This is a genomic window from Pseudomonas sp. PSPC3-2 (assembly GCF_049897085.1).
In the GTDB taxonomy this organism is placed as follows: domain Bacteria; phylum Pseudomonadota; class Gammaproteobacteria; order Pseudomonadales; family Pseudomonadaceae; genus Aquipseudomonas; species Aquipseudomonas paraveronii.
This window is the reverse complement of record NZ_JAFCVO010000008.1, coordinates 57,672-169,705: the sequence shown is the minus strand read 5'-3', so window position 1 is coordinate 169,705 and position 112,034 is coordinate 57,672. Positions and strand designations below refer to the sequence as shown.

Here is a 112,034-nt window from a genome sequence, read left to right as displayed (position 1 = left end):
CCGAACCCGGACGACGCCTGGACCGGCAGCATCGCGCGCAACTACAACGGCACCAACACCAAAGCCACCAGCCGCGGCGCCTACGTGTTCGACACCATCGAACTGGACCCGAAATGGCTGCTGAACGTCGGCCTGCGCTACGACACCTTCGACACCGTGGCCAACACCAACGCCGCTGCCGGGCGCACCAAGATCAAGGAAGACAGCCAATTCTTCAACTGGCAGGGCGGCCTGGTCTGGAAGCCTGTGGAGAACGCCAGTATCTATGCGTCCTACGCCACCTCGGCAACCCCGGCCGGTGGCCTGGTGGGTGAAGGCTCCGACGGCAACCCACTGTCTGCCGGCGCCGCCACCAGCGACCTGCAACCGGAAGAAACCGTCAACTATGAGCTGGGCACCAAGTGGGATCTGTTCCACGACCGCCTTTCGCTGACGGCTGCGGTGTTCCGCACCGAGAAGAAGAACACGCGCATTTTGGTCGATGCCCTGACCTACCAGAACGCCGGCGAATCCCAAGTCGACGGCATCGAGCTCTCGGCCAGCGGCAAACTCACGGATCAATGGCAAGTGTTCGCCGGCTACAGCTACCTCGACAGCGAACTGGTCAAAGCCGGTCGCAACGGGCGCAACGGGGTCGTCAGCGCCGGTTCCAACGAGGGCAACCAAATGCCCAATACGCCGAAGAATTCCTTCAGCCTGTGGACCACCTATGACATCACTTCGAAACTGACCATCGGCGGCGGTGCGTTCTATGTCGACGAGGTCTACGGCGATGTCGGCAACACCGTGTATGTACCGTCCTACACCCGCTACGACGCCATGGCCAGCTACAAGCTGACCAAGAACGTCGATCTGCAACTGAACGTGCAGAACCTGACCGACAAGACCTACTACGACAAGGCCTTCTCGACCCACTTCGCCAACCAGGCGGCCGGGCGCACCGCACTGTTGACCACCAGCTTCCACTTCTAAGCGGTCAACCAGAAACCAAAGCCCCACGCATCGGATGCGTGGGGCTTTTGCGTGCTAAACAACAAAGTTTCTCGACAACCCACGGCATAATGCGCGCCGTGCTACAGATACCCAGATGAGCGAGGCGGTCCGACGTGTTGAAGAAAACCCTGTTCCAGTTGCACTGGTTCTTCGGCATCACTGCCGGGCTGGTGCTGGCCTTGATGGGGATTACCGGGGCGGCGGTGTCGTTCCAGGATGAACTATTGCGTGCGCTCAACCCCAGCGTACTGAGCGTGGAAAAACGCGAGGCCGGGGTACTGCCGCCCGCCGAGCTGGTGCGCAAGCTCGAAGCCAGCGAAGGCAAAACCGTGTCGATGCTGTGGGTGGAAACCGACAGCGGCAGCGCCGCGCGCGTGTTCTTCACCCCACCGCCGGGCGAACGGCGCGGCCAGATGCGTTACTTCGATCCCTACACCGGCGACTACATGGGCGACGCCGTCGGCCAGGACGTGTTCGGGTTTATCCTGCAACTGCACCGCTTCCTCGCGATGGGCGACACCGGCCGGCAAATCACCGGGGCCTGCACGCTGATCCTGCTGTTCTTCTGTCTCTCCGGCTTGTACCTGCGCTGGCCGCGCCAGGTGGCGAGCTGGCGCGCGTGGCTGACCCTGGACTGGCGCAAAAAGGGCCGCAGTTTCAATTGGGACCTGCACTCGGTGTTCGGCACCTGGTGCCTGTTGTTCTATCTGTTGGCGGCGCTGACCGGCCTGTCCTGGTCCTACGAATGGTACAACCGGGGTCTGAACAAGCTGCTGTCCGACGCCCCGCAGAATGAACGGATGCGCAAACGCGGCCCGCCGCCGCAAGGACCGGCGCCGGAGGCCAACTACGACGCGATCTGGAGCAGCATCTACAGCAACGCCGGCCCAGGCTTGAGCGCTTACAACATCCGCATGCCGGCGGTCGCCGGGCAGCCGGCCACGGTGTTTTACCTGCTGGAAAACTCGCCCCACGACCGCGCGCTGAACCAGATCAACCTGGACCCTGCGACCGGCGCGGTGAAATCCCACGACCGCTACGCCAGCAAAAGCCTCAAGGCTCAATTGCTGACCAGCATTTATGCACTGCACACCGGCAGTTACTTCGGCCTGGTGGGGCGGATCATCCTCACCGTCAGCTCGCTGCTCATGCCGCTGTTTTTCATCACCGGCTGGCTGCTGTACCTCGACCGCCGCCGTAAAAAGCGCCAGGTGCGCGATGCCCGCGAGAGCCTCGGCGCCAACCATAGCCATGCGCCGGCGTGGCTGATCGGCTTTGCCAGCCAGAGCGGTTTTGCCGAACAACTGGCCTGGCAGACCGCCGGGCAATTGCAGGCGGCCGGCTTGCCGGTGAACGTGCAGCCGCTGGGCAGCGTCAGCCAGGACCAACTGCGCCAGTCAGAAAACGCGCTGTTCGTGGTCAGCACCTTCGGCGACGGCGAAGCGCCCGACAGCGCCCGTGGCTTCGAGCGCAGCGTGCTCGGCCAGGACCTGTCCCTCAAGGGCTTGAACTACTCGGTGCTGGCCCTCGGCGATCGCCAGTACACGCACTTCTGCGGCTTTGCCCGGCGCCTGCATTTCTGGCTGACCAACCAGGGCGGCAACCCGTTGTTCGCCCCCGTGGAAGTCGACAGCGGCGACACCCGCGCCCTGCAGCACTGGCAACAACAACTGGGCCAACTCACCGGGCATGCGCCGACAGCAGCGTGGCCGAGCGCACAGTATGAAAACTGCAGCTTGAACCAGCGCACCTTGCTCAATCCTGGCAGTGTCGGTTCGGCTGTCTACTTGCTGGAACTGGCCGTGCCATCGGCACAAAGCTGGGTCGCTGGCGACCTGGTGGAAATCCTGCCGCGCAACGGCACCGGGGCCATTACGCAGTTCCTCGAGGGCCTGGGCTTGGCCAGCCGCGAAAGCGTGCTGATCGACGGTCTGGCCCACACCCTCGACCAGGCCCTGGCCACCCGCCAACTGCCGGACAACCGCGCCCATCTGGTGGGCCTGCATGCCCAGGCGCTGGTGAACGCGCTGGCGCCCTTGGGCATGCGCGAATACTCGATCGCCTCGATTCCCAGCGACGGCGTGCTGGAGTTGATCGTGCGCCAGGAACGTCATCCAGACGGCACACTCGGCCTGGGCTCGGGCTGGCTGACCGAACACGCGGCCCTCGGCTCGAGCATCACCCTGCGCTTGCGCCGCAACAGTGCTTTCCACCTGCCGGACGCGCCTGCGCCGTTGATCCTGCTGGGCAACGGCACGGGCCTGGCCGGTTTGCGCAGCTTGCTCAAGGCGCGCATTGCCGACGGCCAGCAGCGCAATTGGCTGTTGTTCGGCGAACGCACTATCGCCCACGACTACCTGTGCCAGGACGAACTGCAAGGCTGGTTGGCCAGCGGTGACCTGGCGCTGCTGGACCTGGCGTTTTCCCGCGACCAGGAGGAAAAGATCTACGTACAGGATCGCCTGCGCGAATCGGCGGACGTGTTGCGGCGATGGCTGGCGGACGGCGCGGCGATCTACGTGTGTGGCAGTTTGCAGGGGATGGCTGCGGGGGTGGATCAGGTGCTGCATGAGGTGCTGGGCAGTGAGACGGTGGAGCGTTTGATCGAACAGGGCCGCTATCGCCGGGATGTCTACTGAAATCCTGCAAACACTGAAGAACCCATGTGGGAGGGGGCTTGCCCCCGATGGCGGTGTATCAGTCAATTCATGGGTTACTGACCCACCGCCATCGGGGGCAAGCCCCCTCCCACAGTTTTGACTGCATTCCAAATCAGTTTTTGACTGCATTCCAAGTCAGTTTTTACTGTATTTCAAATCAGTTTTTGACTGCTTTCCAAATTAGTGTTGACTGCATGCCAAATCAGACCGGTTGCAGCTTTTGCTCGAACACTGAAACCCCATCCAGATCGCGCAGCATCACCGTCAACTCCGCCGTCTGCCCATCGATCTGCACTTCGCCAAAAAACTGGAACCCGGCAAACGGCGACGTGTTCTGCGCAGGCGGTGCTTTTTCGAACACCACCTGCGGGCCAAAGGTTTTATCCAGCGGATTGGGCCCGAAGCTCCCCGCATTCAGCGGCCCTGCGACAAACTCCCAGAACGGCTCGAAGTCCTGAAACGCTGCGCGATCGGGGTGGTAGTGATGCGCCGCGCAGTAATGCACATCCGCCGTCAACCACACATGGTTGCGCACCTGCTGCGCGCGCAGAAACCCAAGCAGCTCGGCGATTTCCAATTCGCGGCCCTGGGCCGGGCCGGGGTCGTTGTTGGCGATCGCTTCCCAGCGCGGCACGCCCGGGCTGACTTCGCCGTCAGGCACGCCGAGGCCGATGGGCATGTCGGCGGCGATCACTTTCCATTGGGCCTGGGAGGCTTTGAGTTCGCGCTTGAGCCAGTCCAGTTGCTCTCGGCCGAGGAAGGGTTTTGCGCCGCCCAGGTTGTCATCGTTGGGCCCGCGATAGCTGCGCATGTCGAGCACGAACACATCCAGCAGCGGCCCGTAACTGAGCTTGCGATAAATCCGCCCGCCGCCGTCGGCGCTTTGTCGACGCATGGGCGAATATTCCAGCCAGGCCTGACGCGCATGGCCGACCAGGGTGTTGATGTCCCGGGTCTGGTAACGCTCATCGAGCTGCTTGCTCGGCGACCAGTTGTTCACCACCTCATGGTCGTCCCACTGCCAGATCTGCGGCACTTCGGCGTTGAAGCGGCGCACGTTTTCATCCAGCAGGTTGTAGCGGTAATTGCCGCGATACTCATCGAGGGTTTCAGCGACTTTGCTCTTGGCCTCGGTGGTGATGTTGCGCCAGATGCGCCCGCCCTCGGTGGTCAGTTGCGCCGGCACCGGGCCGTCGGCGTAGATGGTGTCGCCGCTGTGAATAAAGAAGTCCGGCAGGCGCAGGCGCATGGCTTCGTAGATGCGCATGCCGCCGATGTCCGGGTTGATGCCGAAGCCTTGGCCGACGGTGTCGCCGCTCCACACAAAACGAATATCACGACGCTGTCGCGGCACGCTGCGCAGGTGGCCGAACCAGGGCTCGCTGGCGACGCCGGTCTGGGCATCTTCGAACTGCACGCGGTAGAAAATCGCCTGGTCGGCGGGCAGCCCGGTGAGTTCGACGCGGGCGGTAAAGTCGCTGAGGGTGTCGGCCAGCGGCGAGACGAATCGGCGGGGGTTGCTGAACACACTGCGGGTGTCCCACTCCACCACCATCCGCGCCGGGCGGTCGCTGCGGCTCCAGATCATCGCGCGGTCGCCGAGCACGTCGCCGGACTGCACGCCATCGGTGAGTTGCGGCCGGTCCTTGACCGACGCGATCACCGCCGGCGCCAGCCCCGGCAGCAACAGACCGGCGCCGACCGTTTGCATCACGCGGCGACGGCTGAGATCGAAGTGGCTCATGCAAGTGCCCTCTTGAGTATCAAAAGGGAAATTTGAACACGCAGGGATGAAGCGGATGTGACACCGCCTTCAAGGCACTGCAGATCGCAATGTGGGAGGGGGCTTGCCCCCGATGGCGATGTGTCAGTCACCCATGAATGGACTGACCCACCGCCATCGGGGGCAAGCCCCCTCCCACATTTTTAACGGTGTCAGGCCTTGGCTGCGGTGACCGCCAGGTCCACCGCTTCCGGGCGTTTGATCAACGCGTACACCAGCCCCGTCAACACGCTACCGGCGACAATCGCCAGCAAGTACAGCAGCGCATGGTTCATCGCATTCGGAATAATCAGCACAAACAAGCCGCCGTGGGGCGCCGTCAGTTTGCAGCCGAAGTACATCGATAGCGCACCGGCCAACGCGCCGCCGGCGATGCTGGCCGGGATCACCCGCAGCGGGTCCTTGGCGGCAAACGGAATCGCGCCTTCGGAGATAAAGCACAGGCCCAGAATCATCGCGGCCTTGCCGGCCTCGCGTTCGGTCTGGGCAAACTTGCGCCGGGCCAGGAAGGTCGCGATACCCATCCCAATCGGAGGCACCATACCGGCCGCCATGGTCGCGGCCATCGGCGCACCGCTGGACGCCGCCAGCAAGCCGACGGAGAACGCATACGCGGCCTTGTTGATCGGCCCGCCCAGGTCAACGCACATCATGCCGCCGAGCAGGATGCCGAGCAGCACAGCATTGGTGGTGCCCATCGTGCTGAGGAAGTCGGTCAGGCCGGTGAGCAGCCGCGCCACTGGCGGACCCACCAGATAGATCATCGCCAGGCCCGTGAACAGGCTCGCCAGCAACGGGATGATCAGGATCGGCTTGAGCGGCTCCAGGCTTTGCGGCAGGCGCACCGCGCGAGTGATCAGCTTGACGCAGTAACCGGCAAGGAAACCGGCAACAATCCCGCCGATAAAGCCCGCGCCCAACGTACCGGCCAACAACCCGCCGATCATGCCGGGGGCCAGCCCAGGCCGGTCGGCAATCGAGTAGGCGATATAGCCCGCGAGCAGCGGCACCATCAGCATGAAGGCCTGGTCACCGACGGTTTTCAGAGCCGCCGCCAGGGTGCCTTTTTCTTCAAAGGCATGGATGCCGAACACGAACGACAAGGCGATCAACAAACCGCCCGCCACCACCATCGGCAACATGAACGACACGCCGGTCAGCAGGTGTTTGTAGACCCCGGTTTTTTCCGATTTGGCCACCGTGCCGCTCGCCGCGCTTTCCACGACGCCTTCGGCCAGGGCCTTGTTGAGGGTCGCTTCGGCTTGCTTGAGGGCAATGCCGGTGCCGCAGCGGTAGATCTTCTTGCCGGCAAAGCGCTCGGTGGCGACTTCGATATCCGCCGCCAGCAACACCACGTCGGCCTCGGCAATCGCTTGCGGGCTCAACGGTGTGCGTGCGCCGACCGAACCCTGGGTTTCCACCTGCAACTCATAGCCCAGGCGCTTGGCCGTCTGCTGCAACGCTTCGGCGGCCATGAAGGTGTGGGCTACGCCAGTCGGGCAGGCGGTAATCGCGACAATCCGCGGAGCCTGTTTCGTCGCCACCGGGGCTTGGCTGGCGACATACACCTGGGCCTCTTCGGCGCCACGGCGCAACACGGCCTCGACGTCCTGCAAGGCCTGGGCTGGGGTGCTTTGGAACACGCGCTTGCCAACAAACCGCTGCATCTCCACCGGCGTGCTGCTGACCAGCAACACCCACTCGGCGGCATCGAGCGTGGCCTGGGACAGCTGGCGTTCCGGGTGCTGCACGTCCACCACTTCGACGCTGGTGCTCCAACCCTGGCGCTGCGCGGCGGCGTCAAGCAAACGGGCGCACAGCACACTGGTGACCATGCCGTTCGGGCAGGCGGTAACAATGGCTAAATTCATCACAAACCCTCTTATTGTTCTGTCAGCGGGCGCACATGGACGCCGCTTTCGAGACGCGCCAACTGCGCGTCATCGCTGATGCCAAACCCTATCTGCGTGACGGCCATCGCGGCAATTGCCGTGGCACGGCGCAAGGTCGTTTCGGGCACATCGAAACCGAGCAAACCGTGGAGCATCCCGGCCAGCAGCGAATCACCTGCGCCGACGGTGCTGGCGACGCTGACCTTCGGCGGCGTGGCATGCAACGCCGTGCCGGGGCTGAACCAGTTCACGCCGTCGGCGCCATGGGAAATCACCACATGCTCGATGCCCTCGGCATGCAAACGCTCGGCGGCCTGGGCCTGTTGGTCGACGGAGTCCGTCGGGCAATCCAGGGCCTCGGCGAGTTCTTCGGTATTGGGCTTGATCAACCACGGGCTGGCCTTCAACCCGGCGCGCAGGGCTTCGCCGCTGGTGTCCAGGGCAACTTTCAAGCCGAGGTTTTTCAGTTGCTCCAATAAGCCTTGGAACCACAGCGGGCTGACACCGCGCGGCAAACTGCCGGCGACCACCACCGCATCGTGCCCTGGGGCAATCAACGTGAGTTGATTGAGCAACGCTTGCTGTGCCTGCTCACTGACCTGCGGCCCCGGCGCATTGATGTCGGTGACGCGGCCACCGTGTTCGGCGATCTTGATATTGCTACGGGTCTCGCCGGGCACGCGGATGAACGCATCGACAAACCCACGGCGAGCGATCAGCGCCTCAAACGCCTGGGGGTTGTCCTCGCCGAGAAAACCGCCGACGGTGACGTGATGGCCGAGGTCAGCCAGCACCTGGGCGACATTCACGCCCTTGCCGGCGGCGTGGGTCAACATCGTCTCGCTGCGATTGACTTCACCGGGTTCCAGGCGCGCCAGGCGTACCGTGAGGTCCAACGCCGGGTTGAGCGTCAGGGTCAAAATCCTTGCCATCTACACGGCCTCCACAAGGGCTCGCACTTCGGCGGGCGAACCCACCGCGAGTGCTTGTTGGGCCAGGCTCTGGGCCTGGCTCAGACTGAATTCACGCACCCGCGCCTTCACTTCAGGAATGCTGCGGGCCGACACGCTCAACTCATCCACGCCGAGGCCGATCAGCACCGGCACCGCCAGCGGGTCGGCGGCCAGCTCACCGCACACGCCGACCCATTTGCCATGGGCATGGGCGGCGCGCACGGTGATGTCGATCAATTGCAACACGGCCGGGTGCAGGCCATCGGCCTGAGCCGACAGCGTCGGGTGGCCACGGTCGATGGCCAGGGTGTACTGGGTCAGGTCGTTGGTGCCGACGCTGAAGAAATCGACTTCCTTGGCCAGCACCGGCGCGAGCAATGCGGCGGACGGCACTTCGATCATAATCCCCAGTTGCAGGTCGGCCACCGGGATTTCCAGGCGCAGGCGCTCGGTCATGTCCCGGGCCGCGCGCCACTCATCGACGCTGCCGACCATCGGAAACATGATGCGCAGCGCCCGGTTATCCGCCGAGCGCAGCAGCGCGCGCAACTGCGCTTCCATGATCTGCGGGCGTTGCAGCGTGAGGCGAATGCCGCGCACGCCGAGGAAGGGGTTTTCTTCCTCGGCGATCGGCCAATACGGCAGCGGTTTGTCGCCGCCCACATCGAGGGTGCGGACCACCAACGGGCGACCGCCGAGGCCGTCGAGTACGCGGCGGTATTCGGCTTCCTGGGTGGCTTCGTCCGGCGCCTGGGGGTGGGCCATGAAAATCAGTTCGGTGCGCAGCAGGCCAATGCCTTCGGCGCCCTGCTCCACCGCGCTCGCCACGCCGGCGCTTTCGCCGATATTGGCGAACACTTCCACGGCGTGACCATCGCGGGTCAGGGCCGGTTGATGGCGCTGCGCCGAGGCGGCTTGCAGGCGTTGTTCACGGGTGTCGCGTTCGACGGTGGCGCGTTGCAGGGTCGCGGCGTCGGCGTCGACATGCAGGCGGCCACGCTGGCCGTCGAGCAACAACGGCGTACCGGCGGCCAGCAGCAACACGGCCGGGCCGGCGCCCACCAACGCGGGAATGCCCAGGGCGCGGGCGACGATGGCGCTGTGGGCGGTGGCCCCGCCACGGGCGGTGAGAATACCGGCGACGCGGGCCGGGTCGAGGCGTGCGACATCCGACGGGCCGACTTCGTCCATCACCAAAATGTAGGGTTCGCTCGGTTCCTGGACGGTTTCGACACCGCACAACTGCGCCAGCACGCGGCGACCGATGTCGCGCAGGTCGGCGGCGCGCTCGGCGAGCAGGGCGTCCTGCAACGACTCCTGTTGTTTGGCGGCGGCTTCGATCACGCTCATCCAGGCTGCTTCGGCGCTTTCACCCTGTTTGAGGCGGGTGTCGACGTCGTCGGTCAGTTCCGGGTCGTCGAGCATCTCCTGGTGGGTGATGAAAATCTCGCGGATCGCCTTGGCCTGGCTGCGTTCGATCAGGCCCTGGATATCGCGGCGCACGTCCGCCAGTGAGGCGTGCAGGCGCTGGCGTTCGATGCTCGAGGACTCGCCACGCAGCGGATAGTCGAACGGTTGCAGCACCTGGATATGCGCCGGGCCGATGGCGATGCCGGGGGCGGCGGCGATGGCCTGGATCTGGCTACCGGCCAGCGGCGCGCTGAGCGCCGGTTCGAGATCCACAACGGCGGCTTGCGCACTCGCGGCAGGCAGCGGCTCGACCTCTTCGCCGAGCCCCTCTTGCACCGCCGCCAATAACGCGGGCAGCGCATCGCCAGCAATCGCCGGCTCCGCGACAAACTCCAACACCTGGCCACGCCGGGCGCCGAGGCTAAGCAGCTTGCTCAGGCTTTTCACCGACACGGCGCCCACCGCGCCATCGACGATGCGCACGCGAATATCGCCGTCAAAACTTTTCGCCAGTTGCGCAAGGATCTTCGCTGGCCGTGCGTGCAGGCCGTGAGCGTTAGCCAGGGCGATGCGCGCGCTGGGCCAGTCGGGCGGCAACTCGCCGCCCAACACTTCAAGCACCGCGCGGCTGCTGGTGGCGCGGCCGAGTTCCTGGCCTCGCCCTTCAATCAACAGCGCACACAGGCGTTCCAGCAAGGTCTGGTGCGCTTCGCCGAGGCTGGCCAGGCAGAACAGGCCGTTGAGCGGCTGGCCGAGGTAACGCATGGGTTTGTCCGGGGTGACAAACGCCAGGCCCGGGCGCTTGACGGTCTGCTCGCTGTGCAGCCACCACAGGCCATCGCCCAGGGGCAGCGCGTCGACCTGCTGCAACACGGCGGCAAAGCCATTGTTCACACAATCGGCCTGGCGCAGCAGGCGTGCGCCGCGCCACACCAGTTCTTCAAAGTCATCGGCGGACACACCGAGCCCAATCATTTGCGCGTCCAGCGCCAATTCCTGCGGCGCGCCCTGCAGCAGTTTCAGCAACGCTTCGGCGGAAGCTGCGCGGCGCAGCGCCTGGCCCAGGTCGGTTTCACCGAGGGCGCGGGTCAGCAGTTGCAGCAGGCGCAGGTGCTCATCGGATTTGGCGGCAATACCGATCGCCAGGTAGACGATCTGGCCATCGCCCCAGTCCACCCCTTCGGGGAACTGCAGCAGGCGCACGCCGGTGGAAAACACCTGGTCGCGAGTTTCGGGCGTGCCGTGGGGGATCGCAATACCTTGGCCGAGAAAGGTCGAGCCTTGGGCTTCACGCCCTTGCAAGCCGCTGAGATAACCCTCGGCGACCAGGCCGTCGGCCACCAGTTTGTCAGCGAGCAGGTGCAAGGCAGCAGATTTATCCACAGCCGTCTGGCCCATGGATATCTGCTCTATGGTGAGCTCAAGCATGCCGTTCTCCTAGTTAGTGCGGCGGGCGCACTAGGTATTGTTTTGAATAAATCAGTCTAAAGTCGTTCACGCATAAACTGACTGAGCAGTCGGTTGGCAGCAATCACTCAGTGGCGAACATCGCAAAAATACGCTTGCTGAAACGTTTAATCTAGAATGCATGGCAGATTACGCGTTAATTGCGCATCCTTGAAGACCCTCTCGGCACCTGAGCTGAGACATTGGTCGTCTGCAGTAATCGGTTACGATTGGACAAACTGTCGGGGCAAGCTCCAGAAAACAAGGAAATCCCGGTTTGAAACTCAGTGATATCGCCCGTCTCGCCGGTGTGTCCGTGACCACCGCCAGCTATGTCATCAATGGCAAAGCCGAACAGCAACGCATCAGCAGTGCAACCGTCGAGCGCGTGCGTGCGGTGGTCCAAGCCCATGGCTTCACCCCCAACCCTCAGGCTGCCGGGCTGCGCAGTCGGCATACGCGCACCTTGGGTTTCATCCTGCCAGACCTGGAAAACCCCAGTTACGCACGGATTGCCAAGTTGTTGGAACAGGGCGCGCGTGCGCGTGGCTATCAATTGCTGATTGCCAGCTCCGACGATGACGCCGATAGCGAGCGCCAGTTGTTGCAATTGTTCCGTGCCCGACGCTGCGACGCGCTGTTCGTTGCCAGTTGCCTGCCGGCCAGCGATGACAGTTATCGCGAGCTGCAAGCCAAGGGTTTGCCGGTCATCGCCATCGACCGCGAGATGGACCCCGCGCAGTTCTGCTCGGTGGTCAGCGACGATCGCCAAGCCTGCCAGCAACTGACCAGCAGCCTGCTGCAACCGCTGCCCAAGCAGATCGCGCTGATCGGTGCGCGACCCGAGCTGAGCATCAGCCAGGCGCGCGCCGCCGGTTTCCGTGAAGCGCTGCACGGATTCGGCGGTGAAGTGATCGTCGAACACGGCGAGGCGTTCAGTCGTGACTGTGGCCGACAATTGATGGAGCAATTGCTGCAGCGTCTGGGGCATTTGCCTGACGCGCTGGTGACCACGTCCTACGTGCTGCTGCAAGGCGTGTTCGACGCACTGCATGACTTCCCGCTCAAGTCGCGACCGCTGCGCCTGGGCACGTTCGGTGATACCCAGTTGCTGGATTTCCTGCCGCTGCCGGTCAATGCCATGGCCCAGCAACATCAACTGATCGCCGACACCGCGCTGCGCCTGGCCCTGGCGGCGATTGAAGAACAGCAGTATCAACCCGGCGTAAACGCCATTGGCCGAACCTTCAAGCAGCGTATTCACGAGGTGTGAGCGTGGAGCTGATCGACACCCACACCCACCTGGACTTCCCGGACTTCGACAGCGATCGCCGGCAAGTCCTCGCGCACAGCCGCCAACTCGGCGTGCAGCGCATGGTGGTGCTGGGGGTGTATCAGCAAAATTGGCAACGGCTGTGGGATCTGGTGCAAGACGATGAAGGTTTGTTCGCAGCCTTCGGCCTGCACCCGGTGTACCTCGACGAGCATCGCCCCGCCGACCTGACAGCCCTGGGCGACTGGCTGACCCGCCTGCGGGGCCACCGGCAATTGTGCGCGGTGGGCGAGATCGGCCTGGACTACTTCCTCGAACACCTCGACCGCGAACGCCAGCAGCAACTGTTCGAAGCCCAACTCAAGCTGGCCGTGGATTTCCAACTGCCGGCCCTGCTGCACGTGCGCCGCAGCCATGCCGCCGTGATCGCCACCCTCAAGCGCATCCGCCTGCCACGGGGCGGCATCATCCATGCCTTCGCCGGCAGCCGCGAAGAAGCGCGTGAGTACATCAAGCTGGGTTTCAAGTTGGGCCTGGGCGGCGCCGCTACCTGGCCGCAAGCGCTGCGCATGCACAAAGTACTCGCGCAATTGCCTCTGGAGGCCGTGGTGCTGGAAACCGATGCGCCGGACATGGCGCCCGCCATGCACCCCGGCCAGCGCAACAGCCCGGAGCACCTGCCCGAGATCTGCGCCGCGCTGGCCGAGCGCATGGGCCTCAGCCCGTTATCGCTGGCGCAGGCGAGCACACGCAATGCGTGCGAGCTGTTCAATTGGTAGCGGGCTGACGACCTGCAGGTCCAGGGTCATGCGTTGCCGATGACGGGCATAGCGCAACACCAGGAAATGGATCAGCACCGCCACCAGCGAAAGGTTGAGCTGCTCGATCATACTGAGCAAACCCACCCACTCTGCCACCAGTGCCATCAGCAAGGTCGCACAGGTCAGGATGATCATGCTCGGGCGAACCAGCGCCCACTGGTCCAGGGCGCGAAATTGACGCAACTGTTTGCGACAACGCAACTGCAGGCCCGACTGGCAATACGTGCACTCAAAAGGCTCGTCGATGGCAATCGCGTTCAATTGCCAAGGCTTGAGTTCAAACGTCATGTCACATCGGGCGCAGTGCCCTCTGATGCCGAATACAGCGATCATCGCCGTGCCTCCTTGGGACTGTGACCAGATGAAAAAAATTTTCACCCATTCACGCCGATAGAAAAGATGCGCCGCAAAATCAAGACAAACGCCACAGCAGTAAAAGACTAATCCTACGATTACGGCCTACACCCGAAACGCGCCGATCAGTTGCTTCAACTCGATCACCTGCTGCGACAACTGCCGACTGGCCGCTTCGGTCTGATGCGCGCCGTCGGCCGCGTGTTCGCCGGCGCGGTTGATTTCGACGATGTTGCGGTCGATATCGTGGGCGACAGCGGTTTGCTGCTCCACGGCGGCGGCAATCTGCTGGTTCTGATCCACGATCATGCCAACGGCGCCAAGAATATTCTCCAGGGCCTGCTGGACCTTTTCCGACTGGCCCACCGTGCCTTCAGCCATCGCATGGCTGGTGCCCATGGCCTTGACCGCCGCGCCAACACCGCTGTGCAGTCGGCTGATCATCTGCTCGATCTCTTCGGTAGAGTGCTGGGTGCGCCGGGCCAACGTGCGCACTTCATCGGCTACCACCGCAAAACCACGGCCCTGCTCCCCGGCACGGGCCGCTTCGATCGCAGCGTTGAGCGCCAGCAGGTTGGTTTGCTCGGCGATGCTCTTGATCACTTCCAGCACGCTGCTGATGGATTGGCTGTCGGTGGCCAGTTGATTGATCACCCGTACCGACTCGTCGATCTCCGACGCCAACCGCGCAATGCTGCCTTGCTGGGACTGCACCAGGCCACGGCCGCTGACGGTTTCATCGTTGACGCTATGCGCGCTGCTGACCGCCGCCGCCGCGCTGCGCGCCACTTCCTGGGCGGTGGAGGACATCTGGTTCATGGCCGTCGCCACCTGTTCGATCTGGCTGCGCTGCCCGGATACCGCCTGGTTACTGCGGGCCGAGACCACCTCAACCTGGCCGGCCTGCCATTCAACCTGGCTGACGGTGTGCCCGACGCGCTCGATCAGGTCGTGGATCTTGGCCACGGTGCCATTGAACACTTGGCCGAGGTCGCCCAACTCGTCGCGGCTTTGGGCGACAAACGTGACCGTCATATCGCCCGCCGCCACCTTGTCCATCATCGCCCCCAGGCGCCGCAACGTCGTGCGCGTCGAGGCATAGAAACCGGCGTACAGATAAAAGATCAGCAAAAACACCGCCGCCAGGGCCGACACCAGCACCAGCATGTGCGTGCGGTTTTGCGTCAGCCGTTGTTCCAACTGCCGTCCGAGAAAGCCCAGGGTGGCCTCATTGAGCTGGTAGGTCTGGGCCATCAATTGACTCACGTCTTCGTAGAAGCCCTGCCACGGCGCGTCGAGGGTCTCGGCCATCACCACCTGCTCTTCAAACAGTTCACTGCCTTGCTTGAGGCTCGCGCTGCTGGCCTTGGCCAGGCTGTCGAGCGCCGCGTGGGCAGGTTTACTGGAGCCCAGGGCGTCCTGCAGCTTCAAGCCGTATTCGGCCTGGAGCTTTTCCAACTGCTGCAACAGCTCGTCGAAACGCGTGCTGGAGGACGAGTTGAGAAAACCCTGGCCCAGGGAGTACGCGCCCATTGCGCGCCCTTCGCCCAACGTCTGGGTGACCTGCGGGGTGACGCTGGTGATCAGCTCGCTGAGCTGGCGTAGATCGCTCTGCGGGTCGCGGCTCAAGCCGGATTGGCTGGCGATGATCTGGCTGAGCATCTGCGCCTTGTTCAGCAACTTGCCGATCAGCGCACTTTTGCTCAGCAGCGACGACTCCTGCTGCTGGGCCTTGAAGGCGGCGACCAGCTCGTCGCGCTTGGCGTCGAACGCGGCGACTTGTTCGGGGTCGGTCGCCATCGCGCGCAGGCCTTGCAGGCGCGCCAGCACGCTGTGTTCCAGGGTATTGATGCTGCCTTCCAGATCGCCCGCCTTACCGGATTGGCCGAGGGTCGCGTTGATCTGCACCTGGTTGTTGAGGGTTTCCAGGTCACGGCGCAAGGCCAGGCTGCTGCCGAGCAAATCCAGGCTTTGCAGTTCGATGCGAGTGCCCTGGAACTCACGCCAGGAGTCGCGCACCAGGAAATAGTTGGTGGCCAGCATCGGCAGCAGGAACAACACGCTGATCAAACTGAACTTCATGCCGAAGCTCAGGCGGTTCATCAGCGCGACGGCGGGATAGAGCAAGCTCTTCACAGGTGAACTCCCTTCCTATTATTTTTATTTGAGGCGCAGGGCGGCGGCAGATAGCCACTATTTGGCGCTCTGCTTGTATAGCTCAAATCGAAAGGGAGTTTTGTAACGTAAAGTTAACGAGCTGTGGGAGCAGGCTTGCTCCCACAGGGATTGACCGTGACCGCTAGGGCAACACGGTCCAGATGGCGAAACCGGCATACCACAGCACCGCCGCGCGCAGCAGCAGTTCCCATAGGCGATCCAGGCTGTTGATGCCGTCGGCACCCACCACCGGTGGCGGGATTTCAGCGGCCACCAGGCCGACTTTGTCCACCAGTTGCGCGGCACTGATGTCCCAGTTCAACAGCTCGTGGAGCATCACACGGCTGACCGCGACAAAGTTGCCCACCAAAGCAAAGCTGGCCGCCAGCAAGCGCACCGGCAACCAGTCAAAAGCATGCCGCAGTTGCCCGGCACGCTCGGCCACCAGGGGGTTCTGGCTGTGTTCACTGGCCAACGCCAGCAGGCGATAGGCCAGGGCCGCGACCGGGCCCAACAGGAAATACCAGAAAATCACCGCAAAAAAGCTCTGGTAGGCCTGCCACAAGAGATGCCCCTGAACACGCTCCAGCAATTGCTCGCCACTGTCGGCACCGACCTTCAGGTCACGCTCGGCCACATGCTCGGCGGCTTGCAGGTCGCCGCGCCGCCAGGCATCGCGGAATGGGCCGAGCCCCGCCAGCAGATCACCGCGCCCCAGGCTGTAGATCAGCACCAGCAGGTGTACCGGCAGCGCCAACAGGCCGTATGCCACGGGTTCCAGCACCAGCAGCAACAGAGCCAGCACGGCCACCGGCAGCACCACCAGCAGCGCCAGAATCAACCAGGGCTGTTTGCCGAGGCGCGGGCTCGATTCCAATTTGGCCAGTTCGCGCAGCCATCCGCCGTCGCGCTGCAATTTTTGGCGCAAGGCCGAGAACTTCTCGATCCAGACCGCCAGCACCAATACAAGGAAACTCATTGTGCGTGTTCTCCATCCTGCAGGGCGCTGCGAAAGCGCACCCAATCAAAAGCGGGCCCGGGATCGGTCTTGCGCCCCGGGGCGATATCGCTGTGACCACAAATGCGCTGACGGGTGATACCCGGGTAAGTCGCCAGCAACTGACGTGTCAGGTCGATCAGTGACGCATATTGGACATCGGTAAATGGCAGGTCATCCGTGCCTTCCAGTTCGATCCCCAGGGAAAAGTCATTGCACGTTTCGCGCCCCTCGAAGCTGGAAACCCCGGCGTGCCAGGCGCGGTCGAGGCAGGACACAAACTGCGTCACCACTCCGTCGCGCTCAATCAGAAAATGCGCTGACACGCGTAGGTCAACAATCCCTTCATAGTAAGGATGTTCCGTGACATCCAGGCGATTCTGGAAAAATTCCTGCACCTTACCGGTGGCGAACTGCGCCGGCGGCAGGCTGATGTTATGCACCACCAACAGCGAAACTTCGCCTGCGGGTCGCTCGTTGAAGTTGGGCGAAGGGCAATGACGAACACCCTGGCACCAACCGCTGACGGGGTCCAACTGCATACAGGTTCCTTGAGTGTGACCAATTGTGACCAGTATGCCGCGTTCAGCCCTGTGGTTGCGATCACTTGCCGCGATTGAATTGACTCAGGTTACCCGTCACCGTCGCCAGCGCACGCTCGAACAGCGGGGCATCGTCCAGGATACGCAGCACGCCACGCTTGAACGCCTGGGCCAGTTGGCCGGCGCTGTGCTCAAGCACCTTGAGCCCGCTGCGGTTGACAAAAATATAGCGATCGGCCGGCGCCATGATCGTGTTCAGTTTGCAGCGCAGGAGGGTTTCCGGGGGTTCCTCTAACTCCAGCCAAACGCCGATGCGCAATTGGCGCGCTTTGAGCAAGTCCGGATCAGCCGCCGCCAGGTCTTGCGCAGCATCGGGCAAACCAGGGTCAAATACGAAGGGCTCACGCACCTCGATCAACGTCTGCGTACCGTCGAACGCCTGAACATGCAAGGCCTGCAGCCGAACAAAGAACTCACGGGTGCTGAAGGGATCGAACGCCGCGCCGGTCAAACCGTTGCGCAACGCCTTGAGCAAACCCGGCAACTGCGCCAGCAAATGCCGCCCGGCCTCGGTGTCGTCCCTCAGGCTCACGCTCCAGATCAACTCGTCGAGGGTGCGCAGCTCCGTCTGCCACTGCACCGATTGCTCGCCGTGCTTGAGACTGGCCAGCAACAACACCTGGCTCCAGGCCTGCTGCACAAACTGCACCACCGCCCGTGGCAGGACCTTGCCCAGCAAGCGCCGGTTCAGCACGTCGGCCACGCGCTGACGGGCAGCGTCGGTACGCAGGCGTGCCGCCTCAGCGTCGCGGGTGTGCTGTTCGAGCAACGCACTGCGCCGGCGCTCGTCAGCGGTAAACGCGGAGAATTCCGACAGCAGTTCGGAAAAAATCGCCGGGTCTTCGGCAAAGTCATTCAGCAGACGCTGCACCACCTGCTCGATACGCAGGTACAAGCCGTCACGCAGGTAATCTTCACCCGGGCTCCAACCGACGACGGCGCTGCCGATTTCGTTGAGCAGCCGCCGCGCCGGATGGCCGGCACGGCTGAAAAGGCTCTTGTCCAGCACGGCCAGTTTCAGCACCGGGATCTGCAGGCGGGCGATCAAGGCCTTGAAGGCGTGCGGGACGGCGTGGTCATGGAGGATAAATTCGAACAACAGCGCGACCAGATTGATCACGTCTTCGTCGCACGCTTCCACGATTCTGGATTTGCCGCTCTTGACGCTGACACGCGTCAGCAGTTGCTTCAGTTGGTTGCGCAGATCGAAGTCATCCTCGACGTCCGGCTCCGGCACGTATTGCTGCAAATGGGACAGCAGGCGCAGCAGATCGCGGGTGGCGATGGGCTGGGGCTCGGCGCTGGCCTCCAGGGTGGGCGCTACGCTGCCCCGCACAGCCGCCAGCAGTTCACGCAGTTCGGCAAAGGCGGGCTGGCCGTTTTCATCGACCGGTTGATCCGCCGCCGGCAAGCGCTCTGAACGCTGATGCTCGCGCGCCACGCGCCCACCAGGGCGGCGGGCCGGCACCACCGTGAGCTCAGGCAGTACGCCCGTAGCGACCAGCAACTGATTGGCGTCTGCGTACAGGTGGTCGGCGTCGCTGAGCACGTATTTCTCAAAGAGTTTGAGCATGATCAGTTTGACGCGAATCTCCACGCCCAGACTGCGTCCCGCGCGCAGAAAGAATTCACACAACCGCGCCGGGCCCAGGGGGTTCTCACGGTCATCCATGTACCGGCCCAGCAAGGCACTCAGACGGGCAGTCAGTTGCTCCAGGGCCAGACCGTCAAGTCGCCGCACCCGCCCGAGCATGGCATCCAGCGCCAGGGTTCTTTCCACATCACCACGTGAAGTGTCCGAGAGCGCCTCGTAGGACATCACCGGCACCATCTGCAGCTCACCTCGCCCCGCCCCGCCCAGGCTGGCGAAGGCCTTGAAGAGTTGCTCCATGAACACACGTTCGAAATTCTTGCGCTTGAGCCGCAGGTCGCGCATGGCTTCAAAGAAAATAGGGTGGTCGACGTTGTTACGAGCCTTGTCGGCCATTTCGAACAGGCTGTCGTCAGCGTTGTCGAACAGCTCCTGCAGACCTTGTTGCAGTTGCTGCGCAGCTTTGTCGCGAACCTGCAGCAACACCACCGGCAGCCGCGCGAGCGGCGATGGCGCGGTCTGTGCCTTATTGATCGGCACCACCTTTCCATCATTGTGCATCCTGGCCTCCTGAAACCGCGGTGTGGGTTGGGCAAAGATCGGCGACAGGCCCCTTTGGGCACTGCGTATACCCGGTGCTTACCCGCACGTCAAAGCTATGACGCCAATTGCAAGGCGCGAGATTATCTTGCAAATGAGGGGAGTTGCGCCAGTGAACTCTGTCATAACGCTGTAAATGAGCAGGCCACTGGGTTCAAACGCACACTGCCCCTATAATCGCCGCACTTTGTTTGTGGAGCCTGTTATGCCGAATCTCCGTCTTGCCGACCTCACCGCCGAAATCGAAGCCAACGTGCGCCGCGCACTGCTGGAAGACATCGGCAGCGGCGACATCACCGCGCAATTGATCCCGGCCGAACGGCTGGCCAAGGCCTCGATCATTACCCGCGATGCGGCTGTGATCGCCGGCACAGCCTGGGTGGACGCGGTGTTCCGCCAACTGGACCCACAGGTCGCGGTGCATTGGCAGGTGGCCGACGGTGAACGCGTCAGCCCCAACCAGGCACTGTTTCACCTCGAAGGCCCGGCACGTTCGCTGCTCAGCGGCGAACGCAGCGCACTGAACTTTCTGCAGATGCTCTCCGGCGTGGCCACGCGCGCCCAGTACCTGGCGGATTTCGTCGCGAGCACTCAGGTCAAGCTGCTGGACACGCGCAAGACGCTACCGGGCCTGCGCCTGGCGCAGAAATACGCCGTGACCTGCGGCGGTTGCCACAACCATCGCATCGGTTTGTATGACGCGTTCCTGATCAAAGAAAACCATATCGCCGCCTGTGGTGGCATTGCCCAGGCGATTTCGGCCGCGCACAAGATCGCCCCGGGCAAGCCGGTGGAAGTCGAAGTGGAAAGTCTGGAAGAATTACGCGAAGCGTTGGCGGCGGGCGCCGATATCATCATGCTCGACGAACTGAGCCTGGACGACATGCGTGAAGCCGTGCGCCTGAACGGCGGCAAGGCCAAGCTGGAAGCCAGCGGCGGGATCAACGAAAGCACCCTGCTGCCCATCGCTGAAACCGGGGTGGACTACATCTCCATCGGCGCGATGACCAAGGATGTGAAGGCGGTGGACTTGTCGATGCGCCTCAGCCTCTGAAACTCGTTGCAGGAGCCGGATTGCCGGCTCCTGCAACAGCCGTTCAAACCACCAGGTTATTCATCTCGCAATACTCGTCCCATTCGACGCCGAGCACTTCAGCCGCCTCCTTGTGCAAGACCAGCCGTGCGGCTTCGAACTCGTCCGCGGTCGAGGTGTACTTGAGGGTCAGTTCCCATGGCTGAAGACCCTGGCTCTCGGCCTCGTCCTCGAATGCCCACTGGAGCTGGTCGCGCTGATCGTCAGCGCTCAGGTCCTTGATCTCTTCTTTAAGCTGCGGCGATTCCTCGAGGTATTTGTCGAGGGCTACTTGGTGCCGAACTTCCTGGGTCATTTCAGTCGTGGTCATGTTGTTCTCTTAGATCTAGGAATGGGGATGCATCTGGGTCATCAAGGTTGCGCAGATACAAAAGAGCGGGCATGAATGCCGACTCGCCTGGCCTTCAGAACCATTCTGGGATCATCTGAAAACGGTGTTGCCTTGGTGCCCGAGACAGGAATCGAACCTGCGACCTTCGCGTTACGAGTGCGCTGCTCTACCGGCTGAGCTACACGGGCGGTGGGCTAAAGCTAGCACCGCATCGGGCGTCCGGCAACTCACTGGCGTCGCAGGGCAATCACCCCTTGGGCCCAGAAGCGCGGCTGCAGGTGCTGGTTGCCGTCCTCAAGGTAATCTTGCTGGGCTTGCTTGATGTGCGGCGCATCACGCATCACGACCCACACCAGCAACCCAACGGACAGTACACCCGCCACTCGCCACCCTCGCCAGGCCCATGGCAGCGGCGCGCCAGGAGGGGCGCGCCACACATGCAGCGCCATCAGCCAGCCCACCACCAGCGCCAACCAGACCTGCGAGTTGGGCATCACGATGACGCCGTCGACCATCGCTTGCGTGAGCGCACCCAGCAACGCCGCGAACAGGCACCCGCGCAGCACGTCCACACGTTCAGTGGAACAGGCACGCGCCCGTAGTACGCCGAGGGTGGCCCAGCCGCCGCGCCACGCCAAAACAACCACGCACAGGGCCGATGGGACACCCCACTCGCTGGCCCATTGCAGGATCGCCTGGTGCGGATGCGCGGCGATCGGGTTGGCGATATCCGCGAAGTGCATCGGCCCAAACCCCAGCCACGGACGCTCGACGATCATGTGCCAGGCCTGCAACCAGATCGGGCCACGCCCCGACAGCGAAGTGGTGAGGCGATCGCTGACGCCACTCCCGACCTCAACGCCCAGAACGCCCGCCAACAGCGTGAAAAACGCCGCATACAGCATCAAGCCGCCGCACACCGCGGCCAATTGCCACGCCAACCAGCGTCGCCCCCAGGGCCCGAGCAGTGCCAACGCCACACCCGCCACCGCCATGCCTAGACAAGTGCCACGAGTACCGCCGCTGATCGCAATCAACCACCAGACACACAGCAACGCAAACACCGCGCCGCGCACCGAACGGGAGACCTTGGGCATCAGCAAAGGCAGCGCCAGCAATGGCAGGGTGAAGGTCTGGAATTGACCGTAGAAGCGCTTGTTGGAAAACCCGGACAGCAAAGAGTCCGGATCAACAACCCGCGCGCCACTGGTGAAGGCGAGCGCGCCTGCGTACAGGTATTGGATCGACTTGATCAGGCACAGCAGCACCACAATCAGGATCAGCACGCGGTCCAAAGGCTCACCCGCGTGCCGGCGCAGCAGGGCAACCGCGACGGCAATCGCCCCACAACTGATGAACAGCGCAACCTCGGTGAAGGCCCAGAGCGGCTGATGGGCCAGTGCCGATGACACCAGGCCCAGCACAACGATCAGCGCCAGGCCCAGCGCCGTCGGCCGGTCCACCAGACGCTCGACGGGGACGACCGTCAGCCCATACACCACCGCGCACAGGCCCATGGCCACCTGCATCGCGCGCTGCCAGTCATGCCCGCTGAACGGTGCGCAGATACCCAGCGCGAGCAAGCACGCCGCAATCACCAGGAAAGTAGTATCGCGCTGCTGCGGGGATAACGACATCAGCCACCTTTACGTCCGTGTGGAGGGTTTAGCAGTCATGCCCCGTCGGCGCCACACCCTTTGGTGGCGTACTTGGCCTCTGCCGTCGTGGTGCATTTCCAGCCGGCGGTGGCGCTGCGCGTCAGGGTGATGGTCTTGCCCAGTATCGGTGCCGGGGCGTCGAGTATTTCGCAACCGATGGAACCGGCGCCGGTGGCGACATCCCCAGTCACATCGATTTTGCAGTTGGCCGTCGGGCTGGTGCCACCGATCAATGGCACGGTAGGCGCCGTGCCTTGGTTGAATACATCCTCATAGCCGGCTTTCAACGCTGTGATTTCAGCCAACCCCGCCGTGAACTTGGCCTTGGCCTGGTGCGTGGTGTACATGGGCAAGCCAATGGTGGCCAAAATGCCGATGATTGCCACGACGATCAACAACTCGATCAAAGTAAAACCTTTCTGACGCATCACATTGCTCTCCAGAATAAAACCCATGACAAGGCGCGTCCTGCGCCCCGTATTGTGCAGCCGCGCCAGTGTACTCACCCACGAGCGGCCAATCGCGTAGAAGACGCACAATCTGACATTTTATCGTTGAACGCCGAGCAGTCCGAATCCGTCACCTGACTACGCTATAAAGATTCGACAACCTGTGTGCGGAACAGAGACATGAACAACGCTTCCACGACATACGCCTGGGAAGGCATCAACCGCCAGGGACGCAGGGTGACCGGGCAAGCCATCGGCCACGACCTCGCGCTGATCAAGGCACAACTGCGCCAGCAAGGGATTTTCCCTGCCCGCGTGCGCAAGCAATCTCGCGGCCTGCCAAGCCTCACTCCGCCGATCAAACCGGCGGATATTGCCCTGTTCACCCGCCAGTTGGCGACGCTGCTGAAGGCCGGCATTCCGTTACTGCAAGCCTTCGACGTCATCAGCGAAGGCTTCGACAACCGCCACCTGTACAGGCTGGTAAATGGCTTGAAACAGGAGATCGGCGCCGGCAATAACCTGGCGTCGGCATTGCGCAAACAGCCGCGTTACTTCAATGATTTGTACTGCAACCTGGTGGCAGCAGGTGAGCAGGCCGGCGCCCTGGAAACCCTGTTGGAGCGAGTGGCGGTTCACCTGGAAAAGAGCGAGCGGCTCAAGGCCAGGATCAAGAAAGCCATGACCTACCCCATTGCCGTCATCGCCGTCGCCAGCCTTGTCAGCAGTCTCTTGCTGATCCATGTGGTGCCGCAGTTCCAGAACCTGTTCGCCGGCGTCGACAGCAAGCTGCCCGGCTTTACCCTGCAAGTGATTGCCTTGTCCGAGTTCCTGCAACAAGCGTGGTGGATGCTGGCGCTCAGCCTGGGCGCGGGAGGTTTCGGGTTGCGCCAGGCCTATCGCGCATCGCCTGGTTTTCGCCATTGGCTGGATGCCGGTTTGTTGAAAGCGCCCCTGGCAGGCACACTGCTGAAAAAGTCGGCAGTCGCCCGTTACGCCCGCACGCTTTCGACTACTTTCGCGGCCGGAGTGCCGTTGGTACAGGCCCTGGATTCAGTGGCCGCCGCTGCCGGCAACCAGCTATTCAAACAGGCTATCGAGCATATGCGTCACGATGTATCCACAGGCATGCCGTTGAACCGATCCATGGCCTCCAGCGGCCTGTTTCCCGGCATGGCGATCCAGATGACGGCGATTGGTGAAGAATCCGGCAACCTGGAGCACATGCTGGAAAAGGTCGCGAGCCACTACGAGTCTGACGTCGACAACCTGGTCGACCACCTCACCAGCCTGATGGAACCGCTGATCATGGTGGTGCTCGGAGGGATTGTCGGCGCCCTGGTAATCGCCCTGTACTTGCCGGTCTTCCAACTCGGTACGGCATTTTGAACCTGTTGCTGAGCCAGCAGCCGTGGGCCTTTGTCGTCATGGCTCTGGTGCTGGGCCTGATCGTGGGCAGTTTCCTCAACGTGCTGGTGTGGCGCCTGCCGAAAATGCTCGAACGCGAATGGCGCGCACAGGCCCATGAGGTGCTCGGTTTGCCCGGCGACCCCGTCGGGCCGAGATACAACCTGATGCAGCCCAATTCCTGCTGCCCGCACTGCAATCAGCCGATTCGGCCCTGGGAAAACATCCCGCTGCTCAGCTACCTGATGCTCCGGGGCCGTTGTACACATTGCCGCGAAGCGATCAGTGCACGTTATCCCTTTACTGAACTGGCGTGCGGAGTGATCTCGGCCGTGGTGGCCTGGCATTTCGGCTTTGGCTGGCAAGCCGGCGCGGTGATGCTATTGAGCTGGGGCTTACTGGCAATGAGCCTGATCGACGTGGACCACCAACTGCTGCCCGACGTACTGGTCCTGCCGCTGTTGTGGCTGGGGCTGATGCTTAACAGTGTTGAGTTGCTGGTGCCCCTGCCCGACGCACTGTGGGGCGCGGTGATCGGGTACATGAGCCTGTGGACGGTGTTCTGGCTGTTCAAGCTGGCCACCGGCAAGGACGGCATGGGCTACGGCGACTTCAAGTTATTGGCGCTGCTCGGCGCCTGGGGCGGCTGGCAAATCCTGCCGATGACGTTGCTGATCTCATCGCTGGCGGGCGTGTGCGGCGGGCTGATCCTGCTGCGCCGGAGCAAGACCCAGGCCTCTGCGCCGATGCCGTTTGGTCCCTATCTGGCAATTGCCGGCTGGATTGCCGTGCTCTGGGGTGGTCAAATAACCGACTTCTATTTGCAGTCTGTCGGTTTCAGATGACCACTCCTGTTGCAACACCCTGGATTCTTGGCCTTACGGGCGGCATCGGCAGCGGCAAGAGCGCTGCGGCCCAGCACTTCAGCGACCTCGGCGTAGACTTGGTAGATGCAGATCACGCCGCCCGCTGGGTGGTCGAGCCTGGCCGGCCGGCACTCGCCAGTATTGTCGAACACTTCGGTGCCAGCGTGCTGCAGCCCGACGGCCAGTTGGACCGCGCCGCATTGCGCAAGTTGATCTTTGAAGTGCCGCAAGAGCGCCGCTGGCTGGAAGCCTTGCTGCACCCGTTGATTGGCGAGGAGATTCGCAACCACCTGGCGCGTGCGCGCTCGCCTTACGCGATCCTGGTATCGCCGCTGCTGATCGAATCCGGCCAGCACAGCATGACCCAACGCATCCTGGTGATCGACGTGCCGCAATCCGTGCAGATTCAGCGTACCCTGCAGCGCGACGGCATCAGCGAACAACAGGTGCAGGCGATACTCAAGGCCCAGTCCAGCCGCGAAGAGCGCCTGAACCATGCCGATGACGTGCTGGTCAACGACCGCGACCTCGCCTGGTTGCACAGCGAGGTCGAACGACTGCACCACTTTTACCTTACTTTGCGTGGAGGCCGATCATGAGCCAACCCTTGACCGTCGAATGCCCAACCTGCGGCGCCCCCGTGGAATGGAACGCGACCAGCCCCAACCGGCCGTTCTGCTCGGACCGTTGCAAACTCATCGACCTGGGTGCCTGGGCCGCTGAGGAACATAAGATCCCCGCAGATCAGGACGCCGAAGACGAGCTGTTTTCCGAAGATCTGCCACCGCGCCATTAAGGCCGCATAAAGGCATATTCCTGCTGGTCGTCGAGGTTCTCTGCAAGGTATTGCAGCTCGTCGGCCAGGTCTTCGAAACTGCGCACACCCTTGCTCTGCTGCACCACCGCGCTGAGCATCGCGCGCAAGGTCAAGCCTGGGTCAAAACCGATTTCTTGTGCCGCGTCCTGGCTTCTGTGCAACTCCTGACGTGCCCATTCATACACACTCATGATCCGCGCTCCCACCTTGCTCAGGAAAAGTTTCACAAAGCATGGGCCAGCCAAGCTGGGCGCGATTTGATCTGGGTCAAGTCTGCGAATCGTCATCTTTCCAGGGCGCCGAGAGGTAACGGGTGCGGTTGAATGTCTCCAGCCATTCCGGGCAAAACACCACCAGGGCGCTGATCACCATGCCGTTGATGAAGGCCTCGGGAAAGATAATCAGCCACAGGTAACCGACAAAATCCTCGAGCCATTCCGGCATCGCGAAACGCCCGTCGAACCACAGCAACCCCAGCCCTGCCAACAGGCAGAGCAAGGCCGACAATGCGGCGGCAAAAAAACCGGAACAGAAGATATAGACGAAGGGGTTGCGCGGTTGTGCCCGCTCGACAAACACCGCGCAGATTTCAGTGACCAACACCGGCAGCACGATCAACAGCAGACCGTTGATACCCACTGCGGCCAGGTCCTGGCGGCCCAGTAACAGCAAGCCCATCTGCGCGGCAAAACCGCCGACGATTGCCAGCGGCCAGTCGAGCAGCAGGGTCACGGCCGTCATGCCGATAAAGTGGTAGGAGACCCCCGTATCGAAGTCGCGCCTCACCAACCACAGCATGAATAACGCGAACACCGTACCGAACAGCAAGTGCTGACGCCGCCGGTCAGCAAACAGCTCGACCCATGGCGAACGCAGGATCGCCCATAGCAGCACTGGCGCGTACAACAGCCAGCCGATGCTGAGGGTTTGCGGCGCCAGCACCGCCGCACTGATCACAGTTTCACCTGCTCCAGTGCCTCACGCAGCTCAGCAGCAGAGCCATACTCGTGGCGCGCGGTCAGCTTGCCGTTATCCAATTGCAGCCATAGCACTTTATCCACAGGCGCGGGATAACGCGGAGCGATGCGTGCGTCCCGGTCCAGCATGACTCGGTAGTTGTAGGACTGCATGGCCGGCACCGCGAACAGCTTGGCGACCAGCCGAGGCATACGCTGGATATCCGCGACAAACACCCCATGCCGCGCTTCAAGATAGCCTTTGGGCTGGCCCTGCAGGGCCGCGTCTACCAGCTTGGCGGCATCCATGCCACGGGCCACTAACAAGATCTGTGCCTGGTCATCCAGGGTGTAAGCCTGGTCGAACTGATCCAGCAGCGTCCAGGGTGCCACGCGCTCACCCACTTCAACCGCCTGGGCCCACACGGGCAACAGGCTCAACACCAGCACTGCGAAAAACTTCACTGCACACCTCATGCTTGGGAGAACGTCGAGTCGACAGTCTACACCGGGCTTTAGCGCAGGGACTTTCTAAGGTCTGAATGGATGGGAGCGGCAAGAGGACGCTGTCTCCGAGGACACACTCGCCGCCTTTAGTCGCGCCTTCTACGCATCGCTAACTAACCACTGAACCGCTTGATCCAATCCAGGCTTTCAACCGTGAGGCCGGTAGGACGGTATTCACAGCCGATCCATCCCTGATAACCGCGTTGCTCTAGTGCTGTGAACAAGGCGCAGACGTCCATGTTCCCCGTCCCCGGCTGGTGACGACCCGGACAGTCGGCGATTTGCACATGAACGGTTCGCTCATAAAAACGAGCCAGGACATCAGCCGCGTCTCCCGTCAGGCGCTGGGCGTGGTACAGATCAAGAATCAGCCCGACACTCGGGAAAGTCTCCAGAACTTGCTGCGCCTTGCTGAAGTCGGACATGTAATAGCCCGGCATTTCCTGCACGCAGATGACTTCGATCAGTGGACGCAAACCCTGGTCTTCAAGGTATTTCACCGCGTACTCCAGGTTTCCGCCGTACACGAGCGCCGCGTCATCCTGAGTGGTAATGCCCGACATGATGTGGACGTCCGAACACGCCAGCGCCTTTGCATAGCTGGCGGCCTGGAGCAAGCCGCTACGAAAATCATCTTCCTTGCCATGCAACGCCGCGATGCCCTTGGTCACGCCGGTCGGCGCAGCAAATTGAATCAACGGCAGGTTGTGTTGACCCAAGTGATCAGCCAGCAGGCTCGCGTCGAACTCATAAGGCGACGGGAATTCAACCGCGCGAAAACCAGCGGCGGCGGCGGCTTCGATGCGTTGCAGGAATGGCAATTCATTGAATTGAAAGCCAAGGTGAGCGTTGAATTTAAGCAGAGGGCAGGTATCCGTCCTGGAAAGGAGCTTCACAAAGGTTGTTCAACACGTGCCTGTGCCTTTGGCGCAGACACTCGGCGCGGCTTGGTATGGTATTTTCCCACCCCAGTTCGATAGGGGGCCCGGCCCCGATAGGAACAGACTGACGCCGACCATTCGAGAGAGAGCCTGTGATCAAGAAAGACCTTGCCTTGCAGTTGGCGCCGCACGTCATCGACATGCTTCGCGCCAGGTCGATGCGGGCCGGTGAGCCCTTGCGCGAGCAGACGTTCGCGCAAGCGCTGGGTGTTTCGCGCTCGCCTATCCGACGAGTGTTTGCCTTGCTTGCCGAGTGGAATCTTGCGACCCAAGAGCCCAATCGCAGCTACTTTCTGAAACAAGACGCCGGGGAGATCCAGGCATCCGCATTCCCTCTCGCCAGCGACCCTTTCGAAGACTTTTATCTTCGCGTAGTCGACGACGTTTTGGCTGGCGAAATACCTGGCCACTTTTTCGAAGCTCAGCTGTTGCGGCGTTACGAAGTGCCCCGAGGGCAATTGCTCAAGGTGTTGAACAGACAGGCTGGCGAAGCCATGGTGGAGCGCAAACCGGGGCAAGGATGGGAGCTCAAAGACTTCGTGCATAACACGAAGGCTCACATCCAGAGCTACCGCTTCCGCATGGCTATCGAGCCAGCCGCCCTGCTCGAACCCGGCTATCAGGTAAACCAAGCCGCATTTGCCAGCGCCAGGCAGCAGCAACAGGCCCTGATTGATGGGGGGATCAACACGCTGTCCCGCGCCCAACTGTTCCAGATCGGCGCCCAATTTCACGAACTGATCGTGCAGTGCTCGGGGAATGTCTTTTTCATTGATGCCCTGCGCCAGCAGAACCAGCTCCGGCGTTTCATGGGCTACAAAGCGAATATCGATCGCAGTCGCCTTGTGACGCAATGTCAGGAACACATCCAGTTGCTCGACCTCATCGAGTCCGGCCGCCGCGAAGAAGCCGCGCAATTTCTCTGGAGGCACCTGGACGAAGTGGGCCGACTCAAAACTCATCAGGGCATCCTGCCAAAAAATGATGGGATCTAGAGAACACCGCTGACGTTGATAGAACAGCGCGCACTCTGAAATTTGTACATCAGCTTAGCATTATTGTTTCTCATGATAACAAGATACAAAATAGTGGCCGGTAGACTTTATCCTTTCGCGATAGAGTTTGTTTTTAAGATCACATTTGGGCGCTAAGCTGCACGCATGGATGACTCAGATTATTTGCGCCTGCTCACCGTAGCAGCCGAACAAGCCAATGCGTTCCTGTCCAATGCCCGCAAATGGGAGCGTGAGCGTTGGGTCTGCCAGCGCCTGCTGCAAGGCCTGAACGTGCCGTACCGCGCCGAAGAGTTTCATGCCGCCGGGCAAGAACCGCCGGACGTGCTGTTTCGTGACGCCAGTTTCGAGGTGTTTTTCGTGCTGGACGAGGGACGCCGCCTGAACGACGAATGGCGCGACGAATTGCTGCGCCGACGCAGTGCATTCTCCCTCAGCCAACTGGTCAGGCGCGAAGCCAAGCCACGGCGGATTCCGGCCCATGAATTCCTGCTGCGCCTGGCGCCGACCCTGCGCAAAAAAGCGCACAACTACAAGGAACGTGGGATGGACCTGGGCGAGTTGGATCTCGTCGCCTTCGCCAGCCTCAAGCGCGAGGTGCTGGACCTCAACAGTCATTTCCCGCCGCCCACCGAATACCTGCGCCAGGGCTGGCGCTCGCTGTCGCTGGTGGGACCGACGTTTGCCCGGGTGCTGTTCGCCCACCCGGACGCGCCGGACTTCTTGCGCAACAATCTGGGCCGCAGCATCGTGTTCGACGTAGGCATCAGCCTATGACTCGGGCACAGGCTACGCTTATGGCGATATCGCCAACCGCCTGACTGTAACGTGGCGCCCTTTTGCAACGTCTACCTGACGAGGCCTTATATGACCAGCCGCCTGAACCCCGACGACCAACAGCATGTCGAAGAGTACCTGCAACTCTCCCAGAACCGAGTCGAGCGCAAGCCTTTCCGGCCGTGGCTGCTCCTTGGCGTGGTGCTGGTGGTGGTGATCGGGCTCGGCCTGCTGAGCCGCCTTTTGAGTTACCTGACGCTATGAGCTGCCTGGCGCTCGCGGGGGTAACTGCTCCGATTTTTTTTAGCCTTGCGAGATATCCCCATGACCCATCGTATTATTGTCGTCGGCGGCGGTGCCGGCGGCCTGGAGTTGGCTACCCGCCTGGGTAACACTCTGGGCAAGCGCGGCAGCGCCAGCATCACGCTGGTGGACACCAACCTGACCCATATCTGGAAACCGCTGCTGCACGAAGTGGCCGCCGGCTCCCTGAACTCTTCGGAAGACGAACTCAATTATGTCGCCCAGGCGAAATGGAACCACTTCGAGTTCCAGCTGGGGCGCATGAGCGGGCTCGACCGTGAACAGAAGAAAATCCAACTGGCCGCGACCCTCGACGAAGAAGGCCGCGAGCTAGTGCCTGCACGCGTGCTCGACTACGACAGCCTGGTGATCGCGGTCGGCAGTACCACCAACGACTTCGGCACCGAAGGCGCGGCGCAACACTGCCTGTTCCTCGACACGCGCAAACAGGCGGAGCGCTTCCATCAGCAACTGCTCAATCACTATCTGCGCGCCCATGCTGGGCAAACCGACGTGGTCGAAAAAATCAGCGTCGCCATCGTCGGCGCCGGCGCCACCGGGGTTGAACTGGCGGCCGAGCTGCATAACGCCGCCCATGAACTCGCGGCCTATGGACTGGACCGGATCAAACCGGAAAACATGCACATCACCCTGATCGAAGCCGGCCCACGGGTCTTGCCTGCCCTGCCGGAGCGGATCGGCGGGCCTGTGCATAAAACCCTGGAGAAGCTCGGCGTGACGGTGCTGACCAATTCGGCGGTCAGCGAAGTGACGGCCGACGCACTGATCACCAGCAGCGGCCAAGTGATTCCGGCCAGCCTGAAAGTGTGGGCCGCCGGCATCCGCGCGCCGGGCTTCCTCAAGGACATCGACGGCCTGGAAACCAACCGCATCAATCAACTACAGGTGCTGCCGACGCTGCAAACCACCCGCGATGAAAACATCTTCGCCTTCGGTGACTGCGCCGCCTGCCCACAACCCGGCACCGACCGCAACGTACCGCCACGGGCCCAAGCTGCGCACCAGCAGGCTTCATTGCTGGCCAAATCGTTGAAACTGCGGATCGAAGGCAAGGACCTGCCGTCGTACAAGTACACCGACTATGGCTCGCTGATCTCGCTGTCGCGCTTCTCGGCGGTGGGTAACTTGATGGGCAACCTGACAGGCAGCGTGATGCTGGAGGGCTGGCTGGCGCGGATGTTCTATGTGTCGCTGTACCGCATGCACCAAATGGCGCTGTATGGCGTCTTCCGCACGGCAATGCTGATGCTGGGCAGCCGGATTGGGCGCGGAACCGAGCCACGTCTCAAACTTCACTAAACACGCGGTCAATGTGGGAGGGGGCTTGCCCCCGATGATAGTGAGTCAGCTAAATAATGAGTGGCTGACACACTGCTATCGGGAGCAAGCCCCCTCCCACATTAGTTTTGTGTTGGATTTGAGATAATTTCAGGCAAAAAAAATCCCCGTATCTTTCGATACGAGGATTTTTAATATGGTCGGGGTAAGGGGATTCGAACTCCTGACATCCTGCTCCCAAAGCAGGCGCGCTACCGGACTGCGCTATACCCCGGTAAAAAAGGCGACCTCTCAGCCGCCTTCTGCGATCAAGGCTTTTGGCCGCTGATCTTAAGATCTGATTCCAGCGCTAACTGGTCTCAAAAATGGTGGGTCGTGTGGGATTCGAACCTACGACCAATTGGTTAAAAGCCAACTGCTCTACCAACTGAGCTAACGACCCAAAAATGGTCGGGGTAAGGGGATTCGAACTCCTGACATCCTGCTCCCAAAGCAGGCGCGCTACCGGACTGCGCTATACCCCGGTTTTGAAATTGGCTCCGTGACCAGGACTCGAACCTGGGACCCAATGATTAACAGTCATTTGCTCTACCGACTGAGCTATCACGGAACTACACATTTCAAATGTACAACTTTTACTGCGATGTAACCTTCTCTTCGACCCTTCCGTATCGCTACGTTAGCGTCTCTGAGGCGCGCTATTCTACAATCTTAAAAACCCCTGTCAACCCTTTAAATTGCTTTTAAGACAATGATTTGCGCTTCTTTCTGATTTCTTCTTGGGGAGAAGAAACCCGTGGGCTGACGTTGCTGCGGGGCGCACTTTACAAGTCTTTGCCTTACAGTTCAACGCCCTATCGAAAAAAAAGGCCTCGCAATGCGAGGCCTTCCCTTTATAGCCCTATGGACTGGACTCAGTGGAAGACGATTTCGTCGTTTTCCACCGTGGCCTTGACGCTGGTGCCTGGCATAAAGCTGCCCGACAGAATCAACTGCGCCAGCGGGTTTTCGATCCAGCGCTGGATCGCACGCTTCAATGGCCGTGCGCCATACACCGGGTCGTAACCGACCGCGATCAGCTTGTCCAACGCCTCGCGGCTCAGCTCCAGCGACAGCTCGCGCTCGGCCAGACGGCCGCGCAGACGACCCAACTGGATCTCGGTGATACCCGCGATCTGATCCCGTGCCAACGGCTCGAAGATCACCACTTCATCGACCCGGTTGATGAATTCCGGGCGGAAGTGCGAGGTCAGCGCATCCATCACAGCGGCGCGCTGGCCTTCACGATCACCCACCAGTTCCTGGATCTGTGTCGAGCCCAGGTTGGAGGTCATCACGATCACCGTGTTGCGGAAATCCACAGTACGCCCGTGGCTGTCCGTCAGCCGGCCATCTTCCAGCACCTGCAGCAAGATGTTGAACACATCCGGGTGGGCCTTCTCGACCTCATCCAGCAGGATCACCGAGTAAGGCTTACGCCGTACCGCTTCGGTCAGGTAACCGCCTTCCTCGTAGCCTACGTAGCCCGGTGGGGCGCCGATCAGGCGAGCCACGGAATGTTTCTCCATGAACTCGGACATATCGATCCGTACCATGGCCTCTTCGGTATCGAAGAGGAACTCGGCCAAGGCCTTGCACAGCTCGGTCTTACCCACACCGGTCGGGCCGAGGAACATGAACGAGCCACTCGGACGATTAGGGTCGGACAACCCGGCACGGGAACGCCGCACCGCGTTGGACACCGCGACCACCGCCTCTTCCTGGCCGATCACGCGCTGGTGCAACAGGCTTTCCATCTTCATCAGCTTGTCGCGCTCGCCTTCGAGCATTTTCGACACGGGGATACCGGTCCACTTCGAGACGACTTCGGCAATTTCTTCCTCGGTCACCTTGCTGCGCAGCAATTGGTTCTCGCTGTGTCCATGCTGGTCGACCATCTGCAGGCTGCGCTCCAGGTCCGGGATCACCCCGTACTGCAACTCGGCCATGCGGTTCAGGTCACCCTTACGGCGTGCGGCTTCCAGCTCCTGGCGCGACTGCTCGATCTTTTGCTGGATCTGCGCCGAACCCTGTACTTCGGCTTTTTCCGCGTTCCAGATTTCCTCGAGGTCCGAATACTCGCGTTCCAGACGGAGGATTTCTTCCTGGAGTTTTTCCAGGCGTTTTTTCGCCGCTTCGTCCTCTTCTTTTTTCAGTGCCTGGGATTCGACTTTCAGCTGAATCAGGCGCCGATCCAGACGGTCGAGCACTTCCGGCTTGGAGTCGATCTCCATACGGATACGGCTGGCCGCTTCGTCGATCAGGTCGATGGCTTTGTCGGGCAGTTGCCGGTCGGTGATATAGCGATGGCTCAATTTAGCCGCCGCAATGATCGCGCCGTCAGTGATCGCCACCTTATGGTGGAGCTCATAGCGTTCTTTCAGGCCCCGCAGGATCGCGATGGTGTCTTCTTCGCTCGGCTCTTCCACCAACACTTTCTGGAAGCGCCGCTCAAGGGCCGCATCCTTCTCGATGTACTGGCGGTATTCGTTGAGCGTAGTGGCACCGACACAGTGCAACTCGCCCCGCGCCAAGGCAGGCTTGAGCATGTTGCCAGCGTCCATCGAGCCTTCGCCTTTACCGGCGCCGACCATGGTGTGCAGTTCGTCGATAAACAGAATGATCTGCCCTTCCTGCTTCGACAGCTCGTTAAGCAGGGATTTGAGGCGCTCTTCGAACTCGCCACGGAATTTCGCGCCGGCGATCAGCGATCCCATGTCCAGGGACAGCAAACGCTTGCCTTTCAGGCCGTCTGGCACTTCACCGTTGATGATGCGCTGGGCCAAGCCCTCTGCGATCGCGGTTTTACCCACGCCAGGCTCCCCGATCAGCACTGGGTTGTTCTTGGTGCGACGCTGCAGAACCTGGATGGTGCGACGAATTTCGTCGTCACGGCCGATCACCGGGTCAAGCTTGCCTTCTTCGGCGCGCTTGGTCAGGTCGACAGTGTATTTATCCAGGGCCTGGCGCGACTCCTCGTGGTTGGGGTCGTTCACCGCTTCGCCGCCACGCAGGTTGTTGATGGCGTTTTCCAGGGCTTTTTTGCTCACGCCCTGGCCCAGCAACAATTTGCCGAGCTTGCTATTTTCGTCCATGGCGGCGAGCAGCACCAGCTCGCTGGAGATGAACTGGTCGCCCTTCTGCTGGGCCAGACGGTCCGCTTGATTGAGCAGGCGCGCCAAATCCTGGGACATATTCACGTCGCCGGTAGGATTCTGGATTTTCGGCAGTTGGTCGAGCTCTTTGCTCAACTCCTTGCGCAGGCTGTTGACGTCGAAGCCCACCTGCATCAGCAAGGGCTTGATAGAACCACCTTGCTGTTCCAGGAGCGCCTGCATCAAGTGCGCGGGCTCAATGGCCGGGTGGTCGAGGCCAACCGCCAGGGATTGGGAGTCGGATAAGGCCAATTGCAATTTACTGGTTAAACGATCAATACGCATTAGTCACCTTCCTTTTGAGCAGGCCGGAGCTACAAACACATCCTGAATGAAGAAACCTGCCAGATAGCACTATAGATGTGGTCGATTCTGGGAGATTCAAGCTTCCAACTATTGACGTAGATCAGAAGAGTCTAGCGCTCCAGCCAAATAAGGGAGGCGAACCGACCCGTAAGTGGACTGCGACGATAAGAAAAGAAGCGCGGATCGCTCACAGTGCAGAGCCCGCCACCATAAACAGCAGTGATACCGCGTGCGGCCAGGCGCAGACGAGCCAGTTGGTAGATGTCGGCCATGAACTTGCCGGGATTGCGGCTGGGCACAAAGGCCTGGGCGGTGCCCGGCAGTTGCTGCACGAACGCTTCCAGCACTTCCGGGCCGACTTCGAAGGCTTGCGGGCCAATGGCCGGGCCCAGCCAGACTAGTATGTCGGCAGGCTCGGCTTCCAGACTTTCGACTGCGGCTTCCAGCACGCCTGCGGCCAAGCCACGCCAACCCGCATGAGCGGCGGCGACGCGCGTGCCGGCGCGGTTGCAGAACAGCGCAGGCAAGCAATCAGCAGTCATGGAGGTGCAGGCGATGCCCGGCGTACTGGCCCAACTGCCATCGGCTTCGGCAATGCGCCCGGGGTCGGCCTCGACCACGCTCACTCCGTGGACTTGGCGCAGCCACGCCGGCTGGATATGAAAGGCTTCGGTGAGGCGACGGCGGTTCTCAAGCACAGCCTCAGGGCTGTCCTCGACGTGATCGCCCAGGTTGAGGCTGTCGAACGGCGCCAGGCTGACGCCGCCCGCACGGGTGGTGACGCAGGCCTTGACCTGAACCGGCGCGGGCCAGTCAGGAATCAGCCAGTTACTCACCCGACAAATGCCTCGCGATCCTGCTTGAGTAGCGACAGCAACCAGACCAAATCGTCCGGCAGAGGCGATTCCCAGCTCATCCGCTTACCGCTCGTCGGATGATCCAGCTCCAGGAAACGCGCATGCAGCGCCTGGCGCGGAAAGGATTTCAGCGATTCAACCATGGTGACACTGGCCGCTGGCGGAATACGGAAGCGACCACCGTAGGCAGGATCTCCGACCAACGGGAAGTTGATGTGCGCCATGTGTACGCGAATCTGGTGGGTACGGCCGGTTTCAAGCTTGACCCGCACATGGGTGTGGGAGCGGAAACGCTCCAGCACACGGTAGTGGCTAACGGCCTGTTTGCCGCCTTCCATCACCGCCATACGCTGGCGCTGCTGGCCGTGACGGCCGATAGGCGCGTTGATCTTGCCACCCGCCACCACGACGCCGATTACGATGCACTCGTAAATCCGGCTGACGCTGCGACTCTGCAACTGTGTAACCAACTGCGTCTGGGCCTGAATGGTCTTGGCCACCACCATCAAGCCGGTAGTGTCCTTGTCCAGGCGGTGTACGATGCCGCAGCGCGGGACATTGATGATGTCCGGCACGTGGTGCAACAGGGCATTGAGCAAGGTGCCATCAGCGTGCCCGGCCGCCGGGTGAACCACCAGGCCTGCGGGTTTGTTGATGACCAGGATGTCGTCGTCTTCATAGACGATGTCCAGCTCGATGTCCTGGGCGACCCATTCTCCCTGGGCTTCCTGCTCGGCAGTCAGCTCAAGAATCGCACCGCCATGGACTATGTCTCGCGGGCGGATAACCGCTCCATCCACAGTCAGGCGGCCGTCTTTGATCCAGGCGGAAAGGCGCGAGCGCGAGTGCTCAGCGAATAATTGTGCGGCGACTTGATCGAGGCGTTGGCCGCCCAATTCGGACGGCACCTCTGCGCGAAGTTCAATTTTATCGGACATGCTCAGACTAGGCGTGGCACAGCCTTTGGTTTCGGCTGCGCGCTTGTGGTTAAATACGGCGTCTTTTGCCCCGATGCTTTCAACGGGGCGCTCATCATAACAGGACGGCCCCGCCCAAGACAGCGGCCGTCATAGGGACGCAAGCCGCCATGCAAGTGAAACACCTGCTGCTGATCGCCATCCTCGCCATGACTGCTGCTTGCTCGTCAACAAAGGAAGTCGTCGACGAAAACCTGAGCGAAGTCGAGCTTTATCAACAAGCTCAAAAAGACTTGGACAATAATAGCTACACCAGTGCCACAGCCAAGCTGAAGGCCCTGGAGTCGCGCTATCCGTTCGGACGCTACGCCGACCAGGCACAGCTCGAGCTGATCTACGCCAACTACAAGAACGCCGAGCCGGAAGCTGCCAAGTCCGCCGCCGAGCGTTTTATCCGCCTGCACCCGCAGCACCCGAACGTGGACTACGCCTACTACCTCAAGGGCCTGACCTCGTTCGACCAGGACGTGGGCCTGCTGGCGCGCTTCCTGCCGCTGGACATGACCAAGCGTGACCCGGGCGCTGCCCGCGACTCCTACAACGAGTTCGCCCAGCTAACCAGCCGCTACCCCAACAGCCGCTACGCGCCGGACGCCAAGCAGCGCATGATCTACTTGCGCAACCTGCTGGCCGCCTACGAAATCCACGTGGCTCACTACTACCTGACCCGTCAGGCCTACGTGGCCGCTGCCAACCGTGGTCGCTATGTAGTGGAAAACTTCCAGGAAACCCCTTCCGTGGGTGACGGCCTGGCGGTGATGACCGAGGCTTACCAGCGCCTGCACCTGGACGCCCTGGCGACCACCAGCCTGGAAACCCTGAAACTCAACTACCCGGACCACCCAAGCCTGCAAGACGGCCAGTTCGTACCTCAGGTTGCCGAAGCCGACAACCATTCGTGGCTGAGCAAGTACACCCTGGGCCTCATCGAGTCCCGCCCACCGCTGCCGCCGGGCGAAACCCGCGCCAACCAGGACGTGATCAAGCAGTACCAGGACGCCAAGGAAGCCATCCCTGCGGACCTCAAGCCCCATGATGAAAATGGCAATGTGATCGAAGAAGAAGCCCCCCAAGCCCTGGGCAACAACCAGGATCGCTCGTGGTTCAGCTACATGACCTTCGGCGTGTTCGACTGATCATTCGACGCAATGTAAAAAGGGAGCCCCTCGGGGCTCCCTTTTTTATGCGCAAGCATTATTGCGCTGTGCGCCTGCCGCGTCCTTGGCTAAACTGGCGCATTCCTTGTCGAGAAACTACCCATCATGGTTCGTCTACTGTTCTGGATTGCCGTCATTGCTGCTGCGGTATGGTTCTGGCGCAAATTCAAAAACCCGGCCATCAAACAGCAGCGCTCCGGCGAACCCGACGCCACGCCGATGGTGCGCTGCGCCCACTGCGGCGTGCATCTGCCGCAGGACCGAGCACTGAGCTCACGGCAAGAATGGTATTGCACCCAGGCGCACCTGGAACAAGGGCCGAAAGCTATCCAACGTTGATCCGACCTGCCGGCGCATAGGGTGCGGGGTCGATGATCGGCGTGCGCTCCAGCAGCAAATCGGCGAATAACTGGCAGGACGCAGGCGCCAGCACGAGGCCGTTGCGGTAATGCCCGCAATTGAGCCACAGCCCGTTGAAACCAGGGACCGGGCCGATGTAGGGAATACCTTCCGGCGAGCCTGGCCGCAGGCCCGCCCAATGGCCCACCACCTCGGCATCCGCCAAGGCGGGAATCAACTCCACGGCCGAAGCCTTCAGGCTCTCCAGCGCCGATTCGGTCGGCGTCTTGTCGAACCCTTGATGTTCCAGGGTACTGCCAATCAGAATGTGCCCGTCACGACGGGGGATCGCATAACGTCCCTTGGCAAGGACCATGCTCGACAGAAAGTCCGAGGCGCATTTGTACAGAATCATCTGGCCTTTGACCGGCTCAACCGGCAGTGACAATCCCAGTTTGCCCAGCAATTCCCCACTCCAGGCACCCGCAGCAAGCACGACCTGATCACCAAGAACCGGCCCAGTGGGCGTATTCACCCCGACGACGTTGTCGCCGTCCAACACAAACCCGTCAACTTCGCACTGCTCGTGAACCGTCACGCCAGGGAGCGCCAGCAGCGCCGCCTTGAGGGATTTGATCAGGCGCGGGTTGCGCACATTCGCCACATTCGCCATGTAGATCGCCTGGGAGTAGCCACCGCCGAGCACCGGAACCGCATTATGGACGGCCGACACAGCCACCTTGCTCAATGGTCGCCCTTCGCGCGCGGCCCAGGCCAATGCGTCGGCTTCATCTTCCAGGTCCAGCCAGTAGAGGCCGGTGGTGTGAACCTGAGGGTCAACGCCGGTATCAGCAAACAAGCGCTCGGCCAGTTGTGGATAGAAGTCCTGGGACCAATGGGCCAAAGCCGTGACCGCCGGGCTGTAGCGCCATGGATACAGTGGCGAGACAATGCCGCCACCTGCCCACGAGGACTCCTGCCCGAGCTCCGAGCGCTCCAGCAGTACGACCGCCTGCCCCTGGGTCGCCAGATTGAACGCCGTCAACAAGCCGATTACTCCGCCACCGACAACCACCACTCGCTGTTGCTTAGCCATCATTTGATCCAGCCGATAAAAAGGGAAAAGCGCACTCGGCGCCCACTCATTCAGCACACCCATCACTGCCCCCAGCACGCCTTGCGTGACATTCCCGGCGCCGCTCCCGGATTGGTTCGCACACCGGAACTGGTCAGGCTGAATGCCCCGCACGCGTCGCCCGCCATGACAGAGTCGACGCCAGGTGTGGCCAGCAGGCTGAAATCCTGAGGGTTCAATACTGCAGTGATTCTATAGCGATCATTGCCAACGCTGACGCCGCTTGCATCAATAAAACTGGCGTTCTTCGTGTAATACCGCTCCAGATGCTGAGCGTGCTCGGTCAACAGCACGACAACTTCCGCGCGGTAGGCCCTGTTTACATGGCCGACATACCCCGGATAAGCGATACCGGCCAGCACAGCGATGATCGCTACGGCGATCAGCAATTCAATCAACGTAAAACCCTGGCTATCCATGCCCATTGCACTGCTCCTTAATAAAGTTGCCGCCACATCACTCGCCGAAACCGCGAGCGCCCGCCTTCATCCACCCTTGCATACATGGCCTCCAGCACCGTGCGCGACTGGCCACTGAGCCCCACCGCCGTGATTCGATACACCATTGCCGGCATCTGCGGGGGCAAGTGAACCAGCCCCACCGCCGGCCCGAGCGCTTGAACAGCGTAGAGACCGCCGCTCATGGCAACCCAGTTCACCGCCGAAACGGGATGGGTTCCAGGGCTTATCACCGAAGACGACTCGCGCGGCGGCGCGCAGGTGATGATCGACGAGCACACAGGCCCCGCACCACCGGCCTGACGCACACTCGCCTCCCCCAGCCTCAGGCCACTTTCGGCACTTTGCAGCGACTGGTTGCGGTGCCAGACACTGCTGGCGACCTTCTGCTGGGACACCGCACCTTGCATCGAAGACAATCCGATCAGCGATAGCAACAACAGGAACACCAGACTGATCAGCAGCACCATGCCCGCCTGCCGTCGTTCAACAATGCGAAACAGCGCCATGGTCGCCCTACCCCAGCCGGTTACGCAGCGCCGCAACCACGCTCCAGGTTTGCGCCTTCACCAACCCTGCCGGGTCTTGCAGCGTCAACAGGATGCGCACACTGCGTATCAGCGATTCGTCGGCCGGGCCGGGGTCATATCGCACCACATGCGTCGAGTCAGGCTTGGCCGCCACGCCGAAACTGATCTCGAACGCCTGCACGTTGTCCACCAGTACTGTCTTGGCCGGAGCTGCCGGGGTGCTGACTTTCAACTGGCCAGCCTCGTAGGTGTAGGTAAGCTGACGTATCGCAAAGCGTATCTGCCCCGGCGCAGCAGGGGGTGGGGTGCCGGCATAAGCGTGGGCGGAACCTGAGCAGTCGGACAACACAGTCCAATCCGGCTTGCCGCCGTCCTCACCGACCTCGGCGCTAACCAGGGTCAGCGACCTTGAAGCGCCCGTGGCACTCCAACTGATGGGCCGTTCGAAGGCCAACGGCGCACCTTCGATCAACGCCGTATCCAGGCAACCAAACATGCCCGCCAGGCGAATGTCCTGAATCAGTTTGCCGAGCGCAAACCGCGCATCATCCTGCAGCAGCATGGCGGCCTGCTGGCTGGCATGGGTCGTTCGAGCGCTGATGGCGACTTGGCTGACCCCGAGGCTCAGCACCAGCCCAAGCGTCAATGCCAGCAACAACTCCAGCAAGCTGAAACCCAGCACCCGCCGCTTCATTGCATCACCTGCGATTCGTCGGCGACGCGACTGGTGAGCGTGAACGTTTCCCTCGCCCCTGCATTTTTTGCCCCCCTGGCGTCATCCCAACTGATGCTGACGATCACTTCATTGGCACGCACGACCACCGAGCCACTGCCGCTATCGCCGGCGAAACCGATGATATTGGCCTCGAAATCGTGCAGGTCGAGGTCACGCACACTGGCCGTCGACGTGAACGGTGGCGCACGCTCGCTTCGCGCCCACGAGTAGTCGGCGCCGGAGTTGGCGCGAATACGGTCCAGCATGTCGTAGACGATAAAGCTCGCCTGGCTGGCCATCCGCGAGCTGTCGGTGTACTTGAGCGCGTTGAGCTGGACCACCGCGACCCCCAACAGGCCGATCACGAGAATCAGCACCGCCACCACCACCTCGATCAGGGTCATGCCGGTTTGGTGGTGGGCAGTTAAAGGTCGAAAAAAGGCAGTCGGGCAAGCAAGCATTACCGTCGTCATCCCTATCGAAGGCCGGAAAAAAAGCAGGAAAACCCTGCTGTGCGGCCCAAGACTAGCGCCGGTTTTTGGCCTGCGCTGCTCCCGGAACAAAGGGAAATACTTTGGACATAAAGGCCAGCATTCAACACCACGAGCTGGACGCTATACCTAGGCATGCCATCTGAGAATCCATCACGTCCACGGAGGGACGGCACATGACACAGCGAGGTTTCACACTGATCGAGCTACTGCTCGGGCTTATCCTGAGCGGCATCCTTGCGCAGTTGGCGGTACCCAGTTTCAGGGGCTTGCTGGAATCCCAGCAGCGACAAAGCGCTGCCCAGTCGTTGGTTGGCGGCCTGCGCTATGCGCGCACCGAAGCCATCGCACGCAACCGGACGGTAGTCATGCATGCCGTGGACGATGATTGGAGCCGAGGCTGGCGGGTGATCGTGGATCTGAGCGGGCGCGGCCATCTGGACGACGATAATCCCGTGCTGCTGGAGCACCAGGACAATGGGCGCGTGCAGATCGTGGGCAATGGACCGGTCAGGAGCCAGGTACGCTTCAGCGGGCTAGGCGAGCCGGTCTTTGCTGGCGGGGGCTTTCGTGCCGGCACCGTGCATGTATGCGCCACGGACCAGGCACAAAGCCTGTTTCAAGTAGTGCTGGCCCCCAGCGGGCGCATCAGCCTGCGCCGAGATAAAACCGAGCAGGCATTATGCCAGGGCTCGCTCGACACCCTGGGACTCAGAGCAGCGAACGAACCCGCAGCTCCTTGGGCATGGAGAAAGTGATGTTCTCCTCACGACCGGCCAACTCATCGGCACCTGTGGCGCCCCAGGCCTGCAACTGTTGGATCACGCCGCGCACCAGGACTTCCGGCGCCGAGGCGCCCGCCGTGATGCCGATACGCTCGACGCCATCGAACCAGTTGCGCTGCATGTCCTCGGCGCCGTCGATCAGGTACGCCGGCGTGGCCATGCGTTCAGCCAGTTCACGCAGGCGGTTGGAGTTGGAGCTGTTAGGGCTGCCGACAACCAACACCACATCACATTCATCGGCCAGTTGCTTGACCGCATCCTGGCGGTTTTGCGTGGCGTAGCAGATGTCGTCCTTGCGCGGGCCGCCAATCGCAGGGAAGCGTGTGCGCAGGGCATCGATCACCCGGCTGGTGTCATCCATGGACAAGGTGGTCTGGGTGACGAAGGCCAAACGCTCAGGGTTGTGTACCTGCAAGCTGGCGACGTCTTTTTCGTCTTCCACCAGGTAGATCGCGCCACCGTTGCTACCGTCGTACTGGCCCATGGTGCCTTCGACTTCCGGGTGGCCGGCGTGGCCGATCAGGATGCATTCACGGCCATCGCGGCTGTAGCGCGCGACTTCGATATGCACCTTGGTGACCAACGGGCAGGTGGCATCGAATACTTTCAGGCCGCGGCCTGCCGCTTCGGTACGTACCGCCTGGGATACGCCATGGGCACTGAAGATTACGATGACGTCGTCCGGCACCTGATCGAGTTCTTCGACAAAGATGGCGCCGCGAGCGCGCAAGTCTTCGACCACGAATTTGTTGTGGACGACTTCATGGCGCACGTAGATTGGCGGCCCGAAGACTTCCAGGGCGCGGTTGACGATTTCGATCGCCCGGTCCACGCCGGCGCAGAAGCCACGGGGGTTGGCGAGTTTGATTTGCATGCTGTGCCTCGTGTCTTGCAGCGCAAGAAATTGGATCATTGCAACCGCGGGCGCGGCTGATCTCTATATAACGACGCGGGCAAATGTGGGAGCGGGCTTGCTCGCGATAGCGGTGTATCAGCCAACAGATTTACTGAATGTCAGTCAGCAATCGCGAGCAAGCCCGCTCCCACATTTTGAACCGCGTTGTCAGTTAGAGCGCTTTAACGTCGAAGATTTCTACGTCAAACGTCAAGGTTTTACCGGACAACGGGTGGTTGAAGTCGATGGTCACTTGCGCATCATCGAAGGCTTTGACCACACCCGGCAGCTCGGTATTCGCCGCATCGTTAAAAATCACCAACAGGCCTTCCGACAGGTCCATGTCCTGGAACTGCGAACGCGGGATGATCTGTACGTTCTGCGGGTTGGGCTGGCCAAAGGCGTTTTCCGGCAGGATCTGCAGGGTGCGCTTGTCGCCAGCCTTGAAGCCGAACAGGGCCGCTTCAAAACCCGGCAGCAGGTTGCCATCGCCCACCTTGAAGGTAGCCGGGGATTTGTCGAACGTGCTGTCGACCGTGTCGCCATTCTCCAGGCGCAATGCGAAATGCAAGGTGACTTCCGTGTTCTGGCCGATGCGTTGTTCAGCCAATACCTGATCAGTCATGAACGGTCTCTCCGGTTTTCTTACTTTTGAACATATCGAGTGCCAGCATGATTGCACCGACGGTGATGGCGCTGTCAGCAAAATTGAACGCCGGGAAGTAATGGCGATTCTGCCAATGCACCAGAATGAAATCGATCACATGGCCCAAGGCGATGCGGTCGTACAGGTTGCCCAGTGCACCACCCAGCACCAGTGCCAAGGCGATGGCCAGCCAGGTGTCATCGCGACCCAGGCGCTTGAGCCAGACCACCAGCACCGCACTGACCACCACGGCGATCAGGGCGAACAACCAGCGCTGCCAGCCGCCGCCATCGGCAAGGAAGCTGAACGCCGCGCCGGTGTTATAGGCCAGGGTCCAGCTGAAGTAATCCGGGATCACCACGATTTGCTGGAACATCTCCAGGGTGCCCTCGAAGTGAGCCTTGCTGACCTGGTCGATGACCAGGACCAGCACGCTCAATACGAGCCAGCCAAGACGTCCGAAACGACTGGCGTTAGGCATAGTGGCGAACCTCGCCAGCACCAGAGATGTTGTCGACGCAACGACCGCAGATTTCCGGATGCTCAGGGTTCACGCCGACATCTTCACGGCAGTGCCAGCAACGGGCGCACTTGGGGAAGGCCGATTTGACGACTTTGAGCTTCAGGCCAGGTACTTCGGTGGCCACGGCGTCCGCCGGGGCCTGGGCGAATGGCGCCAGGCTCGCAGTGGAGGTGATCAGCACGAAGCGCAGTTCGTTGCTCAGCTTGGCCAGGTCGGCGCTCAGGCCTTCCTCGGCAAAAAGGGTGACTTCGGCTTGCAGGTTGCCACCGACGGCCTTGGCCGCACGCTGGACTTCCAGCTCCTTGTTCACGGCAACCTTCACCGCCATCACGCCTTCCCAGTATGCGCGGCCCAATTCGAAGTCGGCCGGCAGTTCGGTCAGGCCTTCGTACCAGGTGTTGAGCATCACGGACTCGTTACGCTCGCCCGGCAGGTATTCCCACAGTTCGTCGGCGGTGAAGGCCAGGATCGGCGCGATCCAGCGCACCAACGCTTCGGAGATGTGATACAGCGCGGTCTGCGCCGAGCGGCGCGCCTTGCTGTTAGCGCCGGTGGTGTACTGGCGGTCCTTGATAATGTCGAGGTAGAAACCGCCCAGCTCCTGCACGCAGAAGTTGTGAATCTTCGAATAGACGTTCCAGAAGCGGTATTCACCGTAGTGCTCCTGCAACTCGCGTTGCAGCAACAGGGTACGGTCCACGGCCCAACGGTCCAGGGCGAGCATTTCCTCGGCCGGCAGGATGTCGGTGGCCGGGTTGAAACCGGTCAGGTTCGACAGCATGAAGCGTGCGGTATTACGGATACGACGGTAGGCATCGGCGCTGCGCTGCAGGATCTGCTCCGACACGGCCATCTCGCCCGAATAATCGGTCGAGGCGACCCACAGGCGCATGATGTCGGCGCCCAGGGTGTCGTTGACCTTTTGCGGCGCGATCACGTTGCCCAGGGACTTGGACATCTTGCGGCCGTTTTCGTCGACGGTGAAACCGTGGGTCAGCAGTTCGCGGTACGGTGCGTGGTCGTCGATGGCACAACCGGTCAGCAGCGAGGAGTGGAACCAGCCACGGTGCTGGTCCGAACCTTCCAGGTACAGGTCGGCGCGCGGGCCGGTTTCGTGACCCATCGGGTGCGAACCGCGCAGCACGTGCCAATGGGTGGTGCCGGAGTCGAACCACACATCGAGGGTGTCGCTGATCTTGTCGTACAGCGGCGCTTCGTCGCCCAGCAGCTCGGCGGCGTCCAGCTTGAACCAGGCTTCGATGCCTTCCTGCTCAACGCGCTGGGCCACGACTTCCATCAGTTCGACGGTACGCGGGTGCAACTCGCCGCTTTCCTTATTGAGGAAAAACGGGATCGGCACGCCCCAGTTGCGCTGGCGGGAGATGCACCAGTCCGGACGGTTGGCGATCATTGAGTGCAAGCGCGCCTGGCCCCAGGTCGGGACGAACTTGGTGCCTTCGATGGCTTTGATCGCGCGGTTACGCAGGGTGTCGCCGCTGGTCGGTTCTTTATCCATTCCGATAAACCACTGCGCGGTGGCGCGGTAGATCAGCGGGGTCTTGTGGCGCCAGCAGTGCATGTAGCTGTGCTTGATGGTCTCGGTGTGCAGCAGCGCGCCGACTTCCGAGAGCTTGTCGATGATCGGCTGGTTGGCCTTGAAGATGAACTGGCCGCCGAAGAATTCCAGGGACGGCGCATAAACACCGTTGCTCTGTACCGGATTCAAGATGTCGTCGTTGACCATGCCGTAAGCCTTGCAGGTCACGAAGTCGTCTACGCCGTAAGCAGGAGCGGAGTGAACGATGCCGGTGCCGGCGCCCAGTTCAACATAGTCAGCCAGGTACACCGGCGACAGGCGGTCGTAGAACGGGTGACGGAAATTGATCAACTCCAGCGCGGTGCCGGTGGTGGTGGCGATCACCGAACCTTGCAGTTCGTAGCGAGCCAGGCAGGCCTCGACCATCTCTTCGGCCAGCACCAGCAGGCGATCACCGACATCCACCAGGGCGTAGGTGAATTCCGGGTGTACGTTCAGCGCCTGGTTGGCGGGGATGGTCCACGGGGTGGTGGTCCAGATCACGATGGCGGCCGGCTTGGCCAGGCTTGCCAGGCCAAAGGCCTCGGCCAGCTTGGCGTCGTCGGCGATCGGGAAGGCCACGTCGATGGTCGAGGACTTCTTGTCTTCGTACTCGACTTCCGCCTCAGCCAGGGCCGAACCGCAGTCGAAGCACCAGTTCACGGGCTTGAGGCCCTTGAACACGAAACCGCCCTTGACGATTTCGGCCAAGGCGCGGATTTCACCGGCTTCGTTCTTGAAGTCCATGGTTTTGTACGGGTTGGCCCAGTCGCCCAGGACACCCAGGCGGATGAACTCGGACTTCTGCCCTTCGATCTGCTCGGTGGCATAGGCACGGCACAGTTCGCGGGTTTTATCGGCGCCCAGGTTCTTGCCGTGGGTCACTTCGACTTTGTGTTCGATCGGCAGGCCGTGGCAGTCCCAGCCCGGGACATAAGGCGCGTCGAAACCCGAAAGGGTCTTCGAGCGGATGATCATGTCCTTGAGAATTTTGTTCAGCGCATGACCGATGTGAATCGTGCCGTTGGCATAAGGAGGGCCGTCGTGCAGGACGAATTTCGGACGATCCTTGCCAATCTCGCGCAACTTTCCGTACAGGCCAATACTGTCCCAGCGCTGCAGGATCTGCGGTTCGCGCTGTGGCAGGCCGGCCTTCATTGGGAAGGCGGTGTCCGGAAGGTTTAGCGTGGCTTTATAGTCGGTCATTTAAGGCTCTTCGGTTAGCGATGGGCGCTAGGTGCGGCTAGGGCACGGGCGGCGGCGACATCCGCATTGATCGCCGTTTTCAACGCCTCAAGGGAGGCGAAACGCTGCTCTTCACGCAGCTTCTGGTGGAAAACCACCGTCAAACGCCGGTCATATAAATCCCCGGCAAAATCCAAAAGGTGAACTTCCAGGTGGGCCTTGCCATCACCTGCAACCGTGGGCCTGACGCCTATATTGGCGACTCCCGGCCACGATTGGCCGTCGATGTCGACACTCACCAGGTAAACCCCGGTCAGCGGCACACGACGGCGCTTGAGCTGCACGTTAGCGGTTGGCGTGCCCAGTTGGCGCGCCAGCTTCTGGCCGTGCAATACCCGCCCGACAATGCGGAACGGGCGACCGAGCAAACGCTCAGCCAAGGCGAAGTCGGCGGCAGCCAGGGCATTACGCACCTGGGTACTGCTCACGCGCAGGCCGTCCAGTTCGACGGTTTGCGCGGCTTCGACGGTAAAACCCTGGGTCACGCCAGCGTGTTGCAGGAAATCGAAATCGCCGACCCGGTCACACCCAAAGCGGAAGTCGTCGCCGACCTCCAGATGCTGCACGCCCAAGCCATCCACCAGGATACGGTCGACGAACTCGGCGGCGCTGAGGCTGCGCAAACGCTGGTTGAAGGCCAGGCACAGCACACGGTCCACGCCCTCCTCCGCCAACAGTTGCAGCTTGTCGCGCAAGCGGGCCAGGCGCGCCGGTGCCGTTTCCGGGGTAAAGAATTCCCGCGGCTGTGGCTCAAAAATCACCACGCAGCTGGGCACGCCCAACTCGACCGCACGCTCGCGCAGCCGGGCCAGGATAGCCTGGTGGCCACGGTGTACACCGTCAAAGTTGCCAATAGTGGCGACGCAGCCCCGATGCTGGGGGCGCAGGTTGTGGAGACCTCGAACCAGCTGCATAACGCGCTTCTTGCTCATAAAGTGGTCGATTATAACCACACCCGGCCCCGGATCACAGGCAACAGCGCAGGGCAAAACGGATGGAATCGATAAAACACCGGTTTTATCGCGGCAAACCCTCTAACCCAGCGCCTTGCGATTGAAATCCCGCAGGCGGAAACCTTGCAGCAGCAACATGCCGAAGTACACCACCACGCCCGCCACCACCAGCACGCCCAGGCGCAGGAAGCGCTCGAGCATATGGCCTTGATCCCAGGCCGGCATGAAGTGCATCAGGCCCAGCAATACCGCCGACATCATCGCCACCGCCACCAGCAGCTTGAGGGCAAATATCCCCCAGCCCGATTGCGGCTGGAACATCTGCTGTTTGCGCAGTTGGTAAAACAGCAGGCCGGCATTGATGCAGGCACCGGCGCTGATGGCCAAGGCCAGGCCGGCGTGGGCCAGCGGGCCGATAAACACCAAGTTGAGCAACTGCGTGACGATCAGCGTGAAGATCGCGATCTTCACCGGCGTGCGGATGTTTTGCTGGGCGTAGAAACCCGGCGCCAGCACTTTGATCACGATGATGCCGAGCAGACCGACGGAGTAGGCGATCAGCGCATGCTGGGTCATCAAGGCATCGTGCGCGCTGAATTGCCCGTACTGGAATAACGACACCGTCAGTGGCTCGGCCAGGATTCCCAGCGCCAGGGAACACGGCAACACCAGCACGAAGCACAGGCGCAAACCCCAATCGAGAATGCGCGAGTATTCCTGGCGGTCCTTGCTCGCGTAGGTACGCGCCAGCGTCGGCAGCAAAATCGTGCCCAGGGCCACGCCGAGGACGCCGGACGGCAGCTCCATCAAGCGATCGGCGTAATACATCCACGACACCGAACCGGACACCAGCAGCGACGCAAACGCGGTGTTGATGATCAGGGAAATCTGGCTGACCGACACCCCGAGGATCGCCGGCAGCATATTGCGCATCACGCGCCAGACGCCGGTGTCCTTGAGGTTCAGGCGCGGCAACACGAGCATGCCGATCTTTTTCAGGTGCGGCAGTTGGTAGAGCAATTGCGCCAGGCCACCGGCCAATACCGCCCAGCCCAGGGCCATGACCGGCGGATCGAAGTAGGGCGTGAGGAACAGCGCAAAAATAATCATGCTGACGTTAAGCAGGGTCGGCACGAACGCCGGCACCGAGAAACGGTTCCAGGTATTGAGGATGGCGCCGGCCAGGGAGGACAGGGAGATCAGCAATATATAGGGGAAAGTCACCCGCAGCAGATCAGTGGTCAGCGCGAATTTTTCCGGCGTATTGGCAAACCCGGGCGCCGTGGCCCAGATCACCCAGGGCGCGGCGAGCATGCCAACCAGGGTCACCAGCATCAGCACAAGGGTCAGCAGGCCCGAGACATAGGCGATAAATGTGCGGGTCGCCTCCTCGCCCTGCTGCGTCTTGTATTCCGCCAGGATCGGCACGAACGCCTGGGAAAACGCGCCCTCAGCGAAGACCCGCCGCAACAGATTGGGCAGTTTAAAGGCAATAAAGAACGCATCCGTGGCCATGCTGGCGCCAAAAATGCGCGCCAGCAGGGTGTCACGCACAAACCCCAAAACCCTGGAGATCATCGTGATTGAGCTGACGGCAGCCAACGATTTGAGCAGATTCATTGAAAGAGTTTGCGCCTATAGATAAAGAGCAGGCGAACTACGCGCCTACTTATGCGATACTGCGCGCCTGCAACAGCACAGCGCCAAAGCTCGCGAGTTTACAGGTCAAGCGCCGGAAATAAATCACCCGCCTCTTCAGATCGACCACTCAGCAGTTCGCATCAGCCGCCCTTGACAACCCATCAACTCATCGGCATGATTCGCGGCCTATTTTGTTTGCTATTTCCTAAAAAGTCTTTCGAGGAGCTCGACGGTGGCCAACACACCTTCCGCCAAAAAACGTGCAAAACAGGCTGAGAAGCGTCGCAGCCACAACGCCAGCCTGCGTTCCATGGTTCGTACCTACATCAAGAATGTAGTTAAGGCCATTGACGCAAAAGACGCTGAAAAAGCTCAAGCTGCTTACGTTCTGGCTGTGCCAGTTATCGACCGCATGGCCGATAAAGGCATCATCCACAAGAACAAAGCTGCTCGCCATAAAGGTCGTTTGAATGGCCACATCAAGGCTCTGAACCTTGCTGTTGCAGCCTAAGCGATAAACTGCCACGCCGGTTTACCTGCGTAACAGTTAAGAAATGCCCCGTACCGAAAGGTCCGGGGCATTTTTGTTTGGGCGCAATAAATCGCTGTTCTTTATTGCGCGCACAAAAAAAACGCCCCGAACCAGTCGGGGCGTTTTGGCTACCACCTGATCAACACATCAATCAGTGGTGATGACCGCCTTCACCGTGCACGTGGCCGTGGGCGACTTCTTCCTCGGAAGCCTCGCGGATGGCCACGATCTTCACTTGGAAGTTCAGGCGCTGACCTGCCAGAGGGTGGTTACCGTCGACGGTGACGTCGTCGCCGTCCAGGTCACGGATGGTCACGATCTGCATTTGGCCGTCCGGCGCGGAAGCGTGGAACTGCATGCCCACTTCCAGTTCGTCGACACCTTCGAACATGCTGCGGCTCAGGGTGCTGACCAGTTCGGCGGAGTATTCGCCGTAAGCATTTTCAGGCTCTACGACAACGGTCAGTTCATCACCGACGCTCTTGCCGACCAGGGCGTTTTCCAGGCCCGGGATAATGTTGCCTGCGCCTTGCAGGTAGACCAGCGGCGCGCCGCCGGCTGAGCTGTCGATGACCTCACCAGCGTCGTTGGTCAGGGTATAGTCGATGGAGACTGCCTTGTTAGCGGCGATCGTCATGGGGCGAGACCTTTTGCATAAGAATGAAGAACGGACAAGTCTAAACAAGGATTTGCCCGAAAGCGAACAGAACCCGGACGGACGGGGTCGATCAACGGTCGCCGTCATCCTCGGATTCCACCAGGACGACGACGGGCACTGGGTTGCCGAGCTGTCCTGCGGCCACACCCAACACCTGCGCCACCAGCCGCCCTGGCAATCGCGCACCTGGGTACTCGACCCCGCACACCGCCTGGAAAAAATAGGCCAGCCCTTTGCCTGCGGCTGGTGTGCGCAGGAGCGCGAATAACGATAACCTTGGCGCCTGATTCCCGGTAGGCACTCAACCATAGAGCGCCACCGAAGCCATGCACCTCCAGAGAATTCGCATGCAGACTTTTTTTATCGCGCCCACCGATTTTGGTGTGGGTCTGACCTCCATCAGCCTTGGGCTGGTGCGCACCCTTGAACGTGCCGGGCTGAAAGTCGGCTTCTTCAAACCGATTGCCCAGCCGCACCCCGGCGACACCGGCCCCGAACGCTCCACCGAGCTGATCGCTCGCACCCATGGCCTCAAACCGCCGCAGCCTCTGGGCCTGGCCCATGTCGAGCGGATGCTCGGCGACGGCCAGCTCGACGAGTTGCTCGAAGAAATCATCACCCTGTATCAGCAGGCCGCCGTGGGCAAGGACGTGCTGATCGTCGAAGGCATGGTGCCGACCCGCAGCGCCAGCTATGCGGCGCGGGTCAACCTGCACCTGGCCAAGAGCCTGGACGCGGAAGTGATCCTGGTCTCGGCGCCGGAAAACGAAGTGCTCACCGAACTCTCCGGCCGCGTGGAACTGCAGGCCCAGCTGTTCGGCGGCCCGAAAGACCCGAAAGTGCTCGGTGTGATCCTCAACAAGGTGCGCACCGATGAAAGCATGGAAGCCTTTTCGGCGCGCCTCAAGGAGCATTCGCCGTTGCTGCGCAGCGGGGATTTCCGCCTGCTCGGCTGCATTCCTTTCCAGCCCGAACTCAATGCGCCGCGTACCCGCGACGTCGCCGACCTGATGGGCGCGCAGATCCTCAACGCCGGTGATTATGAAACCCGGCGCATGACCAAAATCATCATCTGCGCCCGCACCATGCGCAACACCGTGGAACTGCTCAAGCCGGGCGTGCTGGTAGTGACACCGGGGGACCGCGACGACATCATCCTCGCCGTCAGCCTGGCCGCGATCAACGGCGTACCCCTGGCCGGCCTGCTGCTGACCAGCGACACCCTGCCCGACCCGCGCATCATGGACCTCTGCCGAGGCGCCTTTCAGGCCGGGCTGCCGGTGCTGTCGGTAAGTACCGGCTCCTACGAGACAGCGAACCTGCTCAACAGCCTGAACAAGGAAATCCCCATCGATGACCGCGAGCGCGCCGAGATCATCACCGATTTCGTCGCCAGCCACCTCGATGCGCGCTGGCTGCACCAACGCTGCGGCACGCCACGGGAGATGCGCCTGTCACCGGCGGTGTTCCGCTACCAGTTGATCCAGCGCGCCCAGGCCGCCAATAAGCGCATCGTCTTGCCCGAAGGCAGCGAGCCGTTGACCGTGCAAGCCGCCGCGATCTGCCAGGCCCGCGGCATTGCCCGCTGCGTGTTACTGGCCAAGCCGACGGACGTGGAAGCGGTCGCCCGCGCCCACGGCATCGAATTGCCCGAAGGCCTGGAAATTCTCGACCCGGACCTGATCCGCGAGCGTTATGTCGAACCGATGGTCGCGTTGCGCAAGAGCAAGAGCCTCAACGCGCCGATGGCCGAACAGCAACTTGAAGACACCGTGGTGATCGCCACCATGATGCTCGCGCTCGATGAAGTCGACGGCCTGGTCTCCGGGGTTATCCACTCCACCGCGAATACCATCCGCCCGGCCCTGCAACTGATCAAGACCGCGCCGGGCTGCACCCTGGTGTCGTCGGTGTTCTTCATGCTGTTCCCCGAACAGGTGCTGGTGTACGGCGACTGTGTGATGAACCCGCACCCGAGCGCCGCCGAACTGGCGGAAATCGCCCTGCAAAGCGCCGACTCGGCGGCGGCGTTCGGCATTACGCCACGGGTGGCGATGATCAGCTATTCCAGCGGTGAATCGGCCAGCGGCGAAGAAGTGGAAAAAGTCCGCGAAGCCACCCTGCTCGCCCATGAACAGCAAAGCTCGCTGCTGATCGACGGCCCGTTGCAATACGATGCCGCCGCCAACGAAACCGTCGCCCGGCAACTGGCACCCAACAGCCTGGTGGCGGGCAAGGCCACGGTCTTCGTATTCCCCGACCTGAACACCGGCAACACCACCCACAAGGCGGTGCAACGCAGCGCCGATTGCGTCAGCCTGGGGCCGATGCTCCAGGGCCTGCGCAAACCAGTGAACGACCTGCCGCGCGGCGCCCAGGTCGACGACATTGTGTACACCATCGCGCTGACCGCGATCCAAGCCGCCAACCGACCTATGGAGATCTAAATGCTGGATTTTCTACCTGCCGCCGTGCGCGGGGTGATCGCGTCGTTGCTGTTGGCGCTGAACACGATCCTGCTGTGTTCGTTCCTGTTCATCGTCGCGCTGTTCAAGGCACTGCCGTTCGCCAAGCGTTTCAGCGAATGGCTAATGAACCACACCCATGAAGCCTGGATCAGCAACAACAACGCGTGGATGAACCTGGTGCGGCGCACCCGCTGGCACCTTAAAGGCCTGGAAGGGCTGGACTACCAGCACTCTTATCTGGTGACCAGCAACCACCAGAGCTGGGTCGACATCATGGTGCTGCAATACGTGCTCAATCGACGGATTCGCCCGCTGAAATTCTTTCTCAAGCAGGAGCTGATCTGGGTCCCGGTGATCGGCCTGGCCTGGTGGGCATTGGGCTTTCCGTTCATGAAGCGTTACTCCAAGGCCTACCTGGAAAAACACCCGGAGAAGAAAGGCAAGGACCTGGAAACCACCCGCAAGACCTGCGCGAAGTTTCGCGCCAACCCGGTGGGGATTTTCAACTTTGCCGAAGGCACACGCTTTACGCCGGGCAAGCATGCACAGCAGAACTCGCCCTTTCGCTACTTGCTCAAGCCCAAGGCCGGCGGTATTGCGTTTGTGCTGGATGCCATGGGTGAGCAGTTGAAGTCATTGGTCAATGTGACCATCCACTACCCCGCCGGGCGCCCCGGCTACTGGGACTTGTTGTGCGGGAATGTGCAGGACGTGGTGGTGCGGTTCGAAGAAGTGCCGATCCCGCCTGAGTTCATTGGCAAGAATTATGAGCAGGACGGGGAATATCGATTGGCGTTCCAGGGCTGGATCAATCGGTTGTGGGAAGAGAAGGATGCGCTTCTCAGCCAACTTCACACAGATTATCCAGACCGCCACTGATCAAAATGTGGGAGGGGGCTTGCCCCCGATAGCGGTGCTTCAGTCACCCGACGCAGTGACTGACACTCTGCAATCGGGAGCAAGCCCCCTCTCACATTTGACCAAGCCCGATCTTGAGAATGTAAAAAAGCCCGCCACCGATCACTCGGTGGCGGGCTTTTTTTGTGGCCGCGAGGTTTAGATCGCCCCACGCTGACGCAACAGCTCCAGCACTTGCTTGACGCTATCTTCCAGCGACAGGGCCTGGGTGTCGATCACCAGATCGGCATTCAACGGCACGTCGTATGGGAAGGACTCGCCAGGGATGTTATCCCCACCGGCCGCGTACAAGCCTTGCGGATCACGCTCGGCGCACACCAGCGGTGAAGCCTGCACGTAGACCGTCAGCAAGCGATCGGCACCGATCAGCGCCTTGGCCTGTTCACGCCCTTCGGCATCCGGCGCAACGAACGCGGCCAGGGTCAGCAGGCCGGCTTCGTTGAACTGGCGTGCGACATGAGCCGCACGACGCCAGTTCTCGGTACGCCCGACACGGTCCTGCGGCAACCCTTTGTTCAGGTCGTGACGCAGGTTCTGGCCATCGAGTACAAACACTGCACGGCCCATGTCGAACAACTTGCGCTCAACCGCGTAGGCCAAGGTGCTTTTACCGGCGCCCGACAGGCCGCTGAACAACACGGTTGCCGGCTGCTGGCCGAAACGCTGGGCACGCTCTTCGGTGGCCACATGGGCCAACTTGCCGTGCTGCGCGGCGCTGCCGTGGACAACCGGCGGCGCGATGATCATGCCCGCGGCCACAGTGCCATTGGTCAAGCGGTCGATGACGATGAACGCGCCGGTGGTGCGGTTGCTCGCGTAACCGTCCAGGGCGACGGCGGCATCGAGGCTGACCTTGACCCGGCCGATCTCGTTCAACTGCAGCGAACTTGCCGGGCCTTCGGCCAGGGTGTTCACGTCCACACGATGCACGATGCTGGTGATGGAACCCGGCACGTAGCTGGTGGCGCGCTTGATGTCGTATTTCTTGCCCGGCAGCATCGGTTCTTCGGCCATCCATACCAGCATGGCGTCGAAGGCGTCGGTCACTTGCGGCATGTTATCGGCATGCACCAACAGGTCGCCACGGGAGATGTCGATCTCGTCTTCCATGGTCAGGGTCACGGCCTGGCCTGGGCCTGCGTGCTCCAGTTCACCGTCGAAGGTGACGATGGATTTGACGCGGCTGCTCTTGCCCGACGGCAACACCACGACTTCGTCGCCCTTATGGACGATGCCGCTGGCCAGGGTGCCGGCAAAACCGCGGAAGTTCAGGTTCGGACGGTTGACGTACTGCACCGGGAAACGCAGGTCGGTGTAGTTGCGGTCGTTGGCGATCTCGACGGTCTCGAGGATCTCCATCAGCGACTGGCCGGTGTACCACGGCGAACGCTCGCTCTTGTTCACCACGTTGTCGCCCTTGAGCGCCGACATCGGTACGAACGCCATGGTGCTCGGCTTGAAGGCGATGCCGTCGGCGAACTTCAGGTAGTCGGCCTTGATCTGCTCGAACACACCCTCGTCGAAACCATTGAGGTCCATCTTGTTGATGGCGACCACGATGTGCTTGATGCCCAGCAACGAGGCAATGAAGCTGTGGCGACGGGTCTGGGTCTGCACGCCGTAGCGCGCGTCGACCAGGATAATCGCCAGGTCACAGGTAGAGGCACCGGTGGCCATGTTGCGGGTGTACTGCTCATGGCCAGGGGTGTCGGCGATGATGAATTTACGCTTGGCGGTGGAGAAGTAGCGGTAGGCGACATCGATGGTGATGCCCTGCTCACGCTCGGCCTGCAGGCCGTCGACCAGCAACGCCAGGTCGATGTCGTCACCGGTGGTGCCGACCTTCTTCGAATCGCGGGTGATGGCTTCCAGGTGATCTTCGTAGATCATCTTGGAGTCGTGCAGCAGGCGCCCGATCAGGGTGCTCTTGCCGTCGTCGACGTTGCCACAGGTCAGGAAGCGCAACATTTCCTTGCGCTCGTGCTGGCCCAGGTAGGCGAGGATGTCCTCGCTGATCAAATCAGATTGATGCGACATGACAGCCCCTTAGAAATAGCCTTGACGTTTTTTATCTTCCATCGAGCCGGCACCATCGTGGTCGATGACCCGGCCCTGGCGCTCGGAAGTTCGCGTCAGGAGCATTTCCTGAATGATGTCCGTCAGCGTCTCGGCTTCGGACTCCACCGCGCCCGTCAACGGGTAGCAGCCAAGGGTACGGAAACGTACTTTCTTTTTGACGATTCGGGCTTTGTCTTCGTCGGACAGGTGCTCGAGGATGCGGTCGTCGTCGATCATGATCAACGTGCCGTTCTTCTCGATCACATCGCGCTCGGCGGCGAAGTACAGCGGTACGATCGGGATGCCTTCCAGGTAGATGTACTGCCAGATGTCCAGCTCGGTCCAGTTGGACAGCGGGAACACACGGATCGACTCGCCCTTGTTGACGTTGCCGTTGTAGACGTTCCACAGCTCCGGGCGCTGGTTTTTCGGGTCCCAGCGGTGCTTGCTGTCGCGGAACGAGTACACGCGCTCTTTGGCGCGGGACTTTTCTTCATCGCGACGGGCACCGCCGAACGCGGCGTCGAAACCATACTTGTCCAAAGCCTGCTTGAGGCCTTCGGTCTTCATGATGTCGGTGTGCTTGGCGCTGCCGTGGGTGAACGGGTTGATGCCCTGCGCCACACCGTCCGGGTTGACGTGGGTGATCAGGTCCAGGCCGAGTTCTTCAACCATGCGGTCGCGGAACGTGTACATCTCCTGGAATTTCCACTGGGTGTCGACATGCATCACCGGGAACGGCAGCTTGCCCGGGAAGAACGCCTTGCGCGCCAGGTGCAGCATCACGGCGGAGTCTTTACCGATCGAGTAGAGCATCACCGGGTTGTCGAACTCGGCGGCGACCTCGCGGATGATGTGGATGCTTTCCGCCTCCAGCTGTTTCAGATGCGTCAGTTTGTCGACCATGGCTACTCACGGAAAAACGATCTTATGGACGGCCAGCGGGCCGTGTTCGAGCGAGGCATGCTAGCACAGCACCTGCTTCTATTCAGGGCGCCAGCTAGATCGAAACGGTATATGGATATGCCCCGAGGTTTGGCGGCGATGGCCGGCCAAACGCGGTCAAATGTGGGAGTGGCGGTGCGACGATTCGACTTGCTCCCGATTGCAGTGTGCCATTCAACGCATTCATTGACTGAACCAACGCTATCGGGAGCAAGCCCCCTCTCACAGTTATTGGAGGTGTTCGTTAGATCGGGTTGGGGCAATCGATAAACAAATGCTCCAGGGCGAAACGCCGCGCCAGGTAATCGCCCAATGCCTGCACCCCGTAACGCTCGGTGGCGTGATGGCCGGCGGCGACAAAGCTGATGTCGTTTTCGCGGGCGCTGTGGAAGGTCTGCTCGGAGGCTTCGCCGCTCAGGTAAAGGTCGACGCCGGCCGCAATCGCCTGGTCGATGTAGCCCTGGCCACCACCGGTACACCAGCCGACGCGGCGGATCATCTGGCTGCCTTCGATCAACAGCGGCTCGCGCCCCAAGACGCTCTGCACGCGGTGGGCGAAGTCACGCGGCGACAGCGGTTCGGCGAGGGAGCCGACCAGGCCGACGATCTTGAGGTCGGCCGGGTCCAGCGGGCCTTCGACGGTGATGTCCAACTGCCGAGCCAGCTGGACGTTGTTGCCGACCTCGGCGTGCAGGTCCAGCGGCAGGTGGTAGGCCAGCAGGCTGATGTCGTGCTTGAGCAGGGTCTTCAGGCGGCGCTGCTTCATGCCGGTGATGCACGGGTTTTCGCCCTTCCAGAAATAACCGTGGTGGACCAGCACCAGGTCGGCCTGGGCTTCAACGGCGGCGTCCAGCAATGCCTGGCTGGCGGTGACGCCGCTGACGATGCGCATCACCTGCGGGCGCCCCTCGACCTGCAGGCCATTGGGGCAGTAATCGGCAATTTTTGCGCTGCCAAGGTAGCGGTCCGCTTCCTCGACGAGGGTGCTCAAAGCAACGGCCATAAAAGACTCCTAAATATCCCGTTCCGAGGCGCTCGCAGCCTCGTATAATGCGCGACATTATGGGCGCTCTCCCGCCCCCTGCAACCTGTCAGGACTTACTTGATGCTCAAGGCACTGCGTTTTTTTGGATGGCCATTGTTGGCTGGCGTGCTGATCGCGATGCTGATTATTCAGCGTTTCCCCCAGTGGGTGGGCTTACCGAGCCTTGATGTGAACCTGCAACAGGCCCCGCAAACCAACGCGGTGGTGCAAGGCCCGGTGACCTATGCCGACGCCGTGGTCATCGCGGCCCCTGCGGTGGTCAACCTGTACACCACCAAGGTCATCAACAAGCCGGCGCATCCTCTGTTCGAAGACCCGCAGTTCCGCCGCTATTTCGGCGACAACAGTCCCAAGCAGCGGCGCATGGAATCGAGCCTGGGGTCCGGTGTGATCATGAGCCCGGAAGGCTACATCCTCACCAACAACCACGTGACCACCGGTGCCGACCAGATTGTAGTGGCCCTGCGCGACGGCCGCGAAACCCTGGCTCGCGTCGTCGGCAGCGACCCGGAAACCGACCTCGCGGTGTTGAAGATCGACCTGAAAAGCCTGCCCGCCATCACCATCGGCCGCTCCGAAGGACTGCGGGTCGGCGATGTCGCGCTGGCCATCGGCAACCCGTTCGGCGTCGGCCAGACAGTCACCATGGGCATCATCAGCGCCACCGGGCGTAACCAGTTGGGCCTCAACAGCTACGAAGACTTCATCCAGACCGACGCCGCGATCAACCCCGGCAACTCCGGCGGTGCACTGGTGGATGCCAACGGCAACCTGACCGGCATCAATACGGCGATTTTCTCCAAGTCCGGCGGCTCCCAGGGCATCGGTTTTGCGATCCCGGTCAAGCTGGCGATGGAAGTGATGAAGTCGATCGTCGAGCACGGCCAGGTGATCCGCGGCTGGCTGGGGATCGAAGTGCAGCCGCTGACCAAGGAACTGGCCGAGTCGTTTGGCCTGACAGGACGCCCGGGCATCGTGGTCGCCGGGATCTTCCGCGATGGCCCGGCACAGAAGGCCGGCCTGCAATTGGGGGATGTGATCCTCAACATCGACGGCGAACCGGCCGGTGATGGCCGCAAGTCAATGAACCAAGTGGCGCGGATCAAGCCGACCGACAAGGTCACGATCCAGGTGATGCGCAACGGTAAGGAGCTCAATCTTTCGGCGGAAATCGGCCTGCGCCCACCGCCTGCGCCGGTGAAGGAAGAAGAATAACCTGCTGGCGCATTACAACGGCACAGACAACGTCACCGTGGCCCTGAACCTTCACCTGTGGGAGGGGGCTTGCCCCCGATAGCGGTACAACAGTCACCTCATCCAGTGCCTGACAGGCCGCTATCGGCAGCAAGCCCCTCCCACCTTACAGTGCCACCGGCGCGCGCTCACACAGGGTGTTAAGCGCCACCGCCCAGTGCTCGCTGTCGTTCAAGCACGGCACCAGCACCAACTCCTCGCCGCCCGCTGCGCGAAATTGCTCCCGCCCGCGATCGCCAATCTCTTCCAGCGTCTCGATGCAGTCGGCGACGAACGCCGGGCACATCACCAGCAGCTTTTTCACGCCTTGCTGAGCCAACGCGTCCAGGCGTGCCTCGGTGTAAGGTTCGATCCACTTCGCCCGGCCCAGGCGCGACTGGAACGCCACCGACCATTTGCCGTCCGGCAGGCCCATGCGCTCGGCAAAGTTGCGGGCGACGCTGAAGCACTGCGCGCGGTAACACGTGGCAAGCACCTGCGGCGAGGCGTTGCGGCAGCAATCGGCATCCTTGAAGCAATGCGCGCCGGTGGGGTCGAGCTTGGTCAGATGACGCTCGGGCAGGCCGTGGAAACTCAGGAGCAAGTGATCGTAGTCCTGCTCCACATAGGGCCGCACGCTCGCCACCAGCGCATCGAGGTATTCCGGCTGATCGTAGAACGGTTGCAGGATCGAGAACTGCACCTTGAGCTTCTTGTCGCGCACCACCCGCCTGGCTTCTTCAATCACCGTGGTCACGGTGCTGTCGGCGAACTGCGGGTACAAAGGCGCCAGGGTGACCTTCTGAATCCCCTGGGCGGCCAGGCGCATCAGGGTCGTTTCAAGGGACGGCTCGCCATAACGCATCGCCAGCTCCACCGGGCCCTGGGTCCACTGCGCGGTCATCTGCTGCTGCAGGCGCTGGCTGAGCACCACCAGCGGCGAGCCCTCTTCCCACCAGATCGAAGCATAGGCATGGGCCGATTGCTCGGGGCGCTTGATCAGAATCAGCGACACCAACAAGCGCCGTACCGGCCACGGCAGGTCGATCACGTAAGGGTCCATCAGGAACTGATTGAGGTAGCTGCGCACATCGGCCACCGAAGTAGACGCCGGTGACCCCAGGTTGACCAGTAACAACGCGTGATCCGTCATGCAACATCCTATCTTTAGAGGCGGCCGGACAAGTCGTCCAAGGCCGCCTTCAACTCAGTGAACTGGAAAGTGAAACCGGCCGCCAACAGGCGCTCGGGCAAAGCCTTCTGGCCGCCCAGCAACAAGCCGGACAACTCACCCAACCCGACCTTTAACACGAAGGCCGGCATGGGCATGAACGCCGGGCGGTGCAACACCTGGCCCAACGTCTTGGCAAACTCGCGGTTACGCACGGGGTGCGGCGCGCAGGCATTATAGGGACCGCTGGCGTCGCGCTGGTGCAGAAGAAAATCTATCAGCGCGATTTGATCGTTGATATGCACCCACGGCATCCACTGCCGACCACTACCGATCGGCCCGCCCAGTGCCAGCTTGAACGGCAGCAACAGCCGCGACAAAAAGCCGCCCTCGGCCGCCAGCACCAGCCCGGTACGCACCAGCACCACGCGAATGCCCAGGGCTTCGGCGCGCTGGGCGGTTTCTTCCCAGGCGACACACAACTGGCTGGGGAAGTCGTCCTGCACCGGGCCGCTGGCTTCGGTCAGCTCGCGCTCGCCGCCGTCGCCGTACCACCCCACGGCAGAACCCGAAATCAACACCGCCGGTTTCTCCGCCAGGCTTTCCAGCCACGCCAGCAGGGTTTCGGTCAGGCTGATGCGGCTGCTCCACAGCAGCGCCTTGCGTTTATGCGTCCAGAGGCGATCGGCGATCGGCGCGCCGGCCAGATTAATGACCGCGTCCACCGGGCCGATAACCTCTTGCAGGCTGGCGACACCGCGCACCGCATCGCCACACAACCTGGCGACCTGTTCAGGGTGACGGCTCCACACCGTCAGGCGATGCCCTTGCGTTAGCCAATGTTGGCAAAGTTGACGGCCGATCAGGCCGGTACCGCCGGTCAGCAAAATGTGCATGGGATCTTCCTCATGTAACGTTCGCCACCGATCACTGGTCTATTTTATATGCAGGGATCATTTGTAATCGGGCGTGACATTGATTTAAGCCTCAGCTTTAACCATAGGTCATGCCAAACGATCAGGTACGCCAAAACTTATACCAAAAAACAATATTGTACAGCTATTGGTGTCGGCGTAGTCTGTACCCAACGGTAAAACGAGGCCTCCCATGACTGTCCCCATCGCGATCATCGGCACCGGCATCGCCGGTCTCTCCGCCGCCCGAGCGTTACGAGACGCCGGGCACGTTGTACAACTCTTCGATAAAAGCCGCGGCAGTGGTGGCCGCATGTCCAGCAAGCGCAGCGACGCCGGCGCACTGGACATGGGCGCCCAGTACTTCACCGCCCGCGACCGGCGCTTCGTCAACGAAGTGCAACGCTGGCAAAGCAACGGCTGGGCCGAGCAATGGAAGCCACAGCTGTATAACTTCAAGTCCGGCCAACTCACGCCCTCCCCCGACGAACAGATTCGCTGGGTCGGCACGCCGCGCATGAGCGCCATCACCCGCGCCCTGCTCGACGACCTGCCGGTGCAGTTCGGCTGCCGTATCACCGAAGTGTTCCAAGGCAAACACCACTGGAACCTGCTGGACGCCGACGGCGGCAACCACGGTCCGTTCAGCCACGTCATCATCGCCACCCCCGCCCCGCAAGCAACCGCCCTACTGGCCGACGCACCGAAGCTGGCAAGTGCCGCCGCCGGCGTGAAGATGGACCCCACCTGGGCCATCGCCCTGGCCTTCGACAAGCCGCTGGAAACTCCGATGGAAGGCTGCTTCGTGCAAGACAGCCCGCTCGATTGGCTGGCGCGCAACCGCAGCAAACCGGGGCGCGACGCCTCCCTCGACACCTGGGTGCTGCACGCAACCAGCGCCTGGAGCAAGGAGCACCTGGACCTGTCCAAGGAAGCGGTGATCGAGCACCTGCACGGTGCCTTCGCCGAACTGCTGCACAGCGCGATGCCTGCGCCCTCGTTCAGCCTGGCGCACCGCTGGCTTTACGCACGACCGTCCAGCGCCCATGAATTCGGCGTGCTGGCTGACGCCGACCTGGGCCTGTACGTCTGTGGCGACTGGTGCCTGTCGGGCCGCGTCGAAGGTGCCTGGCTCAGTGGCCAGGAAGCCGCGCGACGCTTGATCGAGCACCTGCAATGAACCGCATCAACCCGACCAAATTGCTGCTGTCGAAGTGGACAGCAGCACACCCGCGCAACAAGGAAAAACACTTCCTGGTCACCGAACTGTTTTGTGATGAAGAAGGCACCGTGCTCGACATCGAGCTGCAAGCCGTCATGACCAAGCGCGGTGAACGCCTGCCCTGGCAAACCCTGCAAAACGCCGAGGACTGGCGAATCGGCTGGAAATAGCCTTCACGCAAATACTTGTACAAAATATTTGACTTGTACAGCATCAGACCTATGATGATGTTTAGCTGTACACGGTTATTTATTTGTACAGGAATCTTGCAGAGGTTTGGCCATGTCCAGCACCACGTCCATCAAGCCGAAGATTGGTATCAGCGCCTGCCTGCTGGGCGAGAACGTGCGTTTTAACGGCGGCCATAAGCAATCGCAACTCTGCAGCGAAGTGCTCGCCGAGTACTTCGACTTTCTGCCGTTGTGCCCGGAAGTGGCGATCGGCCTGGGTATTCCTCGGGAAACCATTCGCCTGGTGGGCGATGCCGCAGCCCCTCAAGCCGTCGGCACCGTGCATCGCGAACTGAATGTCACTGCGCCGCTGGGCGAATACGGCGAAAAGATGGCCGCCGAGCACACCGACCTGAGCGGCTACATCTTTATGCAAAAGTCGCCGTCCTGCGGCCTGGAACGGGTCAAGGTCTACCGTGAAAACGGCGCACCGGTGGACGGCGGCGGGCGCGGCATCTACGCCCAGGCCTTTTGCGCACGCCACCCCAACCTGCCCGTGGAAGAAGACGGTCGTCTGAATGACCCGGTGCTGCGGGAAAACTTCCTGACCCGCGTCTTCGTCTACGCCAGTTGGCAACAATTGCTCGGCGAAGGCCTGACCCGCCATCGCCTGCTGGCTTTTCACGCGCGCTACAAGTACCTGCTGATGGCCCACAGCCCGGCGCATTACAAAAGCCTCGGCAACCTGCTCGGCAGCATGGCCAGGGGCGAGGACCTCGACGCGCTGGGCGCCGATTATTTCAGCGCGCTGATGAGCGGGCTGAAAAAGTGCGCCACCCGCGGCACCCACACCAATGTGCTGCAACACATCAGCGGTTACCTCAAGCAGGCCATCAGCGCCGACGATAAGCAGGAAATGCAAACCGTGATCGGCCAATACCGCCAAGGCATCGTGCCGCTGGTGGTGCCGCTGACCTTGCTCAAGCACCACTTTCGCCTCCACCCGGACCGCTACATCGCGCAGCAGGCCTACTTGCAGCCGCACCCGGAAAATCTCAGCCTGCGTAATGCGATCTAAACCATGAAAAGCCTCATGACAGCAGCCATGCAAGACGACCCCGGCGAAGATCTCGTCCAAGCCCTCGAAGACGGCTGGCTGCCGATTCGTGAAGTGGCGCGCCAGACCGGCGTCAACGCCGTGACCCTGCGCGCCTGGGAACGCCGCTATGGCCTGATCGTGCCGCAGCGCACGCCCAAGGGCCACCGGCTGTTCAGCCACGACCATGTGCAACGCATCAACACCATCCTCACCTGGCTCAATCGCGGCGTGCCGGTCAGTCAGGTGAAAAACCTGATCGACTCCGCGCACGTCGCCCCCGACGCCGTCGAAAACGAATGGCACACCCTGCGCCAGACCCTGGTGCAGGCGATCAGCGAACTGGCCGAACGCCGGGTCGACGACGCCTTCAACCAGGCCATGGCGCTCTACCCGCCGCGCACCCTGTGCGAACAACTGCTGCTGCCGCTGCTCAGCGAACTGGAGCAACGCTGGCAGGGCCAATTCGGCGCGCAGATGGAACGGGTGTTCTTCCTGTCCTGGTTGCGCAGCAAGTTCGGCGCGCGGATCTATCACAACAATCGCCAACTGCAGGGTGCGCCGCTGCTGCTGGTGAATCATTCCGACCTGCCGCTGGAGCCGCACCTGTGGCTCAGCGCGTGGCTGGCCAGCAGCGCCGATTGCCCGGTGGAAGTCTTCGACTGGCCGCTGCCAGCCGGCGAACTGGCGCTGGCGGTGGAGCACCTGCAACCACGGGCGGTGCTGCTGTATTCGAGCCAGGCACTCCATCTGTCGGCACTCGCAAAACTTCTGGGCGGCATCCGCTGCCCAAAATTGATCGTCGGCCCAACGGTATGCATCCACCAGGCCGAGTTGACGGTATTGACCGGCGATATCCCTGAATTGTTCGTCGCCGAAGACCCATTGTCGGCTCACCAGATACTGATCCAGCGTGGACTTCTTTAAATGCATTTGATCTGGCTGCGCACCGACCTGCGCCTGCATGACAACACCGCCCTGGCCGCCGCGAGCCAGCGCGGCCCGGTGGCGGCGGTGTACCTGGTTACCCCGCAGCAATGGCTGGCCCACGACGACGCACCGTGCAAGGTCGACTTCTGGCTGCGCAACCTGCAGCACTTGAGCCAGGCCCTTGGCGCACTGAATATTCCCTTGCTGATCCGCTCTGCCCCGACCTGGGACCAGGCGCCCGCCGTGCTCGGCCAACTGTGCCGGGAGCTGTCGGTCGAGTCGGTACACGTCAACGAGGAATACGGCATCCACGAAAGCCGTCGCGATGCGGCGGTGGCCAAGGCCCTGGAAGCCGAAGGCGTGAGCTTCCACCGTTACCTGGACCAATTGCTTTTCCAGCCCGGCAGCGTGCTGACCAAGACCGGCACCTACTTCCAGGTATTCAGCCAGTTCCGCAAGGTCTGCTACGCGCGCCTGCACAGCGCCGTGCCGCGCTTGGTGGCAACGCCCAAGGCTCAAGCGGCCCTCGCGCTGAACAGCGACCCGGTGCCGCAACAGGTCGACGGTTTCGAAGCCCCGAGCGAGACGCTGCGCGCCCTCTGGCCCGCCGGTGAAGACGAAGCGCGCCGCCGCCTCGACGCGTTCGCCGAGCAGCAGATCAGCTACTACAAGGACGAGCGCGACTTCCCGGCCAAGCCCGGCACCAGCCAGCTTTCCGCGTACCTCGCGGCGGGCGTGGTTTCGCCGCGCCAGTGCCTGCATGCCGCGTTACAGAGCAACCAGGGCGAGTTCGAAAGCGGCGACATCGGCACAATCACCTGGATCAACGAACTGCTCTGGCGTGAGTTCTACAAGCACATCCTGGTGGGCTACCCGCGGGTGTCCCGTCACCGCGCCTTCCGCCCCGAAACCGAGGCGGTGGCCTGGCGCGACGCGCCCAAGGACCTCGCCGCCTGGCAGCAGGCACGCACCGGTTTGCCGATCATCGACGCCGCCATGCGCCAACTGCTGGACACCGGCTGGATGCACAACCGCCTGCGCATGGTGGTGGCGATGTTCCTGACCAAAAACCTGCTGATCGACTGGCGCGAAGGCGAGCGCTTCTTCATGCGCCACCTGATCGACGGCGACCTGGCGGCCAACAATGGCGGCTGGCAGTGGAGCTCCTCCACCGGCACCGATTCGGCGCCGTATTTCCGGATTTTCAGCCCGCTGAGCCAGTCGCAAAAATTCGACGGCGACGGCGTGTTCATCAAGCACTGGCTGCCGCAACTGGCGGCGCTGAATAAAAAGGACGTACACGACCCGCAGGCTGCCGGCGGCCTGTTCGGCGTAGCCGATTACCCGCGTTCGATTGTCGACCTGAAACACTCGCGCGAACGGGCATTGGCGGCGTTCCGCAGCCTGCCGTCGCGCCAAGCAGTGGGAGCCGAATATGAGTGACTTCCTGCGCCGCTTCGCCCAGGCCTTTGCCTCTCTGGACAAGCACAACCTGCACCTGCTCGACAGCCTGTACAGCAAGGACATCGCCTTCACCGACCCGCTGCACGACGTGCATGGGCTCACGGCGCTGCACCAGTATTTCGCGCAGCTGTACGGTAACGTCAGCCAGTTGCGCTTTGACTTCCACGGCTTCGACCAGGTCGCCGAAGGCGAAGGTTACCTGCGCTGGAAAATGAGCTTTTGCCACCCGCGCCTGGCCAAGGGCAAGGTCATCCGGGTGGAAGGCTGCTCGCACCTGATGTGGCGCGACAAGGTGTACCGCCATCGGGATTATTTCGATGCCGGCGCGATGCTTTACGAACACTTGCCGGTCGTCGGCCGTGTGGTCAGTTGGCTGAAAAGGAGAATCGGATGAGCCTCACACCAGCCCGTCGTTATTGGCTGACCGGCGCCAGCAGTGGCATCGGCGCCTCCCTCGCCGTGGAGCTGCTCAACAGCGGCGCCCACGTGGCCCTGAGTGCGCGCACCAAAGGCCCGCTGCAAGCGCTCGCCCAACGCTTTCCCGGCCAAGTGCTGATCGTGGCCGGCGACTTGACCAACAGCCAGACCGTGCGCGAAATCGGCGAACACATCGCCCAGGTCTGGGGGGCGCTGGACACAGTGATCCTCAACGCTGGCACCTGTGAATATGTCGATGCCAAGCAATTCGACGCGTCGATCATCGAGCACGTGGTACGCACCAACCTGCTCGCCAGCAGTTATTGCATCGAAGCCGCGCTGCCACTGTTGCGCGCCGGGCGCACGCCGCACCTGGTGGGCGTGGCCAGCGCCGTGACCTACCTGCCGATGCCGCGCGCCGAAGCCTATGGCGCGTCTAAGGCCGGGTTGCGCTACCTGTTCGAATCCCTGCGCATCAGCCTGTCGCCGGAAAACATCGACGTCACCGTGATCAGCCCGGGTTTTGTCGACACGCCGCTGACCGAGCGCAATGACTTCCCGATGCCCATGAGCTGGTCTGCCGACAAGGCGGCACGGTATATCTTCGCCAAGCTGAACAAGCGTCCGCTGGAGATCGCCTTCCCGGCGATGCTCATCGCCACCCTGTGGCCGCTGTCGAAACTGCCGAATCGCGCGCAACTGATCATCGGCAAACGCATGCTGCGTAGCCCGCCGCCGAAAAAGGACGACCTGTGAAGATCGCCATTATCGGCAGCGGTATTGCCGGACTGACCAGCGCCTACCTGCTCAGCCGTAGCCACGACATCACCCTGTTCGAAGCGGGCGACCGCATTGGTGGGCACACCCACACGGTCAACGTGACCGTCGAGGGTAAACGCTATGCGGTGGACACCGGCTTTATCGTATTCAACGACTGGACCTACCCCAACTTCATCCGCCTGCTGGGGCAGATCGGCGTGACGTTCAAACCCACCGAGATGAGTTTTTCGGTGTGCGACCAAAGCGCCGGGTTCGAGTATAACGGCAACACCCTCAACAGCCTGTTTGCCCAGCGGCGCAATCTCCTGTCGCCAGGGTTCTGGGGCATGTTGCGCGATATTTTGCGCTTCAACCGCGAGGCGCCGCTGGACCTGCAAGCGCAACGCATCAGCGCCGACATGACCCTGGGCGACTACCTCGACGCCGGCGGCTACGGCCCGCGATTCATCCGGCATTACATCGTGCCAATGGGCGCGGCGATCTGGTCGATGTCGCTGGCGGACATGCTCGGTTTCCCCTTGCAGTTTTTTGTGCGCTTCTTCAAGAACCACGGTTTGCTGTCGGTGAGCAACCGCCCGCAATGGTGCGTGATCGAGGGCGGCTCAAGCAGTTACATCGAACCCCTGACCCGCAGCTTTCGTGAACAAATCCGCCTCGACTGCCCCGTGCATCGGGTCGAGCGCGCCGCAGACGGCGTGATTATCCACAGCGCCGCCGGCACCGAAGCCTTCGACAAAGTCGTGTTCGCCTGCCACAGCGACCAGGCGCTGGCCCTGCTGGGCGACCCGAGCAGCGCCGAGCAGCAGATCCTCGGCGCCCTGCCCTACGCCGACAACGACGTGGTGCTGCACACCGACACGCGCCTACTGCCCGACCGCAAACTGGCCTGGGCCAGTTGGAACTACCGGCTCAGCGGCAACGCGCAGACCCAGGCGGCGGTGACCTATGACATGAACATCCTGCAAGGCATCGACAGCGCCACGACCTTTTGCGTCAGCCTCAACCAAACGTCAATGATCAACCCGCTGAAGATCCTCGCCCGCTACACCTACGCCCATCCGCAATACAGCCTGGCGGCCGTGGCCGCGCAAGCGCGCTGGGAAGAGTTGTGCGGCGCGCAGCACACCTACTATTGCGGCGCCTATTGGGCCAACGGTTTCCATGAAGACGGCGTGGTCAGCGCCTTGCGCGTGGCCCGCGCGCTTGGAGAAGCCCTGTGAACAGCGCCCTGTACAGCGGCTGGATCGCCCATCGACGGTTTGCGCCCAAGGCCCATGCCTTTCGTTACCGCATCGGCTTGCTGTACCTGGACTTAAGCGAACAGGACGAAGTGCTCGGGCTCTCGCCCCTGGCCGGCGCCGGTCGCCTGGCCGCCTTCGGCTTTCGCCAGCAGGATTACCTGCGTGAATTCACGCGCCACGGTATGAGCTTGACCGATGCCGTGCGCCAGGAAGTCGGCAAGGCGCTGGGGCGCACCCCCCAGGGCGTTATCTGCCTACTGACCCAGGCCCGCAGTTGGGGCCTGGCTTTTAACCCGGTGAGTTTCTTCTACTGCTTCGAGGCCGACGGACAATTGGCCGCGATCCTGTGTGAAGTGACCAACACCCCATGGCGCGAACGCTATCACTACGTGCTGCCGGCCCTGGCGCTGGACGCGGGTGAACATCAGCATTTCGCCGTGGCCAAGGCGTTTCATGTGTCGCCGTTCCTGCCGCGCGACTTGGAATACCGCATGAGCTTCAGCCCGCCCGCTGCCAGGCTTGGCGTACACATGGCCGATTGGCAGGGCGATCAAAAAGTCTTCGACGCCACCTTGAGCCTGCACCAGGAAACGCTCAACCGCGCCAGCCTGCACCGCTACCTGTGGCGCTTCCCCTGGATGACCGCCAAGACCTGCCTGGCGATTTATTGGCAGGCCCTGCGCCTGTTGCTCAAACGCACACCGATTTTCCCCCATCAGGCCGCCGATGGCGCCTCTCGCACCGCAGTCGGGTACACCAAGGATCGCCGCCATGAAATCCCCTAACTTATCGGTCAAGGCCAACCGCCTGAACGTCAACGGCGTGACCACCGCACTGCTGCGCAAGGCCGTGTTGCGTCAACTCAGCCAATTGCGCCACGGTCAGTTGGTGCTGATCGAGGACGGCGAACGCCAAGTGTTCGGCGCCCGCGAAGCGCACCTGCTGGGGGAAATCCAGATCCTCGATTCGGCGGTGTGGGGGCTGGTGGCGGCCAACGGTTCAATCGGTGCCGGCGAAGCGTTTATCCACGGGTATTGGAGCAGCCCGGACCTGACTGCGGTGGTGCGTGTGATGGTCAGCAACCTGGAAGTACTCGACGCACTGGAGGGTGGCCTGGCCAAACTGGCGCGGCCGTTCACCCAAGGCTTGCATTGGCTCAACCGCAATACGCGCAAGGGTTCACAGAAAAACATCGCCGCTCACTATGACCTGGGCAACGATCTGTTCGAAGAATTCCTCGACCCGACCATGATGTATTCGGCGGCGCAGTTCCTGAGCCCCGAAGACACCCTGGAACAGGCGCAACTGAACAAACTGGAGCGCATCTGCCAGAAACTCTCGCTTAAACCCACCGACCATCTGCTGGAGATCGGCACCGGCTGGGGCAGCATGGCGCTGTATGCAGCGCGCCACTATGGCTGCAAGGTCACCACCACGACCTTGTCCCGGGAGCAGTTTATCTACACCCAGCAACGCATCAGCGACATGGGGCTGCAAGACCAGGTAACGCTGTTGCTGCAGGACTACCGAGACCTGAGCGGCCAATATGACAAGCTGGTGTCCATCGAAATGATCGAAGCGGTGGGCCATCGCTTCCTGCCGACCTACTTCAAACAGTGCGCCCACCTGCTCAAGAGCGATGGCCTGATGCTGCTGCAAGCCATCACCATCCGCGAGCAACGCTTTGAACAGGCCAAGAACAGCGTCGACTTTATCCAGCGCTATATTTTCCCCGGCGGCGCCCTGCCCTCTGTGCAGAACATGCTGCAGATTGTCAGCCGCGACACCGACATGAACCTGCTGCACATGGAAGATTTCGGCCTGCATTACGCGCGAACCCTGCGCTTGTGGCATGAGAACTTTCGCCGAGCCCACGGCCGCCTCATGGAATTGGGCTACGACGAATACTTCCTGCGGTTGTGGGAGTTTTACCTGTGCTACTGCGAAGGCGGCTTTATGGAGCGCACCATCGGCACCGCGCAGTTGCTGCTGGCCAAGCCGGCAGCCATCAACCCGCCGTTGCTCGGGCGTTTCAGTGCTTAAACCGCTGGCGAATGCCGTGCTGTTCCAGTGCGGCTGGTTTGCGTGCGTGTTGGGCGGCGACAGCGCATGGTTATTGGTCGGACTGGCCGTCCTGGCGGTCCACCTGCTGTGGATCAGTTCGTGGGCCGAGGACGGCGCGCTGATCGTCGGCGTGATGCTCGCGGGCACGCTGCTGGATAGCGCGCTACGTGCGGCAGGGGTATTCCAGTTCGGTGAGCCGGGCCCGCTGATTCCCTTTTGGCTGATGTTGCTGTGGGCATTGCTGGCTACCACGTTGCGCCATTGCCTGGCCTGGACGGCTCGCCCCTGGTGGCGCGCGGCGCTGCTCGGGGCACTCGGCGGGCCGCTGTCTTATTACGCGGGCAGTCAACTGGCGGGGGTGCAGTTCGGTTACGGCGTGACGCCAACCCTGGCCGGCCTGGCGCCGCTGTGGGCGCTGCTATTCGTCGGATTGCAGCGGCTGGCCCGTTAACGTCTGTCAGCCCTTTCACACCTGCGGCACCCGCTTGCCTTACACTGCGCGCCTATGACCAACATCCCCCATACCCAAATCACCGACCCCGTCGTCACCTGCTCGACGTGCGCGGCCTGCTGCTGCCAGCTGGAAGTCATGCTGATCACCGACACGGGCGTGCCCGAGCGCTATATCGACACCGATGATTGGGGCGGCGAAGTCATGCTGCGCCTGGACGACGGCTGGTGCGCGGCGCTGGATCGCAACACGATGATGTGTACGATTTATGAGCGTCGGCCGCTGATTTGCCGGGAGTTCGAGATGGGCGCACCGGAATGCCTGACCGAGCGCGAAGGGATAGCGACGGCTTACCGCTGATCTCAATGTGGGAGGGGGCTTGCTCCCGATAGCCGTGGGTCAGTTGGCAAATTCTGCGACTGACACTGCGCTATCGGGGGCAAGCTCCCTCCCACAGGGTTTTGCAGGGTTCTGAAGTTACAGCGGCATCGTGTAGTGCAACGAGTAGCTTTCTACGCCGTCGTTATGGTCGCTGATTCCGGCGTTGGAATAATGCAACGCCCGAATGCCCACTTCATGCCCGCCGTTAAAGCGCAAACCGAAGCCCAGGCGGTCTTCGAACTGGAAAGCCTGGCCAAGGTTGTTGTCTTCCAGCCGCGTGCGGGAAAACGCCGCCACCCCGATCCCGGCCTCGATGTAAGGCTTTACCGACTCCCCGGCGAACTCGTACACAAACACCGGCGAGAACGACAGGCTGCTCGCGCCTGCACGGTGATCACCTTCCCAATAGGTGTAAGCGCCACTCCAATAGCCGGTCAGGCGACCGACGTCGCTCTGCATCCAGCTCTTGTCCCAATCCGACGTCAGCCCCAATCGATAGGTGAGCGTCGAATCACTGGTGGCCCCCAGGCCAAACTCAAGACCGGCGGCCTGCGCCGAAAAAGAGTGTCCCACCACAACGGCTGCAATCGCAGCCAAACAGAACAAGCGCTTCATATAGAAACATCCTTTCCGATCGAAGTTATAGGGTTTTACACAGACAATCTCACCTATAGAAGCCAACGCAGTGCCAGACGTTCAGCGTCTAACGGCGAAAATTCACGAAATTTTCACAAGCAGAAGCTTCTCACAACTCCGGGATGTTTCCATAGTGTCGGTAGGATATTTCTTAGGTGATACACATCGCCGCTGGTCCAGAACTGGGCAGGCTCCGGCTTGCCGGTGGCCAGCAGATCGCGTTCGCCCAGCAGGCGCTTGAGTTGGCGAGCCACGGCGGCGCCGGTGTCGATCAGGCTGATGCTGGGGGGCAACATCTGGGCCAGGAGCGGCTTGAGGAAGGGGTAGTGGGTGCAGCCGAGGATAATGGTGTCGCAACCGGCGCTGAGCAGCGGATCGATATAGCCTTGCAATAGCTGGCGCAGGGCCGGGCTGCCCAGGTCGCCGGTTTCAATCAGTTCTACCAGGCCCGGGCACGGCTGGGTAATCACCCGCACATCGGTGGCAAAACGGTCGAGTAACGCGGCGAACTTGGCACTTTGCAGGGTGCCAGTGGTGGCGAGCACACCGACCACGCCACTGCGGGTCGCGGCGGCGGCGGGTTTGACGGCGGGCTCCATGCCCACCAGCGGCCAGTCGGGGTAGTCCTGGCGCAAATCGGCCACGGCGGCGACGGTCGCCGTGTTGCAGGCAATCACAAAGGCCTTCGCGCCCTGCTCGCGGAAAAACTCGGCGACCCGGTGTGAACGCTCGTAAATAAAGGCAGGGGTTTTCTCGCCGTAGGGGATGTGCCCGCAATCGGCGACGTACAGCAGCGACTCATGGGGCAACAGTTGCTGGATTTCCTCCAGCACCGTCAACCCGCCGATGCCGGAGTCGAACACACCGATCGGTGCATCCTTAACCACGGTGCGTCCCACACACGCTGCAACCGGGGTCGCGCTTGACGCGCAACTCACGGAAACGTGTGGTCAAGGCATCGATCAGCAACAAGCGTCCGACCAAGGGCTCGCCGAAACCGGCGAGCAATTTCAACGCTTCAAGCGCCTGCAGGCTGCCCACCAGACCGACCAGCGGGCCAACCACGCCGGCTTCGCTGCAGGTCAGTTCGGTGTCGCTGCCGTGCCCGTATAAACAGTGGTAACACGGGCTGTCGGCGCGGCGCGGGTCGAACACCGACAGTTGCCCGTCCAGGCGGATCGCCGCGCCGCTGACCAACGGTGTGCCGGCGGCCACGCAGGCGGCGTTGACCGCTTCGCGGGTGGAAAAATTGTCGCTGCAATCGAGCACTACATCCACCGCCGCCACCGCCGCCGCCAGGGAATCGGCATCCAGCGCAGTCCGGTGAGTGAGCAGTTTGACCTCAGGGTTAATCGCGCTCAGACGGCGGATGGCCGAATCGACCTTGCTCAGGCCGACGCTGTCGGTGTCATGGATGATCTGGCGTTGCAGGTTGGTCAGGTCGACGGTGTCGAAATCTGCCAGGTGCAACTCGCCGACACCGGCGGCCGCCAGGTACAGCGCCACGGGCGCGCCCAGGCCGCCGAGGCCGACGATCAAGGCGCGGGCATTTTTCAGGCGCAATTGGCCGTCGATGTCGACCTGCTGCAACAGAATCTGTCGGCTATAGCGCAACAGCTCCTGATCGGTCAGCACGGCCGGTGTCCCAGGCTGATGCGTTCGTGGCCGCCGAGGTCGATGCGGCTGTGTACGCCTTCAAAGCCTTGGCTCAGCAACAGGTCACGCACCGCTGCGGCCTGGTCGTAACCGTGTTCCAGCAACAGCCAACCGCCAGCAGCGAGGTGCGCTGGCGCGTCGGCGATGATCAGGCGCAGGTCGTCCAACCCGTCATGACCGGCTACCAGCGCGCTGGCCGGCTCAAAGCGCACATCGCCGGCCACCAGGTGCGGGTCGTTGGCGGCGATGTAGGGCGGGTTGCTGATGATCAGATCGTAGGTGTGGCCCTGCAACGCGCTGAACCAATGACTGTTGAGCACGGTGGCGTTGTGCAGGTTCAGGCGTTGGCGATTGCGTTCGGCCAGGGCCACGGCTTCGAGTACGCGGTCGACGGCGGTGACGTGCCAGGCCGGGCGGTCACTGGCCAGGGCCAGGGCGATGGCACCGCTGCCAGTGCCGAGGTCGAGCACCTTGGCCGGGGTTGCGGGTAACAATTCCAGGGCCGCCTCGACCAGCAGTTCGGTGTCCGGGCGTGGGATCAGCGTGTGGGGCGCGACCTCCAGGTCCAGCTTCCAGAAGCCTTGCTGGCCGAGGATATAGGCCACCGGCTCACCGGCGCGGCGGCGTTGCAGGTAATCCGCGAAGGTCAACGCGGCTTCGCTGCTGACGATTTTTTCCGGCCAGGTGTGCAGGTAGCTGCGGGACTTGCCCAGGGCAGCCGCGAGCAACAGCTCCACGTCCAGGCGTGCGGTGGGCGAGTCGGGCAGCTCGGCGGCGCGGAGCAGGCTGGCGATGATGGTCATTTATTCACCTATCGCCGCCAATTGGTCGGCCTGGTATTCGACGAGCAATGGCTCGATCACCGCGTCGATGCCACCGGCGAGAATCTCGTCCAGGCAGTAGAGCGTGAGGTTGACCCGGTGGTCGGTGACCCGGCCCTGGGCAAAGTTGTAGGTGCGGATGCGCTCGGAACGGTCGCCCGAACCCACCAGCAGCTTGCGTTCACTGGCAATCGCGTTGGCGGCGGCGCTGGTTTGCTGGTCATTCAGCTTGGCCGACAGCCAGGACATGGCCCGCGCCCGGTTCTTGTGCTGGGAACGCTCTTCCTGGCACTCCACCACGATGCCCGACGGCAAGTGCGTGATGCGGATCGCCGAGTCGGTCTTGTTGATGTGCTGACCACCGGCACCGGATGAACGGTAGGTGTCGACGCGCAGGTCCGCCGGGTTGATCTCGATGGCTTCCTGCTCGTCCGGCTCGGGCAACACCGCCACGGTACACGCCGAGGTGTGGATACGGCCTTGGGATTCGGTGGCCGGCACCCGCTGCACGCGGTGCGCACCGGATTCGAATTTCAACTTGCCGTACACGTTGTCGCCTTCGACGCGGGCGATGACTTCTTTATAGCCGCCGTGTTCGCCCTCGTTCTCGGACAGGATCTCGATGCGCCAGCCGCGCCGTTCGGCATAACGCGAATACATGCGGAACAGGTCGCCGGAGAAAATCGCCGCCTCGTCGCCGCCGGTGCCGGCGCGGATTTCGAGGAAGACGTTGCGCCCGTCGTTGGGGTCCTTGGGCAGCAGCATGCGTTGCAGGTCGCCTTCGAGCTCGGCCAATTTGTCTTTGGCCTCACGGACTTCTTCCACGGCCATTTCACGCATGTCCGGGTCGCTGTCCTTGAGCAGCGCCTGGGCGCCTTCAAGGTCGGCCTGTACTTTCAACAGGTTCTGGTAGGTGACCACAATGGGCTCAACTTCGGCGTATTCCTTGGAATAAGCACGGAACTTGGTCTGATCGGAGATGACCTCGCCGTCGCCGAGCAAGGCGGTCAGTTCTTCGAAACGGTCCTGGAGCACGTCCAGTTTGTTGAGCAGTGACGCTTTCATTGCGGTTTTTTATCCGAAGAGCTATCTGACGCGCCCTCACCGAGGGCAAAGAGTTCCTGCGCCATGGCCAGCGCATCGAGGCGGCCTTCGGCAGTGAGTTTTTTCAGTTGTACGCTGGGGGCGTGCAGCAATTTGTTGGTCAAGCCACGGGCCAGTTGCATCAGCACGTCTTCGGCGTTGCCGCCATTGGCCAACAAACGCTGGGCCTTGCTCAACTCCTCGTCGCGCAGGCGTTCGCCCTGTTGACGATACGCCTTGAGCACGTCCACCGCCGCCAGTTCGCGCAGGCGCACCATGAAATCTTCGGCGCCGACGCTGACCATTTCCTCGGCGGCCTGGGCCGCGCCCTGGCGACTCTTGAGGTTTTCGGCGACCACTTCGTGCAGATCGTCGACGCTATACAGGTAAACGTCGTCCAACTCGCCGACTTCCGGCTCGATATCGCGGGGAACGGCAATATCGACCATGAAGATCGGCTTGTGCTTGCGCAGCTTCAGCGCGCTTTCCACCGCGCCTTTACCCAGGATCGGCAACTGGCTGGCGGTAGAACTGATCACGATGTCGCTGCGCACCAGTTCGGCCGGGATGTCCGCCAACAGCACGGCGTGGGCGCCGAACTGTTCGGCCAGGATGCTGGCACGCTCCAGGGTACGGTTGGCGACGACGATACGCTTCACGCCGAGGTCGTGCAGGTGGCGGGCGACCAGGGTGATGGTCTCACCGGCACCGATCAGCAAGGCCTGGCTGCGCTGCAAGTCGCTGAAAATCTGTTTGGCCAGGCTGACGGCGGCAAATGCCACGGACACCGGGTTTTCCCCGATGGCAGTGTCGGTGCGCACCTGCTTGGCGGAATTGAACGTGGCCTGGAACAGGCGCCCCAGCAGCGGCCCCACGGTGCCGGCCTCACGCGCCACAGCGTAGGCGGACTTCATCTGGCCGAGGATCTGCGGCTCGCCCAATACCAGCGAATCGAGACCGGACGCCACACGCATCATGTGACGAACTGCCGCATCGTCCTCATGCACATAAGCGCTCGCGCGCAGGTCGTTGACGTCCAAATGGTGGTAATCGGCCAGCCAGCGCAGTACGACATCCGCTGAAAGATGCTCCTGCTCTATATAAAGCTCGCTGCGATTGCAGGTCGAAAGGATCGCAGCTTCGCGGCTGTCGGTGAGTCGGCAGAGCTGCTGCAAGGCCTCAACCAACTGCTCAGGCGTAAACGCCACGCGCTCGCGCACGTCTACGGAGGCAGTTTTGTGGTTAATACCGAGTGCAAGGAAGGCCATTCAATATCGCTGATGATGTCGGGAAGCCGACAATTGTCCTACTTCGATAGATTCAGAACAACCACCGTCGTCTATTGTCCCTATGCGTTGTGCCTATAAAGGCATCCATTGAGACTCGGTTATGTTTGGCCGAAGGCTTGTGTCATGATGATCCGACCGCAGGTTAGTCGTCCTCTTCCTATATGAATAGATCCTCCGCGTTGCTCCTTGCTTTTGTCTTCCTCAACGGCTGCCAGGCCATGGCCCCCGTGTCGCCGGACGGTACACCGCCGGTGGAAGAGAGCACCCCAGCCCCTGAAAAACCCAAGGTTTACTCCTCGTTCAGCGAAGAAACGGTGTACAGCCTGCTGACCGCAGAACTGGCTGGCCAGCGCAATCGTTTCGATATTGCGCTGGATAATTACGTGACCCAGGCCATCAATACGCAAGATCCGGGGATCTCGGAGCGGGCGTTTCGCATCGCCGAGTACCTGGGGGCCGATCAGGCCGCACTGGACACTTCGCTGATCTGGGCGAAAAACGCGCCGGACGATCTGGAAGCCCAACGGGCGGCGGCCATTCAATTGGCGCGCTCCGGGCGCTACGACGACTCCATGGCCTATATGGAGAAAGTCCTGCAGGGCAAGGGCGACACTCATTTCGACTTTCTTGCGCTGTCGGCGGCCGACACCGACCCGGACACGCGCAACGGGCTGATGAAGAGTTTCGACCGCCTGCTGCAAAAACACCCGAAGAACAGCCAGCTCGTGTTCGGCAAGGCCTTGCTGCTGCAACAGGACGACGAAGCCGAAGCCGCACTGAAGCTGCTCGAACAGAACCCGCCGGAAGAAGGCGAGATTGCGCCGATCTTGCTGCGCGCCCGCCTGCTGCAGAACCTCAATCGCGGCAAAGAAGCGATTCCGCTGCTGGAAAAAAGCATCAAGAAATACCCGGACGACAAGCGCCTGCGCCTGACTTACGCGCGCACGCTGGTGGAGCAGGACCGCATGGAGGACGCCAAAGTGCAGTTCGCCAACCTGGTCCAGCAATACCCGGACGATGACGAATTGCGCTACTCCCTGGCGCTGGTGTGCCTGGAAGCCAAGGCCTGGGACGAGGCCAAGGGCTACCTGGAAGAGTTGATCGAGCGCGAAAGCCACGTGGACTCGGCGCACCTGAACCTCGGCCGCGTCGCCGAAGAAAACAACGACCCCCAGGCCGCCCTGCTCGAATACGCCCAGGTCGGTCCCGGCAACGATTACCTGCCCGCCCAGTTGCGCCAGGCCGACATCCTGATGAGCAACGGCCGCACCGACGAGGCGGAAAAACGCCTGGCTGCGGCCCGCGAGGCTGAACCGGACTACGCGATCCAGCTGTACCTGATCCAGGCCGAGACCTTGTCGGCCAACCATCAGGGCGAGCGCGCCTGGAAAGTCTTGCAACAAGCCTTGCTGCAATACCCCGACGATCTGAACCTGCTCTACACCCGCGCGATGCAGGCGGAAAAACGCAATGACCTGGCACAGATGGAAAAGGACCTGCGCCTGATCATCAAGCGCGATCCGGAAAACGCCATGGCGCTCAATGCCCTGGGTTACACCTTGTCCGACCGCACCACGCGTTACGCCGAAGCCAAGGTGCTGATCGAACAGGCCCACAAGCTCAACCCGGAAGACCCGGCCGTACTCGACAGCCTGGGCTGGGTGAATTACCGCCTGGGCAACCTGGACGAGGCTGAGCGCCTGCTGCGCATGGCGCTGGAGCGCTTCCCCGACCAGGAAGTCGCTGCACACCTGGGCGAAGTGCTCTGGGCCAACGGCAAACAGCGCGAAGCCCGACAAATCTGGGAAAAGTTCCTCAAGGAACAACCCGAAAGCCCCATCCTGCGCAGCACCATCAAGCGCCTGACCGGTTCCGAGACCCTTTAAGTTTATGTTCTTGCGCCACTTTATTGTTTTCAGCTTCATCGCCTTGCTCGCCGGTTGTGCGGGCTTTGGCGCCCGCGAATCCGTTGAAGGCCAGGGCAGCCCGGCGCAATGGAAACAGCACAAGGCACAGCTCAGCAGCATTGATGGCTGGCAGATCGAAGGAAAAGTCGGGGTGCGTGCGCCGAAAGATTCCGGCAGCGGCACCTTGTTCTGGCTGCAACGCCAGGATTACTTCGATATCCGCTTGTCCGGCCCGTTGGGTCGAGGCGCCGCCCGCCTGACCGGCCGACCGGGGCAAGTCAGCCTCGAAGTGGCCAACCAGGGTCGCTACGAAGCCGCCTCCCCGGAGGCGCTGCTGGAAGAGCAGATCGGCTGGAAGTTGCCGGTGTCGCACCTGGTATGGTGGGTACGCGGCTTGCCCGCACCTGACAGCAAAAGCCGCCTGAGCCTCAATGGCGATAGCCGCCTGGCGTCCCTGGAACAGGACGGCTGGAAGGTCGAATACCTGAGCTACGTGCAGCAGAGCGGTTATTGGCTGCCTGAACGGATCAAACTGCACGGCACCGACCTTGACGTCACGCTGGTGATCAAGGACTGGCAACCGCGCAAGCTGGGGCAATAACGTGAGCGTAGAGAAACTGACCCTGCCCTCCCCGGCCAAACTCAATCTGATGCTGCACATTCTGGGTCGCCGCGAAGACGGCTACCACGAGTTGCAGACGCTGTTTCAATTTCTCGACTACGGCGATGAACTGACGTTCGCCCTACGCGACGATGGCGTGATCCGACTGCACACCGAACTCGAAGGCGTGCCCCACGACAGCAACCTGATCGTGAAGGCCGCGAAAAAACTTCAGGCACAATCCGGCTGCACGCTCGGCATCGACATCTGGATCGATAAAGTCCTGCCCATGGGCGGCGGCATCGGTGGCGGCAGCTCGAATGCCGCGACCACACTGCTGGGTCTGAACCACTTGTGGCAGCTCGGCTGGGACCTCGATCGCCTGGCCACGCTGGGCCTGACCCTGGGTGCCGACGTCCCGGTTTTCGTGCGCGGGCACGCTGCTTTTGCCGAGGGTGTGGGGGAAAAACTCACCCCTGAATACCCGGAAGAGCCGTGGTATGTCGTGCTTGTCCCGCAAGTATCTGTAAGTACAGCAGAAATTTTTTCAGATCCGCTGTTGACACGTAACTCTCCTCCCATTAAAGTGCGCCCCGTTCCCAAGGGAAACAGTCGAAATGACTGCTTACCGGTTGTAGCAAGGCGTTACCCAGAAGTACGTAACGCTTTGAGTTTGTTAGGTAAATTTACCGAAGCAAAATTAACCGGCACTGGAAGTTGTGTGTTTGGGGGCTTCCCAAACAAAGCTGAAGCTGATAAAGTCTCGGCCCTTCTTACAGAGACCCTTACAGGGTTTGTGGCAAAAGGAAGCAACGTTTCGATGTTGCATCGCAAGCTGCAAAGTCTGCTCTAAAAGGAACCGAGTACTGGGTACTCGTTGCAACAGATACAGGGGCGTCGCCAAGCGGTAAGGCAGCAGGTTTTGATCCTGCCATGCGTTGGTTCGAATCCAGCCGCCCCTGCCATTTTCCTTTACTCATCCAGGTTACCCTCAGCCTCTAGGTACTGCGCGTGTCCAAGATGATGGTCTTTACGGGGAACGCCAACCCCGATCTGGCTCGACGTGTCGTTCGTCAGCTGCATATCCCTCTCGGTGACATCTCTGTCGGTAAGTTCTCCGACGGCGAAATTACCGCCGAGATCAATGAAAACGTTCGCGGTAAAGACGTCTTCATTATTCAGCCGACCTGCGCTCCGACCAACGATAACCTGATGGAACTCGTCGTGATGGCTGATGCCTTCCGCCGCTCCTCAGCGACTCGAATCACAGCTGTAATCCCTTACTTTGGTTATGCCCGTCAGGATCGCCGTCCGCGTTCCGCACGTGTGGCTATCAGCGCGAAAGTCGTGGCTGACATGCTCACCGTGGTAGGCATCGACCGTGTTCTCACGGTTGACCTGCACGCTGACCAAATCCAGGGGTTCTTCGATATTCCGGTAGATAACATCTACGGCTCCCCCGTATTGGTGGATGACATCGAAGACCAGCGCTTTGAAAACCTGATGATCGTGTCCCCGGACATTGGTGGCGTCGTGCGTGCACGGGCTGTTGCCAAATCCTTGGGCGTTGATCTCGGGATCATCGACAAACGCCGCGAGAAAGCCAATCACTCTGAAGTGATGCATATCATCGGTGATGTCGAAGGGCGTACCTGTATTCTGGTTGATGACATGGTCGACACCGCCGGCACCCTGTGCCACGCGGCTAAAGCCTTGAAAGAGCACGGTGCGGCAAAAGTCTTCGCCTACTGCACGCACCCTGTGCTGTCGGGCCGAGCGATCGAGAACATCGAGAACTCAATGCTGGACGAACTGGTGGTGACCAACACCATCCCGTTGTCCGCTGCTGCTCAAGCCTGTTCGCGTATCCGTCAACTGGATATCGCACCGGTAGTTGCCGAAGCGGTTCGCCGCATCAGTAACGAAGAATCGATCAGTGCGATGTTCCGTTAAGGGTCAAACCAACGGATCACCTCACTGACGAAAAGCGCCCCGCCCCAGCATATTGTTGGGGCGGGGCTTTTTTGCCCATATCGCCTTTAGCGCTGGTCGCAAACGCTGGGGCGAATGTGGTTATTTTGGAGATACAACATGAACGAATTTATTCTGAATGCTGAAGTGCGTTCCGACCTGGGGAAAGGTGCGAGCCGCCGCCTGCGTCGTCTCGCAAGCCTGGTTCCAGCTGTAGTTTACGGTGGCGAAAAAGCCCCTGAATCCATCAGCATGCTGGCTAAAGAAGTTGCCAAACTGCTGGAAAACGATGCGGCCTACAGCCACATCATCTCGCTGAACATCGGCGGCACCAAGCAGAACGTCATCATCAAGGCGCTGCAACGTCACCCAGCTAAAGGCCACGTGCTGCACGCTGACTTCGTTCGCGTCGTTGCCGGCCAGAAACTGACCGCCATCGTGCCTGTGCACTTTGTTGGTGAAGAAGCTCCGATCAAGAAAGGCGGCGAAGTTTCGCACGTTGTTGCCGAGATCGAAGTGACCTGCCTGCCGAAAGACCTGCCTGAGTTCATCGAAGTCGACCTGTCGGCTATGGAAATCGGCGAAATCATCCACCTGTCCGACCTCAAAGCCCCTAAAGGCGTTGAGTTTGTCGCACTGGTTCACGGTGATGACAAAGCGGTTGCCAACGTTCACGCTCCACGCGTTGCTCCAGAAGCTGAAGAAGGCGCTGCAGAGTAATTCACTCTGTATTGCCGGAGCTTGAGGAAACATCGCGGACCGAAACGTAGCGAGAAAGCGGGCGATAACGCGGCGTTTACTCTTGAGTAAATGATCTCTTGTCGTCCACTTTCGCCGCACTCAGGTCGGCAATGTTATCCACAACTCCAAAGGAAGGGCCCCTGTCGTGACTGCCATTAAACTGATCGTTGGCCTGGGAAATCCAGGCGCCGAATACGAACAGACCCGGCATAACGCGGGGGCCCTTTTTGTTGAGCGCATCGCCCACGCCCAAGGTGTAAACCTGGTGGCCGATCGCAAGTATTTCGGCCTGACCGGACGCTTTTCGCATCAGGGTCAGGATGTTCGTCTGTTGATTCCCACCACCTACATGAACCGCAGCGGCCAGGCTGTCGCGGCGCTTGCGGGGTTCTTCCGGATCAAACCCGAAGAGATCCTGGTGGCCCATGACGAACTGGACCTGCCACCCGGCGTTGCCAAGCTCAAGCAAGGCGGCGGGCATGGCGGGCACAATGGCCTGCGCGACATCATCGCGCAGTTGGGCAATCAGAATACCTTTTACCGCCTGCGGCTCGGCATTGGCCACCCAGGCGTTGCCAGTATGGTTTCAAATTTCGTCCTGGGTCGTGCGCCACGCGCCGAACAGGAAAAACTCGATGCCTGCATCGATTTTGCCCTCGGCGTGCTGCCGGATATCCTCGCCGGGGAATGGAACCGCGCGATGAAAAACCTGCACAGCCAGAAGGCCTGACTCTTTTCCGAGGGGAAACACCATGGGATTCAATTGCGGCATCGTCGGCCTGCCCAACGTCGGCAAATCCACCCTGTTCAACGCGCTGACCAAGTCCGGTATTGCGGCGGAGAACTTCCCCTTCTGCACCATCGAACCCAACACGGGTATCGTGCCGATGCCGGATACGCGCCTGGATGCACTGGCGCTGATCGTCAACCCCAAGCGCGTCCTGCCGACCACCATGGAATTCGTCGACATCGCCGGCCTGGTGGCCGGTGCGTCGAAAGGCGAAGGCCTGGGTAACAAGTTCCTGGCCAACATCCGCGAAACCGATGCCATCGCCCACGTGGTCCGCTGCTTTGAAGACGAGAACGTGATTCACGTCTCCAACAGCGTCGACCCGAAACGCGACATCGAGATCATCGACCTGGAACTGATCTTCGCCGACCTCGACAGCTGCGAGAAGCAACTGCAGAAAGTTGCGCGTAACGCCAAGGGTGGCGACAAGGACGCCGTGGTCCAGAAAGGCCTGCTGGAGCAACTGATCGCTCACTTCACTGTGGGCAAGCCGGCACGCAGCCTGATGAAGACCATGAGCGCTGACGAGAAGGCCGTGGTCAAGGGCTTCCACCTGCTGACCACCAAGCCGGTGATGTACATCGCCAACGTCGCGGAAGACGGCTTCGAGAACAACCCGCTGCTCGACGTGGTCAAGGCCATCGCCGACGAAGAAGGCGCGATCGTGGTGCCGGTGTGCAACAAGATCGAAGCAGAAATCGCCGAGCTCGATGACGGCGAAGAAAAGGACATGTTCCTCGAGGCCCTGGGCCTGGAAGAGCCTGGCCTGAACCGCGTGATCCGCGCCGGTTACGAAATGCTCAGCCTGCAAACCTACTTCACCGCCGGTGTCGAAGAAGTCCGCGCCTGGACCGTCAAGGTCGGCGCCACCGCGCCACAGGCTGCCGGCGTGATCCACACCGACTTTGAAAAAGGCTTTATCCGCGCCGAAGTGATCGCCTACAACGACTTCATCCAGTACAAGGGTGAAGCCGGTGCAAAGGAAGCCGGGAAATGGCGCCTGGAAGGTAAGGAATATATCGTCAAAGATGGCGATGTGATGCACTTCCGCTTCAACGTCTAAGCGTTGTCGGAATCAAAGAAGCCGCGTTTATTCGCGGCTTTTTTGTGGGCGCTATATCGACCCGCTCTGCGCGACTAGAACAGATAGCCCATGCTGATCACGGCGCCACCACCGGCCTGCACGCCAGCGTTCATGCCGGCCATGACTACCGCGCCCTTGGCCGACTGCAGCAACTGCCGGTTGACCGTGGCGGAGGCAATGAGCGAGGTCGCCGGGTTGGAGCTTAGAACCGCCGCCAACGCGAGCAGCTTGGGATCAAGCCCGAACAAAAGCGCCATGGCCGAACCGCCGACCACCAGCCCCGCCCCCACTTCGGTATACAGGCAAGGCCCGGTGATGTCGTCACTGGTCAGGTCACGGCCGACCAGGGCGTCGCTGACAAACACCATGCCAGTGCTGGGAAAAGCCTCCGCCGCACCGGCTGCCGCTACGCTCTTACCCTTGACCTGGATATTGATCTTGCCGAAACGCGGCAGGCGCGCGCCAAATCCGATCCCCACTCCGACGCCGCCGTAGCGGTAGCTGACGTTCTCGCCCTGGGGCGAACGCAGGATGATCGAACCGCCACTGCCGGCCACCAGGGCTACGGTCAGACCGCCACCGCTTGCGGTCTGATACTGCCAGCGACTGGCATTGAGTGGGATCGGGATGTTGTAGCTCATCGTTCAAAGTCCTTTATGTGAATGAACTGCGCCGCGACCGCGCGGACGGATGCCCCTTAACAGGCCGGCAAGGGTGAACAGCAGCCCTATACAACCAAGTAACCCGGGAGTGGCCCACAGTGCGGCAGGGGTATCGACCATGGCGCTACTGGCCGGCTGCTCGGGCAGGTAATACACCCGCACCGGCTGACCCTGCTGATAGCCAAAAATAAAGCCGCCCTGGGGGTAGGAAATCTTTTCACCACTGCGGGTGGTGAAGGCGATCTCGGGATGCGAACCACCGGCATTCAAGCGACTGACGATGCCATCGGCGGTCTGTGCGTGGGCGAGGAATTCGCGTCGTTCAAGCGTGAGATTGACAGCAATGCCCAACAAGCTGATACCAATCAGGGCAAAGAGCAGCCCCTGAAGCATCTTCCCGAGGCGTGACGGGGTGAGGTTAGCCATGGCTTGTCTCGGTATTCGTCCATGAAAGAGGGCAGCCAGGATAACAAGAACCACCGGGAGGTGCCCGTGCGACGCGGCAGATAATGCATGGCTAATGCTAGAAAAATGCATTGGGCGGGTGACCAGACCTTCCCAATGCCAAACGACCTGATTTTATTTGCCGTGAATCGCTTAACCCAAGGTGTTCAGACACACCACTTTGGGCTGGGTCATTTCCTCATAGGCAAAGCGCACGCCTTCCCGGCCGAGGCTGCCGTACTTGGAGCCGCCAAACGGCATCGCATCAAAACGATAGTCGGACGAGTCGTTGATCATCACGCCACCCGCCTCGATCCGCCGCGCCGCACTCATCGCCGTCGCCAGGTCATTGGTGAAGATCCCCGCGTGCAGGCTGTATTCGGGTTCATTGGCCAACGCGATGGCCTCCTCGAAGGTTTCGAAAGGCTGCAACACGACCACTGGGGCAAACACTTCGTTGCGCCACAGGCGACTGGCATGATCGACGTTTTCCAGCACGGTGGCGGCGTAGCACGGGCCCTGGCGCCGGTGGCCGCAAAGTAACCGGGCACCTTCCTTCAACGCTTCGTTTACCACCTGCTCGGCATTCTGCGCCGCTTGGGGGGTAATCATCGGGCCGATGTCGGTGCTGGCAAGCAATGGGTCGCCGGTCACCAGTTTCTGCGCCAGGCTGACGAAGTGCTCGCGGAACAGCTCGTAGATCGACGCCTGGATCAGCAGGCGCTGAGTGCCGATGCAGTTCTGTCCCGCCGCCCAGAAGGCCCCGGACAGGCAACTGTCGACGGCGGCCGCAAGGTTGCAGTCCGCCATGACGATCACCGGCGCATTGCCGCCCAAGTCCATGGCGAGCTTCTTCAGGCCGGCCGTGCAGGCAATTTGCTCGCCGGTGACGAAGCCGCCAGTAAAGGAAATCATCCGCACCTCACGGCAGGCGACCAAGGCCTTGGCCAATTCCGCGCCGCCGGTGGCGACGGTGACCACCGACTCGGGCAACCCGGCCTCAACCAGATACGAGACCAATTTGATCGCCGACAACGGCGCCAGCTCAGACGGTTTGAGAATCAGCGCGTTGCCGCCGGCAATGGCCGGACCGAGCTTGTGCGCCACCAGATTCAATGGATCGTTGTACGGGGTGATCGCGACGATCAGGCCCAGCGGCTCGCGAGAGAACCAGCCCTGGCGCGACTCGGAGCCCTCATAGGCATCGAACGGCACCACTTCCCCGGCATTGCGCCTGGCCTCTTCGGCAGAAAGTTTGAGGGTGTTGACGCAGCGTTTGACCTCTTTTTCCGCCTGCTTGAGGGTCTTGCCGGCTTCTTCGACAATCAGCCGGGCAAATGCCGGGGCATCGCGTTCGATGTGCAAGGCGGCCTGTTCGAGAATGCGTGCCCGACGATGACGCGGCAGTGCGGCGCAGGCTTGCGCACCGCTGCGACCCTGCACCAGCAACTGCGGAACCTGCGATGCACAAACATCCGCGACGGTCCCGACAACGGTCCCGTCAAAGGGGTTGAAGACTTCGATGTGCGGCGCCACGGCAGCCAGCGCAAGACTCGATAGATTCACAGGCGTTCTCCTAGTTGTGCGCAACAGACTGATGGATGCTGATGATGTCCGACAGCAACGCAAACGCTGTTTCCGTGCGCCCAGCTCCCGGCCCCGAAACCGTCACCGCGCCGAGCAGATCGGTGGCGAACGACACGGCATTGGTGGCGCCGCAAATAGCGGCCAGCGGATGATCATGGTTCAACCGGCGCGGCTCGACACTGGCACTGACCGAACCATCGGCATGCCGCGTAGCCGCGCCGATCAGCTTCCAGCGTGCCCCGTCCTGCCGGGCTTTTTCGATGTCGCCAAGGCCGAGTGAGGCAATCCCGCTGCAACTGACATCGTTGACGTTCAGCTTGGCGTCCAGCAGCTCGTTGGCCAGAATCACCACCTTCAGACGCACATCGTGCCCCTCGACATCCGCCGTTGGGTCGGCTTCGGCATACCCCAATGCCTGTGCCTCGCTGACCGCCTCGGCAAAACCCAGGCCGCCTTCCATGCGGGTCAGGACGAAGTTGGATGTGCCATTGAGAATCCCCTCGAAACCGACAACCGAACTGCCCGCCAGCAACTGCCTAGCCAGGCGGATCACCGGTGTGCCGCTCATCACCGAACCTTCGTATTCAAAGGCGACGTTATTGCGCTGGGCCAGGTCTTTCAGCTCGCCACCGTGCAGGGCAATCGGCCCCTTGTTGGTGGTGACCACATGTTTGCCGTTCTCCAGCGCCCAGCGGCAGAACGAAGTCGCCGGCTCGCCATCCACCGGGTTGGTAAAGGTCGCTTCGGCAATGATGTCCGCACCGGACTCTTTGATCACCGCTTCGTTGAGGGCATCGGCTTCGCCACCCGGCAGTTGCGCGAAGGCCCCCTTGACCGCCGGAAGATTGGCCAGCAGCGCGGCATCCAAGCCGTCGCGACCGATCACCGAACCGAGGAACAGATCAGTGACGCCGACGATTTTCAGGGTAAAACCCAGTTCGTTTTTCCAGCTGTCGTTACGTTCGGCAATCAGCTGAGCCAACGCCCGGTTGACACCACCGAAGCCGACCAGCGCCAGTTTGTATTCAGTCATATTCTTATTGCCCTTGATCTGGGTGATGGGTTGTTGGCACTAGATTAGGCACACGCCCTCGGCAGTGAAATATGCCAATTTGCTCTATTTCATGGGCGTTTTGACCAGTGCCTGGGCAAAGCGTCCGGGCATAAAAAAAGCCAACCGACGTTGACTTTTTCACAGCAAAAAACCGGCTAGACGACAGACGATAAAACGAATGAAGTCACCGTGTTTTCCACTCCCGGCAGCGCGGAGATTTCATTCCAGACCTTATGCACCCGCTCCGGGCTCGCAGCGCCGACGCGCAGCATCAGGTCGAACTCGCCGCTCATGACATCGCACCCGATGACTTCCGGTATTGCCTGCAAAGCCTGCAGCACATCCGCGCCGCGCATGCGGTCGTAGCGATAGACAAAAATCACCGCATTGATGCTCGAAGAGGCTTGTCGCCCCTCCCCCGTGCGCAGCGTATAACCCTGTATCGCACCGTCGCGCTCGAGCCGTTCGATCCGTTGGCGCACGGCATTGCGCGACAGATTGACCTTGGTCGCCAGCTCGGCGTGGGCCGCCCGGGCATTGAGCCGCAGCTCAGCGATGATACGTTCATCGAGCGGGTCCAGAATGCGCTTCACGTGACCTCCTGGTGCAACGCCGTCACAGCGCGCCGAGCAACTGATGGATGGTGTCGAGGTCGTCCGGTTGAATCCGGTAATGCTGTGCCGGGCCCTGCTCCACGAGCGGGCTGTTTGGCGCCGGCGCGCCGATCCCCAATTCGCCGAGCAGCACGGCCGATTTGGCCGGTGAGATTTCCCCCAGGGTGACCATCGGCGCGACCAGGCTGCGGCGGTACAGTCGAGCGGCCAGGACGCCGGTGGCGGTGTGAGGATCAATGACGTAACCGGTGTCACGGTACAGCGAGGTCATTTCCTCCAGGGTTTCGTCATCGCTGACTGCGTAGGAGTCGATGATCATCCGCGCCTGCAACCAGCACTCGTTGGCGATGGTCATCTCGCCGCTGGATTCGAACGCGGCCATCAGCGCGCTCACCGCCTGATCGTCATGCCCGTAGAGCTCCCAGAGGAAACGTTCAAGGTTGGAAAAAATCGACAGGTCCATGGCCGGCGACAGCGTCTTGTTGGTTCGCAACCTGGAGTAGTGGTTCTTCAGAAACAACTGATGCAACGCGTCGTTCTGATTGGTCGCAACGATCATCTGGGTGATCGGCAGGCCCATTTTCTGCGCAATGTAACCGGCATAGACCTCGGCAAAACTCGCGGCGGGCACGCTGAAACCAATCAGACGCTGAGCCCCTCCCAGTTGCAGCACGGCGTGGAAATAAAACACCAGTTGCGCCAACACACTGACCCAGTTGCTGGAGTTGAAACTGATTGCCTCGTGCTGCGTGCATGGCCACTGCCGGAACAGCCGGTTCACGATGGTCTGGCACTCATCGAAGCTACCGTTGACGGCGAACGTGTGGACATTCGGGTGAGCCACCGCCTGCAGATGCTGCAACTGATTCTGTGGTACGCCGGACGCCGGATAGAACACCACCACGACGCTGTCGTCACAGTGCTTGAACGCCTCGATGGCCGCCAGCCCGGTATCACCGTTGGTAGCGCCGAGCACCACCGCGCGGCGCTGGCGTTTGTGCAGAAAATACTGCACCAACTGCGCCTGCAACTGGGCGGCAAAATCCTTCGAGGAACCGGTAGGCCCGTGGAACAGCTCCAGCACCCATTCGTTGCGGTCGACCTGATGCAAGGGCGCCACGGAGCGATGACTGAAGCGGCGGCTCGCCTCTTTGAGCATGCGCTTGAGATCCACGTCAGGGATGGCCCGCCCCACAAACGGACTCATGACCCGATAGGCCAGTTCGTCATAGGCCAAGATCGACCAATTGGCCATGTCCTGGGGTTCGAACAGCGGCAACTCGAAGGGCACGAACAGTCCGCCGTCCTCGGCAATACCGGATAACACGACCTTTTCAAAATCGACCTGCGTGGCCGAATTTCGTGTACTCACATAGTGCATGGTTGGCTCCGGCCATTCATTTATAACGATGGGCCTGCTCGACCAGCCAGGTAGAAAACATGACCGCGTCGGGATGCTGGTCGGCCCCCGAACCGCGTACCAGATAAAACGATTCGCTGGCTTCGATGCGCTGGGCGAAGGGTTCAACCAGACGCCCGTCCTGGAGCATCTCGTCGACCATCGAGGAGCGGGCCAGGGCAATCCCCTGCCCCAACTCGGCCATGCGCAAGGTGCAGATCAGCGTGTCGAACTGCATGCCGGTCGACGAATCGACGGTGTCCGCTCCGACCATGTTCAACCAGTAACCCCAGCCCTCTTCGTAACCCAGAACATGTAGCAACGGATGCTGGGCCACGTCGGCCGCGACCTTCAGCGGCGAGCGCGCCATCAGGGCGGGCGAGCAGACCGGAAACAAGGTGTCCCAGGTCAGCCGTTGCGAGACCAGGCCGGGCCATTGACCATGACCCCAGCGAATTTCCATATCGTCTTCGCCATCCAGCTCCTTGACCCAAATGTTGCTGATATAGCGGATGTAGACATGGGGATGGGCCTGACGAAAGTCGACCAGTTTGGGCGCCAGCCAATGGACGAAAAACGCCAGGCTGCCACGCACCTTGATCGGCCGGCGTTTGTGCTGGCCAAAAATCTCGTTGGTCCCCACCGCCAGCCGAGTGATCGCATCCTGCACCACCGGCAGATAGGCTTGGCCTTCCTCGGTCAGCCCCAAGCCACGGGGCAAGCGCTTGAACAGCGCCACCCCCAGATGGCTTTCCAATTGGCGGATCTGCTGGCTGACCGCGCCCTGGGTCAAAAACAGTTCCTCGGCGGCGTGGGTAAAGTTCAGACAGCGGGCAGACACCTCGAATGCCCGCAGCCAGTTCAATGGGGGTAACGGCTTTTGCTTCATGGTCTGGACCTCATTGACGCCCCCCGCACCGAGCACGCTTGCCCACCCTGTCTAGAATGCATCGGACGGTTGTGCCAAGGGGGCAAGCGACAAGCGTCGCTCGCGGCTCTTGCGGGTAATGTAATACACGAAGTAGCACCAGGCGATGAATGGCAAACCGAAGTACAGCGCCACCCGCTGCTCGGGGTCGAAAGCGATCCCGACGCAGGCCAGGCTGCAGCAGACCAGCGCTCCCAGAGGCACCCACGGATAACCCCGGACGCGGAACTTGAGGTCGCGGACATCACCGCCATTGGCCACATAGTGACGGCGGAACGCGATCTGGCTCGCGGCGATGCTCATCCACACCACCACGACCGCCAGCCCGGAAATCGACACCAGCGCCAGGTAGACGGTGTCAGCGGCAAACACGCTACTGAGCAACGAGGCGCCGCCGCCGAACATGCTCAATACGATGGCATTCAACGGCGTCCCCATGCGGGTCAGGTTAGAGAACTGCTTAGGCAGGTGGCCCTGGTCGCTTAAGGTCCAGAGCATCCGCGAGGCCGCGTACAACCCGGAGTTGGCCGCAGACAACAGCGCCGTGATGATCACGAAGTTCATGATGTCGGCGGAGTAAGGAATGCCGATGTAGGTGAACACCGTGACAAACGGGCTCTCCACCAAACCGGCCTGCTCGCGGGGCAACAGCGTCGCCAGGACGAAGATGGTGCCGACGAAAAAGATCGCCAGACGCAACACGGTCGTGCGAATGGCCCGCGGCACATTGCGCTGAGGGTCCTTGGTTTCACCGGCAGCGATACCGATCAACTCCGTACCGGAGAAGGCGAAGGACACCGCCAACAGGGTCATGGCAATCGACATGAAACCGGTGGGGAACAAGCCCTCGCGGGTGAAGTTACCCAGGCCAGTGCTGTGCGCCTGATCGATATGCAACAGGCCGAGAATCGCCCCGCCGCCGATGATCAGGAACACCACCACCGTCACTACTTTGATCAAGGACAACCAGAACTCGGTCTCGGCAAACAAACGCACCGAGATCACGTTGGTCAGGAACACCACGCCAGCGAACAGCGCACTCCAGATCCACACCGGCGTGTCCGGGAACCAGCGCACCATGAGGATACCGGCGGCGGTGAATTCCGAGCCGATGGCCACGGTCCACGTCAGCCAATACAGCCAGGCCACGGTGTAGCCGGTACCCGGGCCGAGAAAGCGCGTGGCGTAGGTGCTGAAGGAGCCGGTTTCCGGCATCTGCACCGCCAACTCGCCCAGGCACATCATGACCATGTAGACCATGAGTGCGCCGATGATGTAAGCAATGACCGCACCTAACGGACCGGCCTGGTTAACGGTGTATCCGGACGTGAGAAACAGCCCGGTACCAATCACGCCGCCCAATGCCAACATGACAATATGGCGCGTCTGCATTTCCTGTTTGAAACCGGCACGCGGGTTGAGTTGTTGCTCTTCTATGGACATGGTTGTTCTCATGAAAGGTGGCAAGGCACGCCTTAACGTCTGCGTAGAGTTACGGGGCAGAGTCAAAAAATGTCGCCACTGGGTTTTATTATTATTCCGCTTCATGAACGCCTCACTGACGGCCCTGTCGTGAGGGAGTAACGTTAAAACTTCAACTGGCTACCTCAGTGCACGGTTCATTGATTGAGGGCTGATTGCTTGCTGGTAGCTGTTCATCCCGTGAATGCCTGACAAAGGCAAACGCCTGCTGCAGATCGTCGAGCAAATCATCGGTGTCTTCGATGCCGACGGAGACGCGTACCAGCCCTTCGGAGATCCCCAGGGCCAGACGTTCCTCCAGCGTGTTTTCCACATGGCTGGTGGTCCGAGCCGGGCCGTAAATGGTTTCCACCGCACCCAGATTGCCCGCGCAGTGAGCAAAGCGCAGGCGCGGCAACAGCACCTTGACCGTGTCCATGCCACCGACCAGGACAAAACTGACGATGGCGCCGAAACCGGACATTTGCGCACACGCCACGGCGTGGTTCGGATGGCGGGGCAAGCCGGGATAATTCACCGACGCCACCAACGGTTCGGTGCAAAGGAACTCTGCCAGGGCGCGGGCACTGTGTTGCTGCTGACGCAGACGCAGCACCAGGGTTTTCATGCCGCGGATGATCATGTAGGCCGAGAAGGGATCGAGCGTCGCACCGTTGATTTCGCGGTAATGACGCACCTTTTCCATCAACGATTCGCTGCCACATACCAGGCCACCGAGCACATCGCCATGGCCACTGAGGAACTTGGTCGCGCTGTGGATAACCACGTCCACGCCCAGCGCCAGCGGGTTTTGATTCAGCGGCGTGGCGAAGGTGTTGTCCGCCACCACCACGGCACCGACGCGCTTGGCCGCAGCCACCAGACGCTGGATATCGAGGATTTTCAGGGTCGGGTTGGTCGGTGTTTCCAGGTACACCAACTGGCAGCCTTTGGCGATTTCACGCTCGATCTCCTCGTGATCGAACGTCTCGCACAAGCTCACCGCCACACCCATGCGCGGCAGGAACTCTTCGAAAATCTTGTTGGTGCCGCCATAGCTGTCCTTAGTGGACACCACACGATTGCCGTGGGCCAGGAAGGTGTAAAGCACACTGCTGATCGCCGCCATGCCACTGCTGAAGGCCACGGCGGACTCGGCATTTTCCAACTCGCGGATTTTTGCTTCGAGGGTCTCGACCGTCGGGTTGCTCATGCGACTGTAGATAAAGCCCGGAGCCTTGCCCAGAGCAACGTCGTACCAGACGTCGATGTCGTCGTAACCGTAAGCGGCACTGACCACGATAGGTGTTTGAGTGGCATTGTAGGGGTGCCTGACTTGCTCCCCTGCCCAGACCGCTCGGGTCCCCGCTCCGGCATTTTCAAGCCTTGCGCTGTCAGGTTTATTGTTCATTAAGACGGCTCGCACTGAGTGTGGTGAATGGTGAGTCATTAACCGGATCTGGCGGCCAATATATTGAAAAGCCGTGCGCCCGAGAAACGATGTTATCGGTGCCAAAGGGCTGTTTTTTTTAATGGCTATCAATGTGCGGAGTGAGGAGGGCCAGCCCGGGTGAGTTTTTGTGCAGGTAGAGGGCTGTCTAGCCGGTTCATTTAACGTGCAAACGTTGATTGCGGTAGAAGCCGCGCTATAAAGGGCGATGCATCAATAGATGCGAAACATCGCCACACATTATAAAACAACAAGAATTTTAGAACACAGACCGCAACATATCTGCACACCCATCAAACTTCCCAACTATTCTTCATCACTCTAAGATTTATCTTACGCTAACAACGGGCAACTACCCCAAGCAGCCCTTGCAACTTTAAAGTTCTTGCGATTCAAATACCCGACCGCCTCTACTGCTCAAGCAGCGCATCATGACAACACTAAGGTTTCCTGTTTAACTGCGTGCCGGCCCATAGGTTAATAGCCCTCCTGAAGTGGCAACAGTATCGGAGCACAACACTATGTCGACGCTCTGCGAAAACGCTCCTATAACGGACATGGCGTTTAGCGATTGCCCGGTCATCGAAATGACGGTCAACAACACGGCCGTTCTCGATATCGACATTCTGCTATTGGGAGAAACCGGCACAGGTAAAGATACGTTGGCGCAACGCATACACCACCTGTCCCGTCGCAAAGGAAACTTCGTTGCAGTTAACTGTGCAGCCATCCCGGAAACCCTTGCCGAAAGCCAATTGTTCGGCGTCAACAGCGGCGCCTATACGGGCGCCATGCAATCGCGGGCGGGGTTTGTCGAAGCCGCCCATCTGGGCACCCTCTACCTCGACGAAATCGACAGCATGCCGCTGTCACTGCAAGCCAAGCTGTTACGTGTATTGGAGTCGCGCGGGGTCGAACGCCTGGGTTCCACACGATTTATCCCGGTAGACATGCGTGTAATCGCATCGGCCCAGCAAGCCTTGCACGACATGGTCGAGCAAGGCACCTTCCGACGCGACCTCTACTTTCGCCTGAATGTCGTCAATATCCACCTTCCGGCCTTGCGGGATCGACGAGAGCGGATTATTCCCTTGTTCCTGAGCATGATTGAGCAAGAGGCCGAGCACTTCCGGCTCGCCGCCCCCTCGCCACCCGGCAAGCAGTTATTACAACAACTGCTGTGCCATCCATGGAAAGGCAACGTGCGCGAGCTGCGCTCGACGGCCAAGCGTTTCGTATTGGGCCTGCCACCGCTCTCAGCAGCGGTAATAAACCGACACGACCTTGAAATGAACCTAAAGACGCGATTACAACAGATGGAAAAATCGCTGATTGAAGAGTCGCTTCGTCAACACGACCACTGTGTGGATAGTGTGGCAATAGCGTTAGGTGTCGCCAAGCGAACGCTCTACCACCGAATAAAGCATTTGGGAATATCACTAAGCTAAGACCCCACGCCCCGACTGAACGCAATTACATCTTTTGAAACATACCCTCCCGCAACACATGGAACGCATGAACCACTTGAGCCACATACGTTATGGAACAGCGATATAGGTATGCAACCGCGTTTTTTATATATCGCTGAATCTAGTGAGACTAACGTTAAGTACGGAGAAAAAAACATGACTATCGGTTCGATTGGCTCGTATTCTGGCGCCTCCTATGCTGGCGGTAACGGTGGCGACATGTCTGCTGAACAAGCAGATGCGGGTATAGAGGCTGCAGAAGAAAAGAAGAGGAAAGACGGTGTAAAAAACGCATTTAAAGCGGCAGAGAACGCTAATACCTCCGGTATTAAATCAGCCTCTGACATGCTCCGTCTGTAATAGCTGAACCTTTGCTGGCCTTCCCGACAGACTATGCCGGGAAGGTCACACCGCCACGAGCGTTGTCAGCAACAACCCTAAACACGCTCATCTTCTAACCCTTATCTAACAGGGGCAACATGATGATAGGAAGCATCCGCTCGACTGAAACCCATCAACTCCCTGGCGCCTCCGGAACACTGGAGGCATCTACCTCGGCCACCGATGTAAACTTTTTCAACTCAACGCTCACGCCTTCCTCACTCCCGAGTACGGCGATCAATCATGCGATGCCACAGAACATGCTTTCCGAGGCCGCAGGCAAGCTGAATTCCGTGACTGAGCGTATGACCAAAAGCCTGCGTGCATTGAGCAGCAAGAACAAACTGGAGGAGGCGCGAAAATATCCAGGCCAACTTTCCGATGCACTCCTGCTGACGCATATGTTATCGAAGAGCGTCGGTAAAACCGCGCAGTGCATCGATAAAATCAGCAACTTGCAGTAGGCCAAGATGACTCGCCCGCTGCTAATCCTCGTCATCCTGTCGCTCTCATTCTTGCTCAATGCCTGCAGTGACCGTGTCGAACTTCATCGCCAGTTAACCGAACAGGAGGCCAATGAGGTCGTTGCGGAACTGGCGGACAAACATATCCGCGCTACCAAAGTTCCCGCGAAAGATGGCGTTGTCGTGGTGGTCAACGCCACCGATATCGGCCGCGCCGTGCGAACCCTGGAGGCCGCCGGCCTCCCTCGGGTCGCGCGCGCGACGTTGGGCGACACCTTTCGCAAAGAAGGCGTTATCTCTACGCCGCTTGAAGAGCGCGCACGCTACATCTATGCCTTGTCCCAAGAGCTGGAAACCACGTTATCGAACATCGATGGGGTCATCGTGGCTCGCGTACACGTGGTGCTGCCCGAACGCGTCGCTCCGGGAGAACCCGTACAACCCGCATCCGCCTCGGTGTTCATCAAACACGACCCCCGACTCGACCCCGACAACATCAGGGCCCGTGTGCGCAGGATGGTTGCGAGCAGTATCCCGGGGATGACCGCAGCGGTGGAAAACCCGCAAAAACTGACTGTCGTCTTCGTGCCTGCAACCGCCTATTTGGAGCAGCAAAAACTGGCTTACTTCGGGCCTTTCCTGGTGCCAGGAGATGACATCGGTTTTTGGCGGGCCAGCGTGATATTCGCATTGATCGCCTTGGCGCTGATGGTTGCGGGGGGCGTGTTCTGGCATAGACGCACACAACGAGCCGCACACGCGCTGCCGGACGGCCCATCCCTGGATGCGCCTGTCCATGCACGCAATGAGTAATCTCTCATGGGCCCAATGGTGGTCCACGCCTTGGTTGTGTGCCCACGAAGACTGGAAAACCCTCGATCAACACGCCGCGCTAACTGAGCTGCATCGCAGCCGGCAGGTCGTCGCGGGCACACCTTATGGCGTGGCCCCTTGCCTGCCGCCAATGCCCGATCCCGCACTCCTGCAACTGGCACTCGCCTCAGCGAATCAACTCGACCTGGGGCTCGCACTGATTGACGGCATCTGCCGTCCCGCCTATGCAACAGCACTCGATGACAACCATCGGCAGTGGTGCAACAGACTGTCCAAGGCCCTGCCCCTGGATATGGTGCAGCCCGACAATGACCCGCTGCAATTGCTCCGCGCCTGGGTCACGCCGGCCACCTGGCAGCGCGTCAGGTTGCGCTTTCCTCGCCGGCGTATTTTGGATCTGGAAGAAAAGGCGCTTTCGCTCGGTGACTCCCATAGCCGCCTCGACACCCTTTGGCATGCCGTGGTGTGGCGTATTGGCGCGATGAACAGGAACGGTAGTGCTGCGGCCTCAGAGGGGCACGGAGATTAACGATGTTATGTCGATATAAAATCAACTCGCCAGGCGGCGCGCGGCCCCTGCCGGGGAGCATGATCTCTTGCGAAACACTGGCGAGCTACACACAGGCCAGCAGTGTGGTGGATCAGGCAAAGGCCGAGGCCAGGCAATTGCTGAAGGCCGCACACGCCCAGCGCGAAGAGCTGCTCGAAAAAGCCAGCCTGCAAGTATGGCAACGTGCCAACGCGCAACTCAAACGCTGGGAAATCGAGCGTCAGGCCTTGTGTGACAACCTTGAACGATACGCCACCGCCATCGCCAACCAGGCCATTCACCTGCTGCTTGAAGACACCCCCGCCCCCCAACGCATGGCGGCCCTGATCAAGCAGTTGCTGGCGAGCCATGTGCCAGCGGTCAAGGCCGCATTGGTTTGCCATCCGCTCGAATTGGAGGCGGTGCGGGCCTGCCTGGCCAACCGCGGCAGTACGCACTGGACACTGCGCGCCGACAATACGATCAAACCGCAATCGCTCATATTGAATACCGAAGAGGGGGACTTTCGGATCGACTGGACGTCCTTGGTCAACCTCTTCCTGAAGCCTGACGACAGCCATTCAAACGATGGGCTTTAAACACACTTAATGAAATATAAATGGCCACCCATGGAACCAATTCGACATACAAACCAACAAGGAGGACATCCCAACGGAGTAATTCCATGAACTATTACGACGGTTATACCCATCGGCTTCTAAACGACGCACGGGTGGTTAAAAGAGACCTCAACCAAGCAGTAGAAAGCAATTCCGGGGCGGACGAAGACATGGCGTTTTTTTTCGATCTCGTCGCCAAGCATCGAACCTCCGAATACGTCTTCAATGAACACACCCGCGTCAAACATATGCTCCTGAAGTCCGGCCTGGACAGCGGACAGTAAATTGAACGCGCTGCTGGCCGAGTGCTTGAGACGTGGCACTGGAGAGTTAAGGTTATTCGAAAACAATGACGAAATTGTCCTGCGTCATTGTTCGAACAGCCTGTTGCTAAGTGTTCAGCTGACCCCACTTCGCCCAGACAAATCACTGCTGATGACCTGGCTGCGAGTGGGCGAGGTCAGCCTGGATCACTTTCAGGGCGCTCTCGCTCAGGCGCCAGCCAGCGGTGCGCTCTGGCTGCTGCATTGCCTGCATGACAGGCACGACGAACAGCGACTGCAGCGCTGTCTCGAGTCCCTGCTCAACCAACGCGATACCTGGCGCGCCACCGTCGCGCGCCTTCACAGAGCGGCGCCTCAACGCAACCCCACCTCCCTACGTTCGTTGCTGTACTAATCAGAGAAGCCTCTATGCACAACAAGAACCACAAGCGCGACAGCTTGCGCATTGACCCGCCTGAAACTTCATCCAGACGCGCCGATTGGCGGTGCCTGATCGCCCTGACCTGCTTGCTGGCCCCGGCGCAATACGCCCTCGCCGCCATCCCCGCAGAATGGAAGAACACGGCATACGCCTATGAAGCCCAGTACAAGCCACTGCGTGAAGTCCTCGAGGATTTTGCCCAGACATTTGGCACCCAACTTCAGATCGAGGGCCTGCTGGAGGGCAACGTCAATGGCAAGATACGCGCCAATACCCCGCAGTCGCTGCTCGACAGGCTCGGCGTAGAGCACCGCTTCCAGTGGTATCTCTACAACAACACCCTGCACATCAGCACCCTTGATCAGCAGGAGTCCGCACGCCTGGAGGTGTCGTCCGAAACCATTGCCGACCTCAAGCAAGCACTGACCGATATCGGCCTGCTCGACAGTCGTTTTGGCTGGGGTGAATTGCCGGAGGACGGCGTCGTCCTGGTCTCCGGTCCCCGGCGCTATATCGAACAGATCAAGCAGTTCAGCAGCCAGCGCCGCTCCCCGGACGAAAAGCAGAGCGTGTTGAACTACCCGCTCAAGTTCGCCAATGCCGCAGACCGCCAAATTGAATACCGCAACGAAAGAATCACCCTCCCAGGCGTCGCCACCATGCTGCGCGGGCTGCTGGACCCGCGTAATCCCACGATGCTCACCGGCATGGCTCAACGCTCCGCCGCGCAGTCCCAGCCCGCGCCGCTGGCGCCTGCGTTCCCGCGTCTGAGCAACCCGCTGCTGGGGCAAATGCTCGGCACCCCCGCGCCCACCGGGCCGGCGGACGCCGGCATATCGGTGACTTCCCGGGCGCCGGTCAACCCCAGCCGAATCCGCGTCGAGGCCGACGTGCGCAACAACGCGGTTCTGATTTATGACCTGCCGGAGCGTCAGGGGATGTACCGCGACCTGATCAGTCAGCTCGATGTGGCGCGCAAGCTGGTGGAAATCGACGCAATCATCCTCGACATCGAACGCTCGCAATTAAGCGAATTCGGCGTCAACTGGGGGTTTCAAAACAGTCGCTTCCGGGGCGCCGTCAACATGGCACCCGGCACCTCATCACAATTGTCGATCGAAAATCGCGAGCGCTTTTACGCCGACGTGCGCGCCCTGGAAGCTCGCGGGCTGGCAACCATGGTCTCGAACCCGTCGGTGCTCACCCTGGAAAACCAACCGGCGGTGATTGATTTCAACCGCACCCAATACCTGACGGCCGGCAGCGAAAACGCGACCATCTTGCCCATCACCGTCGGCACCAGCTTCCAGGTCGTGCCCCGTGTCATCACCAGCCGCGGCGGCCATCAGATCCATCTGGCGGTGGATATCGAAGACGGTAACTTCGACGAGTCCAACCCCGAACGCTTCGGCCCCGATGTGCGTCGAGGCAAGATCAGCACCCAGGCCGTCATGGCGGAAAAACGCTCACTGGTGGTGGGTGGCTTCCATGTGACGAATAGTGCGGACAGGCAAAACAAGATCCCCTTGCTGGGCGATATTCCGTTGCTGGGCAAAGCGCTGTTCTCCTCGACGGAACGCCAGAACAACCGGCGCGAACGGTTGTTCATTCTCACCCCGCGCGTGATCGGCGATCAGTCCGACCCATCACGGTATTTGCCTCAAGCTGACCAAAGCGAGTTGCAAGCCGCGCTAAAACCCCTGGCACGACGCATGGAGCCGCATCAGCCGGTGATCAACCGCAACGAAATCACCAGCACCCTGGCGCATCTGGTCAGCGGCCAAGTGCCCAAGGCCTTCAAGGCCGCAGCGATGCCGCTGGCGTTGAATACGTTGTGTACCCCTCGCGAGCTGTTGGCGCTCAATAGCGAGCGCAGCCAGTGGTACACCGGCCCGCAGTTCAACGTGGCCGTCGTGGTGCTGCGCAACCAGTACAAGCGCAATGTGCGCATCGATGAAAAGGAATGCAGCAACAGCCAGACCCTTGCGGTCACCGTTTGGCCGCGCGCCTGGCTCAAGCCGGGTGAAGAAGCCGAAGTGTTTATCGCCATGCGCCCCGTGGTGAAGGATGAACACCTGAGTGTGCCGCGCCCATCCCTGCTCACGCCAACCCGGAAGACCACGCCATGAACCCAAGACTGTTGTGCGCCACCCTGATGACTGCCGTGTTGTTCATCAGCGGTTGCACCCCGACCTGCAAAGGGGACTCCTGCTCACGCCCACAATCGACCAGCGATAAGATGGTGATCTGGTGGCCGCCACAGATGCGCGTCGAACCCGGCCCGTCCGGGGAGCGTTCGGACTATCAAACGGTGTCGCTGGAGCGATGAACGCCGGGAGGGTGCCTGACGATGAGCGGCATCGGCGGGCATTCTTCGATAGCCTGGTGAGCGGCGATGCCGCTCACCTGCCGTTGTGCCTGGGCATCTCCCTGCACACACAGCCTGCCAACGCCCGCCCGGGGTTGGCCTTGAAAATCACCCAGGCGGCCTTGCAAGCTGGGCAACTGCAACGCGTGCTGGAGCGCCGCTTCGATCAGGCAGCGGCGTTTGACGGCTGCTATATCTACCTCGATACCCAGGGCGCACTGACCATCTGGCACGCCCTGCCCGCCCAGCGTGAGGCCGTGGAGCAAATCCTCAGCCGGATGCTCTCGCTGGCCAACCTTGAAGCCTTGGAGGGGTTCGCCAACCGCTGATCAGCGCTGCTCCAGCTCCGGCAACTCGAGGGTTTCACGCTTGGCCTCATCGTCAAGCTCGCGCAAGGTGCGGTAGATCAACGCCACGGCATGCAAGGTCTCGCGAGGAATGCTCGCCCCCAGTTTTTCCTCGTACAGCGTGCGGGCCAGCCACACGCACTGAATCACCGGGACATCGGCAGCCTTGGCTCGATCAATCAGCTTGCGCGCATTCGCGTCCGTGCCCTTGGCCACCAGTTTGGGCAGCGGTGTGTTGCCAGGGCGGTAATACAACGCGACGGCAAAGTGCGTCGGGTTGACCACCAGCATGTCCGACTCCTCCAGCTTGGGCAGCTTGACTTTGGGTTCTTCCTGGGCCAACTGATAGGCCAACGAGCGCCGTTGGCCCTTGACGTGGGGGTCGCCCTCCATGTCTTTGTACTCTTTGACGACCTCGACCTGGGTCATGCGCATGCGCTTGGCAAAAAAGTACTTCTGCAACGTCAGGTCGATCAGCGCCAGCACCAGCAGCAGCCCCAGGCACGCATGCAACAGATATCGAAAGAGTGCGATCAGCGCCAGGATGTAGGTTTGCAGGTCGCTGTTGGCAAGATTAATCAAGGCACTCAGTGACGGGCGAATCACCACGTACAGGATCAAGCCCAGGAGCAATGACTTGCCGATGCCCATCAACAAGTTCATCAGGGACTGGGCGGAGAACATCTGCTTGAGCTGAGTCAGCGGGTTCACGCGATTGAAGTCCAGCTTCAGGGACTCGGGGGCAAACAGCAGCCCGAACTGCATCCAACTGCTGATCAACTTCACCCCGATCGCGACCCCAACCATCATCAGGCCGAAGGAGAAAAACAACACCAATGCCTCCGTCAGCACCTCTTCCAGGGCACGCACAAACGGTTGCCCGATTCGCGCTATCGGCAGCGCCATCATCTGCTGGAAGCGCTGCATGCTGGTGTCGGCCGTGAACAAGGCGATCTCGCTCAAGGCCGTCAGCACCAGCAACTTGGGCACGTCCTGGCTCTGCGCGACTTGGCCTTTCTTGCGCTGGTCACGCAGTTTCTTGGCACTGGCGGGGTGTTTTTTTTCCCCCGAGTCACTCATGCCCAAGGCCCCTTGAACAGCAGGCCCAGGAAGTGCTTGAGGTCACCGAGCAGCGCCATGCGCCCGACGATCAAGTCCTGCAGCAGCGCGAAATACAGCAGCAAAATACCAATGCCGGCCAGGCACTTGATCGGCGGGGCCAGCGTACTCACCTGCAGTTGCGGGCTGTAGATCCCCAGTAGCGCGACGCCGAACTCGAGCAACAGCAGCACGGCGATAAAGGGCGCGGCGTACAGCATCATGTGGGTGAAGGTGTCGCCGACCAGTTCGACAAACACACTGAAGCCATTGGCCGCCGGCAACGGAAACCACACCGTAGGCGGCCAGATCAGGTAGCTGTCCCAGATCACCTGGGTCAGCGATCCCAGGCCCAGGCTGACCATCAATAAAAAAATCGCCAGTTGCTTGAACAGATGCCCTATCGGCGTAGCGTCGGGACCCAGCGATGGGTTGAGCTGGCCACCGGCCAACGCCCCCCGCTGGTTATCCAGCAGCGCCCCGACCGACTCGAACATCCAGAACGGCATCGATAGCAACACGCCCAGCAAAAAACCGAGGATCGCCTCCTTAAGCACCAGCGCGCCCAACATCATCGCGGAGAGCTCCTGGCCCGCCAGCGCCGCATGAATACCCGGCGCCGGCATCAACGCCATGACCATCACCACGGCGTGCCTGGGCATGCCGCGAATGTGCTGGAAACAGAACGCCGCGACGAGAAAAGCGCAGGGGTAAATGCGAGCCATGCCAATCAGCAGGCTCGGCATAAAATCAAGATAGAGCAGCATGGGCACGCCTCAACTCAAGGCCGAACGGGCGATCATGTCGAACGTCAGGTTGATTAACTGGACCAACTCCAGGCCAATCCAACGCCCGGTCACCACCAGCGTGATGCCAACGGCGACCAGCTTGATACCGAAGGGCAGCGTCTGGTCTTGTATCTGCATCAACGCCTGGATCAGCGACGTCAGGACGCCCACGATCACCGCGACAATCAGCGGCGGCGCCGTCAGCACCACCACCAGCAGCATGCCCTGCTTGAACAGTACGATCGGTTCCATAGGCAGCTCAGAGATAGGAAAGGAACAGGCTGTCCAGTAGCCGCGACCAGCCGGACACCATCACAAACAGCAGTAATTTGAGCGGCAGCGAAATGGTCATGGGCGAGACCATTTGCATACCCAGCGCCAGCAGCAGGTTGGAGACAATCAGGTCAATCACGATAAAGGGGATGTAGATCAGGAACCCGATCTCGAACCCCGCCTGCAACTGCGACAGCACATACGCCGGGACCAGCAGGATCAGGTCTTCACGCTGGACCTCCTGCGCCATGGCCGGCGGCCACATGCGCGCGGTGTTTTCCAGCAGGTGGGTGAGGATGTCCGGGTCACTGTTACGGACCATAAAAGCCCGCAACGGCTGCACCGCTTCAAGCCCGGTCTGTTGAAGCATGCTCACGTTGCTCAAGTCCAGGGGCGTTACCTTGACGACCTCCGCGATCTCATACCCCACGGGCGCCATGATGAACAGGGTCGCCGCCAACGCGATGCCGTTGATGGCCATGCTCGGCGGCACCTGCTGCACACCGATCGCGTTGCGGGTGATCATCAGCACAATCACGATCTTCAAGAACGCGGTGCAGACGATCAACAGCATGGGCATCAACGACAATGCGCCCACGAACATGGCCAGAACAATCGGGTCTATCCCTTGAAAACTCATCGGGAAAAGATCACACGAGACATCTGCAACCCCAAGCGCCCGTCCACTTCCACCAATTGCCCCACGCCCAGCGGGCGGTCGCCGTAATACAACCCGGCCATGCCCGGCGCATACCCGGAAATGCCCAGCACCGCGCCGGGCGCCAGGTTGCGCAGCTCGCCGAGGGTCAGGTTGAGCGTGCCACATCGCACATTGAGCGCCATGCTCAGCTCATCGAACGGCTCATGCCCAAAGACATCCATCACCGGCGTGTCGTCTTCATGCCCCGAGTAGGGCGGTGTTGCAAAATCCTCTTCCAAAGGCGCTTCCTCGATCGAAGTAAGGGTCAGGCAGATAGGCCCAGATTCATCATCAATAAACACACACAGACGGTGGCCGCCGACCTGCACATGACCCTCGCCATGGGCTTGGAAAAACGCTTGCTCGAACACCAGCACGTCGCCGGCCCGCAGGCCGCGCAATTGGCTGAGGGGAACGCGCAGGCGCCCGATCGTCACGGGCAGCGCCAACTGAAAACGCGCCGGCATCGGGCTGGCCATGCGGCGCCATGCCCCCGCCTCGCACAACGCCAGAAAGCTCTGCGCCGACAGCCACAAATAGCCCACGACGTGGGACGCGCCGAGCGTCACGCACAGCCGGCAACCGAAGTTCAAAGGCCGCGCAGAGGGCAGTAGCCGCAGATGCCCCAACAGCGCCCGCACCTGGGCGCTCAAATGATGCTGAAACAAGGCCCAGAACCAGGAGTCCGGATCGTTGCCCGCCTGCGCCAACGTCACCGGGCATTCGCCCAGCAAGCTGAATTGCGGCCCCGGCTCACTGAACCCCAATACGCCGCAGGCGGTTTCGAAACACAGCGGCTGGATGCCCACGGGGGCAGTGCCGGGCTCCAGCCGTAACTCGCCACGCAGCTCGCCAACCTGATACGGCATACGCAATCCACGCCCCAAGCGCTGCCGGGCCGCCGCCACATCGCCCTTGACCGTGGGCAACGCCAGAGCGGGCATCATCATGCCGGCGCCGTGTGGGTTAAGCGCAGGCTGACCGGCCGCGCCAGGCTCTCGGCAAGCCTTTGCTCAGACTGCTGCCGTACCCCGCTGAGCCAGCGTGTCGTGCTCTCGCGCTCCGCCTGCAATTCAATCGTCCAGACGCCCTGCTCTCGACCGATGCGGCTGTCAATCCGCCCCAGGTGCGGCAAGTACAAGACCGCCGTCAGCGGCCACTGCGAAGCGCCGTCAATCCGCGAAACCAATCGCTCGCTCAACGCATCGACCAGGGAGATATCGCCTGAAGCCTTGATTCCGGCCAGGGACGGCCATTGGCCCGCGTCGTGGCTGTCATCATTCAACAACTGGGCAAACAGTCGCCGGTCCTCCCACGGCACCACGGCGTCGATCACCGGTACACGATCTAGCCGAAACTCACGCAGGTTCAGGCGTTCAGGCGGGATGACGGAAACGTGGTTCATAGCGGTTCCTGCGTCAGTAAATGGGAGAGTTCTTGGATTTTTTCCACCTGGCGCAGGCACAACGTCACCTGTTTTTGCGCACTGCCGACCTGCGCCGCCTGCTCTTCGCGCTGCCCTTGCAGGTCCTTCAACTGGCTTTCTTCGCGGCGGGTGCCGGCCGACAAGTCGTGCTCCTTGGCGCTCCAGGTTTTCAGCGCCTTGAAGGTCACCACCTGCCCCTGGTGTTCACTCAGCAGTTGCGCGCATTGTCGGGCCTCTTCCAGGCGCGTTTGCTCAAGCGTCGCCTGGGCCTGCTGGATATGCGCGACCAGTGCTTGCTGTGCTCGCTTGGCCTCGCGCAGCGCACGTTCGGCGCGGTCTGCGCGGTAGCGACGCAAACGCCGCAAGGTGTCGATTTCACCCGACAAGACTTCAGAAAGGGACATAGGCAGTCAGCTCCATCAAGTGATCCAGGGTCGTGGTGATCGGCGAGGGCTCACGCAAGTCCTGGCGCAAGAAACCATCCACCGCCTGGCGGCTGTCCACGGCCAGATCGGTCAGCTCATCGTTACCGGGCTGGTACTCGCCCAACTTGAGCATCAGCTCGATCTGCTGGTAAGCCGACAACAGACGACGCAACGCCGTACCGGCCTGGATGTGCGCAGGCTCGGCAACGTTGCTCAAAATTCGCGAAAGGCTCGCCAGCACATCCACCGCCGGGTAGTGGCCACGCTCGGCCAGCTTGCGAGACAGCACGATATGGCCGTCGAGCAGCGAACGAACTTCATCGGCCACCGGATCGCTCATCGAGTCTTGCTCGATCAACACGGTGTAGATCGCGGTGATCACGCCTTCGCGCGTTAACCCGGCGCGCTCCACCAAGCGCGGCAACAAGCTGTACACCGAGGGCGGCAAACCACCACGGCCCAAGGGTTCGCCGGCGGCCAGGCCGATTTCGCGCTGGGCCCTGGCAAAACGGGTCAAGGAGTCGATCAGCAACAACACCCGCTTGCCCTTGCGCCGGAAACCTTCGGCCAGTGCGGTCGCCGTGAACGCGGCCCGCGCACGTTCCATGCTGGAGCGGTCGGACGTGGCGCACACCAACACGGCCTTGGCACGCAATTGATCATCCAGTTCGTGGTCGAGGAATTCACGCAATTCCCGGCCCCGCTCACCGATCAAGCCGAACACAATCACATCGCATTCCACGTTACGGGCGATCTCGGCCAACAACGTGGTTTTGCCGCAACCGGCGCCGGCAAACAGCCCGACGCGCTGGCCCTCGCCCAACGTCAGCAGGCCATCGATCGAGCGCACGCCAGTGGCCAACGCGCGGCTGATGCGCGGGCGCTCCGTGGGCAATGGCGCCTCGCACAACACCGCGGTCGCGTCGGGCGTATCCGCCTCGACGAACGCACTGGGCCCCTCGCCTGCGATCGGGCGACCAAAACCATCCAGCACCTGGCCCAACAGTTCATCACTGACCCGCACCCGGTGCGGCACACCCAGGCGCTCCACTGCGGCGCCGACGCGCACGCCCTCCAGATTGCCCAGGGCACTGAGCACCGCATCCTGCTGATCAAACCCGATGATTTCGGCCAGCATGTAATCACCGGGATTTTTTTCGACCTGGCACAGATCACCGATACGCGCCTGCGGCAGCCGGCACTGCAGCAGCATGCCGTTGACGCGCTGGATACGACCGCGCATCGACACGGGCGCGAAACGGGCCAGCCCCTGGGACTGAATCAATTGCCACGCGTCGAGACGCTCCTGCACCGTGCCGCTCACCAGCGCACCTCATAGCGTTGCGTGCCGTCGAACACCACCTTGTTGTTGTCGATCAGCACCAACCGCAGGCCATCCACTTCATCGCCGACGAACAAGCGATCGCCGTGTTCCAGCACCACATGGCCGCTCGGCCCGCCGACGATCTGCAAAATCTTGAACGGCAGGACGTTGTCACGTACCCGCACACGGCTGATCACCGGCACGGCGGTATCGAACTGCTCACCAAAACGGCTGAGCATGCGCGCGACGAGCTCCACCTCCTCCTGGGACACATCGCCATTGAGGGCGATCTGCCCATTGATCACTTGCAAGCTGATCCGATGGTCCAGCTCGCGCTCGCCGAGCATCTTGAGCAACTGCTGGCGCACTTCGAACGGCGAGGCGAGGTCGGGCTTTTGCGGCACGACGGGCATCAACGATGCCTGGGCCTCATGCTCGCCGGTGGACGCCATGCCGACCGCCACGATGATGACCGCGCACGCCAGCACCAGACTGATCAGGCGCTTCTGCTGAAACGGCGGGATGGCCGACAACACCAGCGTTGCCGGCACCTCGCGGCGCGGCTCGGCTGCCGCGGGTGCCTGCGGGGCCGCCGCCCGGGGCCAAGGCTGATCGGCCAAGGCGACGCACAGGCGAATGCTGCCCAGCGAAAACGGCGTATTGAGCGCCAGGTCGGCGATCTGCGCCAGCGCCTGCCCGCTGCTGCTTTGCAACAGCCCGGCTTCAGCCTGCACCGACCAGAACCCGTCGATCAGCCGCAGCTGCGCGTGATGCTCGACCACCCCCGCGTCGTTCAGCAGCAGATCCGCGTCAGCGTGGCAACCCAGGCTCCACTGCTCGCCAAACAACGGCAACGCAGCGCCCTGATTCAAACCTTCCAGCACGCGCAGCTCAAACATCAGCACGTCCTCCCTGGCGCGGGTATGCAGGTTGCGCTCATGCCGCCGCTCCTCGCATCAGCTCGTCCTGGCCAAGGTCAAAGCGCCCCAGCACCTTGACCTTGGAGGCGCTCCCCAGCTCAGCAAACGACAGCACCGGTACATGGCTGAACTCTTCAATCAGTAACGTGCGCAAGGGACTGCGCAGGTCCTGGGCGACCAACATCACGCTCTTGCTTTTGGGCCGCACGGAAAACGCTTGGTTAAGCAGGTTGACCAACGAAGCGCTGCTGTCGTTGTCGAGGGCGAAGAACACCCCGGTCTGGGTCTGGCGCAGCGCCTCGCGCAGCACGTTTTCGGTCTGCGGCGACAACAGCCAGGCATGCAGGCCGTCCGCCTCGCTGTACTGGTGAAAAATCTGCGATTTAAGCGCAATGCGCGCGTAGTCCGCCAAGGCGTCCGGCTCACGTTCATGCTGGCCGTACTCGATCAACGACTCGACAATCAGGCGCACGGCACGCAACGGCACACCTTCACCCGCGAGGCGCTGCAGCACCGCCGAGAAGCGCGACAGCGGCATGATCCGCTGCAGCTCCTGCACCAGCTCCGGCTGGTTGTGCTCAAGCCAGCCGAGGATCGCCTTGCTCTCCTGAATCCCAAGAAACTGGGGGCCGCTGAGCATCATGGCCTGCTTCATGCGGTCGATGATCAGGCTGGTCGCGCTGAAGCGTTCCAACTGCGGGTCATCCAGCAGCGGATCGTCGGGCGGCAGCCAGAGCCAGTCCTGTTCATCGCGCTCGGCCACCCCCTGCACCGCGTGGTCCGGCTCGGCTGCCAGCGCCTTGCGCTCCACCGCCACCAGCATGACCACCGACGCCTTGATCATCGGCACTTCGTGGACGCAAAAACGCATCTCATCGTCGGCCAGCGAGGCAACGAGTTCGACCTCGAACGGTGGCAGCGTCAGGCCGATGTTGGCGACCATCGCATTGCGCGCCTGGCGAATCCCGTGGATGAGTTCCGTGACCTCGGGCGAACCTTGCAGAACCGGCGAAAACTGCAACAGGTAGGGACGCGACGGATCGAACCCGCGCAAATCTTCGTCGCCGTTGTCTTCAGGGCGAACCACATCGGTGGCTTCCGCTGGCGGCTCTTCCTCGCGCTGGCGTTGACGCGCCAGGTAATAACCGAGGCCGCCCGTCATCATCGAAATGAGGATGAAGACCAACGTAGGCATGCCCGGCAAGGCGGCAAAAGCCAGCATGCCCACCGACGCGATCATCCAGCTCTTGGGTTCGCTGGTCATCTGCCGGGCAATTTCCGCGCCCATGTTACTGGCACCCTTGCGCCCATCCGGCGCCGCACGGGTGATGATCATGCCGGCGGTCAGCGAGATCAGCAGCGCGGGAATTTGCGCAATCAGGTCGTCACCGATGGTCAGCACCGAATACAACGCCATCGAGTCGCCAGCGCTCATGCCGTGCTGGAACATCCCGGTGGAAAAACCGCCCAATAGGTTGATCACCACAATGACCAGCCCGGCAATCGCATCGCCTTTAACGAACTTCATCGCGCCGTCCATTGCGCCGAACAACTGGCTCTCGCGGCCCAACTGCTCACGCTTGTCACGCGCCTGGCCGCCGTCGATCAAACCGGCACGCAGGTCGCTGTCGATGGACATCTGCTTGCCCGGCATCGCGTCGAGGCTGAAACGCGCCGCCACTTCGGCCACCCGCTCCGAGCCCTTGGTAATCACCAGGAAGTTGACGAGCGTCAGGATCATGAAGATCACCAGCCCCACCGCCAGGTTACCGCCCACCACGAAGTTGCCGAACGCTTCCACGATGTCGCCCGCGTCCTGCTCCAACAGGATCAAACGCGTGGTGGCAATCGACAGCGCCAGACGAAACATGGTGGTCAGCAGCAAAATCGAGGGGAAGGAAGAGAACGCCAACGGCCCGGGCAAATACAGCGCCAGCACGATCAACAGGCAGGAAATACAGATATTCAGCGCAATCAGAATATCCACCAGCCAGGTCGGCAACGGCACGATAAAGATAAACACAATGGCCATGACCACCACCGCGCCCAATACTTCGGCACGCCGCGCCACCTTGAGCAGCACAGCGTTGATGGTCGCCAGCGCCTTCATGCGCTCCCCCTCAATTCGCTGGCAATGTGGGCGTTGCCCCGCTCCACCCGTGCGAACTCGTCCATCACCAACAAGAATTTGTGCAAGGCCTCCTGGCGCCCGCGGCTGTCACGCCACAAGCTCTGAGGCAGGCGCTGGATCACCGGGTACAGGGCGTTGAGGGACACCAGTTGGCCCGCCGCCAGCTCGCCACCGAGGTCTTCGGCCAGGCGCAAGACCTCGCCCGAATCGACACCCGTGGCGGTATACCCCAACAGGCGCTGCAACAGACTTACCGAATCCTCATCGGTGCTCAGGCGCTGCAGCAATGCCTGGCAATTGGCTAACGCCCCACCCAACTGAGCGCAGCTTTGCAGCCCCAGCAGCAACGTGCGCAACTGCGCCGTGGGCACCGAGGGCGAATGCGCGGCGATGTCATCAGCCAGGGCCCGACGCATCACATTGAGGCCGTCAGCGAAGCGGTCACCGCCGAACAGGCCCAACAACGATTGCATCATCGTTGCCAGGGATTGGCGCGTGACCACACTGGCGTAATACAGCGAACG

113 protein-coding genes, 6 tRNA genes and 1 pseudogene (2 of these 120 cut by a window edge) are annotated in these 112,034 nt (G+C 61.3%); 51 read left to right on the top strand and 69 right to left on the bottom strand.

Going from position 1 to position 112,034, the window contains the following annotated elements; translation table 11 throughout:
• Together ACP7CJ_RS15405 and ACP7CJ_RS15400 are read left to right on the top strand one after the other, a co-directional pair.
• Positions 1-972, top strand: the 3' portion of a protein-coding gene (locus ACP7CJ_RS15405; RefSeq protein WP_276196493.1) for a TonB-dependent receptor. Its footprint begins 1,314 nt before the window's first position; 972 of the gene's 2,286 nt are visible here — the last part of the coding sequence; its start codon lies beyond the left edge, outside the window; its stop codon occupies positions 970-972.
• Positions 973-1,106: 134 nt separating this feature from the next.
• Complete coding sequence (locus ACP7CJ_RS15400; RefSeq protein ID WP_426100723.1) at positions 1,107-3,632, top strand: PepSY domain-containing protein; 2,526 nt, start codon at positions 1,107-1,109, stop codon at positions 3,630-3,632.
• Positions 3,633-3,855: 223 nt separating this feature from the next.
• Here ACP7CJ_RS15400 and ACP7CJ_RS15395 read toward each other — a convergent pair whose 3' ends face one another.
• The 4 genes from ACP7CJ_RS15395 to ptsP form a co-directional block, all read right to left on the bottom strand.
• Positions 3,856-5,397, bottom strand: a complete 1,542-nt coding sequence (locus ACP7CJ_RS15395; protein ID WP_426100725.1) for an alkaline phosphatase D family protein — start codon at positions 5,395-5,397, stop codon at positions 3,856-3,858.
• Positions 5,398-5,588: 191 nt separating this feature from the next.
• Complete coding sequence (locus tag ACP7CJ_RS15390; protein ID WP_426100727.1) at positions 5,589-7,307, bottom strand: PTS fructose-like transporter subunit IIB; 1,719 nt, start codon at positions 7,305-7,307, stop codon at positions 5,589-5,591.
• Between the two features lie 11 nt (positions 7,308-7,318).
• A complete protein-coding gene (gene pfkB, locus ACP7CJ_RS15385; protein WP_276196489.1) occupies positions 7,319-8,260 on the bottom strand; it encodes a 1-phosphofructokinase in 942 nt (313 codons plus the stop codon).
• Positions 8,261-11,119 carry a phosphoenolpyruvate--protein phosphotransferase gene (gene ptsP / locus ACP7CJ_RS15380; protein WP_426100729.1) on the bottom strand — a complete coding sequence of 953 codons (2,859 nt, stop codon included), beginning with the start codon at positions 11,117-11,119 and terminating at the stop codon, positions 8,261-8,263. It lies immediately after the preceding gene.
• A 295-nt stretch (positions 11,120-11,414) separates the two neighbouring features.
• Here ptsP and cra point away from each other — a divergent pair, with 295 nt between their 5' ends.
• Together cra and ACP7CJ_RS15370 are read left to right on the top strand one after the other, a co-directional pair.
• Positions 11,415-12,410 (top strand): catabolite repressor/activator, encoded by a 996-nt coding sequence (cra, locus tag ACP7CJ_RS15375; protein WP_426100731.1) that lies wholly within the window; start codon positions 11,415-11,417, stop codon positions 12,408-12,410.
• A 2-nt stretch (positions 12,411-12,412) separates the two neighbouring features.
• A complete protein-coding gene (locus ACP7CJ_RS15370; RefSeq protein WP_426100733.1) occupies positions 12,413-13,189 on the top strand; it encodes a TatD family hydrolase in 777 nt (258 codons plus the stop codon).
• Here ACP7CJ_RS15370 and ACP7CJ_RS15365 read toward each other — a convergent pair.
• From ACP7CJ_RS15365 to ACP7CJ_RS15340, 6 genes and pseudogenes are all read right to left on the bottom strand, one after another.
• Complete coding sequence (locus tag ACP7CJ_RS15365) at positions 13,136-13,564, bottom strand: hypothetical protein (protein WP_426100735.1); 429 nt, start codon at positions 13,562-13,564, stop codon at positions 13,136-13,138. The genes ACP7CJ_RS15370 and ACP7CJ_RS15365 overlap by 54 nt on opposite strands.
• A 126-nt stretch (positions 13,565-13,690) precedes the next feature.
• Positions 13,691-14,395, bottom strand: a complete 705-nt coding sequence (locus ACP7CJ_RS15360; RefSeq protein ID WP_425262669.1) for a methyl-accepting chemotaxis protein — start codon at positions 14,393-14,395, stop codon at positions 13,691-13,693.
• A gap of 153 nt (positions 14,396-14,548) precedes the next feature.
• A pseudogene (locus ACP7CJ_RS15355) lies at positions 14,549-14,752 on the bottom strand (HAMP domain-containing protein); the annotation flags it as partial.
• A 1,132-nt stretch (positions 14,753-15,884) separates the two neighbouring features.
• Positions 15,885-16,721, bottom strand: a complete 837-nt coding sequence (gene ampE / locus ACP7CJ_RS15350; RefSeq protein WP_426100737.1) for a regulatory signaling modulator protein AmpE — start codon at positions 16,719-16,721, stop codon at positions 15,885-15,887.
• Positions 16,718-17,281: a 1,6-anhydro-N-acetylmuramyl-L-alanine amidase AmpD gene (gene ampD, locus ACP7CJ_RS15345; RefSeq protein WP_276196485.1), complete on the bottom strand. Its 564-nt coding sequence runs from the start codon at positions 17,279-17,281 to the stop codon at positions 16,718-16,720. Before ampD ends, ampE begins: the two co-directional genes overlap by 4 nt.
• Positions 17,282-17,342: 61 nt before the next feature.
• Positions 17,343-19,493: a DUF1631 domain-containing protein gene (locus ACP7CJ_RS15340; RefSeq protein WP_426100739.1), complete on the bottom strand. Its 2,151-nt coding sequence runs from the start codon at positions 19,491-19,493 to the stop codon at positions 17,343-17,345.
• A 244-nt stretch (positions 19,494-19,737) separates the two neighbouring features.
• Here ACP7CJ_RS15340 and nadC point away from each other — a divergent pair, with 244 nt between their 5' ends.
• Entirely contained in the window at positions 19,738-20,586 is an 849-nt protein-coding gene (nadC, locus tag ACP7CJ_RS15335; protein WP_426100741.1) for a carboxylating nicotinate-nucleotide diphosphorylase, read from the top strand.
• Between the two features lie 43 nt (positions 20,587-20,629).
• Here the strand turns inward: nadC and ACP7CJ_RS15330 are convergent, their stop codons facing one another.
• From ACP7CJ_RS15330 to ACP7CJ_RS15315, 4 genes are all read right to left on the bottom strand, one after another.
• On the bottom strand, positions 20,630-20,935 hold the full coding sequence (locus ACP7CJ_RS15330) for a DUF6388 family protein (RefSeq protein WP_426100743.1): 306 nt from the start codon (positions 20,933-20,935) through the stop codon (positions 20,630-20,632).
• A gap of 133 nt (positions 20,936-21,068) precedes the next feature.
• Positions 21,069-21,144 (bottom strand) — tRNA-Thr (locus ACP7CJ_RS15325).
• A gap of 39 nt (positions 21,145-21,183) precedes the next feature.
• Positions 21,184-22,593, bottom strand: a complete 1,410-nt coding sequence (locus tag ACP7CJ_RS15320) for an O-antigen ligase family protein (RefSeq protein ID WP_426100745.1) — start codon at positions 22,591-22,593, stop codon at positions 21,184-21,186.
• A 35-nt stretch (positions 22,594-22,628) separates the two neighbouring features.
• Positions 22,629-23,042, bottom strand: coding sequence for a pilin (locus ACP7CJ_RS15315; protein WP_276197897.1), 414 nt, complete (start codon positions 23,040-23,042; stop codon positions 22,629-22,631).
• 201 nt (positions 23,043-23,243) lie between these two features.
• Between ACP7CJ_RS15315 and ACP7CJ_RS15310 the strand changes: the two genes are divergently transcribed.
• Genes ACP7CJ_RS15310 through yacG form a run of 4 tightly spaced genes read left to right on the top strand, consistent with a single transcriptional unit; the run spans position 23,244 to position 26,132 of the window.
• The gene (locus ACP7CJ_RS15310; RefSeq protein ID WP_276196480.1) at positions 23,244-24,452 is read left to right on the top strand and encodes a type II secretion system F family protein; all 1,209 of its coding nucleotides are present in this window, start codon (positions 23,244-23,246) and stop codon (positions 24,450-24,452) included.
• Entirely contained in the window at positions 24,449-25,315 is an 867-nt protein-coding gene (locus ACP7CJ_RS15305; RefSeq protein WP_276196479.1) for a prepilin peptidase, read from the top strand. The genes ACP7CJ_RS15310 and ACP7CJ_RS15305 overlap by 4 nt, the downstream gene beginning before the upstream one ends.
• Positions 25,312-25,935, top strand: coding sequence for a dephospho-CoA kinase (gene coaE / locus ACP7CJ_RS15300; RefSeq protein ID WP_276196478.1), 624 nt, complete (start codon positions 25,312-25,314; stop codon positions 25,933-25,935). Before ACP7CJ_RS15305 ends, coaE begins: the two co-directional genes overlap by 4 nt.
• Positions 25,932-26,132 (top strand): DNA gyrase inhibitor YacG, encoded by a 201-nt coding sequence (gene yacG / locus ACP7CJ_RS15295; RefSeq protein ID WP_276196477.1) that lies wholly within the window; start codon positions 25,932-25,934, stop codon positions 26,130-26,132. Before coaE ends, yacG begins: the two co-directional genes overlap by 4 nt.
• Here the strand turns inward: yacG and ACP7CJ_RS15290 are convergent.
• The 4 genes from ACP7CJ_RS15290 to ACP7CJ_RS15275 form a co-directional block, all read right to left on the bottom strand.
• On the bottom strand, positions 26,129-26,344 hold the full coding sequence (locus ACP7CJ_RS15290; RefSeq protein ID WP_247396658.1) for a hypothetical protein: 216 nt from the start codon (positions 26,342-26,344) through the stop codon (positions 26,129-26,131). The two genes, yacG and ACP7CJ_RS15290, sit on opposite strands and share 4 nt — an antisense overlap.
• 76 nt (positions 26,345-26,420) lie before the next feature.
• Positions 26,421-27,110, bottom strand: a complete 690-nt coding sequence (locus ACP7CJ_RS15285; protein WP_426100747.1) for an energy-coupling factor ABC transporter permease — start codon at positions 27,108-27,110, stop codon at positions 26,421-26,423.
• Positions 27,107-27,574, bottom strand: coding sequence for an FAD/FMN-containing dehydrogenase (locus tag ACP7CJ_RS15280; protein ID WP_276196475.1), 468 nt, complete (start codon positions 27,572-27,574; stop codon positions 27,107-27,109). Before ACP7CJ_RS15280 ends, ACP7CJ_RS15285 begins: the two co-directional genes overlap by 4 nt.
• 155 nt (positions 27,575-27,729) lie before the next feature.
• Positions 27,730-28,479 carry a hydroxypyruvate isomerase family protein gene (locus ACP7CJ_RS15275; protein WP_426100827.1) on the bottom strand — a complete coding sequence of 250 codons (750 nt, stop codon included), beginning with the start codon at positions 28,477-28,479 and terminating at the stop codon, positions 27,730-27,732.
• A gap of 170 nt (positions 28,480-28,649) precedes the next feature.
• On the opposite strand from ACP7CJ_RS15275, the gene ACP7CJ_RS15270 reads away from it, so the two are divergent.
• The 4 genes from ACP7CJ_RS15270 to ACP7CJ_RS15255 all read left to right on the top strand — a co-directional run bounded on the left by ACP7CJ_RS15270 (position 28,650) and on the right by ACP7CJ_RS15255 (position 31,970).
• Complete coding sequence (locus tag ACP7CJ_RS15270; protein WP_426100749.1) at positions 28,650-29,552, top strand: FCD domain-containing protein; 903 nt, start codon at positions 28,650-28,652, stop codon at positions 29,550-29,552.
• Positions 29,553-29,717: 165 nt separating this feature from the next.
• Positions 29,718-30,347 (top strand): DUF1780 domain-containing protein, encoded by a 630-nt coding sequence (locus ACP7CJ_RS15265; protein ID WP_076016478.1) that lies wholly within the window; start codon positions 29,718-29,720, stop codon positions 30,345-30,347.
• Between the two features lie 90 nt (positions 30,348-30,437).
• Positions 30,438-30,611, top strand: a complete 174-nt coding sequence (locus ACP7CJ_RS15260; protein WP_016976295.1) for a DUF3094 family protein — start codon at positions 30,438-30,440, stop codon at positions 30,609-30,611.
• A 60-nt stretch (positions 30,612-30,671) separates the two neighbouring features.
• Positions 30,672-31,970: an NAD(P)/FAD-dependent oxidoreductase gene (locus tag ACP7CJ_RS15255; RefSeq protein WP_276196473.1), complete on the top strand. Its 1,299-nt coding sequence runs from the start codon at positions 30,672-30,674 to the stop codon at positions 31,968-31,970.
• Between the two features lie 176 nt (positions 31,971-32,146).
• On the opposite strand, the gene ACP7CJ_RS15250 is transcribed toward ACP7CJ_RS15255, so the two are convergent.
• From ACP7CJ_RS15250 to rluD, 7 genes are all read right to left on the bottom strand, one after another.
• Positions 32,147-32,223: transfer RNA gene (locus tag ACP7CJ_RS15250), tRNA-Pro, on the bottom strand.
• A 92-nt stretch (positions 32,224-32,315) separates the two neighbouring features.
• A tRNA-Lys gene (locus ACP7CJ_RS15245) sits at positions 32,316-32,391 on the bottom strand.
• A 5-nt stretch (positions 32,392-32,396) separates the two neighbouring features.
• Positions 32,397-32,473 (bottom strand) — tRNA-Pro (locus ACP7CJ_RS15240).
• 10 nt (positions 32,474-32,483) lie between these two features.
• Positions 32,484-32,559: transfer RNA gene (locus tag ACP7CJ_RS15235), tRNA-Asn, on the bottom strand.
• A gap of 304 nt (positions 32,560-32,863) precedes the next feature.
• Positions 32,864-35,428, bottom strand: a complete 2,565-nt coding sequence (clpB, locus tag ACP7CJ_RS15230) for an ATP-dependent chaperone ClpB (protein ID WP_276196472.1) — start codon at positions 35,426-35,428, stop codon at positions 32,864-32,866.
• Positions 35,429-35,559: 131 nt separating this feature from the next.
• A complete protein-coding gene (gene pgeF / locus ACP7CJ_RS15225; RefSeq protein WP_426100751.1) occupies positions 35,560-36,285 on the bottom strand; it encodes a peptidoglycan editing factor PgeF in 726 nt (241 codons plus the stop codon).
• Positions 36,282-37,244: a 23S rRNA pseudouridine(1911/1915/1917) synthase RluD gene (gene rluD, locus ACP7CJ_RS15220; RefSeq protein WP_247396680.1), complete on the bottom strand. Its 963-nt coding sequence runs from the start codon at positions 37,242-37,244 to the stop codon at positions 36,282-36,284. Before rluD ends, pgeF begins: the two co-directional genes overlap by 4 nt.
• Before the next feature lie 149 nt (positions 37,245-37,393).
• Here rluD and ACP7CJ_RS15215 point away from each other — a divergent pair, with 149 nt between their 5' ends.
• Both ACP7CJ_RS15215 and ACP7CJ_RS15210 read left to right on the top strand, forming a co-directional pair.
• Entirely contained in the window at positions 37,394-38,419 is a 1,026-nt protein-coding gene (locus ACP7CJ_RS15215) for an outer membrane protein assembly factor BamD (RefSeq protein ID WP_276196470.1), read from the top strand.
• Positions 38,420-38,545: 126 nt separating this feature from the next.
• Positions 38,546-38,779 (top strand): PP0621 family protein, encoded by a 234-nt coding sequence (locus ACP7CJ_RS15210; RefSeq protein WP_253393346.1) that lies wholly within the window; start codon positions 38,546-38,548, stop codon positions 38,777-38,779.
• On the opposite strand, the gene thiO is transcribed toward ACP7CJ_RS15210, so the two are convergent.
• The 5 genes from thiO to pilV form a co-directional block, all read right to left on the bottom strand.
• Positions 38,766-39,875, bottom strand: coding sequence for a glycine oxidase ThiO (gene thiO, locus ACP7CJ_RS15205; RefSeq protein ID WP_276196469.1), 1,110 nt, complete (start codon positions 39,873-39,875; stop codon positions 38,766-38,768). The genes ACP7CJ_RS15210 and thiO overlap by 14 nt on opposite strands.
• Before the next feature lie 62 nt (positions 39,876-39,937).
• Positions 39,938-40,339, bottom strand: a complete 402-nt coding sequence (locus ACP7CJ_RS15200) for a type IV pilin protein (protein WP_276196468.1) — start codon at positions 40,337-40,339, stop codon at positions 39,938-39,940.
• Positions 40,340-40,350: 11 nt separating this feature from the next.
• On the bottom strand, positions 40,351-40,881 hold the full coding sequence (locus ACP7CJ_RS15195) for a PilX N-terminal domain-containing pilus assembly protein (protein WP_276196467.1): 531 nt from the start codon (positions 40,879-40,881) through the stop codon (positions 40,351-40,353).
• A 7-nt stretch (positions 40,882-40,888) separates the two neighbouring features.
• The gene (locus tag ACP7CJ_RS15190) at positions 40,889-41,596 is read right to left on the bottom strand and encodes a prepilin-type N-terminal cleavage/methylation domain-containing protein (RefSeq protein WP_276196466.1); all 708 of its coding nucleotides are present in this window, start codon (positions 41,594-41,596) and stop codon (positions 40,889-40,891) included.
• On the bottom strand, positions 41,593-42,078 hold the full coding sequence (gene pilV, locus ACP7CJ_RS15185; protein WP_426100753.1) for a type IV pilus modification protein PilV: 486 nt from the start codon (positions 42,076-42,078) through the stop codon (positions 41,593-41,595). Before pilV ends, ACP7CJ_RS15190 begins: the two co-directional genes overlap by 4 nt.
• 206 nt (positions 42,079-42,284) lie before the next feature.
• On the opposite strand from pilV, the gene ACP7CJ_RS15180 reads away from it, so the two are divergent.
• Complete coding sequence (locus tag ACP7CJ_RS15180; RefSeq protein ID WP_276196464.1) at positions 42,285-42,866, top strand: GspH/FimT family pseudopilin; 582 nt, start codon at positions 42,285-42,287, stop codon at positions 42,864-42,866.
• On the opposite strand, the gene ispH is transcribed toward ACP7CJ_RS15180, so the two are convergent.
• The 6 genes from ispH to murJ form a co-directional block, all read right to left on the bottom strand.
• On the bottom strand, positions 42,820-43,767 hold the full coding sequence (gene ispH, locus ACP7CJ_RS15175) for a 4-hydroxy-3-methylbut-2-enyl diphosphate reductase (protein WP_276196463.1): 948 nt from the start codon (positions 43,765-43,767) through the stop codon (positions 42,820-42,822). The two genes, ACP7CJ_RS15180 and ispH, sit on opposite strands and share 47 nt — an antisense overlap.
• A gap of 193 nt (positions 43,768-43,960) precedes the next feature.
• Entirely contained in the window at positions 43,961-44,398 is a 438-nt protein-coding gene (locus ACP7CJ_RS15170) for an FKBP-type peptidyl-prolyl cis-trans isomerase (RefSeq protein WP_247396717.1), read from the bottom strand.
• 7 nt (positions 44,399-44,405) lie between these two features.
• On the bottom strand, positions 44,406-44,915 hold the full coding sequence (lspA, locus tag ACP7CJ_RS15165; RefSeq protein ID WP_247396698.1) for a signal peptidase II: 510 nt from the start codon (positions 44,913-44,915) through the stop codon (positions 44,406-44,408).
• Positions 44,908-47,739: an isoleucine--tRNA ligase gene (gene ileS / locus ACP7CJ_RS15160; protein ID WP_276196462.1), complete on the bottom strand. Its 2,832-nt coding sequence runs from the start codon at positions 47,737-47,739 to the stop codon at positions 44,908-44,910. Before ileS ends, lspA begins: the two co-directional genes overlap by 8 nt.
• A gap of 14 nt (positions 47,740-47,753) precedes the next feature.
• Complete coding sequence (ribF, locus tag ACP7CJ_RS15155; protein WP_247396700.1) at positions 47,754-48,692, bottom strand: bifunctional riboflavin kinase/FAD synthetase; 939 nt, start codon at positions 48,690-48,692, stop codon at positions 47,754-47,756.
• 120 nt (positions 48,693-48,812) lie between these two features.
• The gene (gene murJ, locus ACP7CJ_RS15150) at positions 48,813-50,351 is read right to left on the bottom strand and encodes a murein biosynthesis integral membrane protein MurJ (protein ID WP_276196461.1); all 1,539 of its coding nucleotides are present in this window, start codon (positions 50,349-50,351) and stop codon (positions 48,813-48,815) included.
• A 253-nt stretch (positions 50,352-50,604) separates the two neighbouring features.
• Here murJ and rpsT point away from each other — a divergent pair, with 253 nt between their 5' ends.
• Positions 50,605-50,883 carry a 30S ribosomal protein S20 gene (gene rpsT / locus ACP7CJ_RS15145; protein ID WP_029292043.1) on the top strand — a complete coding sequence of 93 codons (279 nt, stop codon included), beginning with the start codon at positions 50,605-50,607 and terminating at the stop codon, positions 50,881-50,883.
• Positions 50,884-51,055: 172 nt separating this feature from the next.
• Here rpsT and ACP7CJ_RS15140 read toward each other — a convergent pair whose 3' ends face one another.
• A complete protein-coding gene (locus tag ACP7CJ_RS15140) occupies positions 51,056-51,541 on the bottom strand; it encodes an FKBP-type peptidyl-prolyl cis-trans isomerase (protein WP_276196460.1) in 486 nt (161 codons plus the stop codon).
• Here ACP7CJ_RS15140 and ACP7CJ_RS15135 point away from each other — a divergent pair.
• The 3 genes from ACP7CJ_RS15135 to ACP7CJ_RS15125 all read left to right on the top strand — a co-directional run bounded on the left by ACP7CJ_RS15135 (position 51,540) and on the right by ACP7CJ_RS15125 (position 54,909).
• Positions 51,540-51,830 carry a DUF3565 domain-containing protein gene (locus tag ACP7CJ_RS15135; protein WP_345894152.1) on the top strand — a complete coding sequence of 97 codons (291 nt, stop codon included), beginning with the start codon at positions 51,540-51,542 and terminating at the stop codon, positions 51,828-51,830. The genes ACP7CJ_RS15140 and ACP7CJ_RS15135 overlap by 2 nt on opposite strands.
• Before the next feature lie 79 nt (positions 51,831-51,909).
• On the top strand, positions 51,910-54,009 hold the full coding sequence (gene pta, locus ACP7CJ_RS15130) for a phosphate acetyltransferase (RefSeq protein WP_276196459.1): 2,100 nt from the start codon (positions 51,910-51,912) through the stop codon (positions 54,007-54,009).
• Positions 54,010-54,909 (top strand): acyltransferase, encoded by a 900-nt coding sequence (locus ACP7CJ_RS15125; RefSeq protein ID WP_276196458.1) that lies wholly within the window; start codon positions 54,010-54,012, stop codon positions 54,907-54,909. It abuts the gene before it with no gap.
• Positions 54,910-55,086: 177 nt separating this feature from the next.
• Here the strand turns inward: ACP7CJ_RS15125 and cysN are convergent, their stop codons facing one another.
• The 3 genes from cysN to ACP7CJ_RS15110 form a co-directional block, all read right to left on the bottom strand.
• Positions 55,087-56,985: a sulfate adenylyltransferase subunit CysN gene (gene cysN / locus ACP7CJ_RS15120; RefSeq protein ID WP_276196457.1), complete on the bottom strand. Its 1,899-nt coding sequence runs from the start codon at positions 56,983-56,985 to the stop codon at positions 55,087-55,089.
• A 9-nt stretch (positions 56,986-56,994) separates the two neighbouring features.
• A complete protein-coding gene (gene cysD, locus ACP7CJ_RS15115; protein WP_010565604.1) occupies positions 56,995-57,912 on the bottom strand; it encodes a sulfate adenylyltransferase subunit CysD in 918 nt (305 codons plus the stop codon).
• A 283-nt stretch (positions 57,913-58,195) separates the two neighbouring features.
• Complete coding sequence (locus tag ACP7CJ_RS15110; protein WP_247397886.1) at positions 58,196-58,954, bottom strand: Nif3-like dinuclear metal center hexameric protein; 759 nt, start codon at positions 58,952-58,954, stop codon at positions 58,196-58,198.
• A gap of 102 nt (positions 58,955-59,056) precedes the next feature.
• Between ACP7CJ_RS15110 and algW the strand changes: the two genes are divergently transcribed.
• Positions 59,057-60,211 (top strand): Do family serine endopeptidase AlgW, encoded by a 1,155-nt coding sequence (algW, locus tag ACP7CJ_RS15105; RefSeq protein ID WP_247397884.1) that lies wholly within the window; start codon positions 59,057-59,059, stop codon positions 60,209-60,211.
• Positions 60,212-60,356: 145 nt separating this feature from the next.
• Here algW and hemH read toward each other — a convergent pair whose 3' ends face one another.
• Both hemH and ACP7CJ_RS15095 read right to left on the bottom strand, forming a co-directional pair.
• Complete coding sequence (gene hemH / locus ACP7CJ_RS15100) at positions 60,357-61,382, bottom strand: ferrochelatase (RefSeq protein WP_276196456.1); 1,026 nt, start codon at positions 61,380-61,382, stop codon at positions 60,357-60,359.
• Between the two features lie 14 nt (positions 61,383-61,396).
• Complete coding sequence (locus tag ACP7CJ_RS15095; protein ID WP_276196455.1) at positions 61,397-62,296, bottom strand: TIGR01777 family oxidoreductase; 900 nt, start codon at positions 62,294-62,296, stop codon at positions 61,397-61,399.
• A 211-nt stretch (positions 62,297-62,507) separates the two neighbouring features.
• Between ACP7CJ_RS15095 and ACP7CJ_RS15090 the strand changes: the two genes are divergently transcribed.
• From ACP7CJ_RS15090 to ACP7CJ_RS15035, 12 genes are all read left to right on the top strand, one after another.
• A complete protein-coding gene (locus ACP7CJ_RS15090) occupies positions 62,508-63,494 on the top strand; it encodes an NAD(P)/FAD-dependent oxidoreductase (RefSeq protein WP_276196454.1) in 987 nt (328 codons plus the stop codon).
• Positions 63,491-63,706 carry a TIGR02450 family Trp-rich protein gene (locus ACP7CJ_RS15085; protein ID WP_247407973.1) on the top strand — a complete coding sequence of 72 codons (216 nt, stop codon included), beginning with the start codon at positions 63,491-63,493 and terminating at the stop codon, positions 63,704-63,706. Before ACP7CJ_RS15090 ends, ACP7CJ_RS15085 begins: the two co-directional genes overlap by 4 nt.
• A gap of 112 nt (positions 63,707-63,818) precedes the next feature.
• Positions 63,819-64,784, top strand: coding sequence for a YbgA family protein (locus ACP7CJ_RS15080; protein ID WP_276196453.1), 966 nt, complete (start codon positions 63,819-63,821; stop codon positions 64,782-64,784).
• 15 nt (positions 64,785-64,799) lie between these two features.
• Complete coding sequence (locus ACP7CJ_RS15075) at positions 64,800-65,729, top strand: MerR family transcriptional regulator (protein ID WP_276196452.1); 930 nt, start codon at positions 64,800-64,802, stop codon at positions 65,727-65,729.
• A complete protein-coding gene (gene phrB, locus ACP7CJ_RS15070; protein WP_276196451.1) occupies positions 65,730-67,175 on the top strand; it encodes a deoxyribodipyrimidine photo-lyase in 1,446 nt (481 codons plus the stop codon).
• Positions 67,168-67,590, top strand: coding sequence for a nuclear transport factor 2 family protein (locus ACP7CJ_RS15065; protein ID WP_276196450.1), 423 nt, complete (start codon positions 67,168-67,170; stop codon positions 67,588-67,590). Before phrB ends, ACP7CJ_RS15065 begins: the two co-directional genes overlap by 8 nt.
• Positions 67,587-68,369, top strand: coding sequence for an SDR family NAD(P)-dependent oxidoreductase (locus ACP7CJ_RS15060; protein WP_276196449.1), 783 nt, complete (start codon positions 67,587-67,589; stop codon positions 68,367-68,369). The genes ACP7CJ_RS15065 and ACP7CJ_RS15060 overlap by 4 nt, the downstream gene beginning before the upstream one ends.
• Positions 68,366-69,613 carry an NAD(P)/FAD-dependent oxidoreductase gene (locus ACP7CJ_RS15055; protein ID WP_426100755.1) on the top strand — a complete coding sequence of 416 codons (1,248 nt, stop codon included), beginning with the start codon at positions 68,366-68,368 and terminating at the stop codon, positions 69,611-69,613. Before ACP7CJ_RS15060 ends, ACP7CJ_RS15055 begins: the two co-directional genes overlap by 4 nt.
• The gene (locus tag ACP7CJ_RS15050; protein ID WP_276196447.1) at positions 69,610-70,419 is read left to right on the top strand and encodes a DUF1365 domain-containing protein; all 810 of its coding nucleotides are present in this window, start codon (positions 69,610-69,612) and stop codon (positions 70,417-70,419) included. Before ACP7CJ_RS15055 ends, ACP7CJ_RS15050 begins: the two co-directional genes overlap by 4 nt.
• Positions 70,406-71,677: a class I SAM-dependent methyltransferase gene (locus ACP7CJ_RS15045; RefSeq protein ID WP_426100757.1), complete on the top strand. Its 1,272-nt coding sequence runs from the start codon at positions 70,406-70,408 to the stop codon at positions 71,675-71,677. The genes ACP7CJ_RS15050 and ACP7CJ_RS15045 overlap by 14 nt, the downstream gene beginning before the upstream one ends.
• Positions 71,670-72,149, top strand: coding sequence for a DUF2878 domain-containing protein (locus ACP7CJ_RS15040; protein WP_276196445.1), 480 nt, complete (start codon positions 71,670-71,672; stop codon positions 72,147-72,149). The genes ACP7CJ_RS15045 and ACP7CJ_RS15040 overlap by 8 nt, the downstream gene beginning before the upstream one ends.
• Positions 72,150-72,203: 54 nt before the next feature.
• Positions 72,204-72,509, top strand: coding sequence for a YkgJ family cysteine cluster protein (locus ACP7CJ_RS15035; protein WP_276196444.1), 306 nt, complete (start codon positions 72,204-72,206; stop codon positions 72,507-72,509).
• A 117-nt stretch (positions 72,510-72,626) separates the two neighbouring features.
• Here the strand turns inward: ACP7CJ_RS15035 and ACP7CJ_RS15030 are convergent, their stop codons facing one another.
• The 6 genes from ACP7CJ_RS15030 to hemA all read right to left on the bottom strand — a co-directional run bounded on the left by ACP7CJ_RS15030 (position 72,627) and on the right by hemA (position 77,994).
• Positions 72,627-73,145, bottom strand: coding sequence for an acyloxyacyl hydrolase (locus tag ACP7CJ_RS15030; RefSeq protein ID WP_276196443.1), 519 nt, complete (start codon positions 73,143-73,145; stop codon positions 72,627-72,629).
• Positions 73,146-73,258: 113 nt separating this feature from the next.
• A complete protein-coding gene (murI, locus tag ACP7CJ_RS15025) occupies positions 73,259-74,053 on the bottom strand; it encodes a glutamate racemase (RefSeq protein WP_426100759.1) in 795 nt (264 codons plus the stop codon).
• A complete protein-coding gene (locus ACP7CJ_RS15020; RefSeq protein WP_276196441.1) occupies positions 74,046-74,801 on the bottom strand; it encodes a molybdopterin-synthase adenylyltransferase MoeB in 756 nt (251 codons plus the stop codon). The genes murI and ACP7CJ_RS15020 overlap by 8 nt, the downstream gene beginning before the upstream one ends.
• Positions 74,795-75,625, bottom strand: coding sequence for a peptide chain release factor N(5)-glutamine methyltransferase (gene prmC, locus ACP7CJ_RS15015; protein WP_276196440.1), 831 nt, complete (start codon positions 75,623-75,625; stop codon positions 74,795-74,797). The genes ACP7CJ_RS15020 and prmC overlap by 7 nt, the downstream gene beginning before the upstream one ends.
• Positions 75,626-76,708, bottom strand: coding sequence for a peptide chain release factor 1 (prfA, locus tag ACP7CJ_RS15010; RefSeq protein WP_276196439.1), 1,083 nt, complete (start codon positions 76,706-76,708; stop codon positions 75,626-75,628).
• Entirely contained in the window at positions 76,705-77,994 is a 1,290-nt protein-coding gene (gene hemA, locus ACP7CJ_RS15005; protein WP_276196438.1) for a glutamyl-tRNA reductase, read from the bottom strand. Before hemA ends, prfA begins: the two co-directional genes overlap by 4 nt.
• Positions 77,995-78,176: 182 nt before the next feature.
• Here hemA and ACP7CJ_RS15000 point away from each other — a divergent pair, with 182 nt between their 5' ends.
• The 8 genes from ACP7CJ_RS15000 to ychF all read left to right on the top strand — a co-directional run bounded on the left by ACP7CJ_RS15000 (position 78,177) and on the right by ychF (position 85,088).
• A complete protein-coding gene (locus ACP7CJ_RS15000) occupies positions 78,177-79,901 on the top strand; it encodes a tetratricopeptide repeat protein (protein ID WP_276196437.1) in 1,725 nt (574 codons plus the stop codon).
• 4 nt (positions 79,902-79,905) lie between these two features.
• Complete coding sequence (lolB, locus tag ACP7CJ_RS14995; protein WP_276196436.1) at positions 79,906-80,523, top strand: lipoprotein insertase outer membrane protein LolB; 618 nt, start codon at positions 79,906-79,908, stop codon at positions 80,521-80,523.
• A 1-nt stretch (position 80,524) separates the two neighbouring features.
• Positions 80,525-81,376, top strand: coding sequence for a 4-(cytidine 5'-diphospho)-2-C-methyl-D-erythritol kinase (gene ispE / locus ACP7CJ_RS14990; RefSeq protein WP_276196435.1), 852 nt, complete (start codon positions 80,525-80,527; stop codon positions 81,374-81,376).
• Positions 81,377-81,413: 37 nt separating this feature from the next.
• A tRNA-Gln gene (locus ACP7CJ_RS14985) sits at positions 81,414-81,488 on the top strand.
• A gap of 46 nt (positions 81,489-81,534) precedes the next feature.
• Positions 81,535-82,476, top strand: a complete 942-nt coding sequence (locus ACP7CJ_RS14980; RefSeq protein WP_003208392.1) for a ribose-phosphate pyrophosphokinase — start codon at positions 81,535-81,537, stop codon at positions 82,474-82,476.
• A gap of 138 nt (positions 82,477-82,614) precedes the next feature.
• Positions 82,615-83,214: a 50S ribosomal protein L25/general stress protein Ctc gene (locus tag ACP7CJ_RS14975; protein ID WP_247397494.1), complete on the top strand. Its 600-nt coding sequence runs from the start codon at positions 82,615-82,617 to the stop codon at positions 83,212-83,214.
• A gap of 166 nt (positions 83,215-83,380) precedes the next feature.
• On the top strand, positions 83,381-83,965 hold the full coding sequence (gene pth / locus ACP7CJ_RS14970; protein WP_017844407.1) for an aminoacyl-tRNA hydrolase: 585 nt from the start codon (positions 83,381-83,383) through the stop codon (positions 83,963-83,965).
• Positions 83,966-83,987: 22 nt separating this feature from the next.
• A complete protein-coding gene (gene ychF / locus ACP7CJ_RS14965; RefSeq protein WP_426100761.1) occupies positions 83,988-85,088 on the top strand; it encodes a redox-regulated ATPase YchF in 1,101 nt (366 codons plus the stop codon).
• A gap of 74 nt (positions 85,089-85,162) precedes the next feature.
• Here ychF and ACP7CJ_RS14960 read toward each other — a convergent pair whose 3' ends face one another.
• The 9 genes from ACP7CJ_RS14960 to ACP7CJ_RS14920 all read right to left on the bottom strand — a co-directional run bounded on the left by ACP7CJ_RS14960 (position 85,163) and on the right by ACP7CJ_RS14920 (position 94,669).
• Positions 85,163-85,750: a hypothetical protein gene (locus ACP7CJ_RS14960; RefSeq protein WP_276196434.1), complete on the bottom strand. Its 588-nt coding sequence runs from the start codon at positions 85,748-85,750 to the stop codon at positions 85,163-85,165.
• Between the two features lie 3 nt (positions 85,751-85,753).
• A complete protein-coding gene (locus ACP7CJ_RS14955; RefSeq protein WP_276196433.1) occupies positions 85,754-86,197 on the bottom strand; it encodes a DUF3592 domain-containing protein in 444 nt (147 codons plus the stop codon).
• Between the two features lie 171 nt (positions 86,198-86,368).
• Entirely contained in the window at positions 86,369-87,781 is a 1,413-nt protein-coding gene (locus ACP7CJ_RS14950) for an aldehyde dehydrogenase family protein (RefSeq protein WP_426100763.1), read from the bottom strand.
• A gap of 10 nt (positions 87,782-87,791) precedes the next feature.
• The gene (locus ACP7CJ_RS14945; RefSeq protein ID WP_276196431.1) at positions 87,792-88,835 is read right to left on the bottom strand and encodes a homoserine dehydrogenase; all 1,044 of its coding nucleotides are present in this window, start codon (positions 88,833-88,835) and stop codon (positions 87,792-87,794) included.
• Between the two features lie 176 nt (positions 88,836-89,011).
• Positions 89,012-89,449 carry an Lrp/AsnC family transcriptional regulator gene (locus tag ACP7CJ_RS14940; protein ID WP_276196430.1) on the bottom strand — a complete coding sequence of 146 codons (438 nt, stop codon included), beginning with the start codon at positions 89,447-89,449 and terminating at the stop codon, positions 89,012-89,014.
• A gap of 22 nt (positions 89,450-89,471) precedes the next feature.
• Positions 89,472-90,851 (bottom strand): threonine synthase, encoded by a 1,380-nt coding sequence (thrC, locus tag ACP7CJ_RS14935; RefSeq protein ID WP_276196429.1) that lies wholly within the window; start codon positions 90,849-90,851, stop codon positions 89,472-89,474.
• A 16-nt stretch (positions 90,852-90,867) separates the two neighbouring features.
• On the bottom strand, positions 90,868-91,758 hold the full coding sequence (locus ACP7CJ_RS14930) for a LysR substrate-binding domain-containing protein (protein ID WP_276196428.1): 891 nt from the start codon (positions 91,756-91,758) through the stop codon (positions 90,868-90,870).
• A gap of 51 nt (positions 91,759-91,809) precedes the next feature.
• On the bottom strand, positions 91,810-93,240 hold the full coding sequence (locus tag ACP7CJ_RS14925) for an amino acid permease (protein ID WP_276196427.1): 1,431 nt from the start codon (positions 93,238-93,240) through the stop codon (positions 91,810-91,812).
• Positions 93,241-93,391: 151 nt separating this feature from the next.
• Positions 93,392-94,669, bottom strand: a complete 1,278-nt coding sequence (locus tag ACP7CJ_RS14920) for a cystathionine gamma-synthase family protein (RefSeq protein ID WP_276196426.1) — start codon at positions 94,667-94,669, stop codon at positions 93,392-93,394.
• A gap of 560 nt (positions 94,670-95,229) precedes the next feature.
• On the opposite strand from ACP7CJ_RS14920, the gene ACP7CJ_RS14915 reads away from it, so the two are divergent.
• From ACP7CJ_RS14915 to ACP7CJ_RS14885, 7 genes are all read left to right on the top strand, one after another.
• Positions 95,230-96,156: a sigma 54-interacting transcriptional regulator gene (locus ACP7CJ_RS14915; protein WP_276196425.1), complete on the top strand. Its 927-nt coding sequence runs from the start codon at positions 95,230-95,232 to the stop codon at positions 96,154-96,156.
• Positions 96,157-96,333: 177 nt separating this feature from the next.
• A complete protein-coding gene (locus ACP7CJ_RS14910; RefSeq protein WP_426100765.1) occupies positions 96,334-96,537 on the top strand; it encodes a hypothetical protein in 204 nt (67 codons plus the stop codon).
• Positions 96,538-96,656: 119 nt separating this feature from the next.
• A complete protein-coding gene (locus ACP7CJ_RS14905) occupies positions 96,657-97,022 on the top strand; it encodes a hypothetical protein (protein ID WP_276196423.1) in 366 nt (121 codons plus the stop codon).
• A 6-nt stretch (positions 97,023-97,028) separates the two neighbouring features.
• A complete protein-coding gene (sctJ, locus tag ACP7CJ_RS14900; protein ID WP_276196422.1) occupies positions 97,029-97,835 on the top strand; it encodes a type III secretion system inner membrane ring lipoprotein SctJ in 807 nt (268 codons plus the stop codon).
• Positions 97,819-98,385 carry a type III secretion protein gene (locus ACP7CJ_RS14895; RefSeq protein ID WP_276196421.1) on the top strand — a complete coding sequence of 189 codons (567 nt, stop codon included), beginning with the start codon at positions 97,819-97,821 and terminating at the stop codon, positions 98,383-98,385. The genes sctJ and ACP7CJ_RS14895 overlap by 17 nt, the downstream gene beginning before the upstream one ends.
• Before the next feature lie 2 nt (positions 98,386-98,387).
• On the top strand, positions 98,388-98,984 hold the full coding sequence (sctL, locus tag ACP7CJ_RS14890) for a type III secretion system stator protein SctL (protein ID WP_426100767.1): 597 nt from the start codon (positions 98,388-98,390) through the stop codon (positions 98,982-98,984).
• A gap of 86 nt (positions 98,985-99,070) precedes the next feature.
• Complete coding sequence (locus ACP7CJ_RS14885; RefSeq protein WP_276196419.1) at positions 99,071-99,289, top strand: hypothetical protein; 219 nt, start codon at positions 99,071-99,073, stop codon at positions 99,287-99,289.
• A 142-nt stretch (positions 99,290-99,431) separates the two neighbouring features.
• Here ACP7CJ_RS14885 and ACP7CJ_RS14880 read toward each other — a convergent pair whose 3' ends face one another.
• Positions 99,432-99,632 carry a hypothetical protein gene (locus ACP7CJ_RS14880; protein WP_276196418.1) on the bottom strand — a complete coding sequence of 67 codons (201 nt, stop codon included), beginning with the start codon at positions 99,630-99,632 and terminating at the stop codon, positions 99,432-99,434.
• Positions 99,633-99,697: 65 nt separating this feature from the next.
• On the opposite strand from ACP7CJ_RS14880, the gene sctC reads away from it, so the two are divergent.
• From sctC to ACP7CJ_RS14865, 3 genes are read left to right on the top strand one after another with little or no spacing between them, the layout of a single operon-like run.
• The gene (gene sctC, locus ACP7CJ_RS14875; protein ID WP_426100769.1) at positions 99,698-101,839 is read left to right on the top strand and encodes a type III secretion system outer membrane ring subunit SctC; all 2,142 of its coding nucleotides are present in this window, start codon (positions 99,698-99,700) and stop codon (positions 101,837-101,839) included.
• Positions 101,836-102,039 carry an HrpT family type III secretion system protein gene (gene hrpT / locus ACP7CJ_RS14870; protein ID WP_247406568.1) on the top strand — a complete coding sequence of 68 codons (204 nt, stop codon included), beginning with the start codon at positions 101,836-101,838 and terminating at the stop codon, positions 102,037-102,039. The genes sctC and hrpT overlap by 4 nt, the downstream gene beginning before the upstream one ends.
• Entirely contained in the window at positions 102,036-102,407 is a 372-nt protein-coding gene (locus ACP7CJ_RS14865) for a transcriptional regulator (RefSeq protein ID WP_426100771.1), read from the top strand. Before hrpT ends, ACP7CJ_RS14865 begins: the two co-directional genes overlap by 4 nt.
• Here ACP7CJ_RS14865 and sctU read toward each other — a convergent pair whose 3' ends face one another.
• The 11 genes in view from sctU to sctW are tightly spaced (at most 37 nt apart) and all read right to left on the bottom strand, a layout consistent with a single transcriptional unit that may run on beyond the window.
• Complete coding sequence (gene sctU, locus ACP7CJ_RS14860) at positions 102,408-103,505, bottom strand: type III secretion system export apparatus subunit SctU (RefSeq protein WP_247406573.1); 1,098 nt, start codon at positions 103,503-103,505, stop codon at positions 102,408-102,410.
• A complete protein-coding gene (gene sctT, locus ACP7CJ_RS14855) occupies positions 103,502-104,290 on the bottom strand; it encodes a type III secretion system export apparatus subunit SctT (RefSeq protein ID WP_276196413.1) in 789 nt (262 codons plus the stop codon). The genes sctU and sctT overlap by 4 nt, the downstream gene beginning before the upstream one ends.
• Positions 104,291-104,299: 9 nt before the next feature.
• Positions 104,300-104,563, bottom strand: coding sequence for a type III secretion system export apparatus subunit SctS (sctS, locus tag ACP7CJ_RS14850; protein WP_276196412.1), 264 nt, complete (start codon positions 104,561-104,563; stop codon positions 104,300-104,302).
• A gap of 7 nt (positions 104,564-104,570) precedes the next feature.
• Positions 104,571-105,224, bottom strand: coding sequence for a type III secretion system export apparatus subunit SctR (sctR, locus tag ACP7CJ_RS14845; RefSeq protein WP_276196411.1), 654 nt, complete (start codon positions 105,222-105,224; stop codon positions 104,571-104,573).
• Positions 105,221-106,234: a FliM/FliN family flagellar motor switch protein gene (locus ACP7CJ_RS14840; protein ID WP_276196410.1), complete on the bottom strand. Its 1,014-nt coding sequence runs from the start codon at positions 106,232-106,234 to the stop codon at positions 105,221-105,223. Before ACP7CJ_RS14840 ends, sctR begins: the two co-directional genes overlap by 4 nt.
• Positions 106,231-106,689, bottom strand: a complete 459-nt coding sequence (locus tag ACP7CJ_RS14835) for a type III secretion system HrpP C-terminal domain-containing protein (RefSeq protein WP_276196409.1) — start codon at positions 106,687-106,689, stop codon at positions 106,231-106,233. The genes ACP7CJ_RS14840 and ACP7CJ_RS14835 overlap by 4 nt, the downstream gene beginning before the upstream one ends.
• Positions 106,686-107,114 carry a type III secretion system stalk subunit SctO gene (gene sctO, locus ACP7CJ_RS14830; RefSeq protein ID WP_247408400.1) on the bottom strand — a complete coding sequence of 143 codons (429 nt, stop codon included), beginning with the start codon at positions 107,112-107,114 and terminating at the stop codon, positions 106,686-106,688. Before sctO ends, ACP7CJ_RS14835 begins: the two co-directional genes overlap by 4 nt.
• The gene (locus ACP7CJ_RS14825; RefSeq protein WP_426100773.1) at positions 107,101-108,459 is read right to left on the bottom strand and encodes a FliI/YscN family ATPase; all 1,359 of its coding nucleotides are present in this window, start codon (positions 108,457-108,459) and stop codon (positions 107,101-107,103) included. The genes sctO and ACP7CJ_RS14825 overlap by 14 nt, the downstream gene beginning before the upstream one ends.
• Positions 108,456-109,358 carry an FHA domain-containing protein gene (locus tag ACP7CJ_RS14820; RefSeq protein WP_426100775.1) on the bottom strand — a complete coding sequence of 301 codons (903 nt, stop codon included), beginning with the start codon at positions 109,356-109,358 and terminating at the stop codon, positions 108,456-108,458. Before ACP7CJ_RS14820 ends, ACP7CJ_RS14825 begins: the two co-directional genes overlap by 4 nt.
• Before the next feature lie 37 nt (positions 109,359-109,395).
• Positions 109,396-111,489, bottom strand: coding sequence for a type III secretion system export apparatus subunit SctV (gene sctV, locus ACP7CJ_RS14815; RefSeq protein WP_426100777.1), 2,094 nt, complete (start codon positions 111,487-111,489; stop codon positions 109,396-109,398).
• Positions 111,486-112,034, bottom strand: partial view of a type III secretion system gatekeeper subunit SctW gene (gene sctW, locus ACP7CJ_RS14810; RefSeq protein WP_426100779.1) — the 3' portion only. The gene runs 516 nt beyond the window's last position; only the last 549 of its 1,065 coding nucleotides appear in the window; its start codon lies beyond the right edge, outside the window — the gene reads right to left on this strand; its stop codon occupies positions 111,486-111,488. Before sctW ends, sctV begins: the two co-directional genes overlap by 4 nt.

Excerpts from the sequence above, each read along its gene's own strand:
- ACP7CJ_RS15395 (WP_426100725.1), bottom strand. The coding sequence starts at position 5,397 with ATGAGCCACTTCGATCTCAGCCGTCGCCGCGTGATGCAAACGGTCGGC.
- ACP7CJ_RS15390 (WP_426100727.1), bottom strand. The coding sequence starts at position 7,307 with ATGAATTTAGCCATTGTTACCGCCTGCCCGAACGGCATGGTCACCAGT.
- pfkB (WP_276196489.1), bottom strand. The coding sequence starts at position 8,260 with ATGGCAAGGATTTTGACCCTGACGCTCAACCCGGCGTTGGACCTCACG.
- ptsP (WP_426100729.1), bottom strand. The coding sequence starts at position 11,119 with ATGCTTGAGCTCACCATAGAGCAGATATCCATGGGCCAGACGGCTGTG.
- ACP7CJ_RS15365 (WP_426100735.1), bottom strand. The coding sequence starts at position 13,564 with ATGATCGCTGTATTCGGCATCAGAGGGCACTGCGCCCGATGTGACATG.
- ACP7CJ_RS15360 (WP_425262669.1), bottom strand. The coding sequence starts at position 14,395 with ATGTCCTCCACCGCCCAGGAAGTGGCGCGCAGCGCGGCGGCGGCGGTC.
- ampE (WP_426100737.1), bottom strand. The coding sequence starts at position 16,721 with ATGAGTTTCCTTGTATTGGTGCTGGCGGTCTGGATCGAGAAGTTCTCG.
- ampD (WP_276196485.1), bottom strand. The coding sequence starts at position 17,281 with ATGCAGTTGGACCCCGTCAGCGGTTGGTGCCAGGGTGTTCGTCATTGC.
- ACP7CJ_RS15340 (WP_426100739.1), bottom strand. The coding sequence starts at position 19,493 with ATGCACAATGATGGAAAGGTGGTGCCGATCAATAAGGCACAGACCGCG.
- nadC (WP_426100741.1), top strand. The coding sequence starts at position 19,738 with ATGCCGAATCTCCGTCTTGCCGACCTCACCGCCGAAATCGAAGCCAAC.
- ACP7CJ_RS15330 (WP_426100743.1), bottom strand. The coding sequence starts at position 20,935 with ATGACCACGACTGAAATGACCCAGGAAGTTCGGCACCAAGTAGCCCTC.
- ACP7CJ_RS15320 (WP_426100745.1), bottom strand. The coding sequence starts at position 22,593 with ATGTCGTTATCCCCGCAGCAGCGCGATACTACTTTCCTGGTGATTGCG.
- ACP7CJ_RS15315 (WP_276197897.1), bottom strand. The coding sequence starts at position 23,042 with ATGCGTCAGAAAGGTTTTACTTTGATCGAGTTGTTGATCGTCGTGGCA.
- ACP7CJ_RS15310 (WP_276196480.1), top strand. The coding sequence starts at position 23,244 with ATGAACAACGCTTCCACGACATACGCCTGGGAAGGCATCAACCGCCAG.
- coaE (WP_276196478.1), top strand. The coding sequence starts at position 25,312 with ATGACCACTCCTGTTGCAACACCCTGGATTCTTGGCCTTACGGGCGGC.
- yacG (WP_276196477.1), top strand. The coding sequence starts at position 25,932 with ATGAGCCAACCCTTGACCGTCGAATGCCCAACCTGCGGCGCCCCCGTG.
- ACP7CJ_RS15290 (WP_247396658.1), bottom strand. The coding sequence starts at position 26,344 with ATGAGTGTGTATGAATGGGCACGTCAGGAGTTGCACAGAAGCCAGGAC.
- ACP7CJ_RS15265 (WP_076016478.1), top strand. The coding sequence starts at position 29,718 with ATGGATGACTCAGATTATTTGCGCCTGCTCACCGTAGCAGCCGAACAA.
- ACP7CJ_RS15260 (WP_016976295.1), top strand. The coding sequence starts at position 30,438 with ATGACCAGCCGCCTGAACCCCGACGACCAACAGCATGTCGAAGAGTAC.
- ACP7CJ_RS15255 (WP_276196473.1), top strand. The coding sequence starts at position 30,672 with ATGACCCATCGTATTATTGTCGTCGGCGGCGGTGCCGGCGGCCTGGAG.
- clpB (WP_276196472.1), bottom strand. The coding sequence starts at position 35,428 with ATGCGTATTGATCGTTTAACCAGTAAATTGCAATTGGCCTTATCCGAC.
- rluD (WP_247396680.1), bottom strand. The coding sequence starts at position 37,244 with ATGTCCGATAAAATTGAACTTCGCGCAGAGGTGCCGTCCGAATTGGGC.
- ACP7CJ_RS15215 (WP_276196470.1), top strand. The coding sequence starts at position 37,394 with ATGCAAGTGAAACACCTGCTGCTGATCGCCATCCTCGCCATGACTGCT.
- ACP7CJ_RS15210 (WP_253393346.1), top strand. The coding sequence starts at position 38,546 with ATGGTTCGTCTACTGTTCTGGATTGCCGTCATTGCTGCTGCGGTATGG.
- thiO (WP_276196469.1), bottom strand. The coding sequence starts at position 39,875 with ATGGCTAAGCAACAGCGAGTGGTGGTTGTCGGTGGCGGAGTAATCGGC.
- ACP7CJ_RS15200 (WP_276196468.1), bottom strand. The coding sequence starts at position 40,339 with ATGGGCATGGATAGCCAGGGTTTTACGTTGATTGAATTGCTGATCGCC.
- ACP7CJ_RS15195 (WP_276196467.1), bottom strand. The coding sequence starts at position 40,881 with ATGGCGCTGTTTCGCATTGTTGAACGACGGCAGGCGGGCATGGTGCTG.
- ACP7CJ_RS15190 (WP_276196466.1), bottom strand. The coding sequence starts at position 41,596 with ATGAAGCGGCGGGTGCTGGGTTTCAGCTTGCTGGAGTTGTTGCTGGCA.
- pilV (WP_426100753.1), bottom strand. The coding sequence starts at position 42,078 with ATGCTTGCTTGCCCGACTGCCTTTTTTCGACCTTTAACTGCCCACCAC.
- ACP7CJ_RS15180 (WP_276196464.1), top strand. The coding sequence starts at position 42,285 with ATGACACAGCGAGGTTTCACACTGATCGAGCTACTGCTCGGGCTTATC.
- ispH (WP_276196463.1), bottom strand. The coding sequence starts at position 43,767 with ATGCAAATCAAACTCGCCAACCCCCGTGGCTTCTGCGCCGGCGTGGAC.
- lspA (WP_247396698.1), bottom strand. The coding sequence starts at position 44,915 with ATGCCTAACGCCAGTCGTTTCGGACGTCTTGGCTGGCTCGTATTGAGC.
- ileS (WP_276196462.1), bottom strand. The coding sequence starts at position 47,739 with ATGACCGACTATAAAGCCACGCTAAACCTTCCGGACACCGCCTTCCCA.
- ribF (WP_247396700.1), bottom strand. The coding sequence starts at position 48,692 with ATGCAGCTGGTTCGAGGTCTCCACAACCTGCGCCCCCAGCATCGGGGC.
- murJ (WP_276196461.1), bottom strand. The coding sequence starts at position 50,351 with ATGAATCTGCTCAAATCGTTGGCTGCCGTCAGCTCAATCACGATGATC.
- ACP7CJ_RS15135 (WP_345894152.1), top strand. The coding sequence starts at position 51,540 with ATGGGGCGAGACCTTTTGCATAAGAATGAAGAACGGACAAGTCTAAAC.
- ACP7CJ_RS15140 (WP_276196460.1), bottom strand. The coding sequence starts at position 51,541 with ATGACGATCGCCGCTAACAAGGCAGTCTCCATCGACTATACCCTGACC.
- pta (WP_276196459.1), top strand. The coding sequence starts at position 51,910 with ATGCAGACTTTTTTTATCGCGCCCACCGATTTTGGTGTGGGTCTGACC.
- ACP7CJ_RS15125 (WP_276196458.1), top strand. The coding sequence starts at position 54,010 with ATGCTGGATTTTCTACCTGCCGCCGTGCGCGGGGTGATCGCGTCGTTG.
- cysN (WP_276196457.1), bottom strand. The coding sequence starts at position 56,985 with ATGTCGCATCAATCTGATTTGATCAGCGAGGACATCCTCGCCTACCTG.
- cysD (WP_010565604.1), bottom strand. The coding sequence starts at position 57,912 with ATGGTCGACAAACTGACGCATCTGAAACAGCTGGAGGCGGAAAGCATC.
- ACP7CJ_RS15110 (WP_247397886.1), bottom strand. The coding sequence starts at position 58,954 with ATGGCCGTTGCTTTGAGCACCCTCGTCGAGGAAGCGGACCGCTACCTT.
- algW (WP_247397884.1), top strand. The coding sequence starts at position 59,057 with ATGCTCAAGGCACTGCGTTTTTTTGGATGGCCATTGTTGGCTGGCGTG.
- hemH (WP_276196456.1), bottom strand. The coding sequence starts at position 61,382 with ATGACGGATCACGCGTTGTTACTGGTCAACCTGGGGTCACCGGCGTCT.
- ACP7CJ_RS15095 (WP_276196455.1), bottom strand. The coding sequence starts at position 62,296 with ATGCACATTTTGCTGACCGGCGGTACCGGCCTGATCGGCCGTCAACTT.
- ACP7CJ_RS15090 (WP_276196454.1), top strand. The coding sequence starts at position 62,508 with ATGACTGTCCCCATCGCGATCATCGGCACCGGCATCGCCGGTCTCTCC.
- ACP7CJ_RS15085 (WP_247407973.1), top strand. The coding sequence starts at position 63,491 with ATGAACCGCATCAACCCGACCAAATTGCTGCTGTCGAAGTGGACAGCA.
- ACP7CJ_RS15080 (WP_276196453.1), top strand. The coding sequence starts at position 63,819 with ATGTCCAGCACCACGTCCATCAAGCCGAAGATTGGTATCAGCGCCTGC.
- ACP7CJ_RS15075 (WP_276196452.1), top strand. The coding sequence starts at position 64,800 with ATGACAGCAGCCATGCAAGACGACCCCGGCGAAGATCTCGTCCAAGCC.
- phrB (WP_276196451.1), top strand. The coding sequence starts at position 65,730 with ATGCATTTGATCTGGCTGCGCACCGACCTGCGCCTGCATGACAACACC.
- ACP7CJ_RS15065 (WP_276196450.1), top strand. The coding sequence starts at position 67,168 with ATGAGTGACTTCCTGCGCCGCTTCGCCCAGGCCTTTGCCTCTCTGGAC.
- ACP7CJ_RS15060 (WP_276196449.1), top strand. The coding sequence starts at position 67,587 with ATGAGCCTCACACCAGCCCGTCGTTATTGGCTGACCGGCGCCAGCAGT.
- ACP7CJ_RS15045 (WP_426100757.1), top strand. The coding sequence starts at position 70,406 with ATGAAATCCCCTAACTTATCGGTCAAGGCCAACCGCCTGAACGTCAAC.
- ACP7CJ_RS15035 (WP_276196444.1), top strand. The coding sequence starts at position 72,204 with ATGACCAACATCCCCCATACCCAAATCACCGACCCCGTCGTCACCTGC.
- ACP7CJ_RS15030 (WP_276196443.1), bottom strand. The coding sequence starts at position 73,145 with ATGAAGCGCTTGTTCTGTTTGGCTGCGATTGCAGCCGTTGTGGTGGGA.
- prmC (WP_276196440.1), bottom strand. The coding sequence starts at position 75,625 with ATGACCATCATCGCCAGCCTGCTCCGCGCCGCCGAGCTGCCCGACTCG.
- prfA (WP_276196439.1), bottom strand. The coding sequence starts at position 76,708 with ATGAAAGCGTCACTGCTCAACAAACTGGACGTGCTCCAGGACCGTTTC.
- hemA (WP_276196438.1), bottom strand. The coding sequence starts at position 77,994 with ATGGCCTTCCTTGCACTCGGTATTAACCACAAAACTGCCTCCGTAGAC.
- ACP7CJ_RS15000 (WP_276196437.1), top strand. The coding sequence starts at position 78,177 with ATGAATAGATCCTCCGCGTTGCTCCTTGCTTTTGTCTTCCTCAACGGC.
- lolB (WP_276196436.1), top strand. The coding sequence starts at position 79,906 with ATGTTCTTGCGCCACTTTATTGTTTTCAGCTTCATCGCCTTGCTCGCC.
- ACP7CJ_RS14975 (WP_247397494.1), top strand. The coding sequence starts at position 82,615 with ATGAACGAATTTATTCTGAATGCTGAAGTGCGTTCCGACCTGGGGAAA.
- ychF (WP_426100761.1), top strand. The coding sequence starts at position 83,988 with ATGGGATTCAATTGCGGCATCGTCGGCCTGCCCAACGTCGGCAAATCC.
- ACP7CJ_RS14960 (WP_276196434.1), bottom strand. The coding sequence starts at position 85,750 with ATGAGCTACAACATCCCGATCCCACTCAATGCCAGTCGCTGGCAGTAT.
- ACP7CJ_RS14955 (WP_276196433.1), bottom strand. The coding sequence starts at position 86,197 with ATGGCTAACCTCACCCCGTCACGCCTCGGGAAGATGCTTCAGGGGCTG.
- ACP7CJ_RS14945 (WP_276196431.1), bottom strand. The coding sequence starts at position 88,835 with ATGACTGAATACAAACTGGCGCTGGTCGGCTTCGGTGGTGTCAACCGG.
- thrC (WP_276196429.1), bottom strand. The coding sequence starts at position 90,851 with ATGCACTATGTGAGTACACGAAATTCGGCCACGCAGGTCGATTTTGAA.
- ACP7CJ_RS14930 (WP_276196428.1), bottom strand. The coding sequence starts at position 91,758 with ATGAAGCAAAAGCCGTTACCCCCATTGAACTGGCTGCGGGCATTCGAG.
- ACP7CJ_RS14925 (WP_276196427.1), bottom strand. The coding sequence starts at position 93,240 with ATGTCCATAGAAGAGCAACAACTCAACCCGCGTGCCGGTTTCAAACAG.
- ACP7CJ_RS14920 (WP_276196426.1), bottom strand. The coding sequence starts at position 94,669 with ATGAACAATAAACCTGACAGCGCAAGGCTTGAAAATGCCGGAGCGGGG.
- ACP7CJ_RS14915 (WP_276196425.1), top strand. The coding sequence starts at position 95,230 with ATGTCGACGCTCTGCGAAAACGCTCCTATAACGGACATGGCGTTTAGC.
- ACP7CJ_RS14910 (WP_426100765.1), top strand. The coding sequence starts at position 96,334 with ATGACTATCGGTTCGATTGGCTCGTATTCTGGCGCCTCCTATGCTGGC.
- ACP7CJ_RS14905 (WP_276196423.1), top strand. The coding sequence starts at position 96,657 with ATGATGATAGGAAGCATCCGCTCGACTGAAACCCATCAACTCCCTGGC.
- sctJ (WP_276196422.1), top strand. The coding sequence starts at position 97,029 with ATGACTCGCCCGCTGCTAATCCTCGTCATCCTGTCGCTCTCATTCTTG.
- ACP7CJ_RS14895 (WP_276196421.1), top strand. The coding sequence starts at position 97,819 with ATGCACGCAATGAGTAATCTCTCATGGGCCCAATGGTGGTCCACGCCT.
- sctL (WP_426100767.1), top strand. The coding sequence starts at position 98,388 with ATGTTATGTCGATATAAAATCAACTCGCCAGGCGGCGCGCGGCCCCTG.
- ACP7CJ_RS14885 (WP_276196419.1), top strand. The coding sequence starts at position 99,071 with ATGAACTATTACGACGGTTATACCCATCGGCTTCTAAACGACGCACGG.
- sctC (WP_426100769.1), top strand. The coding sequence starts at position 99,698 with ATGCACAACAAGAACCACAAGCGCGACAGCTTGCGCATTGACCCGCCT.
- hrpT (WP_247406568.1), top strand. The coding sequence starts at position 101,836 with ATGAACCCAAGACTGTTGTGCGCCACCCTGATGACTGCCGTGTTGTTC.
- ACP7CJ_RS14865 (WP_426100771.1), top strand. The coding sequence starts at position 102,036 with ATGAACGCCGGGAGGGTGCCTGACGATGAGCGGCATCGGCGGGCATTC.
- sctU (WP_247406573.1), bottom strand. The coding sequence starts at position 103,505 with ATGAGTGACTCGGGGGAAAAAAAACACCCCGCCAGTGCCAAGAAACTG.
- sctT (WP_276196413.1), bottom strand. The coding sequence starts at position 104,290 with ATGCTGCTCTATCTTGATTTTATGCCGAGCCTGCTGATTGGCATGGCT.
- sctS (WP_276196412.1), bottom strand. The coding sequence starts at position 104,563 with ATGGAACCGATCGTACTGTTCAAGCAGGGCATGCTGCTGGTGGTGGTG.
- sctR (WP_276196411.1), bottom strand. The coding sequence starts at position 105,224 with ATGAGTTTTCAAGGGATAGACCCGATTGTTCTGGCCATGTTCGTGGGC.
- ACP7CJ_RS14840 (WP_276196410.1), bottom strand. The coding sequence starts at position 106,234 with ATGATGATGCCCGCTCTGGCGTTGCCCACGGTCAAGGGCGATGTGGCG.
- ACP7CJ_RS14835 (WP_276196409.1), bottom strand. The coding sequence starts at position 106,689 with ATGAACCACGTTTCCGTCATCCCGCCTGAACGCCTGAACCTGCGTGAG.
- sctO (WP_247408400.1), bottom strand. The coding sequence starts at position 107,114 with ATGTCCCTTTCTGAAGTCTTGTCGGGTGAAATCGACACCTTGCGGCGT.
- ACP7CJ_RS14820 (WP_426100775.1), bottom strand. The coding sequence starts at position 109,358 with ATGTTTGAGCTGCGCGTGCTGGAAGGTTTGAATCAGGGCGCTGCGTTG.
- sctV (WP_426100777.1), bottom strand. The coding sequence starts at position 111,489 with ATGAAGGCGCTGGCGACCATCAACGCTGTGCTGCTCAAGGTGGCGCGG.